This is a genomic window from Pseudomonas uvaldensis (assembly GCF_021271205.1).
In the GTDB taxonomy this organism is placed as follows: Bacteria; Pseudomonadota; Gammaproteobacteria; order Pseudomonadales; family Pseudomonadaceae; genus Aquipseudomonas; species Aquipseudomonas uvaldensis.
In genome coordinates, this window is the sequence record NZ_JAIWKS010000007.1 from 1 (window position 1) to 115,343 (window position 115,343).

The window sequence follows — 115,343 nt, forward strand, 5'->3', positions numbered from 1 at the left end:
GCTCGCCGCGGCGCAAGGCCACGACACTCAACGCACAGGCTCCCAGAACAGCCACGGCAAACCAGGCGAGGTGTTTAACCAGACGGGTTGTCATTGCGTGTCTCCTGCCGAGGTCCAGTGGACTGCGGCGATTGTTTTTATAGTGTGCCCCGGCTATTCGGAGCCGGCCCAATATCCCTGCAAGCGGTCAATAAATAAATCCGTAGTACTACGTAGATACGCCTTCGCCCTGTGGGAGCGGGCTTGCTCGCGAAAGTGGAATATCACTGACATTTTCTTTAGCTGACACACCGCTTTCGCGAGCAAGCCCGCTCCCACAACGTTCCTGGACGCCTACAGAATCGGTGTTCGCCACCCACAGTGTTATCTCTCCTATCCGGCAGGACATTTGGCATATGATGCGAGCCATCCCCCGTCAGGCCCGGACAGGAATACCCATGCTGCTCAAACACAAAATCGTCGCCCTCGGGATCCTGCCGCTGGTCCTGGCGATCGCGGTGATCTGCGGGCTGGTGGTTTCCCTCAATCGCCAGTTGGGTGATCAACAGGCGCAACTGATCGAAGACAGTATCCTGGCGAGCAAGCGCGCCGAGTTGAAGAACTATGTGGAGATGGCGCAGAGCCTGATCGCACCGCTGTACAACGACGGCAAGGGTGACGAACGCGCACAGCAACAGGTACTTGAAGAACTGCGCAAACTCAGTTTCGGCATCAACGGCTATTTCTTCGTCTACGACCGTCAGGGCCGCAGCCTGATGCACGCCCGCCAGTCGGAACTGGTGGGGCAATACCTCTGGGACATGAAGGATCCCCATGGCCTGCCGGTCATCCAGGCGCTGATCAGAAGTGCCGAGTCCGGCGAGGGCTTCCAGCGCTATGCCTGGAACAAGCCCTCCTCCGGCCAGGTGACCGAAAAACTGGCCTATGTGGTGATGCTGGACCGTTGGGGCTGGATGCTCGGCACCGGGATCTACCTGGAAGACGTCGAGCGCGCCACCCAGCAGGCGCGCGACGAAGTGGCCCAGGGTATCCACTCCACCATGCTCGCCATTGCCGCCGTCGCCCTGGTGGCGGTGCTGCTGGTGTTCGCCGGTGGCATGACGCTCAACGTGAGCGAACATCGCTTGGCCGACAAAAAGCTGCAACGACTGAACCAACGCATAGTCAGCCTGCAGGAGGAAGAACGCTCGCGGGTGTCTCGCGAGCTTCACGACGGGATCAGCCAGTTGCTGGTGTCGATCAAATTCCAGTTCGAACTCGCCAGCCATGTGCTCGAAAATGGCCAGGACAACGGCTTGGGTATCCTGAAAAACGCCACGGATCGGCTGGGCGAAGCGATCGGCGAGATCCGCAGTATCTCCCATGATCTGCGCTCCTCCCTGCTCGACACCCTGGGCCTGCCCGCCGCCATCGGCCAGCTCGCGGCTGAATTCGAACAGCGCAGCGGGCTCGAGGTGTCCTACCGAAGCAACGAATTCGATTGTCGACTGGAGAATGGCGCTCCCGTTTCGCTGTTCCGCATCGCCCAGGAAGCCTTGACCAATATCGAACGTCACGCCGGGGCCAAGCGGGTCGCGATCACCCTGTTCGGTTCGAGCCAGTCCTTGCGCCTGACGGTGGTTGACGACGGCATGGGGTTCAACGTGCCGCAGGTCGAACGTGGCCATGCCGGCATCGGTCTGCGTAATATCCGCGAACGGGTCGAGCATTTCGGCGGACGGTTGGAACTGACGTCGACACCGGGCAGGAGCGAACTGGACGTCCTGCTGCCCATGAACCTGTCGGCCACGCAAAGCTGATGCAGCGCCACTACAACAAGAGCACCTGCCAATGAACCTGCCCTCCGTGATCCGCGTCGCGCTGGTCGATGACCACTCTCTGGTCCGCGATGGCATCAGGGCCTTGCTGTCCGTCATGCCGCACCTGGAGGTCGTCGGCGAAGCGGAGAATGGCGAGCAAGCGCTGGAGATGGTCGGCCGCTGCCAGCCGGATCTGCTGCTGATGGACATCGGTCTCAAGGACATGAACGGACTCGAACTGACCCGGTTGCTGGGCAAGCAGTACCCGAGCCTCAAGATCCTGATCCTCAGCATGTACGACAATTACGAATACGTGAGCGAGTCCGTACGGTCCGGCGCCAGCGGCTATGTCATCAAGAACGCTCCATCGCGGGAAATCATCGCCGCCATCGAAGCGATCATCGGCGGCGGCACCTTCTACAGCGCCGAAATTGCCCAACGGCTCGCCACTGACCCGAACGCCGATAAAGAACTGACACCCCGCGAGAGCGAAGTCCTGCGCAAGATGGTCCAGGGGTTGAACAACAAGGAAATGGCCCGCGAACTGGACATCAGCGTGCGCACCGTCGAGACCCATCGCCTGAGCATCCGCCGCAAGCTCAACATCGACAAACCGGCGGCGCTGGTGAAATACGCCATCGATCACGGGATCATTTAGCGCTGACGAAACCTGCCACAGCGAGACATCACAGGAAGACAGCCCGCAAACACTTTTACTACACTGCGCTGCTTATCCCCTTCCCTCGCGAGCCGTCCAATACAATGAAAAAAACAACAAGCACCCTGACGATCCTCGGCCTGCTGGCACTGAGCGGCAGCGCTTTGGCGCAGACTGCCCCTTCCCATCTGGACGAGGTCCTGCAACGCGGTGAACTGAAGGTCTGTACCACCGGCGACTACAAGCCCTATACCTACAAAGCCGAAAACGGTGAATACGAAGGGATCGACATCGACATGGCCCGCTCGCTGGCTACCAGCCTGGGCGTCAAGGTGCAATGGGTCCAGACCACCTGGAAAACCCTGATGCCGGACATGGTTGCCGGCAAATGCGACATCGGCATGGGCGGGATCTCGGTCACCTTGGAACGCCAGAAGAAGGCGTACTTCAGCGACACCCTGGATGTGGACGGCAAGATCCCGCTGGTGCGTTGCGAAGACCAGTCGCGCTACCAGACCATCGAGCAGATCAACCAGCCTTCGGTGCGTCTGGTGGAGCCGGCCGGCGGCACCAACGAAGCGTTCGTACGGGCGTTCCTGCCCAAGGGTCAGCTCGCCTTTCACGACAACGTGACGATCTTCCAGGAGCTGCTGGACAAGCGGGCCGACGTGATGATCACCGATGCCTCGGAAGCCCTCTACCAGCAGAAACTCAAACCCGGCCTGTGCGCCGTCAACCCGACCCGCTACCTGCAATATGGCGAGAAGGCCTACCTGCTGCCGCGGGACGACACCACCTGGAAAATGTATGTCGACCAGTGGTTGCACCTGAGCAAGGCCAACGGCAGCTACCAGAAAGTCATCGGCCAATGGCTGGCGGTGCCAGGGGCTCAATAACGGTTTGATGAGGGTGCAAAACCCTGTGGGAGCACGGCTTGCCCGCGATGCAGGCACCTCGGTTTATCTGGATACCGAGGCGATGCCATCGCGGGCAAGCCTTGCTCCCACAGAGCCTTACTCCCACAGGTTGAATTGTCCCTGATGTCGGGCCAAGCTCACTGAGCTGTCCGCACCTTGGCAATTTCGTCGTACATCATCTTCACCAGGTTGCCATCCAGCGACTTGGCGAACTTGTCGATCACCGGCTGCACCCGTTCGCGAAAGCGATCTTTCTCGGCTGGGGTGATTTCGTTGACGGTCATCGCGCCGGCCAGCGTCGCCTTTGCCTTGTCCATGCTCGCAGCGGTGACCTCCCGCTGGAACGTCTGCGCCTCGGCGGCGGCCTCGCGAATCATGGTTTTTTCGCTGTCGTTGAGGCGACTCCAGGTTTTCTGGCTGATGATCAGCGATTGCGGATTGAAGATATGGCCCGTCACCGACAGGTACTTCTGCACCTCGTAAAACTTGTTGCCTTCGATCACGGTGAACGGGTTTTCCTGGCCGTCGATGGTGTGTTGTTCCAGGCCGGTGTAGACCTCGGGAAACGCCATCGGCACAGGGTTGGCCCCCAGCGCGGAGAAGGTTTCCAGGTAGATCGGCGACTGGATGACACGAATCTTCAGGCCCTGCATGTCCTCCAGACGGGTCACCGGGTGTTTGCTGTTGGTCAGGTTACGAAACCCCAGGTCCCAATAGCCCAGGCCTACCAACCCTTTGTTGTCCAGTTGCGCCGCGAGTTTCTGGCCGACCGGACCATCGATGACCGCATGGGCCTCTTCGGCGTTGTTGAACAGGAATGGAAAATCGAGCATGGCGAAATCCGGTGCCTGGGCCGCCAGGATGCCGGAGTTGAGCACCGTGATGTCCAGCGTGCCGCCCTGCAAGGCTGACACCGTCTGCACATCACCGCCCAGGGTACCGCCGGGGAACAGGCGGACCTTGATCTTGCCGCCGCTCTTTTCGCTGAGCAAATCGGCGAATTTCTGCGCGCCCTGGCCCTGCGGATGCTCCTTGACGTTCTGGAACGCGAATCGCAAGGTACGCTCGCGTATCTCGTCCGCCTGGCCGGCTACGCTGCCCAGTAACAGGCCCGTTGCGCACGCCCCGGCCAACAGGGTCTTCATCAGTTTTCGCATGTCATTCTCCGATCGTTATTGTTTTCAGGACGAGCTACTTCCACCGGCTACCCTCATCCGGTGAAGAATTTCAACGGCCCCATGACCAGTTGCGGGAACAGCACCAACAGGAACAGCACCAAAAGTTGCGCGAGCATGAACGGCCAGACCCCACGGACGATTTCCTCGAAATCCAGCTTCGACACGCCGCATACCACATTGAGCACCGTGCCCACGGGCGGCGTAATCAAGCCGATGGCGGTGTTGATCAGGAACAGCACACCGAAATACACCGGGTCGATCCCCGCCTGGATGACCGCTGGCATCAGCACCGGCGTGAGGATGAGGATCGTCGGCGTCATGTCCATGACCGTGCCCACCAGGATGATCAATACCATCATCACCAGCAGCAGGAGGGTCTGGTTGTCCATGAAAGGCGCCAGCAGGTCCGCCAACTGGCCCGGCAGATCGGCAATGGTCACCAGCCAGGACGAAACCATGGCTGCCGCCACCAGCAGCATCACCACCGAAGTGGTCCTGGCCGAGGACAGGATGACCTCGTACAGCTGGCTGACTTTCATTTCCCGGTAGATCACCAGGGACACGAACAGCGAATAGACCGCCGCGACTACAGCGGCCTCGGTGGGGGTGAAAATGCCGAACTTGAGGCCCAGGATGATGATCAGGGGCAGGCCCATCGCCCAACTGCCATCGAGCAAGGCGCGCAAGACCTCGGCGAAGGAACGCTTGGGCGGCGTTTCGACGTTCTCGCTGCGCGAGATGTACCACCAGGCCACCGCCAGCGAAGCGCCCAGCAGTAACCCCGGCACGATACCGGCAAGAAACAGCTTGGAGATCGAAACACCGGACGCCACGCCGAACACAATGAACCCGATGCTCGGCGGAATGACCGGGGCAATGATGCTGCCGGCCGCAATCAGACCGGCCGAGCGCCCCCGGTCATGCCCGGCCTGCACCATCATCGGCACCAGCAACGCCGCCAATGCCGCGGCATCGGCCACGGCGGAGCCGGAAAGCGACGCCAACAGGCAGGACGCGATGATCGCCACATAACCCAGGCCACCGCGCTTGTGTCCGACCAGCGCCATGGCGATGTTGACGATACGTTTGGACAAGCCGCCGGCATTCATCACCTCGCCGGCCAGCATGAAGAACGGCACCGCCATCAGTGGGAAACTGTCCGCACCGTTTAGCAAGTTCTGGGCAATGATCTGGGCGTCGAACAGGTCCAGGTAAACCATCAACGCCACGCTGACCACCAGCAAGGCAAACGCAATGGGCATGCCCAGCGCCATGCTGCCCATCAGGGACCCGAGAAAAATCGCCAGGGTCATGGGCGGTCCCCCTTGAGGGGACGATGCGCCAGCGCATCAGCGGCGTCGTTTTCCTTGACCATCACCAGCTCGTCGTCGCCGAGCTTGCCGAACAGGGCCAGGTAGAGCTCATGGAGCAGGATCGGCGCTGCGCTGATGCCGAACACCAGGCCCGCGGCATAAAACAGCGCCATCGACAGACCGGACGCCGGTGCGGCCACCTCCAGGTTGATCACCGCCTGCTGCCAACTGCCCTGCAAAATCAACCAGCAGATGTACAGCATCAACAAGTGTCCGATGACCAGGCAGGCGCGCCTGCCCGCCGCTGGCAGTCGCCTGACCAGACTGTCCATGCCCAGATGCGCCCTATCCTTGAGGGCCACCAGGGCGCCGAGAAAAATCATCCAGACGAAGAACCAGCGTGACAGCTCCTCGGAAACGCTGATGCCGGAGTTGAAGGCATAGCGCAACACCACGTTGCCGAACACCAGTGCGATCATCGCGACCATACACAGCACAATCAGCAGCTTGAGCAACTTGAAATACAGATCGACGACTTTGGCCATCTTCAAAACCTCTCGGGTGTGTCGAGCGCCGGCATAGCGACGCAACAGGACCGCGGCTACGTGAACCGCTACAGCATCGACCCGGAGAGGGAAAGGGGTTCAGGGCTGAAACGAAGGGGCGGAGGGAGGGCATCGAGTGCCCGCAGAAAGCTGCGCATAAGGAGGTCCTCTATTTTTATTATGGGTCTTGGCCGAGTCGAGCAAGACGACTTGCAGCTAAAATGTACCAACCAGTTAGTTCGGTCAATAACCCAGGCAAGTGCCTCGCATAAAACGTGCGATTATCGGTTAATGAAGTCTCTTGAAAGGCTAGGCTTTCTGTCCGGGTTTCAGATGGATTTGTATCGTTCTGTATAAGAACCCTCGGTTGATACGAAACCGAGGGTTTCGCCCTCTCCTGTCACACAGCACCGATACATCCGGGCGTTTAACTGTGATCACCGGGCAGCAACACACGCTTCGCTGCCACGGCCTCACTCATTAAGCGCAAGGAGAATCACCATGTTCAGTTTTTCGAAGATGTCGTCCCTGGCAATTGCCCTGACCCTGGTTGGCGGAGTCAGCCTGGCGAACGCCGCCTCGGCCCCGGCAGCAAGCACACCGGCCCACGGTCAGGCCGCGCAACAATTGGCTGAAGGCGGCTCCGATCATTTGCTGGAACGGCGTGTGGCCGAAGGCGGTTCCGACCGGCTGCAGCAGAACCGTGTCGCGGAAGGTGGCGCTGACCGCTTGAATGAGCTGCGCGAACGCAGCGCTGCGACCGTCGCCTGATAGGCCATTGAATGCACTCCGGAAGTTGCGTGGCGAGGCGGTCAGCGTCGCCACGCAAGCATCGAGACCGCTGGCGAAGCGACAGCGGACTCAGCTGAGCACCACGACCCCACCCGGTAATTCGATGCATTTGGCCCCGTAGGCATCGCGGATCAACAGCGCCACGCCGGCCAGTTGATCGAGACGGAAGCGAGCCTGGACCTTGCGTCTGCCCAATTGGGGATTGAGCAAAAGCAACATGCCGGGCCGGTAGCGGTTGATCTCATCGATAACGCTCGACAGCGTGGCATCGTTGAACACCAACACTTGCTCGCGCCAGGCAATGGCAGCCGACACGTCGGCATTCTGCGGACTGCCCGCGCGGACATTGTCGTAAGTCATTTGCATCCCCGGCTCCAGCCGGAAGCTGCGACCTTGCACCCGCACCTGAACGACACCCTCCAGGCAGGTGGCGCAGACGTTCTGGTCAACGTAGCGGATGTTGAACCGTGCCCGGGCGGCGCTGATCCAGCCGGTACCGGCCTGGATGCTGATCGTCGAGGCGCTGCGGCCCGATACCTCGATCTCCCCACCCAGCAACTCCAGTGCCTGTCCGCCCTCGGTCAATGGGCGACGGCTGAGGCGGGTCTGGGTGTTGAGCTCCAGACTGATGCCCTCGCCCAGCTCCACCCGACGCTGTTCGCCAACCTCGGTGATGTAATCGGCCCCCAGTCCGGAAACCCCACCGGGCACTGTCGCCCGGATCAACAGGAAAGCGGCCGATGCCGCCATCGCCCCGCCCAGAAACGCCCGGCGACCCAAACGACGCGGGACCTGTAATGCCTGGGCAGCCGGTTGCAACCCGTGCCAAAGTGCCTTGGCCTGTTCAAAAGCCCGGGCATGCTCGGCGCTCTGCCCGCACCATTGGCGCAAGGCCCGGGCATCGGCCACGGTGGCGTGTCCCGAGGTCAGCAGGATCAGCCAGTCGCGTGCCTCGCTGGCCAGTCGGGCCTCTGGCGTGGCGTCAGGGGAAGCGATACTGAAGATGTTCAAGCGCACACATACTCACGAATTGATCCGGTCTCTACTTTCAAGACGGTTTTCCCGCCCCGGGACCGAACCGCTGAATGACTTTTCTTTCCAGGCGTTGGGCGCAATGCCCCAGGGCGGCCTTGATCTCTTTCTCCACCATCCGGGTGGAAATGCCGAAGCGCTGGGAAATCTCCAGGTGCGGCGCTTCCTCCAGACGCGCCGCGATGAAAATCCTGCGGCGGCGCGCCGGCAACTCGTACAGAGCCTTGAGCAGGATCTGCAACTCCCTCTGGCCTCCCACCACCCGGGCTGGGTCCAGCGCCTCGTCCGAGACTTGCAACAGCTCCTCGATCTCGTCACCGGTCAGCAGGCGCGCATCGGATTGCCGACGGTCGGCGGCAATGTTCAGGGCCATGCGGTAAAGATAGGCGTTGGGCTGGGCGATGTCCGGCGCCTCGGCCATGCGATCTACCCGCAGGTAGGTCTCGTGCAACACATCGTTGGCCAGCTCTTCGGAGCCCAGGCGTCGGCGCAGGCGAACCTTGAAATCCTCATAGGAGGAAAGGAACAACCTGACCATCGGGCTGCGGCCGCTGTCTTTCATTGCCCGAACACCCCTTCCCCTGCTGTGCATTCCATGCGTTTTCCTGATGAATCGGGTAACAAGAGCAGGGTCACCGGCTGGCGCAACGACGTTGGCGCCGGACGATCGATCCTGAGATTCTGCATACTGTTGACCAAGGCCTTGTCGCGCATCGGATCCCCGGTGGAACTCACCAGCCGACTGTGTTGAATCACCCCGTCACGGCCGATCCACACCTGCAATAGCGCCCGAAAGCTGCCCGGGCGCGTCAGCGGTGACGCACACAGATTGCGCTGGATGGCCGTCTGGATGGCCGCCGCATAATTACCGTCACTCAACCCCGGCACAGCACCGCGGGGCACCGGCACTTCGCGAACCCGCACCGGTTGTAGCGTGAAGGCATCCTCCCGGGCGTAATGCGCCGCGAGCCCGGTACCACGCAGCAGCACATTCAACCCTTCGGAAGGGGTAAACCGCCCCTGGACACCCAGCGTCTGGCGTCGGTTCGATAACGCATGATCCACCAGCACCGCCATGCCGGTCGCCCGACTGAATCGCTCCAGCGCCGTGGTCAGTTCCTGGGGTGCGATGTCCAGGTCCACCAGGCCAACCGCCTGGAGCGGCGTGGACAGCAGACACAGCAACACCACCAGCCAACCCAAGGAGGGCCTGGTCAATCCACGCCTGTGTCTCCCCCTGACGCTGCCTTGCTGCACGACTGACGTATCCGTTGAAAAACGTCATCCTGAGGGGAGTTTATGAATGTCGTATGACAACCGATACAAATCCTGCGGAGCGCACTAGACTGTTGCCAGACGACGCACCGTCCCCTGTGACGGGCCAGGAGGCCAGTGATGAATCGGTGGATGAAAATGACGGTTGGGCCGGGACTGTTCATGGCCTTGACCATGACCCTGCCGTGGGCCCACGGCGAAGAGCCCCCCGCCTGTATCGAGGTCACCGTCGGCGGCTACAAAACCCCGGATTACAATTGCCTGAGCCGGCAGATGGGCAACGATCCGCATGCCGCCGAAGCCGCGCAACAGACGCGGGATGCGTTGAACGTGCCCGTCGATAAACGTGCGCCGAACAGCATCGGCCTGGCGACTCCGGCAGCCACCGGGGTGCGCATGGGCAATACCTTCGGCACATCAGTCAAGCCGCAGAGGCCGCCGAGCGGTCAATGACATTGCGTTATCGTTCATCGCGGGCAAGCCTTGCTCCCACAGCAGTCCACACTGTAGGAGCAAAGCTTGCTCGCGATACAGGCACCACTGCCAGTCATTCAAGCCCTGCTCCCACAAGCGCTACAAGCTAGCAACTTCAGGTACTGGGGCTCTGGCGAAAGCTCACCGCCAGGCGGTTCCAGCTGTTGATGGTGCTGATTGCGAGCGTCAGATCCACCAGTTCTTCTTCGCTGAACAGGGCTCGGGCCAAGGCATAGAGGTCGTCCGGAACCTGGCTTTCGGCCAACAACGTCACCGCTTCGGTCCAGGCCAATGCAGCCCGTTCACGGGGAGTGAAGAATCCGCTGTCACGCCAGACCGCCACGGCGAACAGACGCCGTTCAGTCTCTCCCTGGCGTCGGGCATCCACTGAGTGCATGTCGGTGCAAAAGGCGCAGCCATTGAGCTGCGAGGCACGGATCTTGATCAAGTGCAGCAGTGACGGTTCGATACTCAGGCGACTGGTCAATGCCTCCAGGCCGATCATGGCTTTCATGGCGTTTGGGGAAGCAGTGTAGTAATCCAGACGCTGGCTCATGACGGACTCCGGGGCGGGTGACGGATCCAAAGTAAAACCTGGACGCCGCCAGCGACAGATCCAATTCGCGGAAATTTTTACGCGCAACTTCAATGCCGTCGCGCAATACGGTTAATCTTGCGCCTTTGACGCTTGCCGCCAGGCATTTGCCCAGGAGCCCACGGGTATGGAACTTCACGTCGTCATCAACGGCCGCAAGGACCTGGCAGGCCAGTTATACCAGCAATTGCGCAGCGCCATTGAAAGCGGCCGCCTGGCGGCTGGCGCGCAATTGCCACCCAGTCGCCTGCTTGCCGAGCAACTGGGCATTTCCCGCAAGACCGTCTCCGACACCTATGCCCAGTTGACCTACGAGAACTTCCTCACCGGCATCATCGGCAAGGGCACCTACGTCAATGCACGGCCAGCCAGAATCGTGCGCAAACAAAGCCACCGCGAGCTGGCCGGAGCCGAGGTCGTCGAGGCCTGGCGCAGCATGCCGGACTTGCTGCGTCACCCGACCGTCGAAAGCGCGTTGCGTTACGATTTCATCGGCGGCGCCATCGGCAAGGGCCAATTCCCACTGGACGACTGGCGTCGCTGCACTGCTCATGCCTTGCGCCAGATCGCCAATGCCAAGGGTTTCTATAGCCAGCCCGAAGGCCTGCCGGCACTGCGCAACGCCGTTGCCCGACACATCGCGTTTTCCCGTGGGGTGAATTGCCAGGACGATGACGTGGTGGTGTGCAACGGCGCGCAACAAGCCCTGGATCTGATCTCACGGGTGCTGACCCGTCCCGGTAGCCTGGTGGCGATGGAGGATCCGGGCTATCCGCCGGCGCGCCTGCTGTTCGGCTCCCATGGCGCCACGGTGGCAGGCGTGCCGGTGGATGACCAAGGCATGCGCGTGGACCTGATTCCCGATGGTACACGGCTGATCTACGTGACCCCGTCCCACCAGTTTCCCTTGGGCATGCCCATGAGCCAGGCCCGGCGCGAGGCCCTGCTGGCCCGGGCCTATGAGCTGGGCGCGATCATCATCGAGGATGACTACGACAGTGAGTTCCGCTACGAAGGCCGGCCCGCCGATTCCTTGCAAAGCATGGACGAACGCGGGATCGTGGCGTATGTCGGCACCTTCTCCAAGACCCTCTTACCCGAATTGCGGCTCGGCTACGCCATCTTGCCTCCGGCGATTCTCGAAGCGGTGATCCTGGCCAAGCGCCTCACCGATCAGCACACCTCCACCCTGCCCCAATGGGCGCTGGCCAAGTTCATCGCCGAAGGCTGCCTACTCAAGCATATCCGGCGCTGTCACACCCTGTATGCCGGTCGGCGAGAGCGAATCCTGGCACGCATGGCCGGGGATCTGTCGCCCTGGTTCGAGGCCGTGCCCACCACTGCGGGTTTTCACCTGGCGGTGCTGTGCAAGGTGCCCATCGACCTGGCACTGGTGATCGAACTGGCGAAAAAAGCCGAGATCGGGCTCTACAGCATCGCGGGGTTCTTCCACGAAGCCCCTGTGCGACCCGGCCTGTTCTTTGGCTTTGGCGCAATCGAAACCCTCGACATCGACATCGCACTGGACCGTCTGCGAGACATCCTGCAGCAGGTAGCCTGAAGATTGGACTGGGCATTTATCCGCCCATTGGCTGTTTGAGCCACGCCCATGCGGGCCTATCCTGCTGCGGTGTCGTTGATCGTTCCACGATCCCCGTTCGACTTGATTCAGGAGCCAGAGCCATGTCCCGTCAAGTGATCAATACCGTGCAGGTGCAGGCTGCCCCCGGCCGCTCGGAGGAGCTGGGCCGGCAGTTGCAGCAGATCGTCGAAACCCTGCGGGCCCAACCGGGCTGCGATGCCTACATGGTCGACCGCTGCCCGGTCGACGGCGACCGCTGGACCGTCAGCGCCCGCTGGCAATCGGAAGCGGCCATGCAAGCCCACTTCAACTGCCCCGAAGTGCAAGGCTTTATCGGCTTGATCGACAACCGCCTGGCCCGCAGCGTGGACTTCAACAGCTTCCCCATCGTGTGAATGCCATTCCCTGCCCACAGAGTCACGGCAACGGCGTATTGGTCTACCGACCTTCCGAAAAATTGGACGTTTGTTTGATGGGGTATGGGGCTTAGGGTGGATTCATTCGAATTCACCCTAAACCATGAAGGACACACCACCATGAAAACACTCTGCCTGATCGCCGCCCTCGGCCTGTTCCCCCTCGCCCAGGTCCACGCCCACGAAGCCGCACCCGAGAACGTCAAGGTGCTCCAGGAAAAGATGCTGAAGAACGTGCCGGGCAAGAAAACCATGATGCTGACCGTCGACTATGCCCCGGGCCAGTCGTCCATCGCTCACAGACACGAAGGCACCGCCATGGCCTACGTGCTTGAGGGGGCTATCACCTCCCAGGTCAAAGGCGAACCGGCGATGACCTACAAAGCAGGCGAGTTCTGGTATGAAGCGGCAGGTTCCGAACACCTCGTCTCGAAGAACGCCAGCACGACCGAGCCGGCGAAACTGTTGGTGTTCATGGTAATGGGCGAAAAAGAGGCGGTGTTGATCCCGCTGAAAAACTGACAGGTACAACAGCAAGCCCGCTCCCACAAGGGACCTGTTTGCATTTGAACCTGCGCCGGATTCAACAAAAAAAGCCCCGCATTTCTCAATGCGGGGCTTTTCATTCAACGCCGGATCAGTTAGCCGTCACGACCGCCTGACCTGCCAACGCCAGGTCCAGCAATTCGCGGTTGGCGACTGCGTACATGGCGTAGTCGGTGCCGCTGGCGGCACGGATGTCCACCAGCATTGCGCGCCAGCGTTCGACCATGCCGTGATGCTGCTCCAGCCACAGTGCCAGGCGGGTTTCCACGTCCTGGGAACCGTCGCCTTCTTGCAGGACCGAGATGGTGATCGCCCGCTGCTGCCAGTCGACGTCATCGCGGAATGCTTCACGGGCCAGGGCCTGCCAGTTGTTTTCCACCGGCAGAGCGCTGATCTGTTGCAAGTACCAGGTGATGTCCAGGGCACTGCCCACCGCGAAGTACGCCTTGGCCACGTCGGCGGCGTTCTGGCCGGTGACGTCGGACGCCTCGATGATCGGCAGCAAGGTGTACAGGTGCGTAGTGCCTGCCACCATGCGGGCCAACAGCTCCGGCACGCCGGCGGCCACGTAGGCCTGATAGCGGGTCTGCCAGCCTTCGCGGGTCGGGCCTTCCAGCAGTTCGTCGAGCTTGAGGCCCAGCGCCGCCAGGTGCGGACCGAAGTGGGCAACGTCGCGAGCAGCGTTCTGCTCGTTGCGACGGCTGCGCAGGAACCAGCGCGTTGCACGACGCCCCAGGCGCATCAGCTCGTCCATCAGCTCCAGTTGCACGTCGGCCGAAACCTGGTGGTCCAGGGCTTCTATCTGACGGAACCAGTGCGGGAGGTGGAAGATGTCCCGAACGATCACATAGGCACCCGCCACGTTCGCCGGGCTCATGCCCGTAGACTCCTTGAGCCTTTGAACGAAAGTAATGCCCATGTGGTTGACCAGGTCGTTGGCGATCTGCGTGCTGACGATCTCGCGCTTCAGGCGGTGGCGACGCATGGCCTCGGAGAACTTGCTCACCAGGGTCGGTGGGAAAGCCGTCTCCATGTCACGGGTCAGGTAATCGTCGTCCGGCACCAGGGAGTTGAGCAGCGCCTCCTTGAGGTCGATCTTGCTGTAAGAGATCAGCACCGACAGCTCGGCACGGGTCAGGCCGTGGCCCGCCGCGACACGCTCGGCCAGTTGTTCTTCGGTCGGCAGGAACTCGATGGCACGGTCCAGCTTACCCCGGGCTTCCAGGTCGTTCATCAGACGCTTGTACTCAGCGATCCGCACGAACGCGCGACGGGCCGCCAGGGACAGGGCCTGGGTCTGCTTGTAGTTGTTGCCCAACACCAGGCCACCGACTTCGTCGGTCATGCTCGCCAGCAACTGGTTGCGTTGCTTGTCGGTCATGTCGCCAGCCTGCACCACTTCGTTGAGCAGGATCTTGATATTCACTTCGTGGTCGGAGCAGTCCACGCCACCGGCGTTGTCGATGAAGTCGGTGTTGGTGGCGCCGCCATGCAGGCCGAACTCGACGCGACCCAGCTGGGTCATGCCCAGGTTACCGCCCTCGCCCACGACTTTGCAGCGCAGCTCGTTGCCATTGACGCGCAGTGCATCGTTGGCCTTGTCGCCCACATCGGCGTGGCTTTCGCTGCTGGCCTTGACGTAAGTGCCGATACCGCCATTCCACAACAGGTCCACCGGCGCCTTGAGCAAGGCGTTCAGCAGTTCGGTCGGGGTCAGCTTGTCGGCCTTGATGTCGAAACGTTCCTGCATCTGCGGCGTGATGGTGATGCTCTTCGCGCTGCGCGAGAAGATACCGCCGCCTTCGGACATGATGCTGGTGTCGTAGTCGGTCCAGGCCGAACGCGGCAGGTCGAACAGGCGCTTGCGCTCGGCGAAGCTGCTGGCCGGATCCGGATTCGGGTCCACGAAGATGTGCAGGTGGTTGAACGCCGCGACCAGTTGCAGCTTGTCGGACATCAACAAGCCGTTACCGAATACGTCACCGGCCATGTCGCCGATGCCCACCACGGTGATGCTGTCTTCCTGGACATTGATGCCACGCTCGCGGAAGTGGCGTTGCACGCCTACCCACGCGCCCTTGGCGGTAATGCCCATCTTCTTGTGGTCGTAGCCGGCCGAGCCGCCGGAAGCGAACGCATCGCCCAGCCAGAAACCGTACTCGATGGCGATACTGTTGGCGATGTCGGAGAAGGTCGCGGTGCCTTTGTCCGCCGCCACCACCAGGTACGGGTCATCGTTGTCATGCCGCACGACGTTGGCCGGCGGTACCAGGGCGCCATCCTTCAGGTTGTCGGTGATGTCCAACAGACCCGAGATGAAGATGCGGTAGCAGGCAACGCCCTCGGCCGCGATCTCGTCCCGGCTGCCGCCCAGCGGCAAGCGACGTGGCAGGAAACCACCCTTGGCACCCACCGGCACGATCACCGAGTTCTTCACCTGCTGGGCTTTTACCAGGCCCAGCACTTCGGTGCGGTAATCCTCTTCACGGTCGGACCAGCGCAGGCCGCCGCGAGCAACGTTGCCGAAGCGCAGGTGCACGCCCTCGACCCGTGGCGAGTACACGAAAATTTCGAACTTGGGCACCGGTTTCGGCAGTTCCGGAATCAGGTGCGGGTTGAACTTGAAGCTGAAGTAGGACTTGTTCTGGCCGTGGGCGTCGGTCTGGTAGAAGTTGGTCCGCAGGGTGGCCTTGATCAGGTCCAGGTAGCGACGCAGGATGCGGTCCTCGTTGAGCACCTGGACGTCGTCCAGCGCCGTGAGGATCGCCTGTTCCAGGCGCAGTTGCTTGTCTTCCAGGTCATCGCTGCTGAGTTTGCGCGCCAGGTAGAAGCGGGTCTTGAACAGCCGGGTCAGCTCACGGGCAATGTCGGTATGGTTGTTCAAAGTGCTGGCGATGTAACCCAGGTCGAAGCCCAGGCGGATCTGCTTGAGGTAGCGTGCGTAGGCACGCAGCAGCGCCACGTCGCGCCATGGCAGGCCGGCGGTCAGCACCAGGCGGTTGAACGCATCGTTCTCGGCATCGCCGCGCACGATGTGGACAAAGGCATCCTGCAGGGTGTCGTTGAGCTGCTGGATGTCCAGGTCCAGGCCTTCGGCGGCGGTGAAGGCGAAGTCATGGATCCAGAACTCGCGGCCATTGGTGTGGCGCAGGCGGTACGGGAACTCACCCAGCACGCGCAGGCCGAGGTTTTCCAGGATCGGCAAGACGTCGGACAGCGCCAGCGGCGCGTCGGCGTGGTACAGCTTGCAATGCAGTTCACGCTGGCCGGACACCTGGCCAAGTGGCTGATAGAAGCTCATTACCAATGGATTGGATTCGCTCAGGCTCAGCAGGTGTTGCATGTCCACCACCGCCGAATGCGCGGCAAAGCGCTCGCGGTAACCGGCCGGGAAGCCTTTCGGGAAGTCCGCCAGCACGTTGGTGCCCTGGGCTTCGCCGAAGCTCTCGATGACCAGGCTGGCGTAGTCGTCCTTCCAGCTGCGGCAGGCTTGCACCACTTCCTTTTCCAGCAGCAGCGGGTCGATGTCGATACGGTTTTTCGGGTCCACCCGCAGGATCAACTGCACGCGGGCCAGTACGGACTCGGAGAAGAAGGTCCAGAATTCGCAGTCCGTGGCCTTGAGGCGATCCATCAGTACCTGCTGGATCTTCTGGCGAACTTCGGTGGAATAGATGTCACGCGGCACATAGGCCAGGCAGTAGCAGAAACGGCCATACGGGTCTTTGCGCAGGAACACGCGGATCTTGTTGCGTTCCTGGATCTGCACGATCGACATCACGGTGCTGAACAGCTCGTCCACCGGCGTCTGGAACAGGTCGTCGCGAGGCAGAACCTCGAGTACCTGGGCCAGTTCCTTGCCCAGGTGCGCCTTGGCCTGGAAACCCGAACGACGTTCGATTTCCTCGACCTTGCGACGGATATACGGGATGACCCGCACGCTTTCGCCATACACCGAAGAGGTGTACAGGCCCATGAAGCGGCATTCCTTGATGACCTTGCCGTCAGCGTCGATTTCACGGATCGACACGTAGTCCGGGTAGGCCGGACGGTGCACGCGGCTCGGGTGCGCGGCCTTGGCGAACGACAGCGGCGTCGGTTCGCGCAGGTAGTTGACGGCGTAGTCCTCGATGCGCAGGTCGTCGGCGGTCAGGCCGGCGCGCAGCAGTTTGGTCAGGCCAAGGAACGAATCGGGGTTGTACTCGATGTGACCGCCTTCGGCATCATCGCGGACCACGAACTCTTCATAGCCCAGGAAGGTGAAGTGGTTGCCCACCAGCCATTCCAGGAACGTCTTGATTTCGCTCTTTTCATCGGCATCGATGGCGTAGGCGCTGTTGTCCAGGCCGACGAGAATATCCTGGACCTTGGCTTTCATCGGTTCGAAGTCGGCCACGGCCACCCGTACTTCGCCCAGCACTTGCTCAAGTTCCTTGCTCAGGACATTGAGTTCGGCGGCGTTGGCGCAGCGGTCGATTTCCAGATACATCAGCGACTCTTGCAGAATTCCCTCGCCCTGGGTGCCCTTGGGCAGGATTTCCAGCAACTCGCCCTTGGCGCCACGGCGCACGCTCAGCACAGTGGTTTGCAGGGTATGGATGCTGTAGCCACGACGGTTCAGCTCGGTACGCACCGAATCCACCAGGAACGGCAGGTCGTGATGCAGCACCTCCACGGCGGTGTGGGTCGATTGCCAGCCATGGCGTTCGTAATCGGGGTTGTACACACGCACCTGCGGTTGCGCGTGATCGAAGCGCTCAAGCAGGCGCCAGGCAGACAGGGTGCAGCCAGCGAGGTCGGACAACCGGCGCTGGGTGAGTTCATCGAGGGAAATGATGCCGAAGAATTGTTCAGCGAACAGCGCCACTTGTGGCAGTGCCTGTTCACTGATGTGCTGCGCCAGTACCGCTTGCAGTTGATGCTGGAAGTCGGCTTTGCTGGCTGCGGTGAAGAACGCCATCTGTGGTACTCCGCTTGGGCTTGTTATTGATGAAAGCGTCGTGCAACCCCTTTCGGGCTGCCGGCCATCCTGTTCCTGGTTCTCGGGCAGAGGAAACAGGACGACAGGTGGGTGAAGCTGGACAAGACCCGCAGGTCACATTCCTTTTCCATCTAAATTCCATGTAATGAACACCTGCAAAAAACACCGGGGGGTGGCCTTTGCACGTGCACATCCGTTGCGCAGCTTAACGAGTGCGACAATGGGCATGCTTGCAGCGCTGCGACATATTCGGTCATCGGCTAGCTAAACAGCCGGTACGCACCGGATAACCCTAGCAGGCTGGGAACCAAACAGCCCCCCTAAGCGGTAAACCAGCAGAAAATCCTTGGCGCTGGCAAAATCCACTTTTCGCACCCCGCAGGTGCACTCGATCCTGGAGCCATCACCATGCAAATGACCACCGCCCTTCTGATCGCCAACCCGTGTGATGAAGAAGAAGACAACATGGCCATGCTCTGCTGCCACAGCGCCCAGGGCGAAATGTTCCTGATGACCCGCTATCCCGACGAGGACGAGCTGGAGATTGCGCTTGATGGCGAGCCTTCGACCCTGGACGGGGTCAAGGTCACCCTGTCACCGACCTTGCTGAAGATCGAGGTCGCCGCAGCGGACGCAGATGCCCTCGACGGCGACGATGTGCTGGAGATCAGCCACGACACCGATGCCGCGGACCTGGCCGAGGTGGAATTGACCTTGCAGAATATTCTCCGGGGGACCGGGACTTATATCAGCGAGCTTTGATCCCAATGGGAGCCAAGTACTCGCGCTAACCGACAGTTGGCGCTGCCGCCAAACCGCGTCGCCTATATCGCGAGCAATCTCTGCTTCCACAGCTCCAGCGAACGCTCGCAAATCCAGGCCTTCCACAGACCCTGTGGGAGCGAGCCTGCTCGCGATGGCGGTGGTTCAGACTCCATCCATGTCGAATGTACCGCCGTCTTCGCGAGCAAGCCCTCTCCCACAGGTTTTGCGATCTCCAGAACACTCCTGTGTCCGGATAAACATCCCTTTATGTGAGAGCTTCCCACTCAAACGAGAGCAAGATCCCTTCCCTGTGCTTCCAAACCGATCACAAATCCACACGGCCACTCAAAATCCCGTTAGTCGCCGCCCCCCGCCATGCATTAAAGTAACGCCCCCAGCCCCGGCATTATCCGAATGCCCCGGGCCTCCCTTTCCAGGAACAGTCATCGATGGAACATCGTGAAGCGCTGCTGGCGCTGCGAACCTTTCTTTCAACGCAGATCCTCGGCCAGGAAAAACTCATCGAGCGCCTGCTCATCGCCCTGCTTGCCGACGGCCACATGCTGGTGGAAGGCGCGCCGGGGCTGGCCAAGACCAAGGCCATCAAGGAGTTGGCCGAAGGCATCGAGGCGCAGTTCCATCGCATCCAGTTCACCCCCGATCTGCTGCCCGCCGACATCACCGGTACGGAGATCTATCGTCCGGAAACCGGTAGCTTCGTGTTCCAGCAGGGGCCGATCTTCCATAACCTGGTGCTGGCGGACGAAATCAACCGTGCCCCGGCCAAGGTCCAGTCTGCGCTGCTCGAAGCGATGGCCGAGCGGCAGGTCAGCGTCGGGCGCAGCACCTATGAGCTGTCGCCGCTGTTCCTGGTAATGGCTACGCAAAACCCGATCGAGCAGGAAGGCACCTACCCGCTGCCCGAAGCCCAGCTCGACCGGTTCCTGATGCACGTCAAGATCGGTTTCCCGGACGCTGCCGTGGAACGCCGTATTCTCCAGCAGGCCCGGGGCGAAGCGCTGCACGGCGAAGCCACGCCCGAGCGCCGTGTGAGCCAGCAAGCAATATTCGTCGCCCGCAAGGAGATCCTCGGGTTGTACATGGCCGACGCCGTGGAGGAATATCTGGTGCAACTGGTCATGGCCACCCGCAACCCGGCCAAGTTCGACCCGGAAATGGCCGAGTGGATCGCCTACGGCGCCAGCCCGCGGGGCTCCATCGCCCTGGACCGCTGCGCCCGAGCCCACGCCTGGCTGGCCGGACGCGATTTCGTCAGCCCCGAGGACATCCAGGCAGTGTTGTTCGACGTGCTGCGCCACCGCATCATCCTCTCGTTCGAAGCCGAAGCCGCGGGCATCGATCAGGATCGGGTCGTTCAGCGGATTCTCGACGTCGTCGCTGTCGCTTGAGCATGACTCATGAATAACCCACTGGCGCCCGCACCGGGCATCCGCGTCAGCCTGTCGGAGCTGATCGAGATGCGTCATCGCGTGCGCGAAGTGCAGTTGTTCTCCACGCCCGGCCAGCGCAGCCCGCTGATCGGCCTGCACCACTCCAAGCTGCGTGGGCGCGGTGTGGACTTCGACCAGGTGCGGGTCTATCAGGCCGGCGATGACGTGCGCACCATCGACTGGCGCGTGACCGCTCGCACCCAGGAACCCCACACCAAGCTGTTCCACGAAGAACGGGAACGGCCGATCTTCATCATGATCGAGCAAAGCCATCGACTGTTCTTCGGCTCGGGGCTGACCTTCAAGTCCGTACTCGCCGCCCAGGCCGCCAGTCTGTTCGGCTGGGCCGCGCTGGGGCACAACGACCGGGTCGGCGGCCTGGTGTTCGGCAACAATACCCATTACGAGGTCAAGCCCCGACGCAGCAAGCAGAGCCTGCTGCAACTGCTCAACCGCTTGGTGCGGGTCAATCAGTCACTGCATACCGAAGGCGAGCCTGATCGCGATTCGTTCGGCATTGCCTTGCGTCGGGCCCGGGAAGTGCTGCGACCCGGCAGCCTGGTGATCGTGATCTGCGATGAGCGTGCGCTGTCCGACAGTGCCGAGCAACAACTGAGCCTGCTGTCGCGACACTGCGACCTGTTGCTGCTGCCGCTGTCGGATCCACTGGATCACGCCTTGCCCGCGGCTGGTCTGCTGCGTTTTGCCCAGCGCGGCGCGCAGTTGGAGCTCGATACGCTGAATGTCGAACTGCGCCAGGCCTATCGCGCCCAGGCCGAAGCACGGTTGGGTCGCTGGGAAATGCTCGCGCAGAAACTGCGGATCCTGCTGATGCCACTGAGTACTCAGGGTGACATGGTCGAACAATTGCGCGAATACTTGAATCCCGGACGACCGGGGAAAAGCCGATGAGCAGTCTCGATCAATTACAGCCGCTGATGGCGCCGCCCCCTATCGGCTTCTGGCCTCCCGCGCCGGGCTGGTGGCTGCTGTTGGTGCTGTTGCCGCTCCTGGGCCTGGGCCTGTGGCAATTACGCCGGTTCATCCCGGCAAAGCGCACCACCGCCAGCGCCGAGCAACCCTTGGACCCAGTGCGCCTGGCCGCCCTGGCCGAACTCGCCCAACTGTCCAAGCCCTACGACGGCGCGCCGGCCGGCGCCTGGCTACAACAGCTCAACGCACTGCTCAAGCGCGTGTGCCGCAACCACTACCCCTACAGCCAGAGCCACACTCTCAACGGGCGAAAATGGCTGGCCTTCCTGGATAACCGCTGCCCGGCGGCCGGCCTGACTCGCTGGATGGTGCTGGTCGAAGGTGCTTACAAACCGGAGTGCAAGCTGGACGACAAAGCCATCGCCGGCCTGACCCAGGCCATCGAAATCTGGATTCGCAAGCATGTTTGAGTTCGCCTGGCCGTGGATCTTCGCCCTGCTGCCGCTGCCCTGGCTGATGCGCCTGGTGCTGCCTCCGGCCGACAGCGGCGAATCGGTGCTCAAGGTCAGTTTCCTGGAAGACCTCGAAGGCCTCGTCGGCCGTCGCGCCCGGTCCAGCCTGCCGAGCTGGCGCCAGCAGGCACCTTTCATCCTGCTCTGGCTGCTTCTGCTGATCGCCGCCGCCCGCCCCCAATGGCTGGGCGAGCCGTTGCCGATTGCTGCCAGCGGCCGTGACCTGCTGGTGGCGGTGGATGTTTCCGGGTCCATGGACTTTCCTGACATGCGCTGGCAGGACGAAGAGGTCAGTCGCCTGACGCTGGTCCAACAGATGCTGGGGGACTTTCTCGAAAACCGCGAAGGCGACCGGGTCGGCCTGATCCTGTTCGGCAGCCAGGCTTATCTGCAAGCACCGTTGACCTTCGATCGCCGTACCGTGCGACGCTGGCTCGACGAGGCGCGCATCGGCATCGCCGGCAAAAATACCGCCATTGGCGACGCCATTGGCCTGGCGCTCAAGCGCCTGCGCCAGCGCCCGGCCAACAGCCGTGTGCTGATCCTGGTCACTGACGGCGCCAATAACGGTGGCGAAATCGATCCGTTGACCGCCGCCCGGCTGGCTGCCGACGAGGGCGTGAAAATCTACCCGATCGGCATTGGCGCCGATCCGGAGCAAAGCGGCACGGCGGGTTTCCTCGGCGTCAATCCGAGCCTGGACTTGGATGAACCCACACTCAGGGAAATCGCACAGGTTACAGGCGGTCGATATTTCCGGGCCCAGGACGGCGGACAGCTGCTTGAGATCAAGGGCACGCTCGACCAACTCGAACCGGTGGTCCAGCAACCGACCCAGGCACGTCCCAGCCGGGCGCTGTATCAATGGCCACTGAGTGCCGCCCTGCTGCTGAGCGTATTGCTCGCGGCCCGCGAACGCTGGCCGGACAACCCCTTGCAGCGCCTGTTCAGCCAGTCGCTGTTCCAACCTGCCCAATCCGTCGAATGGCGCCAACGGCTCAAGCGCCTACGTTTGCGGAGGCGGCGATGATCGGTCTGTGGCCGCACTGGTTGCGCCCCGCTTTCTTGTTGGTGCTGCCCTTGCTGGGATGGCTGCTCTGGCAACTGTGGCATCGGCAGAAACGGGTCGGTCGCTGGCAGATGATCCTGCCGCCGGCGTTCCATGCCGTACTGCTCAGTGGCGGCAGCGGCCGGGAAAGCCGCTTGCCCTGGATTGCCCTCGGCCTGGGCTGGCTGTTGATGGTGCTGGCGTTGCTCGGGCCCAGCTGGGCACGGGTCGAACAGGCCAGCCAGAAGCCCGCCGACCCACTGGTGGTGGTTTTCGAACTGACCCCGGAAATGCTCGCCACCGACGTACCGCCCACTCGTTTGGAACAGGCGCGGCGCAAGCTGCTGGACCTGCTGCATAACCGCAGCGATGCCCAGACCGCAATCGTCGTCTACGCTGGCAGTGCTCATACGCTGGTGCCGCTGTCCGACGACCTGTCCACCAGCGCCAACCTGCTCGAAGCCCTGACCCCTTCGATCATGCCTCAAGCGGGGCATCGCGCCGACCTGGCAATCAACAAGGCCATGGCCCTGCTGGACCAGGGCGGACTGGGTCATGGCCGGATCCTGCTGATCGGCTCGTCCTTGAACGAGCAGGAACGCCAGGGCATCCGCCAGGTGCTGGACGGCTCGGCCACCCGTTTGCTGATGCTGGGCATCGGTACGCGAGAGGGCGCGCCGGTGGCTCAAAGCGATGGCAGTTACCTCAAGGATGCGCAAGGCGCGATTCTGATACCGCGCCTGGACAACCCCAGCCTCAAATCCTTCATCAACGAACTGGACGGCCGTTACCGCCCCGCACGTCTGGACGACAGCGACCTGCGAGGCCTCGGTCTGCTGGATGGCCCTCGCCATCTGCGCCACGACGGCCAGACGCTGCGCCTGGACACCTGGGCCGACCAGGGGTACTGGTTGCTCCTGCCACTGTTGCTGCTGGCGGCCTGTGCCGGGCGCCGGGGCTGGCTGTTCTGCCTGCCGCTGCTGTTCGTGCTGCCACAGACCGGGCACGCCTTCGAATTCGAAGACTTGTGGTTGCGCCCCGACCAACAAGGCCAGCATTTGCTCAAGCAAAAACGTCCGGCCGAGGCCGCCGCCCATTTCCAGGACAGCCAATGGCAAGGCGTTGCCCTCTACGAAGCCGGAGAGTACAGCGAAGCCGCCCGACGCTTTGCCGAGGGCTCCGACGCCCGCGCCCATTACAATCGCGGCAACGCACTGGCCAGGAGCGGCGAGCTGGAAGCCGCGCTGGATGCTTATGAACAAGCCTTGGAGCTGCAACCGGACCTGCGCCCCGCCCAGACCAATAAAGCCCTGGTGCAGAGCCTGTTGAAAGAACAGGCCTCCCCGGACGAGCCCAAGCCTGCCGATAACGAATCGCCGGACTCCGCGGTACAATCGCCGAGCGCCGAAACGCCGTCCCAGTCCTCGCAGGCCCAATCGCCATCCGACGAGGCAACGGCCCCGCCGGATGAAGCCCAGGCATCGCACACGACACCCGACAGCGCCCAGGAGGTACCGGGCAGCGAATTGCCCGATGAACAGACCACCACTCCGCCGCTGCGCCCCGCCGCCGGCCAACGCAACGAAGAAGAACAACGCCAGGCCCTGGAACAATGGTTGCGCCAGATTCCGGACAATCCGGGCGAACTGCTCCGGCGTAAATTCTGGTATGAACAACAAAGCCACCAGGTCCAGGGAAAAACCCAATGATCCGCGTCACCGTCCAGTTCCTTGTCTTGCTGCTCTGGATCTGCGCAGCCCAGGCCGCGCAGTTGACCGCCAGTGTCGATCGCAGCCGCCTGAACTCCGGGGAAACGGTGGAGCTGACCCTGGAATCCAACGACGCCACGCTGTTCGGCAAGCCTGACCTGGGGCCGCTCCAGGCGCTGTTCGATGTGCGTGGCACCCGCCAGGTCAACCAACTGACGACCCTGGACGGCGAAAACCGCGCAACCACTCGCTGGATCGTGACCCTGCTGCCACGCCAGAGCGGCACCGTGATCATCCCTTCCCTGCAACTGGGGGAAGTGAGCAGCCAACCGATCACCCTGCAAGTGATCGAAAGCGAAACCCGCAACGCCTCAGGCACTCTGGCACCGGTGTTCATCGAAGCCAGCCTCGACCAGAACCGCGTGTACGTGCAGGCCCAGGCGATCCTGACCTTGCGTATCTACCATTCGGTGTCGCTGTACGACGACAGCAGCCTGACGCCGCTGCACATCCCCGATGCCCGCACCGAGCAGCTAGGCGAATCGCGCACCTATGAAAAAGTCATCAATGACGTACGTCATGGCGTGATCGAGCTGCGCTATGGCATCTACCCCCAGCGCAGCGGCGAACTGACGATACCGGCCCAGACGTTCAGCGCGACCCTGGTCGAGCCGGTGGCCCAGGGCGCCGCGCCATCGGGACCCAAGCCCGGCCAGCTGATGCGCGTCAGTTCCGAACACCTGCGACTGACCGTCGACCCCAAGCCGGCCAGCTATCCGCCCGATGTGCCGTGGCTGCCGGCCCGCAGCCTTTCCCTGAGCGAAAGCTGGAGCCCCGAACCGACCCACAGCCAGGTGGGCGATTCCCTGACCCGCAGCCTGACCCTTGAAGCCGAAGGCCTGGCCAGCTCCCAGTTACCCCCCCTGCCCGCCACGGAGATCAATGGCTTGCGTCGTTATCCCGACCAACCGGTTCTCAGCAGCCGCAGCAGTGAACGCGGGCTGGTGGGCAGTCGCGAGGACCGCGAGGCGCTGGTGCCCAACCGCAGCGGGACCATCGAACTGCCACCGGTGGAAGTGATCTGGTGGAACACCCTGGAGAATCACCTGGACCGAACCAGCCTCCCGGCGCGGACCCTGCAGGTGGCGAACAATCCAAGCCTGATGGTGGACACACCGGCGGGTGCGCCCCAGGTCGTGACGACGGTCGACAGCGACGCGCTGTGGTATTGGCAACTGACTTCGTTGCTGCTGGCCTGTACCACATTACTGGGCTTCGGTCTGTGGTGGCGGGCCCGCTCGCAACCGGCGGTCCTGCGTGCGGCCCAGGCCGGACCGAGCCCGCGCACCCTGTTGGACGACCTCAAGCGGACCTGCCTGGCCAACGACCCTCACGCCACCCGCCAGGCACTGGATGCCTGGGCCCGACAGCAACCGGAAACACTGGCCGACATGGCGGCGCGCTTCGTGCCGCTGTCCGACGCCCTCGATGGCCTCAATGGTGCCCTCTACAGCGAAACCGGCCAGCACTGGCAAGGTGAAGACCTGTGGCGGGCGATTCGTGCCATTCCGCCCACCGAGGGCACGCCGAACTCGGCCGGCGACTCGGGCTTGCCACCGCTGTACCCCAAGTAGTCAGGGGAAGCGAACCCCTGGGGACCTGTGGGAGCAAGGCTTGCCCGCGATGAGGCCATCCCTTTCAACCTCACTGCAACCTGACCCACCGCTATCGCGAGCAAGCTTTACTCCCACAGCAATTGTTCCCACAGCAAATGCTCCCAAAGTAAGAAGTTGAACACGTCCTCTCGCCTGTTTCCCAGTAAACTCTGTTTCTTTTAGCCGCCTCTCCCTTCCTGCGGCCATTATCTGTTTTATGGAGTTCACCTTGCGTCTGTTCCACACCTCCGACTGGCACCTGGGGCAAAACCTGCACGGCCAGGAGCGCGATTTCGAGCACGCGTGTTTCCTCCAGTGGCTGCTGCGCCAGTTGGCCAGTGAAAAACCCGACGTACTGCTGATCGCCGGGGATATCTTCGACACCGTGAACCCACCGGTCAAAGCCCAGGAGCGGCTGTACGACTTCATCGTCAGCGCCCATGAACAAACCCCCAACCTGACCATCGTGATGATTGCCGGTAACCATGACTCCGGCTCACGGATCGAACTGCCCGCCCCCCTGATGCGGCGGTTGCGTACCCATGCCCTGGGCCGGGTGTTGTGGCTGGACGACGGACAACTGGACGTCGAGCGCCTGTTGCTGCCGCTGCCCGACGCCAAGGGCAAGGTCAAGGCGTGGTGCCTGGCCCTGCCGTTCCTGCGTCCCGCCGAAGTGACCGGCGCGCAACTGGGGGATGATTACCTGCGAGGCATCGGTCAGGTCCACGAGTGGCTGATCGCCGCTGCCAACGCCAAGCGCAAGAAAGGCCAGGCACTCATTGCCGTCAGTCACGCCCACATGGCCGGCGGTTCCGTGTCCGAAGACTCGGAGCGCAGCCTGATCATCGGCAACGCCGAGGCCCTGCCCGCCAGCCTGTTCGGCACGAGCATCAGCTACGTTGCCCTCGGTCATTTGCACAAGCCACAGAAGGTCAACGGCGAGGAACGCATCCGCTACAGCGGCTCGCCAATTCCTCTGTCGTTCTCCGAGATCGGCTATCAACATCAGATCCTGGACATCACCCTGGACGGCGAAACCCTGGCGAAGGTCGAGCCACGGTTGATTCCCCGTGCCGTCAATCTGCAACGCCTGGGCCCGGCGCCCCTCGCCGAGATCCTGGTGCAACTCAAGGAATTGCCCGACGTCGACCTGCTGGCCGATGTCCAACGCCAACCCTGGCTGGAAGTGCGGGTACGCCTCGACGAACCGCAACCAGACCTGCGCCACCAGGTGGAAAGTGCACTGCAAGGCAAAGCCGTGCGCCTGGTGCGGATCGCCGCCGAGTACGCCGGCACCGGCGATGCCGGGCGCGCCGATGACGACGCGGCGCTGATCGAGCTGGATCAACTGAGCCCGCACGAGCTGTTCAGCCGCGCCTGGCAGGACACCTATGGCAACGAAGTGGACGAACAGACCCTCCAGGATTTTGCCGCGCTGTTGCAGGACGTGCAGATGGAGGACGAGCAGCCATGAAGATCCTTGCGATCCGCCTCAAGAACCTCGCCTCCCTGGCTGGCCCGTTCGACATCGATTTCACCGCCGAACCCCTCGCCAGCGCCGGCCTGTTCGCCATCACCGGCCCGACGGGCGCCGGCAAGAGCACGTTGCTCGACGCACTGTGCCTGGCGTTGTTCGGGGCCGTACCGCGCCTCAACAACACCGGGCGCGACGCCAAGGTCCCGGATGCCGACGGCGAGATCGCCACGGGCGACCCACGCACGCTGTTGCGCCGCGGCACCGGCGAGGGCTACGCCGAAGTGGATTTCCGGGGCATCGACGGGCGCCGCTATCGCGCCCGCTGGGAGGCCAATCGCGCCCGGGAAAAGGCTGGCGGCAAACTGCAAGCCAGCCGCCAGAGCCTGCGGGACCTGGACAACGATCAATTGCTGGCAAGCCAGAAAAGTGAATACAAGACTCAGCTCGAAGCGGTCCTGGGCCTGAACTTCGAGCAGTTCACCCGCGCCGTGCTGTTGGCGCAGAGTGAGTTCAGCGCCTTTCTCAAGGCCGATGACAACGAACGCAGCGAGCTGCTGGAAAAGCTCACCGACACCGCCCTGTACACCCGGCTCGGCCGGCGGGCCTTCGACAAGGCCAAGCACGCCAAGGAAAACCACCGGCAATTGCAGGAGCAGGCTACTGGCGTCACGCCATTGGCACCTGAAGCACGTGCGGAGCTGGACCAGCGTTTCAACGAAGCCCAGCAACGGCTCAAGACCCAGCAGGCACAACTCAAGCAACTGGAGCAGCAGCACACCTGGCTCAAGGACCTGCACCAGCTGCAGGACGAACACGCCAGCGCCACCGAGCAACTGCAACAGGCCCAGGCCGAATGGAACGCCCTGGCGGACGACCGCCTGAAACTGACTCGCCTGGAGCAACTGGCGCCCCAGCGGCATCAGTTCATCCGCCAGACGGAACTGACCCGGCAACTGGCGCCCCTGGCGGCACAGATCCAGCAGCTCAGCCAGCAACAGATCGACCTGACCGAACGACAGACGCAACTGGAAAAGGCCCTGGGTGCAGCGCAACTGGCGTTGGTTGCGGCCCGCCAGCAAAGCACCGACAGCGCGCCGTTGCTGCGCCAGGCTTTCGAAGAGCAGAGCACCCTCGCCCGCCTGTCCAGTGACGCCGACCAGGGCGCCGAGCGCCAACAGCAGGCCCAACAAGCCTGCACCGAGGGCCAGCACACCCTTGAAACCTTGCAGGAACAGCAACGGCAGGTGGCCGGGCGCTTACAGCGCATCGCCGATGAGCTGGAGCAGAGCCTGCACCTCGCCCCGTTGAGTGACGCCTGGAATGCCTATCGCGATCGCCTCCAGCAACTGATGCTGATCGGCAACCGCCTGAACAAGGGCCAGACCGAACTCGCCGCCCTGGAGCAAAGCGCCGCCAGCGCCAGCGAGGAGTTGACGGCCCGCCGGCAAGAACTGGAAGTGCTCTACAAGGAAGCCGGCGCCGAGCCCGAAGCAGTGGCCGAACAGATCCAGTTGCTTGGCAACCTGCTACAGGACAACCGCAAACAACAGCGTGCGTTCGAGGAGCTGACGCGGCTGTGGGCCCAACAGCAAGAGCTGGACAAGCGCAATGCCGAACTGGAACAACGCCAGCAACAGGCGTTGCAGGAGCGCGACCGGCTGGTGCGCGAGGGCAGTGAAGCCAAGGCCGAACTGGCGCTTGCCGAACAGACCCTGACGGTCACCCGTGAACTGTTGGAGCGCCAACGCCTGGCCCGTAGCGAAAGCGTTGAGCAACTGCGGGCCCAACTCCAGGACGACCAGCCCTGCCCGGTGTGCGGCAGCGTCGAGCATCCTTACCATCAACCCGAGGCCCTGCTGCAAAGCCTCGGCCGTCATGATGAGCATGAAGAGGCCAACGCCCGCAAAGCCGTCGACCTGCTCAATGAAAAGGTCATCGACCTGCGCGCCCGATACAGCGGCGTCATCGCCCAGCTCAAAGAGCTGCGCCAGCAACAGGAACAGCTCGCCAGCCAGCAGCAAGGCCTGGCGCCCAGCCTTGAAGCCCATCCGCTGTCCGCGCCACTGCTGGCGCAGGACGGGATCCGACGCGAGGCCTGGCTGACCCAGCAGAACAACCAGCTCCACCAACGCATCACCCAGGATGAACAACGACAAGCCGCCCTCCTGACCCTGCAACAGGACGCTTCGCGCCTGACTCAACGCCTGCGCAGCGCTGAAACGGCGAGCCAGCAGGCAACCCAACACCTGGATAAGCAGCGACAGGAACTGGCCCACGACCGTCAGCGCCTGGACGAGGAGCTGAGCCATTTCAGCACCTTGCTGCCCGCCGACACCCTGCAAGCCCTGCGCACCGAACCCGCCGCCACCTTCCTGCAGCTGGACCGGCAGATCGCCCAGCGTCTGGAGCAGCAGGAACAGCAGCGCGAGGAACTCAGCGAACAGCTCCAGCGCCAGCAAACCCTGGAGAAAGAACAGGACCGCCAGCAGACCCGGACCCAGCAACTGGAGTCGGCGCGCCAGCAACTCCAGGCCTTGACCGAGCAACGGCAGGCTTGCCAACAAAGACTCACACAATTGCTGGGCGATCACGCCAGCGCCGAACAGTGGCAGCAGCAGCTCGACCAGGCCCTGGAGCAGGCACGCGCCGCCGAGACGACGGCCAACCAGCAACTGCACGAGCTGCGCAACAGCCTCGTGCAACTGGCTACCGAACTCAAGGCCCGCCAGGAACAGGCGCTGGCGCTGGAGACGGAATGTCAGGCGCTGGCCGCCGGCATTGCCCAATGGCGCACTTCCCATCCGGAGTTGGACGACGCCGCCCTTGAAGCGCTGCTCGGCCTGGACGAGCAACACGTCGGGCAATTGCGCCAGCGACTGCTCAACACCGAGAAAGCCATCGAACAGGCCCGTGTGCTGCTGACCGAACGTGAGCAGCGTTTGCAGAACCATCAGGCCCAGCACAACGGCCATCTGTCGCCGGAACAATTGGTCGATGCCCTCAACGAACTGCAGACGCAATGTGACGCCAGCGAACAGCAGTGCGCCGAACTACGCGCCCAGCAAGCCGAAGATCAACGCCGGCAGAACGCCAACCAGGCCCTGGCCTTGCAAATCGAACAGGCTTACGCCGAATACCAGCGCTGGGCGCGACTGGATGCACTGATCGGCTCGGCCACCGGCGATCGCTTCCGCAAACTGGCCCAGGCCTACAACCTCGACTTACTGGTGCACCACGCCAATGCCCAACTGCGACAACTGGTGCGACGCTACCGGCTCAAGCGCGGCGGCAGCATGCTCGGTCTGTTGGTGCTGGACACGGAAATGGGTGATGAGCTGCGCTCGGTGCATTCATTGTCCGGCGGCGAAACCTTCCTGGTATCCCTCGCCCTGGCCCTGGGCCTGGCCTCGATGGCGTCCAGTACGCTGAGAATCGAATCGCTGTTCATCGATGAAGGCTTCGGCAGCCTCGATCCTGAGTCCCTGCAATTGGCAATGGATGCCCTCGACGGCTTACAGGCCCAGGGACGCAAGGTCGCGGTCATTTCCCATGTGCAGGAGATGCATGAGCGGATCCCGGTGCAGATTCGGGTGCATCGTCAAGGGAATGGGCTGAGTACGGTGGAAGTCAAGTAAGACGGCTGAATACCTGTGGACCTTGTGGGAGCGAGCAGGCTCGCTCCCACAAGGACTGCGGCTTGACTGATTCACCCGATCACTCTTGCAGCAAGCTGAGTAATCGCTCACGCGCCGCTTCCGGCTCGCCGGGAACCGGCTGGGCGGCAGAAACAATCGGGGTGGAATAGAGGAACAGCAGCATCATTGCCAGACGCATCGCCATGGTGTTGATCCTTGTGAGGAGGAGTCAATTTTTCAGCGTCAAATTTAAACACATGGCCATGTGATATTACAGCGGGATTTTCAGAACACCCTGAAGCGCCTTATGAAAACGACGAAGCCTGCGATCTTTTCTCTTCTTGAAAGATGAAAAGATCGCAGGTTTCAGAGGTCGCACGTCGCTCAGTGTTGGGACTTGTGATCCAGGGCGGCGTAGAAGTTGGCGCTTTGTTGCAGGTATTTCTCGGTGTAGGTCTGGGTGCGATTTTTCTTGTCGCTGATCTCGATGCTGGCACTGGCTGGCAATGCCACGGTGGCGGAGATAGCGGAAGCGGCGATCACGGAAAAAAGGTTAAGGTTCATGGCGGTATCCTCGGATTCAGTTGGCTGTCTTGCCCGGTTGGGCCGTGAAGCAAACTTACGCGCCGAGGCGTCTCGTCTTGAAATGCTTTGCACTGCTAGCGAATATCAGCCTCATTGATACAACGGCGCAGGCCCCGAAAAACGGGGCCTGCGGTCTATTGACGCAGTATGAATTTCAGATCGCTCGGTGCATCCATCGCCAACTTCTGCACGGTTTTACCCAGCAGACCGGTCTTGAGATCGCGCTCCACCACCACGATCTGATTGCTCTTCTGGTTGCCGATCAGCATGAATTTTTCACTCGGATCCAGACTGAACTCTCGCGGATGGTCCCCTTCCACGGAGCGGCGCTGAAGTTCTTTGAGCGTACCGGCGGCCGGGTCGATGGCGAACACCAGCACTTCGTTGCTGGTCCCCCGATTGCTCACGTACAGGAACTTGCCGTCCTTCGAGGCGTGCAGCGCAGCCGCCGCCCTGCCCGCCTGCGGCTTACCCGGCGCCAGGTCGACCAATTGGCGCTGGGTCAGTTGGCCCTCGCGGTAATCGAACACCGCGACCTGTGCGCTCATCTCCAGCGTCAGCCAGGCGTGCTTGCCATCGGCGCTGAACAACAGATGGCGCGGCCCGCTGCCGGGTGGCAATTGGACGAAGGCCGGGTCGGCGGCGGTCAGCGGCAGTTCGGGGTTGGCCTTGGGGTCGTAGCGGTAGACGAACACCTTGTCCGCCCCCAGGTCGTTGGCGAATACATAGTGGCCATCGGGAGAGGACACCGCCGAGTGAACATGGGCCGACCTCTGCCGCTCGGGATTGACCCGGCTCGGCTGATGGCTGCTCAACTGCACCGGGGGCGCAAGCTTGCCGTCGGCGCCCACCGGCAACACCGCCAGGGTGCCGCCCGGGTCTTCCATCACCGAATAGTTGCTCACCAGCAAATGCCGGCGGTCGCCGCTGAGGCTGGAATGGGTCGGCTCGTTGCCCAGAGACTGCACCTGGTTGATCAGGCTCAGTTCATGGGTCTTGGGATCGATGGCATAGCTGCTGACCTTGCCCACCGGATCCTTCTGACCCGGCCCGTTTTCGTTGACCACGAACAGGCGGCTCATGTCCGGCGAAAGGGTCAACCACGACGGATTGTCAGTCTTGATCACCTGCAACGGCTTGGCATCGAGTTGGCCGGTGCGGCTGTCGAACTGAAGGCGATAGAGACCCTGGCTCTGGCCGGCGGTGTAGGAACCCACCAACAGTTGATGGCGCTCTTCGGTGTCCGCCTGAACGCCCATGGCGCCCACACTGCCGGCCATCAACAGCGGCCAGAGACTACGCATCTTCATGTTCGTCATCCTCATCATTGTGGCCGCTGGTCGCTTCTACGCACTCCAATTGGTGGTCGCCCGAATCGCTGGAGATGATCCAGTGATTCGCAGCCTTGTCGAACGTCGCGGCCTGCATTTGCGCCGGGGTGAAACGCCAACGTTCCAGGGTACGACCGTTCATGCACTCGACGTGCAATTGGTCCTGTTCATCGAAGGAAAAATCGAAAGCGTGCAGCCCGTCGATGATCAGCATGTCGCAGGATTCGAGGGCTTGCAGCAAGGTGTCGGTCTGGGCAGTCATGGCGATCAGTCGTTCTTGGGGGAAAGCCGGCATGATAACCCAATGTGGAGGTGGGTCCGGGGTCAGGCTCCGGATAGGCTGATGCCAGGGCCATCGCCTTCGCGAGCAAGCCCGCTCCCACAAGGATTTGTTGTGGTATGTGGCCCCGCTGATCCCTGTGGGAGCGGGCTTGCTCGCGAAGAGACCGGCACATCCAACCACAACGTGCCGGCCACCCCAAGGCTCAGAGCCCTTCGCGCCCCATCACCCCATCCACCAACCGCAGGATCCCCAACGGGTTGGCATTCTTCAGCGGTTCCGGCAGCAGGCTGTCGGGGTAGTTCTGGAAGCACACAGGCCGCAGGAAGCGGTCGATCGCCAACGTACCCACCGACGTGCCACGGGCATCGGACGTGGCCGGGTACGGCCCGCCATGGACCATCGAGTCACACACTTCGACACCGGTCGGATAACCGTTGAGCAGGATGCGACCGACTTTCTGCTCCAGCAACGGCGTCAACTCGCCGAACTGTTCGAAATCCGCCGGTTCGCCAATGATCGTCGCGGTCAACTGGCCGTGCAGACCATTGAGCGCAGCAGTGAGTTGGGCCTGATCGGCCACTTCGACGAATACCGTGGTCGGACCAAACACTTCTTCCTGCAGTGCCTCGTCACCGTTGATCAGCAGGCTGGCGTCAGCCTTGAACAACTGCGGCTGGGCCTGGTTGCCCTGCTGCTCGCGCCCGGCCAGATGCTCGATGCCGGGGTGAGCCAGCAGTTTTTGCAGGCCTTTGCCATAGCTTTGCAGCGTACCGGCATTAAGCATGGTCTGCGGCGCCTGGTCGCCGATCAGCGCGGCCACTTGTTGGGTGAACGCGGTGAACTGCGGCGAGCGGATACCGATCACCAGGCCGGGGTTGGTGCAGAACTGGCCGCACCCCTGCACCACCGAAGCGGTCAGGTCGCGGGCGACGGTTTCGGCGCGGGTGTCCAAGGCCTTGGGCAGCACGATCACCGGGTTGATGCTCGACATCTCGGCAAACACCGGGATCGGCTGTGGGCGTGCCGCCGCCATGTCGCACAGAGCACGACCACCGCGCAGGGAACCGGTGAAGCCCACGGCCTGGATCGCCGGATGCTTGACCAGCCACTCGCCGACGCCACCGCCATAGATCATGTTGAACACACCGGCTGGCATCGAGGTTTTCTCGGCGGCGCGGATGATCGCGTCCGCCACCCATTCGGCCGTCGCCATGTGGCCGCTGTGGGCCTTGAACACCACCGGGCAACCGGCGGCCAGGGCCGACGCGGTATCGCCACCGGCGGTGGAGAACGCCAACGGAAAGTTACTCGCACCGAACACCGCCACCGGGCCCAGGCCGATGCGGTACTGGCGCAGATCGGGGCGTGGCAGTGGTGTACGCTCAGGCAACGCTCGGTCGATGCGTGCGCCATAAAAATCACCCCGGCGCAGGACTTTGGCGAACAGGCGCATCTGGCCGCTGGTACGACCGCGCTCGCCCTGGATACGCGCCGCCGGCAAGGCGGTTTCACGGCACACCACGGCGACGAACTCATCACCCAAGGCGTCCAGCTCATCGGCAATGGCGTCGAGGAACTCGGCCCGACGCACCGCGCTCAAGCTGCGATAAGTCGGATAAGCGGCAGCGGCGGCCTTGGCGGCGGCGTCGACTTCTTCTGCCGTGGCCTGGATGAATTCGCCGGGCAAGGCTTCGCCGGTGCTCGCATCGACGCTCTGCAGACGGGTCTGACCGGCCGCGCTTCGCGCCCCACCGATGTAGTTGTGGCCAAGGATCTGGTTCATCGCAAGTCTCCTCTTAAAGTGTGCCGATAGTACCCGGGTTGAACACTGCGTCCACCGGGGCAATGCCATTGACCAACGGTGCGCCGAACTCGGCCTGGCTGATCTCGAACACATCCCCCGGCTGGGTGCGGATGCCGTCGGCGAACGACAGGGTCGCGGTGCCGAAGAAGTGAACGTGGACGTCCCCTGGGCGCAGGAACTGACTGTACTTGAAATGGTGGAACTCCAGGTTTTCGAGGCTGTGGCACATGTTCGCCTCGCCGCTGAGGAATTCGTTCTGCCACAGCACTTCGCCGTTGCGCAGGATTCGACTGGTCCCGGACAGATGTTGAGGCAGTTCACCCACGCGAAGTTCCGGGCCGAAACTGCAACTGCGCAATTTCGAATGGGCCAGGTACAGGTAATTCTTGCGTTCCATCACGTGATCGGAGAATTCGTTGCCCACCGCAAAGCCCAGCCGATAGGGTTTGCCGTCGAAGCCGATGACATACAATCCGCTGATTTCCGGCTCTTCCCCGGCATCTTCGGCAAAGGGCGGCAGTGGAAACGGATGCCCCGGACGGACCACGATGCTGCCGTCACCCTTGTAGAACCATTCCGGTTGCACGCCGGCCTGCCCCGCCGCGGGTTTACCGCCCTCTACGCCCCATTTGAAGATGCGCATGGTGTCGGTCATGGCACTTTCGTCGCCGGCCTGCTGGTGCATCTTGTCCCGCGCCGAGGCGCTGCCCAGGTGGGTCAGGCCGGTGCCGCTGACCAGCAAGTGCGCCGGGTCCGGATGATCCAGCGGCGGCAGGATGCGCAGCTCGGCAAGCAGCTTTGTGTAGTCATGGCTAGCGCCCAGGCCCAAGCCATTGACCTGCTGCTCAAGCTTCACACCCGCCTCGATAGCGGCCAGCGCCAGCTCCCGCACCGTTTGCGCGCCCAGCACTTCGCGCACTTGATCGCCCTCGACCACACCGACGCGGCGCTCGCCGCCGGGCAATTCGAATTGAACTAAACGCATGGATCTCTCCTTGTAAACAAACCTTGAACACACCGCCAATCCACTGTGGGAGCGGGCTTGCCCGCGAAGACGGTGGCACAGTCAATATTTATGCAAGCTGACCCACCGCTTTCGCGAGCAAGCCCGCTCCCACACTGATCGTCTCAGCCTTCGAGTCTCAAGTACGCGTCGCCCCCCGGGCGCTGGCCGCGAATTGATCCGCCGGCAGCACGTGCCTGCGCTCCAGCAGTCGATAAACCACACCGGTCAACACCAGCCCAAACACCATCACGCACGACAGGAAATACAACCCGGACGCCAGACTACCGGTGTACTCCTTCAGCGCACCGATCACGAACGGCCCGATGTAACCGCCCAGGTTGCCCACCGAGTTGATCAGAGCAATCCCGGCCGCCGCACTGGCACCGGCGAAGAAACGCCCCGGCAGGGTCCAGAACACTGCCGTGCAGGAAAACAGCGCAAACGCCACCAGGCACAACGCTGCCAGTTGCAACACCGGCACCGACAGCCAGGCGCTGAGGAACAGACCAATGGCGCCCAGCACGTAGAGCACCGCCAGATGACCATAGCGGTCGTTCAAGCGGTCTGAACTGCGGGGAATAATCAGCAAGCCGACGATGCCGAAGATATACGGCACCGATGACACGAAACCGGTCACCAGGTCACTGCCGCCGAATTGCTTGATCAACGTCGGCAACCACAGGCCCAAGCCATAAATGCTCAACGTCACCGGCAGGTAGAACAGCGCCAGGAGCAGGACACGCTTGTCCTTCAACGCATGCAACGGATTACCGTGGCGGGTCTGGCCGTATGCCTGGAGGTCTTTTTCCAGCTCACCGGTCAGCCAATCCTTCTCGGACTGATCCATCCATTTCACCTGCTGCGGACCGTCGGGCAGGTAGCGCAGCACCGGCCAGGTCAACAGCACCGCTGGTAGACCGATAACGATGAACAGCCATTGCCAGCCGTGCAGGCCCAGGATGCCGTCCATGCCCAGCAAGCCACCGGACACCGGGCCGGTGATCATCATCGCGATCGGCTGGGACAAAATGAACAAACCCAGGATCTTGCCGCGATGGCGCACCGGGAACCATTGGGTGATGTAGTACAGCACGCCCGGGAAGAAGCCGGCTTCGGCGGCACCCAGCAAGAAGCGCATCACATAGAAGCTGTAGGGGCCCTGGATGAACGCCATGCCGATAGTGATTGCGCCCCAGGTGACCATGATCCGGGCGAACCAGCGCCGGGCACCGAAGCGTTCGAGCATCAGGTTGCTGGGGATCTCAAGCAGGAAATAGCCAATGAAAAACAGCCCTGCCCCCAAGCCATAGGCCGCGTCGCCAATGCCGACGTCGGCACCCATGTGCAACTTGGCGAAGCCCACCGCAGAGCGATCCACGTAGGCAATCAGGTACAGCAGGATCAGGAAGGGAATCAGTTTCAGCGTAATGCGACGGATAAGCCGCAATTCCTGGCTCATGGGTCCGGTCTCCAATTGTTGTTGTTATAGAACCGGGGGATTTCTCTCGCGAACGCACGCCAGGACAACCCCTCCGTTGAATCGACTATATAGTAATACTATTTAACCAACAACACTTCCAAACCGTGCAAATTGCGCTTATGTTACGCTCATGCTGGAACAATATAGTCATACAATAAGAGAATCGATCATGTCTGATAAGAAACCCTCCCTGCGCTCGGCCCAATGGTTTGGCACCGCCGACAAGAACGGCTTCATGTACCGCAGCTGGATGAAAAATCAGGGCATCGCCGACCATCAGTTCCATGGCAAGCCGATCATCGGCATCTGCAATACCTGGTCGGAGCTGACGCCGTGCAACGCGCATTTCAGGCAGATCGCCGACCACGTCAAGCGCGGCGTGATCGAGGCCGGAGGCTTTCCGGTGGAATTTCCGGTGTTCTCCAATGGCGAGTCGAACCTGCGCCCCACCGCCATGCTGACTCGCAACCTGGCAAGCATGGACGTGGAAGAGGCGATTCGCGGCAACCCGATTGACGGCGTGGTGTTGCTCACCGGTTGCGACAAGACCACCCCCGCGCTGCTGATGGGCGCCGCCAGTTGCGACGTACCGGCCATCGTCGTCACCGGCGGGCCGATGCTCAACGGCAAGCACAAGGGCCAGGACATCGGCTCGGGCACGGTGGTCTGGCAACTGAGCGAACAGGTCAAGGCCGGCACCATCACTATCGACGATTTCCTCGCGGCCGAGGGCGGCATGTCCCGCTCGGCCGGCACCTGCAATACCATGGGCACCGCCTCGACCATGGCCTGCATGGCCGAGGCCCTCGGCACCTCCCTGCCCCACAACGCCGCGATTCCGGCCGTGGATGCACGGCGCTATGTGCTGGCCCATATGTCCGGCATGCGCGCCGTGGAAATGGTCCGCGAAGACCTCAGACTCTCGAAGATCCTGACCAAGGAGGCGTTCGAGAACGCCATCCGGGTCAACGCCGCCATCGGCGGTTCCACCAACGCGGTGATCCACCTCAAGGCCATCGCCGGGCGCATCGGCGTGCAACTGGACCTGGACGACTGGACCCGCATCGGTCGCGGCATGCCCACCATTGTCGACCTGCAACCCTCCGGACGCTTCCTGATGGAAGAGTTCTACTACGCCGGCGGCCTGCCGGCGGTGCTGCGCCGTCTCGGCGAGGCCAACCTGATTCCCAACCCGGACGCCCTGACAGTCAATGGCAAGAGCATCGGCGAGAACACCAAGGACGCGCCGATCTACGGCCAGGACGAAGTCATCCGCACCCTGGACAACCCGATCCGCGCCGACGGCGGCATCTGCGTGCTGCGCGGCAACCTGGCGCCGCTGGGTGCTGTGCTCAAGCCATCCGCCGCCACCCCCGAACTGATGCAGCATCGCGGCCGCGCGGTGGTGTTCGAGAACTTCGATGAATACAAGGCTCGGATCAATGACCCGGAGCTGGACGTGGATGCCAACTCAATCCTGGTGATGAAGAACTGCGGACCCAAGGGTTATCCGGGCATGGCCGAGGTGGGCAACATGGGCTTGCCGGCCAAGCTGCTGGCCCAGGGTGTGACCGACATGGTGCGCATTTCCGACGCACGCATGAGCGGCACGGCCTACGGCACCGTGGTGCTGCACGTGGCGCCGGAAGCGGCAGCCGGCGGCCCTCTGGCGGCGGTGAAGGAAGGTGACTGGATCGAACTGGACTGTGCCAACGGGCGTCTGCACCTGGACATTTCCGACGCCGAACTCGCCGCCCGCCTGGCCGACCTGGCACCACCGCAGCAACTGCTCGTCGGCGGCTATCGCCAGCTGTACATCGACCATGTGCTGCAAGCGGACCAGGGTTGCGACTTCGACTTCCTGGTGGGTTGCCGCGGCGCTGAAGTACCGCGTCACTCCCACTGACACTATCCATCCCCGATGGGGCACAGATCCTCCGTGGGAGCAAGGCTTGCCCGCGATGGCGGTGAATCAGTCGCCATCGCTATCGCGGGCAAGCCTTGCTCCCACAGGGTTAACCCTCACAGGGGGTGGCTCTGGCAATGTGAGCCGTGTCGACATCAAAATCGCACTAGCGACCCGCCCTCGCCGCGCCTGCTATCATGCGCAGCAACTCCTCGCACAGGAACGCGACGCGTCCCATGGACTACCGTAAACCTTCCGACCGTAAAAGCATGCACGCCCGCATCGTCCAGGAACTGGGCATGCAGATCGTCTCGGGGCGCTTCAAGCCCGACGACAAACTGCCCGCCGAAGCCCTGCTTTGCGAAGAATATGCCGTCAGCCGCCCAGTCTTGCGCGAGGCCACTCGGGTGCTGGTCGCCAAGGGCCTGGTGTACTCGCGGCCGCGGGTCGGCACGGTGGTCAAGCCGCGCCGGGAATGGCACATGCTTGACCCCGACGTGCTGCACTGGCTGATGAAAAGCAGTCCGCAAAACGAATTCTTCAATCTACTGACCAGCGTGCGCAGCATCATCGAGCCAGCCGCCGCCGCCCTCGCCGCGCAGTTTGCCACCGAGACCGACATCGCCGCCATCCGTGAAGCGTACCAACGCATGGAAGCGGCACCGACGCCGGAAGCCATGCTGCAACCGGACCTGGACTTTCACAGCCTCATCGCCGATGCCACCCACAACGATCTGCTCGCCAACCTTTGCAACATGTTGTCGGTAGCCATCGCCGAAGCGCTCAAACACTCCAACCAGCGCCCCAACCTGCATGAACTGGCGATGCCACGGCACAAGGCAATCCTTACCGCCATCGAGAACCGCGACGCCCTCGGCGCCCGCCATGCCACGCTGGTGCAACTGGACGATGCCCGCAGCGCACTGAACGTGGTGCTGGGTACCGATCCGGCCTGATATCTCCCGCCAGGCCCATCAGGGCCTGACATAAACGTCATCCTTACCGGTGGTATCTATATACCGCCCGCACGGGTCCCAGAGGTCGATACTTTTCCAGGCGTCATTCCAACGCCCCTATGAAAAGGACTTCCCATGACCCTGCCCCCACCGGCCACCACCCCTTTTGCGCTTGCGCAAAGCGTCAGCCTGCAATTTTCCAGTCGCCCCACCTTCGAGCAGTACGCCACACGCATGCTCGAGCAGGCCATCAAGGAAAAATACCCCACGCTGGCCTTCGACCTCTCCAGGACCCGCCTGGCGACGCCCGATACGGATTCTCGCGGCTATCTGCTCGAACCCTTCATGGCCCGCGTCCTGGACTACCTGGCGCAGGGTACCCCCGTGCAATTCAAGGATCGCAACGGGCGGCGCAGTTTCCTGTCCGACGCACCACCGCGGCTCCTTGCGCCAGACGATGGCAAGCTGGACATGAACGTCATCGAAAAGCTGCTGCTCGAACTGCCCTGGCGTGTGCCGATCGGGCTGGAGGATGCGTTGACGCGTTACTGGAACGCCAACATCGACAGCAGCCCGCAGAGGGACAGGCAGGACGGCACCAGCCATTGGCAGTGGCTCAGCGATGTACTCAGGAACCTGCTGCACATCCGTAGCCTGCAGCAGCAAGACCTTGGCGGCCAAGCTCGGCAAGCCCTCGACCAGATTGTCCGATGGCCGGACCGTGAACAACGCCTGCGGTACCATGCAAAAGCCGCCGTCCATGCCTACAGCCTGGAGACCCGGCTCACTCGGGACGGCTCCCACAGCGTATTGACTGGCAGCGAGGTCCTGCTGATCCACTGCGTGAAGAACGCGACGGTCTTGCTGCTTTGCAGTGCTGGAGGCGCTATCCAGGCCTTCGACTCCCTGGAGGCTTTTACGCGTCATTGGGGCACCGTGATTGCCAGCCGTTACGTCGTGGACACCGTGACCTGCCAGCGCAACGAGATCGGTGGCAACGTTTTCGAAACCCAGTCGGCCATGATCCTGGAACAACAGCTGGCCGACCTGGACGCCGTGCAACTGCCCTCACGCATTGGCCTGCCAGATCTGGTGGCACTCTATGCCGAGCTGAGCGACCCCGCTCGCTACCTGCTCGGCGCCCCGCGCCCGATGCCCGAAACATCGGCACGGATCGCCCCCCTGATTCCGGACTGGCTGAAACAGGCGTCCGTCATCGACAGGACGAAAATCCAGCAATACAGCCTGGCATTGGCCAGTGCCAAGAAACGCAACCAGGGGCGCACCTTTCTCAGCGACATCCAGGACATCAAGGCCTTCGCCGCCGATGCCCTGCTCGGTGTCTTGCAAAAGGCCAACGACCGCAGCCCGGCCAAGGCCCAGGCCAGCCAATACCAACCCGACGATGTGCGACTGACTTTCAGCGCAGCGGCGGGTTATCCGGGAACCATCGGCATCGTCGAAAAACGAACCATCAGCCTGACCGAACTGGCGATTGCCAATCTCGTCGCCCGGCCCGGCGTGGACCCGGTGCTCAGCCATCGTAAGGGGCTGGCATTGCCGGTATGGCTGACGGCGGATTTCATCACCCGCAAGGGCGGGCTGATCGAACAGGTGGACATCGGCACGACCTACCCGCGTTACCTGCAGCAAAAGCTGCTGGACGATGTGCCACAAGCTCACGAGCGCCAGCGGATATTCGCCGAGCAGATCCCCGCCCAACTGCCCCTGGATGCCCTCAAGCAGATCCTCAACCACGAAAACGGCATGACTCGCCAAGGCCTGGCCCTGATCGAAGCCCTGCTCAACCCCGAGGCCGATGAGCAACGAGTCATGGGCGCTCCCGTGGTCATCCGCCACCTGGCCTTCCTGCGCAAGCCTGAAGCGCATCCCGATACCGTGGCGAACATGTTCATCATCGAACCGGAGGACATCGCTACTGGCCCGCATGTGCTGTATCGCCCGCTCTATACGCCGTCGCTGCAGCAATACCCGACGCGCCAAGCCTTGCTGCAAGCCATCGTCGCCCCCGGAGACCTGCAGCAGAGTGTCCTGGCCTGGATGTCCGACGCCGCCCGCCCGATCTATGCCAATGGCGGCTTCCAGGAGCCCCACATCGTGCGCTTCTACCAAGGCGATGAGTTCAGCCTGCCCGAGAAACCCGCCCCGGCAACCCTGGCGATCGACAGCGTCAACGACGAGCTGCGGCAGTTCCTGCGCAACGGCGAGCTGATGCAGTATCTTTACGGCAGCAACGCGCGAGCCCTGGTCATCCAGGCCGACCGGGATTCGGTTTCCAACAGCGAAAGCCGTTGGGCCGTTTTGCTGCATGGCGGCAGCCTGCTGTTCAACACGCTGCTCTTGCCCCTGCTGCGTGGCCCGGTCCTGGCCACCGCCTGGCTGTGGAACCTGATGGCCAACGCCAGTCAGGACATTCCGGCGCTGAGCAGCGAAGACGCGGTGACGCGAGAACTCGCCGCCGTCGATCTGCTGCTCAACCTCGGCATGCTGCTGCTTCAATTCCCCTCCCTCAGTGCGCCACCTCATGCCCCCTTGCCCGAAACGCTCAAGGAACAGGCGATGCGCCCTCCCGCGCCGCGCATCATCCCCGAGCAGTGGCCCGCGCCCGCGCCACCGAGCATTCATGAAGGGCGCGTGGCCTTGCCAGGCGCACGTTTGGAGAACACCAGCAGGAACCTGGACCTCAGCTTCGCCAGCGCCCACCGTCGGTTGACAGCGGAGCAACTCGCCCGCCTGCAACGTTTTCAGGTAAGCCGCCCGGCGTCCATGCCCGAACCAACAAAATATGGCCCCTACACAGGCCTGTACGTCATCCGGAACATCTGGCACGCCCTAGTGGATGGAAAAATGTATCAGGTGACCCCGGAATCAGACGGCAGCGTGGTCATCGTCAACCCCCTCGCCCCGCGGGATCCGGCCCAGAACGGTCCCGTGTTGCAACCGGATGCCCAAGGCAACTGGTCCATCGACCTGCGTCTGCGCCTGCGTGGGGGCATGCCTCCCAAGCGCCTGGCCGAGATGCGTCGTCTCAAGACCCAGCGAGCCGCCGAACTGAGCAAACAACTGATGGATCACTACAACCAGGAAGCCGATCGGCAACGAGCCTTGGACATCGCCCAGGAAGTCATGACCAAAGTCCAGGAAGGCAACTTCACCGAGGCGCAACGGGTGGAAAAGCGGACGCGGTTTTACAAACTGCTTGAGGAGCAGACCGACGGCTATTTGAAATTGCTGGACAACATAAACGAATATGCCAGCCTCGATATGCAGCTGCCCCCCGACATCATTCGCGCGCTGATGGAGAATGTGATCAACAATGCCCGCAAGGCTTTCCTGATCACCGAGTTCGACATGACCGCCCTCGAGGCCGCCTATAGCCGATTCACACGAGATTATTCGACCCTCCAAGCGACTGTGCCCGGCAACCTGCCCGACTATTTCAATTACCTCGACGCGTTGAGTGACATCAACGATCGCTCGATCCACTGGCTTGAACTCAGGGATCGTTACCTGGAAGCGCTGTTGAACCTGGACGCCGCCGGCGCGCAAGCCTTCGAGCGGTTGACTCGGGACCGCCCATTGGGGGAGCGAACGGCACTGGCCACCAAGGCCTTGCAATTGCCGACACTGGCGGCGCTAATCTTCAAGGACCCCGAATCCGACCTCCCCGAAAGCCTGCACAACATCACCCAACTGCTGATGGAGCAGGCACGCTCCCAGTCCGACCTGAGCACCTACGAGCTGACGTCAGCGGAACAGATGCAGGTGCTGGAAAGCCTGATCGAACACTACGGCGCCGCGCTTGATGCCATGCAAGGCATGAAAGCCCTCAATGCCGAAGAAATGGACAACTCCTATTTCGGCAGGCTGTTCAGGCTGGTGGAAGGCCTCTACCAAGACGCGTCCGCGAAATTGGCCGCCGAGATCAAACCCGAACCGCAATCGCGCAAGCGCCCACCCAAGCGCAGCAGAACGCCTGCCGGGCGCCCGCAGAAAAAGGTCATCAGGACACGCAAGAGCGGCGTATTGATCGGCGACCTGAAGCCAGCCGGCACAACCCTGCCGATCGAGGTCGTCGAGCTGCGCTCCGAAGTCGACGACAAATTGCTTGCCACCTATTCACAGCACGACGATGTCTGGGACCTGGTGGAAGTCCAACGTCCGGCACCACAGCCCCGGACCCGCTCGCTCAAGGCGATCAAGGGCGATGCGCGCAAGTTGCTCGGACAATTGGAGAACAGCCTGCTCAGCGCCGAGGGCTACAAGACCCGGTGTCGCTTTCCCCAGGAAATCGAGGAAATCCTGAACAACGAGGCGAACCGCTTTCGTCGACTCGACGAAGAACTCGGCAGGGCGTTTCGTGCCTCGCAGAAGCCGGCCACGCCAGCCGAACAGACCTTGATGACTCAGCTGTCGGACGCTATCACCCGCTTGACCACCCAAGGCAGTGCCCTGCGCACCGAACTGAGTTTCAAATTGCCGCCCACCGACAGCAACCTGCGTTATCTGTTCGACAAAGGCCTGATACAGGTCGCCCGGCTCGGCGAGCGCAAGGCCTTGAAAGGCGAGCGCAAGGATTTTCTCCAGGAATACGCCGTCAATGACCGCGACGGCTGGCCGATCTGGTATGCGCATTTTCACTACGAAACGGCCGACACACCGAAAGCCGATTTCAGCGTTGCGCACCTCAAGACCAAGGAACAACGCCGGGAGCACTACTACTCCCTGCTGGCCAAGGCCAAGAGTCCCTACGCGGTCGTGGATGTGTATCGCGGGCAGATCGGCAGGCCCCTGGCACTGAGCAAGTTCCTGCCGTTGGCGCCCTGAAGGCTGCCCCCAAGCCTATGTGGGAGCAGACGTGCTCGCGAAAGCGTTGGGCAGTTGGCGAAGATGTCGCTGACAGTCCGCCATCGCGAGCAAGCCCGCTCCCACAAGTCTTCCTCTGTACAGACTTTTCCTGTTGCCTCAATCAATGAGCAAACAACGAATTGCCCTTCTGCCCCGCCAGTTTTTCCGGCTTGATCAGGAACCGTGCCAGCGCCGGCAGCAGCCACAGTGCACCGAACATGTTCCACAACAGCATGAACGTCAGCATCAGCCCCATGTCCGCCTGGAACTTGATGGCCGAGAAAATCCAGGTGCAGACGCCAATCGCCAGGCACAGGCCGGTGAACAGCACGGCTTTGCCGGTGGATTTCAGCGTCTGGTAGTACGCCTCCTGCAGGGGCAATCCAGCCCGCAGGAAACTCTCCAGGCGGCTGTAGATGTAGATGCCGTAGTCCACGCCAATCCCCACACCCAGCGCTACCACCGGCAGGGTCGCGACTTTCACGCCGATGCCCATGAACGCCATCAGGGCGTTGCCCAGCACCGACGTCAGCACCAGCGGCAGCACGATGCACAGCGTTGCCGCCCAGGATCGGAAGGTGATCATGCACATGGTCGCCACGCAGATGTACACCAGGATCAGGATGGTCAGTTCCGATTCCTTGATCACTTCGTTGGTGGCCGCCTCGATGCCGGCGTTACCGGCGGCCAGGATGAATTCCAGGCCATCGCGGTTGTTTTCCTGGGCGAACGCCTGCACGGCCTTCACCGCACGGTCCAGGGTCTCGGCCTTGTGGTCGTTGAGGAAGATCAGCACCGGCGCCAGGGAGCAGCTGTTGTTGTACAGACCGTCAGCCCGCGCGATGGAGTTGTTGAGCACGTCAGGGTTGCGCGACAGGGTTTCCCATTTCAGGTTGCCCTCGTTCATGCCCTTGATCATTTGCTTGGACACGGTCACCAGGGAAATCGCCGACTGCACGCCCTCGGTGTTCTGCATTTTCCACATCAATTCATCGATGGGCGCCATGGCTTCGTAGCGCGAGCAGCCTTCGGCCTTGGTCTTGACCATCACCACCAGTACATCGGAGCTGGTGGAATAGTTGCTGATGATGAAGTTGTTGTCCTGGTTGTACCGCGAATCCGGGCGCAATTCCGGCGCGCCCTGGTCCAGGTCGCCGATCTTCAGGTTCTGGCTGTACCAGAGGCCGCCGCCAAAGGCCAGCACCGCCAAGGCAATGGAAACCGGCGCAACCCTGGCGCTGGCGAAATTGGACAGCGCACGCCAGAACGGATGCTCGCGGTTCGCGTCTTTCTTGCTGCGCTCGATGGCGCGCTTGCTGATACCCACGTAGGAGATCGCCACCGGCAGCAGGATCAGGTTGGTGAACACGATCACCGCCACGCCGATGGAGGCACCGATAGCCAGTTCGCGGATCACGCCGATGTCGATGATCAGCAAGGTAATGAAGCCGACGGCGTCCGCCAGGATCGCGATCATGCCCGGCAGGAACAGTTGCCGGAACGTCCGCCGCGCTGCCGTCAGGGCGTTGTCCGCCTCGCTGGACTGCAAGGCGATGCCGTTGATTTTCTGTACGCCATGGGAAATGCCGATGGCGAAGATCAGGAACGGCACCAGCATCGAATACGGATCCAGGCCGAAGCCCGCCGCATGCATCAGCCCCAGTTGCCACACCACCGCCACCAGGGTGGTACTCAGCACCGCGATGGTGCTGCGCATGCAGTTGGTGAACCAGTACAGCAGGATCAGCGTAATGACGAAGGCCACGCCGAAGAACATCACCACCATGATCAGGCCATCGATCAGGTCCCCGACCTTCTTGGCGAAGCCGACGATGTGGATCTGCACGTTGGGGTTCTGGGCTTCGAACTTGTTGCGGATCTTGTCTTCAAGTTCGTGGGAGAACTTCTGGTAGTCCAGCGCCAGCAGCTTGCCCTGATCCTGCGGGTCCGGATAGGACTCCAGCAACGGGATGTCGATGATGCTCGACTTGAAATCGTTCGCCACCAGGCGTCCGACCTGGCCGGACTTGAGCACGTTGTTGCGCAGCAGGTCCAGACTGTCGGCCGAGCCGTTGTAGCTCTGGGGGATCACCTCGCCACCGGCGAAACCCTCCTCCGTCACCTCGGTCCAACGCACGCTCGGGCTCCACAGCGACTTGAGGCCGGAACGGTCGACACCGGAGATGTAGAAGACTTCGTCGTGGATTTGACGCAAAGTCTCCATGTAGTCCTTGGAGAAAATGTCGCCATTGGTGGCTTCCACGGAGATCCGCACCGTGTTGCCCAGGTTCGCCAGGTCATTGCGATGCTCGAGCATCTTCTCGATGAAGGGATGCTCCAGGGGGATCATTTTTTCGAAGCTGGTGGACGGCCGGATCAGCGTGGCCTGCCAGAACAGGAAAAGGCTGACCAGCAGGCAAATGACGATCACTGCCGGGCGGTTGTTGAAAATCAGGCGCTCGAGGAATGTCGCCTTGTCTTGGTGATGACTGCTCATGGGGTCCGCCTTGTTGTTATTGTGCCCGACTCATATGCGCGGCTCATTTGCTCAGTTCGGCGCCGGTAGAGGTGGTGGTGCGCACGCCCCCTTGTCCTGCCAGGATCAGGTTGCCGTTGCCTGCCGCCGTGACGGCCGCCACGGAAATACGGTCCGGACGGTTGAACACGCTGAAGCTTTCTCCATCGTCGGTGCTGCGCGCCACGCTGCCGCCGTTGCCGACGATCACGATGGAACCGTCCGGCAGCAGCGTCGCGCCTGACAGACCGAACTCCAGCGTACCCCGTGCGGCCTTGAGTTCGACCTGCTCCCAGGTGCCGCCGAAATCGGTGGAGCGAAAGAGATTGCCGCGCAGGCCATAGGCCAACAATGTCGAAGGCTGGGCGGTACCGATGACGCCGAACAACGAACCTTCATACGGGCCTTCGACCTTTTCCCAGGTCTGGCCCCAGTCGGCGGAGCGGAACATGCTGCCGGCCTCGCCGACGATGAACAGGCCGGCGTCTTTCACGGCGGCGATGGCATTGAGGTGGAACTGATCCTCGTTCTCCAGGCGATCACTGGCGTCTTCCCAGTGCTTGCCGCCATCGGTGGTTTCCAACAACGCGCCGTAGGCACCCACTGCGAAACCGTTGTCGGGGTCCTTGAACCAGACATCCAGCAGCGGCGCCTCACGGGTAAGGTCTTCGTATTGCTTGGTCCAGGTACTGCCGCCGTCTTCGCTGGCGAGGATCTGTGCGTCATGGCCGACGGCCCATCCGCGCTTGTCGTCGACAAAGAACACAGCGGTGAGCAATTGGCGGGTCGGCACCTTGGCCTGGGTCCACGAGGTGCCCTGGTCGTCCGAATAGACAATGTGCCCACGGTCACCGACCGCCACCAGGCGTTGGCCGGCATGTACCACATCCAGCATCAGGGTCTTGCTGGCCCTGGCCGATTCGACGGAATAGATGACATCGGTTGTCGACGCCGCAACGGCCAGCGCCGGCGCGGACAACAGCGCAGAGCCCAGCAGCGAGAGCGCCGAGGCCAGCAACGCGACGCGGCGCAGTACCGGCGGGCGGCGGCAGCCCACAGCCATGACAGGCTCACTCATAGACCTTTCCCCATTATTATTGTTAGCGGGCCCTTCTCTTCGCCGATCGCCGGGCATAGCCCTGAAACCTGCAATCTAGAGCCCCTTCGGAAGCTGACCTATCCTATCGGGCTTTCGGAAGACCTGACAATCGACGGCACGTTATCTTTTGTTAACCGCAAGGGTTGGCGCAGGGGGTGAATGGCGGGGTATTCGGTGGGGTGATGGCTGGATGTATTTCGGGGATATCGGTGGTGCGCCCTTCGCGAGCAAGCCCGCTCCCACAAGGGATTGGCGTCGGACACAAGACTCATGCCCAACAAAAATCCCCTGTGGGAGCGGGCTTGCTCGCGAAGAAAGCACTGCGGTCTCGAAGGTAGACCGCAGCACTCACATCACGCCAGGCTCTTGCTCACCACCTCGAACACATCGCTGGACAGCCCGCCGGAGGCCAGGATGCGCTCCAGCTCGGCCTTCATCAGGGCCTGGCGGACGCTGTCGTATTTACGCCAGCGGGTCAAAGGCGCCAGTTGCCGCGAGGCGATCTGCGGGTTGAAGCCGTTGAGCTGGATCACCAGGTCCGCCAGGAAGCGGTAGCCCGAGCCGTCGGCGGCATGGAAGTTGATCAGGTTCTGCCCGGCGAATGCACCGATCAGCGCCCTCACCTTGTTCGGGTTCTTGATGTTGAACGCCGGGTGTTCCATCAACGCCTTGACCCGCTCCAGCCCACCGGGCAGCGGGCTGCCGGCCTGGACGCTGAACCACTGGTCCATGACCAGCGGGTTGCCCTTGAAGTTTTCCGCGAACACTTCCAGTGCCCTGGCCTTCTCGGTTTCGAAGGGCGAGTTGACCAACACCGCCAGCGCCGTGAGGCGTTCGGTCATGTTGTCGGCGGTGTCGAACTGCTCCAGGGTCGCACTCAGCACTTCAGGCTTGCCGGTCAGCATCAGGTACGACAGCGCGATGTTCTGCAAGGCACGACGGGCGAAATGCTCGGCCTCGGCCACATACGGCGTACGTTTCGACAGATCGCGGTTGGCCTCGTAGCGCAGCCACAGGGCTTCGAACAGGTTGTCGGCCAGTTGCTGGCGTGCGAATTCACGAGCGGCGTGGATCGCTTCCACGTCGGCCACTTCGCTGATTTCCGTCAGATAGGCTTCGCTTGGCAGCGAGAGCATTTCCGCAACCATGGCTTGATCCAGGGTGTCGTCCGACAGCACGGTGCGCAACGCAGTGACCAGGCGTGGATCCAGCACCAGGCTTTCGCCCTTCTGATGCTGGGCGATCAGCTCCTGCAACACCTGCACCGACAACTGCTGGCCGGCATCCCAGCGGTTGAAACCATCGCTGTCATGCTGCATCAGGAACATCAACTGGTCACGGTCGTACGGGAAGCTCAGCTTCACCGGTGCCGAGAAGCCGCGCAGCAACGAAGGCAGCGGTTTTTCGGCAATGTCGACAAAGGTGAAGGTCTGCTCGGCTTCGGTCACCGAGATCACCCGGGACGTGCCGTTCGCAGCGGCTTCCCCGCTCAGGCGCAGTGGCATTTCAGCTCCCTTGCCGTCCAGCAGCCCCAATTCCACCGGAATCACGAACGGCAGTTTTTCCGCCTTGTCCGGCGTCGGCGGGCAGCTCTGGCGGAAGGTCAGGCTGTAGGTCTTCGCCGCGGCATCGTAGGATTCGCTTACCGCCAGCCGTGGTGTGCCGGCCTGGCTGTACCAGCGCTTGAACTGGCTCAGGTCGACGCCGTTGGCGTCTTCCATGGCTTTGACGAAATCGTCGCAAGTCACGGCCTGGCCGTCGTGGCGCTGGAAGTACAGGTCGCTGCCCTTGCGGAAACCTTCCGGCCCCAACAGGGTGTGGATCATGCCGACCACTTCCGAGCCCTTTTCGTACACGGTCAGGGTGTAGAAGTTGGAAATCTCGATGAAACTGTCCGGACGCACCGGGTGGGCCATGGGGCCGGCGTCTTCGGCAAACTGGTGAGTACGCAGGTAAGCCACGTCCTGGATGCGCTTGACGGTGGCGGAGTTCATGTCGGCGGAGAACCCGGCATCGCGGAACACCGTGAAACCTTCCTTGAGGGACAGCTGGAACCAGTCGCGGCAGGTCACGCGGTTACCCGACCAGTTATGGAAATACTCGTGGGCGACGATGGCCTCGACCCGCTGGTGCGCGGCGTCGGTGGCGGTCTCGGCGCGGGCCAGCACGGCACTGGAGTTGAAGATGTTGAGGCCCTTGTTCTCCATGGCGCCCATGTTGAAATCGTTGACCGCGACGATCATGAAGATGTCCAGGTCGTACTCGCGCCCGTAGACCTCTTCGTCCCAGCGCATGGACTTCTTCAGGCTGGTCATGGCGTGCTGGCATTTATCGATGTTTTCCGGCTCGACGTAGATGCGCAGCGCCACCGTGCGTTCGGTCATGGTGGTGAAGGTGTCTTCGACGCACCACAGGTCACCGGCCACCAGAGCGAACAGGTAGGCAGGCTTCTTGAATGGATCTTCCCAGGTCGCCCAGTGCCGGCCGTCTTCGCCCGGGCCGCTGGCAATCGGGTTGCCGTTGGACAGCAGCACCGGATAGCTATGCTGCTCGGCCACCACGGTGGTGGTGAATTTGCTCATCACATCCGGGCGGTCGAGGTAATAGGTGATCTTGCGGAAACCCTCGGCCTCGCACTGGGTGCAGAACATGCTGCCGGATTTGTACAGGCCTTCCAGGGCAGTGTTGGTTTCCGGGTGGATCCGCACGCTGGTGTCGACCGTGAACGCCTGCGTCTTTGGATGCAGGGTCAGGTGGTTGTCGTCCAATTGGTAATCACTTGGGCTCAGATCGGCATCGTCCAGCTTGACCGACAGCAGTTCCAAATGCTGGCCATCCAGCACCAGCGGCGGCAGTCCGGCACCGCGCTCGGGGTTGCGGCGCATCACCAGTTGCGCATGGACCAGGCTGTGGTCCTCGAACAACTCAAAGGTCAGGTGCGTCTCATCGATCAGGTACTCGGGCGCCTGATAATCCTTCAGGTAAATCATCTTCGGTTGTTCGGTGCGCATGGGTCGAATCCTTCTACTGATGCACGGCGAGCTGATAGGCCGTGTACTTACGAATGTTGATCACGCCGGTGTCGAAAATCAGGTACTGGCCCTTGATCCCCAGCAGCGTGCCTTCGGCAATCGGGTCCTTGTCCAGGTTGAAACTGACGATCTTGGCCGGGTACTGCTCCACCGGATAACGGATCTCGATCGGTTCGACGTCCGCTATGGTCTGGATCGCCTGCAGGCCGAATCGTTCCTGCAAGCCCTGCAATCCCTCGGCACAGCTTTCGAACAGCGAATCACGGATCTTCGGCAGGTCCACCGCCACCGCGTCGCCCTTGAGCAAGGCGCGCCAATTGGTCTTGTCCGCCACCTGGCTGCGGAACAGGTCTTCGACGAACCCCGACTGCTGGCGCGTGGCGACCCTCAGGATCGGCAGCGCCTGGCTGGCGCCCTGGTCGAGCCAGCGGGTCGGCAGTTGCGTGGCGCGGGTGATGCCGACCTTCACGCCTGACGAGTTCGCCAGGTAGACCACATGAGCGGTCATGCAGAATTGCTCGCCCCAGGCCGGTTCGCGGCAGGTGCCAGCCTCGAAATGGCAGCGCTCGGGGCTCATGATGCACACGTCGCATTGCGCCAGCTTGGTCATGCACGGGTAGCAATAACCCTGGCTGAAGCTGGTCTTGGTCCTGCGCCCGCAGTGGGTGCAATGGATCGCACCGAGAAACTCCAGGCGCACCGTGCTGCCGATCAGCGGGTTGACCGGCACCTCGACATCACCCAGGCGAAAGGCATATTGCACGGTCGGCCCGTCAAGGCGCGCCGACATCTTGCTGATTGCACCGCGGCCAATCTCGATCAATGGATGGCATCCGACTTGAACAGGATGTTCGGCACTTCGTGCGCCTTCGACTGGCACTCCTGCGGGCCCATGTAGCCGGTGCGCTCTTCCTCGGGCAGGTTCTGGATTTCCCAGGCGATCATCGCCTGCAACGACAGCTCGCGCTGCTCGGCGGTGAGCTTGTTGCCGTCGGCCCATTTACCGATCTCCACCGCCAGTTTCAGGCTGCGGTAGATGTCGGGGGTGATGTTTTTGATCATTTCGTTGAACGAAGACATAGGTTCTCCGCGCTATCGCGCATATTCAAGAGGCACAGGCGCCGGTCAGAGGGCCATTTTACGGCGAGCGAACAGCCCACCCAACAGCCCTGTGAAGCAACCGACGAGCAGCCCGCCGACGTGGGCCGCGTTGGCGATGTCGCCGAAGCCGATCAGCGAAACCAGCCCGGACAGGCACAGCAGCAGCCACACCAGCATCATCACCAGCACCCCACGGGGCAAGTGATAGGCGGGGTTTGGCGCCAGCAGTTGATAGATCCAGCAATGCCCCAGCAAGCCGTACAGCACCCCGGACAACCCACCGAACAGGGTCGGCCCGCTGAAGAAATACTGGGCAAAATTGGATACGAGACTGAACAGCAGCGTCAGCCCCAGCAGGTTGATGCCGCCCTGGCGCGCTTCGATCCGGCGGCCCAGTTCCCAGTACCACATGCCATTCATGGCAATGTGCAGGAAACCGAAGTGGATCAGCATCGGCGTCACCAGGCGCCACCACTGCCCCGCCGCCAGGCTGTCTGCCAGGGGGGTGAAATGGATGTAGTCGCCGACGACGCGAAATTCCAGGAAGGTCAGCCAGCGCAAGGTTCCAAGATTGTCGCCCAGCAAGGTGACCGCGCCAACGATCAGGCTCAGCAGCAACACCAGGGCGGTGATCGGACTGCGGGTCAATTGCTCGACGAAACCCGGTCGCCGTGGGGTGGTACTGCTGACAGGCAGCTCCAGCTGTTGCTCGGGATCACCCGCCGGAAAGCGTTCGTACAGGGAGCGCACGTCCTCGCTGATGTCGTCCGGCACCCACAGCACCTGTTCGCCCGCCTCTTCGCTGACGCGGTGAGGCACCTGCATGCGTTGCAGCAACTTGACGAAACCGCTCAGGTCTTGGGCCAGGGGTAAACGCAACACAGCGACAGCGGTCACTTTACCACCTCCGGTCGTTCCACATCGACCCAGACGAACTTGTTCGGATCCAGGTGGGTTTCCTGGTCCAGGCGATAGGCCGCCAGTTTGCCGTAGAGCACGGCGCTGTAATCCAGGCACGCCAGGTTCGGACGAATCGGCGCGGGTTTGCCGCTACGCCAGTAGTGACCGACGAACAGCAGCGGTTCATCGATGCCGTAACGCAGCAGGTTGTTCTTTTCATCGGGAGACAGAAGCCTGCGCGCCACCGGTTCGGGCAAGGCGTCGGGCTGGAAGACAATATCGCCGTAGGTCTGCGGGTCGTCCTCCCAGAACTTGGTGCGGAAGAACGAACGGGTCAGGCCATCGCCGCCGGTCAGGGTCATGCCATGGGGCAGGCGCATGTCGGTGCCCCGCAGCAGGCGGTCGAACACCGTGCAGGCAAAGCTGCCCGATTGCGCCGAAGCCTGGAGAAAATGCTCGTCGACGCAGCCATCCGGGAACAGGCCCCGCAGCGGCTCGATCAGCCCCCCGTCCCAACAGGCATGCACCACTCGGAACCGACCGGCGTCGACGAACAGTGGCAGTTCGTAGAACCAGGCGAGGAAATCGTGCCAGTCGCCGGGGTGGTGTTCGAACTGAGTCAGGGTTTCGTTGAGCAGTCGGGCATGGCGCGGCGTGTGCTCGCGCACATAGCGTTGGCCACTGCCGGGCAACGCCGGGGTGCTCCAGCCCAGGGCGTTGAACTCATGGTTGCCCATGATGCACAGCGCCTGGCCGGCCACCACCATGTCGTGGACGATGTGCAGCGCCTCGCGGATACGCGGGCCCCGGTCGATGATATCGCCCAGGAACACGGCCATGCGCGACCGATGCCGCCAGACCCCGCCCTGCTTCTGGTAACCGAGACGGTCCAGCAGGTGTTCCAGGGTCAGGGCGCATCCGTGCACGTCACCGATCAGGTCGTAACTTCGCGCAGGATCGAGCATCAGTCGCCCCTTCCTCCCAACCGACTGCCCCAGCCGAGCTTGGTCCGGCAGACTTCGTAGTAATTGTGGTCAAGCGGATGAATCAGGCGCAGCTTCTGCGCCTTTTTGCTGACGGTGATGGTGTCACCCGGCGCGCAGGTGAAATGGTTCTGGCCGTCACAGGACACTTGCGGGTAGATCTGCATATCCTTGGACACGACGATTTTCAGCTCACTGTTGCCATCGACCACGATGGGTCGCCCAGACAAGGTATGGGGATACATGGGCACAATCACAATAGCGTCGAGCTTGGGATGCATGATCGGTCCACCCGCCGACAGCGCATAGGCCGTGGAGCCGGTAGGCGTGGCGACGATCAGGCCGTCGGCCTTCTGGCTGCAGACGAACTGGCCGTCGATGTACAGCTCGAACTCGATCATGCGCGTGGATTTGCCGGGGTGCAGCACCACGTCGTTGAGGGCATCGCCCTGGCCGATGGCCTCGGCGTGACGGCGCACCTCGGCCTGCAGCAGGAAGCGGTTTTCCACCAGGTAGTGGCCGTCCAGCACTTCGGCGACCTTGGTTTCCAGCTCGTCCGGGCGGATATCGGTCAGGAACCCCAGGCTGCCCCGGTTGATCCCCAGCACCGGAATGTTGTGCCGCGCCAGGGCCCGCGCGGCGCCCAACAGGCTGCCGTCACCGCCGACCACGATCACCATGTCGCAGACTTCGCCCAGCATCTTGCGCGACGACGTCTGCAAGCCGTGGCCCGGCAGCACTTCGGCGATGGTGTCTTCGAGGATCACATGCAGGTGCCGCTCCAGGAGGAAACGTTTGAGGCGGCGAACGGTGTCCAACACCTGTGAACTGCCCAGGCGACCGATGATGCCGATATTGCGAAATTGCTCCATGGGGCTCCTGCGAGGGTCTGCGACGGGCGAAAAACCCGATTATGGGCGAAAGCGGCCCATAGACAAAATGCTTTAAGCCTTCGCGGCAGGCTATGCTCGCAAAATGATCCTCTTTCCCGAACTGCTGGACCTGCCCCGCCGCTTGCGCCACCCCGAGGTGCGCGATCTGGCGTGGGTGATCCTCGCCCCGCCGATGCTCATCGACGCGCCCTGGCCCCAACGCCATCCGCTGACCGGCAGTGACTGGGTGCGCGAACCTGATCGCCTGGCGCATTGGCTGCGGCAACTGGACCGCGACAGCTATCCCCTGCTGCACTGCCTGTCCCAGGCCCGGACCCGGCGCCTGGGCCTGTATTACGAAAGGTTGTGGCAGTTCGCCGTGCAGCATGCACCGGGCATCGAACTGATCGCCGCGAACCTGCCGATCCGCCATCAAGGCCAGACCTTGGGCGAGCTGGACCTGCTGCTGCGCGACGGCGATGGCGTCCATCATCTGGAACTGGCGATCAAGTTGTACTTGGGCCCTCAGGACGGCAACGGGCAGGACAGCGCGCAATGGCTCGGCCCGGGCTGTCACGACCGGCTCGACCGCAAACTGACTCATCTGCGTGAACACCAGTTGCCGATATCGGCGCGCCCGGAAAGCCGCGACGCCCTGTCGGCGCTGGGCATCGAGCCTTCCGGCATCGAGTCGTTCCGCTCCGAACTCTGGCTGGGGGGCTACCTGCTTTACCCCTGGCCCGGCCACGCCGAACCGCCAGCCGGAGCGCATCCCAGGCACTTACGGGGTAGCTGGCTGCACCAGCGCGACTGGCCGGCCTTCATCGCCCAACGCCCACCGGGCCGCTGGCAACCCCTGCCCCGCGCCGCCTGGCTGGCGCCGGCGCATTATCCGGCGGACCAGACCTGGAACGCCGGACAATTGCGGACGTGGCTTGGGGCCCTTGACCCTATGGCCCCGGCCCAGTTGATGGTACGCCTGACCGAAAACGCCGACGGCGAGTGGGAAGAAGCCGAGCGGGTGTTCCTGGTGGCGGATCTTTGGCCGGATGTGCCGGGTAATACCTGAGTGTCTGCTGTGCCTGGACCGGCCTGCTCGCGATGAAGCCAACGCGGTCTAGAACGACAACCGCAAGGCCAGCGCCGCCAACGTCACCAGCAATACCGGCACCGTCAACACAACCCCGACCTTGAAGTAATACCCCCAGCCGATCCGGATGTCCTTGCGCGCCAGCACATGCAGCCAGAGCAAAGTGGCCAGGCTGCCAATGGGGGTGATTTTCGGCCCCAGGTCGCTGCCGATCACATTGGCATAGACCATTGCCTCCTTCACCACCCCAGTGGCCTGACTGGCGTCGATGGACAAAGCGCCGACCAGCACCGTCGGCAGGTTGTTCATCACCGACGAAAGCAGCGCCGTCAGCAACCCGGTCCCCATGGCCGCGCCCCACACCCCATAGCCGGCGAAAACATCGAGCCACCGGGACAGGTAATCGGTCAGGCCGGCATTGCGCAGCCCGTAGACCACCAAATACATGCCCAGGGAAAAAATCACGATCTGCCAGGGCGCCTCTTTCATGGCCTTGCGGGTGGAGATCTTGTGGCCGCGAGCGGCGACCGCCAGCAGCAACGCGGCGCAGACAGCCGAAATCGCGCTGATGGGAATGCCCAGCGGCTCCAGGGCGAAACAGCCCAGCAACAGGATCGCCAACACCACCCAGCCGGCGTAGAACGTGGCCGTGTCGTGGATCGCACTCGCCGGGTCGTCCAGTTGATCCGGATCGTAATCACGGGGGATATCGCGCCGGAAGAACCACAGCAGAATCCCCAGGCTCGCCGCCACCGCCACCAGGTTCACCGGCACCATCACCGAGGCGTAGCGGTTGAAGCCGATGCCGAAGAAATCCGCCGACACGATGTTGACCAGGTTCGACACCACCAGCGGCAGGCTCGCCGTGTCGGCAATGAAGCCGGCGCCCATCACGAAGGCCAGGGTCGCCGCCGGGGAAAAGCGCAGGGCCAGCAGCATGGAGATCACGATGGGCGTGAGGATCAGCGCCGCGCCGTCATTGGCAAACAGCGCCGACACCAACGCACCGAGCAACACCATGAAGGCAAACAGTTTGCGTCCGTTGCCCCGCCCCCAGCGAGCCACGTGCAGCGCCGCCCAGGCGAAGAAACCCGCTTCGTCCAGCAACAGACTGATAATGATCAGCGCGACGAACGTGCCGGTGGCATTCCAGATGATCTGCCACACCAGGGCAATGTCACCGACCGACACCACCCCGCTCAACAAGGCCAGCAACGCGCCGAACGTCGCGCTCCACCCGACGCCCAGCCCCTTGGGCTGCCAGATCACGAGGGTAATGGTCAGCAGGAAAATCAACGACGCAATGAGCATGCACAACAGCCTTGAGGAAAATGTAGAAAAGATCAGCAGCAACGCACTGGACGGTCGGCCATCGCGGTCAAACGCCGGGCATCTTCCGCCAGCCACTCTGTGCTCGCCGCCAGCGCCTGCTCCAGCAGGGTGCCGACCCAGGCTGGCAATTGCGGGTGCAAACGGTAATAAACCCACTGCCCTTGCCGCCGGTCGCTGAGCAGGCCCGCATGACGCAACTGCGCCAGATGCCGGGAGATCTTCGGCTGGCTCAGGTCCAGGGCGGCGGTGAGTTCACAGACACACAACTCCCCTTCCCGAGCCACCAACAGCGCGATGCGGGTACGGGTGTCGTCGGCCAGGGCCTTGAAGATGTCGACGGGTGTGGGGGGATTGGGCATGGTGGGAGACTTCTGGATGAGCGAAGGGTGAATATATGGAAATCCAAATATTCGGTAAAGCGGGGATCAATGCACCGATGCTGTTCACTCACAAGAACAGATAAATCAGGCAAGGCTTTTCTAGTAATCACAGTACACCTGCATTGCATTCAGGGCCGTATCGTCACCATTGCCCTGATCAGGTTCCACTTTGGTCCGGAACCCTTTTATCTTTTTAACGCCCTCATCAAGGCAGCTATAGAATCGGGTCCAATCCCCCCACGCAGCGGGCGGATCACCCACTAGAGTTTCCGACCCGCAAGTCATTTTGATATTGCCGGCAGCCGTATCATCCTTGGAGCCTTTTTCCTTATCCCTGCCCTGGAACCGCTCTACTTGAATGGCAAAGCCGATAGCGGGGGTCTCCTGGCAGAGGTGATCCTTGCCCCAGGTTCCCCACCTCCCTTCGAGACTGCGAATGTACGTTTTCGCCCCGGTATTGGTGTCCTTACAGATGAGCTGGATTGCATTCAATGCCGAATCATCGCCACTGCCTTGATAGGGTTCACCCTTGACCCGGAAGCCCCAGACATATTGATTCGCAGGGCAGTAAGCAGGCGCGCCCCAATCTCCCCATGGACCTTGTTCTGAAGTGTCCGAAGGCACGGCCGCTTCGGCAGTTCCTAAGGTCAACAGAAAGAATGCGAGGACCAGCATTTGGGACAGATTCAGCACCGTTTGATCGGGAACTGTTAATGAATCGGTCATGGTCGGATTCCCTTTGTCGTGAAGCATTCAGACGATGGGGTTATCAGACCGCTGCCGGACCGGGACGGCTACTGTCAGAACTCACAGGTGGAAGCAGGTTTAAGACGAATGGCGAACTGGCACAAAACCTGTGGGAGCATAGCTTGCTCGCGATAGCGGCGGACCAGCTTGCATCCCTATTGAATGTACCGCCGTCATCGCGGGCAAGCCTTGCTCCCACAGGTTTATAGGCTGTATCGACTAGCGTGCGTCGACCTTATCCAGCGCCCGGTTCGCCAGCAATCCACCCAGCTCGATCAACTGCTGGATACCCAACGCCACATGCCGGCGCGAGCCTTCCAGCTCGAACGCCAGATTACTGATCATGGCGTCGGCCGAGGCCAGGGTTTCGCTGAGGTTGGCGAGCAGGCATTCGGTGTCGATGCCGCTCACCACGGTGAAGAGTTGGCCTGGGGGTGGGTCGGTTTCGGGGTCGGGCTTGAGGTAGAAATCGAGGGCGCGTTTGGCGGCTTTGTCGAAGGCGGTTGGGGTTGGGTCGGTGTCTGGTGGGTTGGGGGTTACTTTGAACATAGTGAAGCTCCGATGCATTTGAAAAGGAGCCATCACCCTCTCGCTACCAAACGAATTGGGGCGGTGGCCATACGAAGGTTGGTAGACCGGGCATCGGAGCCGGCGCCTCCGAAAAGGCCCTGCGCATGGCCACCATAAAGCGAAGCACATGATTGCGCTTGCAAGATGACGCTATGCACCGAAAGCCCGGGCTACCAAACCCGATCACTGATCAATCAGCGACCCGGCAACGATAGAACCCGCCTCTCAGGCGCACAAGCCGGCGGATTCTGGCGCAGTTGTAGGCAATGGCGCAAGGCGGTGTAGCCGGAGGATGAAGGATAAAGAGAACAGCCGCTTCGGTAAGCTTGGGCCTGTGAAAGCGAGCTATTTCGCCTTGATGCCAAAACCATCCGCCCGATCCTTACCCAGCACGTATTCAAGCGCTTTTTCCGCGCCTGTCTCGGTCTGGATACCATACATATAGGCAATGCCCCACGTAGTCGAGGACCATGTCCAATTGGGACCGACTCCGGGGAAACCGTTGTAGTCAAGCCTCATTCTGTGCCATTCATCGCGTGTTGGAATCCGTCCGCCTCGAGCGGCCGCCTCATCGCTGCACTGCTTATATGTGCCATTAATTCCCGTTCCGAAGGCCACGAACACATTGGATACCGCAACCGAATAAGATGCCTGCGCACCGTTCTCATCCACGGCATAGATGGTGGCTGCCCCGTTGCCAAAGGAAGTGACCTTCCCGGTATTCAAATCAACATGGGCAATTTCAGGAGCGCTTGAGTAGTATTTATAAGGAGGCGCTCCGCCGGTGGGCTGGCGATAGCCATACGCGCCCTCGTAAGGATTGGGCGGCACGGCCCCCGTGCTGCTCAAGAATATCCAGGTGGAAAGTTCCATCTGTGTCGGGTCTATCGTTAATGGCTCCACTACGGTGAAGCTTTTTACTGCCGATTCCAGTCCAATGCCGTATAGGGCCCTGGCTTTAAGGCTGTAGGTCCTGGCGGTCAGCCCTGCAAGCGTGGTGTCCCAAGTTGTAGTATTGGCGGGGATATCAACCGCATTGCCAATAGCGCTATCCCCATCCATCAGTTGAATCTGCTGGCCGCTGTTGCCAGTGCCGGTGACTACGACGCTGGTTTCGACCGTGGTCCCATCGACAACCGAACCTTGACTGTCAGAGATATCGGTAAGAGTAGGAGCAATCAGTGCAACCGCTCTGACAATGTAAGTCCGTAGCGGAAAGGTAACGGCATCGCTCTGGTTACTGGTTCGATTGAACGTCACCAGCAGCACAACTTTTAGCTCAGAACCATCACGCAGTTTCTCCAACTCGCTTCGTAACAACGGCGTAGAAAGCCCAGCAGTCACTTGGCTTGAGCTGACTTCTGAGCCGGCATACAACGGAATCGTGTAATTCGAACCATCACTGGCAATCCCCTCGCAACTCAGCCAAACCCGCTGACCGACCGCAATCAACGGCCACGGCGCGACAGTGACACGCGCATCTCCGGTAAATGTACCCAGATCCAACTCCGTACCAAGTCCTCCCTGCGCCGCCTGCGGAATCAACGGCATCGGCAGGCTCGCCACAGGCATCGCCTGCACATTCAGCACAAACGGATCCGACGGCGGCGACTCCACGCCGTTCTGGATCACCGTGTAGGTCACCGTCACCGCCTTGCCCAGGTTGAACGCCACCACGCTGTTGGTAATCGGAACGTCCCAGCCATCCCTGACCGGCCATTCCCCCGAGGTGTACGACCCCCCGGCCGGCGTGCCCGGTGCGCCGGTCCAGGTGACTTTGAGTTTGTCCTCGGGCAGCAGCGCGGCGTTGGCCGGCACAACGATGTGGAGCGAGTCCTTGGCTTGGACCGGGTTCAGGATGGCGCCGTTGGCCTCCTTGACCGAAGGGGCCCTGAGCTCCAGGGCCGACCCCACCGTCAGGTGCCGGACAATGGAGTTGCCCACCAAGGTCGTGCCACGGGTGACGGCGTAGCTGACATCCACGGTGCCATTGAGGTTCTCGGTCACGTACCTGAACGGCACGGTAAACGGCACCACTTTGCCCGCGGTGTTCGCGGTCAGGGTTCTTGTCTGATCCGGGGCATTGCTCGACGAACCGCGCCAACGCAGCACGACCTTGTCCTCCGGCAGGGTTGCGGTGTAGGTCGCGATCACGTTAGCGCCGATGGCGGGATTAACGTCGTCCGGGTTCAGTACGTCGTCGGGTGCTTCCACTACCGTCGGGATAGGCAATGACGGCGCGGCAACTCCCACGCTCAAAGCCAAATGCTCCGACTCGGGCTGGCCGTTCACGCTGTAGTACACCGTGAGCGAGCCGCCATCGAGCCGCTTGACCTGCTCTTTCGCCAGGTTCGCCAGCACCGGCGCGCCGACCGCCTCCCCGCTGACGATGGCGGTCACTTCATGGTAGGTCGGCAGCGTGGTGGAAGTGCGCCCGTCGCACACGATGATGATCTCGTCGCCGTCGGTTCGCCCTGGGTAGTACGGAATGGACAGGGTGTAGAAATTCAGGTCCGGATCCAGCGTGCCGCCCACGGCTTCCACAATGTCGGGGGCCAGGTATTGGCGGGTGTCGCCGATCACCGTCACGGAGGTGGTTTTCGAGGGAAGATCCTTCTCGCCACTGCGGATCCGCACGTAACCCACCGTGGCTCGCCCTTTGGCGATGGCCGCAACATCGGCATTGGGAATGGTGAAGTCATAGAAATAGGGAATGGTTTGAACCGTTTCCTCCAGCGGGCCGACGATCACCGGCGTACTGTCGGCGGCCGTGCCGCGCCAAGTCATGCGCAGCACATCACCTATGACGTGCTCGTAGCGGTTGGCGGTGACTCGGACGGTGACCGGGTTCCCGGCCAGTTCGGCAAGGTCGATTTCCTCGACGGGGAAGCCATTGACCAGCACCAGCGGCGGGTCGAGCCGGTTGTTGTTCACATCTACCAGAAGATAGGTGACCGCCGACCAGCGCCAGTAACCGCCCGGATAGTTGCCGCACTCGTCCACCACCTGATAGGCCACGGCAAGGGCATCGCTGTCGTCGGCTCGCTCGATGACCTCCGGGGGAATGGTGATGATGATCTCCTGCCCCACCTCGCCATCGGCCACCGTACGATAGACGTTCTCGTTGCCCCAGGCCACATTGATCCGGTCATTACGGCGCATGAACTTGTATGGCTTGATGGTGATCTGCACACCCGCCGCGGCCTCGATGGGACCGACGCCGTTATCGATAATGTCCTGGGGAATCGAATATTCCAGACCCGAGTGACCCGGGGTGCCCTGGTCCTCATCGAAACCGCCGGGTGGGTCGAGTTTGACAAACAGCTTCCACTGCGGCTGAGACTCTATGGGCAGCGTGGCGCCTACCCGCAGCACGCTGTAGAACACTGGAAAAGCGTCGCCTCTGACGATATGCCCCTCATCGATCCGAAAAGTCAGTCGCTCGTTCTTCTGGTTCAGATCGATGGTGGTGCTCCAGACCGGCGTTGTGCTGTCGCTCCAGTAGAGGCTGAAGGCGTCGCCGATCTCCATGTCGGTCCAGGGATCGACAACGCAGAGCAGCCCACCTTCCACCAGCCTGGCCGGAATGCCGGCATCAAAGTCCTCGACGGACAGTGTCCAGCCCGGAAACCAAGGCGGATCAAGGCCTGCCAATGATTGGCTGTTTGGCGAATAACGCGGGGGAAATCGCTTTTCCATGGAGAACACCTCGATGCTTGAGGGGTTGCCAATAAAGCAATAGAGGCGACGTGACCGAGGAATTATTAAGACGCGTCGAGATGGGAGTGTCTACTGTCAGGAATGACAGGTTGAAGCAGGTTTAAGACGAGAGGTCGGCTGACGCGAAACCTGTGGGAGCATAGCTTGCTCGCGATTGGGGTGAATCAGTCGACAACTGCTGTGGCTGGTCCGCCGCTATCGCGAGCAAGCTTTGCTCCTACAGATTCAGGGCCTATCGACTAGCGCTTTTTATGCTGTTCGACCCACTTGCCGTAAGCATCGATGAATTTCTGCAAAATCGGCCTCAGCGACTCGGACAGATTTCCCGCCTCGTCGAACGCGGCCCCGGCGCCCCCCAGATAGGCTTCCGGCTGTTGCATGCAAGGCACGTCGAGAAACACCAGGGATTGACGCAAATGATGGTTGGCACCGAAACCACCGATGGCCCCCGGCGATGCGCTGATCACCGCGCCAGGCTTGCCGCTCAGGCAACTCTGGCCGTACGGACGGGAGCCGACGTCGATGGCGTTCTTCAACGGGGCCGGCACCGAGCGGTTGTATTCAGGCGTGACGAACAGCAGGGCATCGGCGGCGCCGACCTTCTGACGAAAGGTCTGATAGGCCGCTGGCGGCGTGACATCGAGGTCTTCGTTATAGAGCGCCAGCTCGCCGATCTCGACGATTTCCAGCTTCAGGTTGGCCGGCGCGAGATCCGCCAGGGCCAGCGCCACTTTGCGATTGATCGACGCCTTGCGCAGGCTACCCACTAAAACAGCCACTGTGTAGACATTACTCATTGGTGTTCTCGACTCGGGATTAGGGAGCCCTATTTATAGATGATCGGGCGGACTATTGGACCAGCGGAAAACCGAAAACCTGCCGTCTGGACTATTTTTTTCTTGTAGGAAAACTTACCGCGAGTGAGCAAGGTCTACAGAACCGCAAATCGAGTGATCTATTTCCAGAGGTTCTAAGCAATGGCAGCAGTACAAGTCGGACAGTTTCATGCGCGAGACGCCGAAGGTCGCGTCTATTCGGTGTATGAATTCCAGGAGTCGACCCCGTCGCCGGACGGTAATGGCAAGGAGCCTGTCACTACTTACAAGTTGGCCATCGGGGACCGAGTCAACAAGGTGGACAACGACCGGTTTGTACTGGTGCAGTCAGGGATCGAACTGACACGCGAACCTGAAACCTCCATAGCGTTATAAGTTAAGCAGAAGTCGTACCTGGACTTGGGTTAGGATTCAGCCACTCAACGGCCTACCCGCCCAACATGGACTTCCTGCATGCGTTTACGCCACATCGAAGTGATCCAGGCGCTGTTGCAGACCGGCCACCTCGGCACGGCGGCCGAATGGCTGCAACTGCCGACGGCTGAGGTCGAGGCGATCCTGCGCGACGCCGAGGCCCAGTTGGGCTTCATGCTGTTCGCCAGTGTACGCGGGCGACTGCAAGCCACTCGGGAAGCACTTGATTTGCGCGAAGGCATCACGGGCGTGTATGACGCCCTCGAACCGGTACAACGGTTGGCCGCCAGCCTGAAGCACTATCAAGCGCCTCCGCTGCGGATCATCTGCACCCCGCCGCTGGCCCAGCAATTGTTGCCCCGCAGCATGGCCGCCCTGCGTCGTCGTTATCCGGATGCCCCCTGCACGCTGCTCAGCCAGCCGACCCGCGACATTGTCCGTAGCCTGCTGTTGCGCGACAGCGACCTGGGCCTGAGCCTGCACGATCCCGAACACCCGGACATTCATTGCCAGGTGATCGCCCAGGGCAAACTGCAATTGCTGGCGCCCCACGGCTGGTTACAACCGCGACAAAAGTACATCTCCCTACAGGATCTGGCGGGTCAGTCGCTGGTGGGGCTGGAAGGTCACGATCCGTTGAGCCCCGCATTCGACAACAAGCTGGGGGCGTTGCGCCCGGCGCCGCTGGTCCAGATTCGCGTACAAACCCATCAGATGATGCGCGCCATGGTCGAGGCCGGCGAAGGGCTGGCCATCGTCGACCCCTTCACGGCCTCGGGCGCCAAGGAGGGTGGGCTGGATGTGTGCCCGGTGTCGCCCGCCGTTCCCATCAGCCTCTATGCCCTGCATCTGAACGACACGGCGCCCTCGCCCACCCTCCAGTCGCTGCTGGAACTGATCAAGGAACAAGCCGAGGCGTTGCTGAGCCACTGACCGACATGCCCAGCGGGTCATCGAACAGCCGGTACCAGAACAACGCCACCTCGGCGGTATGCCGGTCGATGCCGCGATAACGCAGGTGATCGATGCCGCCCAGCACGTAACCACAACGTTCATAGAGCCGGCAGGCCCCCAAGTTGTTGTTCTGGGTTTCGAGCATGATTCCCGGCAGTTTTTTCTTGCGGCTCCAGAACTGGGCGACGTCGAGCAACGCCCTGGCCACGCCATGGCGACGGGCCGGGGCATGCACCGCCAGTTCGTCGATGTGAGCGAAACCGTTCCAGTTGGTGCTGATCACTAAATGGCCCACCGGCTGGTCGTCCAGGTACGCCATGAAGATTTCGCTGTCCGGAACACCGTGGAAGCCGCTGAACTCTTCAGGATCGATGCCATAACACTTGCTGTAAGGAACGATAGGAGTGATCGGCCACTGGCTCACCGGACGACCGATCTGTGCCGTGCCGTAGGCGTTGACTTCGAAACTGAAATCGCTGCCCCAGATATAGGCAGCGAAGCCGTCATCGACGACCCGCACCGACAGGCCAGGATGTTTGGGATTCACGACCGGTTGCATGCTGGGAAAGCTCCTCATTCCATGAGGCAATCAACGGCACGGCGCCATCTATTGCTCTTGCCTATCGAAACGTCGTACATCAAGCGGGATCCATAGCCTGTCCGTGCCCTCAGGGTAGAAGGTATGGGCGATTGTGGCGAGAAATGAATACAAACAACGCCCGTTGTGGGAGCGGGCTTGCTCGCGAAAGCGGTGGCTCAGCAACCATCTTTATGACACACCGCCTTGGCGAGCAAGCCTGCCCCCAACGGGCATCCGATCGTCAATCCCTCACTGGCCAGCCTCAGCCAACTGCGTCCACAGTGCCGGAGCGCCGGCCGACTTGGCGATGGCTTCCAGACGCGCGGCATGTTCGGCGAGGTCGCTTTCACTGGCGCGGATGATCCGGGCAGGCCGGCGATCAGCAGGCAAACGGCGGATTTCCGAAGCCTTGTTGCCCGAGCCTTCTCCGGTGCCATTGCCATCCGAGGCGTTGCCTGCCAGGGACAGGCTGGTCTGACCACCGGTCATGGTCAGGTAGACGTCGGCCAGAATCTCGGAGTCGAGCAAGGCGCCGTGCAGTTCACGACCGGAGTTGTCGACGCCATAGCGCTTGCACAACGCATCGAGGCTGTTGCGCTGCCCCGGATGCCGTTCGCGGGCCATGACCAGGGTGTCGAGAATGGTGCAATGCTGGCTGATATCGGCCCGGTCGTGCTGGCCCATCAACGCGAATTCGTTGTTGATGAAGCCCACGTCGAACGCCGCGTTATGGATGATCAGCTGAGCGCCCTGGATGAACTCGAAGAACTCGTCGGCCACTTCGGCGAAACGCGGCTTGCCCACCAGGAATTCATTGGTGATGCCGTGAACGCCGATGGCGCCCTCGTCACTTTCGCGGTCCGGTTGCAGGTACACGTGGAAATGGCGACCGGTCAGGCGCCGGCCGATCAACTCGACACAACCGATTTCGATAATCCGGTGACCATCGGTCACCGGCATGCCGGTGGTTTCGGTATCCAGTACTACAGATCTGTTGGCCATCAGTGTTCAGTTCTCAGCGGGCAGGCTTGCAAAAGCACGGATCTTAACACGCTGCGGGGAATGACTGACCGCAGCTTTTGCTGGCTGTAACTTTTGTGGACAGGGTTGAATCAGGCCTGTTTGTAACCACGCACCTCATCCACCCCGCGATTGGCCAACTGGTCGGCCCGTTCGTTACCGGGGTGGCCGATGTGGCCACGCACCCATTTCCAGGTGACCTTGTGGCGGTTGACCTGCTCATCCAGCAGCATCCACAGGTCGGCGTTCTTGACCGGCTCCTTCGCAGCCGTCTTCCAGCCGCGCTTTTTCCAGTTCGCCATCCACTCATTGATGCCTTTCATCACGTACTGCGAATCGGTCACCAGCAACACGTCACAGGGCCGCTTGAGTTCTTCGAGGCCACGAATGGCACCCATTAGCTCCATGCGATTGTTGGTGGTATTGGCTTCGCCGCCCCAGAGTTCCTTTTCAACACCCTTGTAAATCAACAGCGCCCCCCAGCCACCCGGGCCGGGATTGCCCTTGCAGGCGCCGTCAGTGAAAAGTTCTACGCTATCGCTCATGCGGTCTGTCCAGAAAAAACACAGGCCCGCCGGCGATGATACCGGTCAGGCCATGGAAAAAAGGTTATGGCTCGATATGGCGACGATTGACCTTGGCCATCGGCAAGGGAATCAGCTTGCCCATCGGCTCGCGCCGCACCTGGCGCACCGGGCGCAGCCCGACGGCGATCTTGCGCGCCACCAGAAGATAGAAGCCGCCGCCGGACAGTTGCCAGCCGCCGGCCCGGCGTTCCCAGCCAGCCAGACGAGCCTGCCACTTGGGCGACGCGAGCGGCGGACGATAGCACCCGAAGCGGCGTTTCTCCAGCGCGAAGCCCAGCAGGTTGAGCCAGTCGCCCACCCTCGACGCCGAGATGCAACGGGCCTGGCGCAAGCCGTCGTGGGCGAATACATGGCGCAGGCCCCAACTGCTCCAGGGATTGATGCCAATGATCACCAGGTGCCCGCCGGGACGCACGCTGCTGGCGGCCTCACGCAACAAGCCGTGGGGCGACAGGCAAAAATCCAGGCCATGCTGCATCACCACCACGTCGGCGGCGTGCTCGCTCAAGGGCCACGCCTGTTCTTCACAGACGATCTCGACCCCTGGCAGCGGCGCCCCCAGGCGAACATTGCGCTGGACCTGCGGCGCAGCCGGTGGCGTCTGTGCCGACGGTCCGTAATGCACCAGGTAACCGCCAAAGAAACGGCCCAGCTCGTCCTCGAGCATGCGCCGCTCCTCTTCCAGCAGCAATTGCCCGACGGGGCCGGATAGCCATTCACGGGCCGCGCTGATCAGCGCCAGCCACTCGGGATCGGCCTGAGCGAACGCTTCATCGGTCATTTACATTCTCCAACGCGCCAGGAAGTTCTAAGATGCGCCTTTGTTTTCCGCTTGGCGAATTCCGCGATGATACAGATCAGTGCACTGCCCGCGTTCACCGATAACTACATCTGGTTGTTACAGGATCACGCCACCCTGCGCTGCGCCGTGGTCGACCCGGGTGACGCCGCGCCGGTGCAAGCCTGGCTCGAAGCCCATCCAGGCTGGGCCCTGAGCGACATATTGGTCACCCATCACCACCATGACCATGTCGGCGGAGTCGAGGCGTTGAAAAAAGCCACCGGTGCTACGGTCTATGGCCCGGCCAGCGAGAACATCCCGGCGCGGGATGTGGCGCTCGGGGACGACGACCGGATCAACGTGCTCGGGCTGGACTTCGACGTCTTCGCCGTGCCCGGCCATACACTGGGCCATATCGCTTATTACCATCATGGCCTGCTGTTCTGCGGCGACACCCTGTTCGCCGCCGGCTGCGGGCGCCTCTTCGAGGGTACGCCCGACCAGATGCATCGCTCGCTCGGCCGGCTCGCCGCCCTGCCCGAGGATACGCTGGTGTACTGCACCCATGAATATACGTTGAGCAACTTGAAGTTCGCCGCCGCGGTGGAACCCGACAATCCTGACATTGCCGCCCGTCTGGAAAAAGTCGCCCGCCAGCGCAGCGACGGTGTCATGACCCTGCCCTCGACCCTGGCCCTGGAAAAACGCACCAACCCCTTCCTGCGAACCGCTGAAACATTAGTTAAACAAAAAGCAGACGAACGGAACGGCCAGCGAAACGGGACGCCGAGTGAGGTTTTTGCGGCCTTGAGGGCTTGGAAAGATAAGTTCTAAGCCCGTCGTCCGGCGATACAAAAATTCTGAATGGTTGACCTGTTGGGGTGCGCTTTCTAGAATCGGCCGACATTTTTGCCCGGAACTTACTTCCAGCCAATGTCGTCATCCATACGTAGGTCCGTTCAGTCAGACACATTGACCCGCTTGGCTCAAGCCATTGCGGTGGCCGTGTCCGCCACCCTGGCGGGCTGCCAGAGCACGGGCCAGGTGCCGCAGACCGACGCGGCCACGCCGAAGAACATGGCTGCCCGCGCCAAGCAGAAGCCTGTATGGCTCAGCGAGAAGCCCAGCCCCCAAGTGCCCCAGGATATCTGGGAGCGCATGCGCCAGGGTTTCCAGCTGCAGGAAACCGCCGGCGTGAACCCGCGTATCGAGCAGCAACGCCTGTGGTTCGCCAGCAACCCGTCCTTTCTCGAAGGCGCCGGCGAACGCGGCAGCCTGTACATGCACTACATCGTCGAGCGCCTCGAAGAGCGCAACATGCCGCTGGAACTGGCGCTGCTGCCGGTCATCGAAAGCGCCTACAACCCCATGGCCTATTCCCGGGCCAATGCCGTCGGATTGTGGCAGTTCATCCCGTCCACCGGGCGCTACTTCAACCTGCGCCAGACCCGTTTTTACGACGGGCGACGTGATATCACGGCGTCCACCACGGCCGCCATGGATTACCTGACGCGCCTGCACGACATGTTCAACGGCGACTGGCTGCTGGCACTGGCCGCATACAACGCCGGTGAAGGCACCGTCAGCCGCGCCATCGAGCGTAACGAAAAACTGGGCCTGCCCACCGACTACTGGAACCTGCCGCTACCGGCCGAAACCCAGGCCTATGTGCCCAAGTTGCTGGCGCTGTCCCAGGTGGTGCTGTCTCCCGATGCCTATGGCGTGAACCTCAACCCGATCGCCAACGAGCCCTATTTCCAGGTCGTCGAGATCAACCAGCGCATGGACCTGTCCAAGGTCGCGGCAGTGGCGAACATCGACGAAGACGAGCTGTTCCAGCTCAACCCCGCCTTCAAGCAACGCACCACCATCGACGGCCCGCAACACCTGCTGGTACCCACCTCCAAGGCCCAGTTGCTGACGGCCAGCCTGTCGACCATGCGCCCCGAAGAGCTGATCAGCCAACGCTCGCTCAAACCGGTCTTTGAAACCGCCGGTGACGGCGAGGAAGTCGCAGGCGCCCGGCGCACCTACCGGGTCAAGCGCGGTGACAACCTGGCGCAGATCGCCAAGGCCAACAACGTCCAGACCAAGGACCTGCAGCGCTGGAACAAACTCAGTGGCAACAGGCTCAAGGTCGGCCAGACCCTGGTGATGCAGGACGTCAAGGCCACCAAGGCAACCAAGAACACTGGCAAGCGAATCAACACCGTGGTCGCGGCCAACAGCAAGAACCAGAAGAAGCAGACCCAGTACAAAGTCCAGCAAGGGGACTCGCTGTACGTGGTGGCCAAGCGCTTCAACGTCGAAATGCAACACCTCAAGCGCTGGAATCCGCGCATGGGCAAGGCCCTCAAGCCCGGGCAAATGCTGACGGTCTACTCTCCACATTGACACCGGACTCCTGTGGCGAGGGGATAAATCCCCTCGCCACAGCCCCCCGCCTTTTTCCTGCCGATACAAGCTGTTACTGTACGGGCCATAAAAGCCCAAGCCGCCTGGATCGGATTTCAGACTTGATACATCCCCTCCTCCTGCTCCTGATCAGCCTGGCCTTGAGCTCTTCCGCCAGCGCAGCCATCAGCGAAAGCCATGGCTATGCGCAGTTCGGCACGCTCAAGTACCCGGCCAGATTTACCCATTTCGACTGGGTCAACCCGCAAGCGCCCAAGGGCGGTACCTTGCGGGTCATGGCATTTGGCACCTTCGATACGCTCAATCCCTACACATTCAAGGGCAGCAGCCCGGTTTCCACGGCGAATTTCCTGCAATACGGCATCAACGAGCTGAACGAACCGCTGATGGTCGGCACTGGCCAGTACGCGCCGTCCGGTGATGAACCGACCTCCAGCTACGGCCTGATCGCCCAGTCGGTGGAGTACAGCGAGGATCGCAGCTGGGTGGTGTTCAACCTGCGACCCGAAGCACGGTTCCACGATGGCGTACCGATCACTGCCTATGACGTAGCGTTTTCCTACCGGACGTTGCTCAAGGACGGCCACCCGCAATACCGCACCAACCTTCAGGAAGTGCTGCGGGTCGACATCCTCAATCCACTGAAAATCCGCTTTGTGTTCAAGCGGGCGGGCAATCCGTTGTTCATCCTGCGCCTGGGCGAATTGCCGGTGCTGCCCCAGCATTACTGGAAAGACCGCGACTTCAAGGCCACCAACTTCGAACCGCCCCTGGGCAGCGGTCCCTATCGCATCACAAAGGTGCAGCCTGGACGCCAGCTGGTGTTCGAAAGGGTCAAGGATTACTGGGGCAAAGATCTGCCGGTCAACCGGGGCAAATATAATGTCGACCGAATGGAGGTTGAGTTCTATCGCGACAGCGACGTCGCGTTCGAAGCCTTCAAAGCCGGTGAGTTCGATATCTATATCGAGCACCAGGCCAAGAACTGGGCCAATGGCTATGACTTCCCGGCCGTCGACCGCGGCGAGGTGATCAAGGCGCAGATTCCCCACCAGATCCCGACCCAGACCCAGGGCCTGTTCATGAACACCCGGCGAAGCATCTTCGCCGAGGTCAAAGTACGTGAAGCGCTGGGGCTGATGTTCGATTTCGAGTGGACCAACCGCACGCTGTTCAGCAGCGCCTACAAGCGCACCCTGAGTTACTACCCCAACAGCGAGTTCTCTGCCAGCGGCCTGCCGGTGGGCCACGAATGGCTGCTGCTCAAACCCTACCGCGAGCAATTGCCGGCGCGGTTGTTCAGCGAACCCTTCAGCCTGCCCCAGACCGACGGCCGTGGCATCCCGCGGGAAACCCTGCGCAAAGCCCTGGCACTTCTGAAGGAAGCCGGATGGACGCTCAACGGCCAGCGCCTGGTGAATGCCGACAGCCAACCCCTGCGCTTCGAGATCCTGTTGGTGAACCCGAACCTGGAACGCATCCTCCAACCTTATGTCGAGAACCTCGCCAGCATCGGCATCCAGGCCCGGTTGCGCACGGTAGATCGTGCCCAATACAAGCAGCGCCTGGACCAGTTCGATTTCGACATGATCCTGCTGACCCTTAGCCAGACCCTCAGCCCGGGTCTTGAACAATGGCAGTACTTCCACTCCAGCCAGGTCGGGGTCAAGGGCAGCAAGAACTACGCCGGGATCGCCAATCCCGTGGTCGATCATCTACTGGAAAAGCTCCTGGCCGCCCAGACCCGCGACGAACAGGTGGCCGCCGGCAAGGCCCTGGACCGCGTGCTGTTGTGGCAGCACTACTGCATTCCCAACTGGTACCTCAATTATCATCGCCTGGCGTACCGCAACCGGTTCGCCTTCGTCACCACGCCGCCCTATACCCTGGGCCTGAGCGCGTGGTGGTTGAAATCTTCGGAGAAAGATCAATGAAGCCTTTTCGTGCCCTGCTCATGCAGGCCGGTGGCCTGCTGTTCGCCGGGCTGGCCTGCGCCGCCCCGCAGCACGCCGTGACCTTGTACAACGAGCCGCCAAAGTATCCGGCCAATTTCAAGCATTTCGACTACGTGAACCCCGATGCGCCCAAGGGCGGTATCTTTCGCCAGGGCGGGTTTGGCGGTTTCGACAGCCTCAATCCATTCATCAGCAAGGGCGTGCCGGCCGATGACATCAGCCTGATCTACGACACCCTGGCCAAGCAGGGCCTGGACGAACCCATTACCGAATACGGCCTGATCGCCGAGAAAATCGAGAAAGCCCCGGACAACGCCTGGGTGCGCTTCTACCTGCGCCCCGAAGCGCGTTTCAACGACGGCCATCCGGTGCGCGCCGAAGACGTGGTCTTCAGCTTCCAGACCCTGACCAGGGACGGCGCGCCGTTGTACCGGGGCTATTACAACGACGTTGCCGAAGTCATCGCCGAAGACCCGCTCAAGGTGCTGTTCAAGTTCAAGCACACGAATAACCGGGAATTACCGCTGATCCTCGGCCAATTGCCGGTACTGCCCAAGCATTGGTGGGCCAACCGCGATTTCAACAAGGGCAACCTGGAAATCCCGCTGGGCAGCGGCCCCTACCGTGTCACCGAGGTGAAGGCCGGGCGTTCGATCCGCTATGAGCGGGTGAAGGACTACTGGGGCAAGGACCTGCCGGTCAACCGTGGCTTCTACAACTTCGACGTGCTGACCACCGACTACTACCGCGACAACACCGTCGCGGTCGAAGCGCTGAAAGCCGGGCAGTTCGATTTCTGGCTGGAAATGAGCGCCAAGAACTGGGCCAGCGCCTACAACATCCCCGCCGTGACCGAAGGGCGGCTGATCAAGGAACAGATCCCCAATGGCAACCCCACCGGCATGCAGGGCTTTGTCTTCAACCTGCGCCGCCCGGTGTTCCAGGACGTGCGAGTACGCAAAGCCCTGAGCCTGCTGCTGGACTTCGAGTGGACCAACAAGCAATTGTTCAGCGGCGCCTATACCCGCACACGCAGCTATTTCGAGAATTCGGAGATGGCCGCCACCGGCCTGCCCGGCGAAGACGAACTGAAGATCCTCGAGCCCCTTCGCGGCAAGATTCCCGAGCAAGTCTTTACCGAAGCCTTCCAGCCATCGATATGCGATGGCAGCGGCATGATCCGCGACCAGCAGCGCAAGGCGTACCAACTGCTGCAGGAAGCCGGCTGGCGCATCGTCGACGACAAGATGGTCGATGCCCAGGGCAAACCGGTGGTGCTTGAATTCCTGCTGGCCCAGACCGAATTCGAGCGGGTGCTGTTGCCGTTCAAGCGCAACCTCAGCGACCTGGGTATCGAACTGGTGATCCGCCGGGTGGACGTGTCCCAGTACATCAACCGCGTGCGCTCGCGGGATTTCGATCTGGTGGTGGGCAGCTTCCCGCAGTCCAGCTCGCCGGGTAACGAACAGCGCGAGTTCTGGATGTCGGCGGCCGCCGACAGGCCCGGCAGCCGCAACACCATGGGCCTGAAGGATCCTGCCGTGGACCAGTTGGTGGAGCAACTGATCAACGCCGACTCTCGCAAGAGCCTGGTGGCCCATGCCCGTGCGCTGGACCGCGTGCTGCAATGGGGCTACTACGTGATCCCCAACTGGCACATCAAGACCTGGCGCGTGGCCTACTGGAACCATATCGGCCACCCCAACGTCACGCCGACCTATGACATCGGCACCACCACCTGGTGGGTCAAGCCGGACACCAAGCCTGCCGAAGAAGTGGAACAGGTCATCGAAAAACAGAACAACGCTGCCCCGGCGAGCGTGGAGTAACCCGATGCTGGCTTATATCTTGAGGCGGCTGCTACTGATTGTCCCGACGCTGTTCGGCATCCTGCTGATCAACTTCGTCATCATCCAGGCCGCGCCCGGCGGGCCGGTGGAACAGATGATCGCCAAGCTCGAAGGATTCGAAGGCGCCACCAGCCGCATCGCCGGCGGCGGCGCGGAAGTGTCGGTGGCCGGTTCCGCCTATCGCGGCGCCCAGGGCCTGGACCCGGCACTGGTCAAGGAAATCGAGCGCATGTACGGCTTCGACAAGTCGGCGCCGGAACGCCTGTGGATCATGATCAAGAACTACGCCCACCTGGATTTCGGTGACAGCTTCTTCCGCGACGCCAAGGTCATTGACCTGATCAAGGAGAAGATGCCGGTGTCCATTTCCCTCGGGCTATGGAGCACACTGATCATGTACCTGGTGTCTATTCCCCTGGGGATCGCCAAGGCCACGCGCCACGGCAGTCACTTCGACGTATGGACCAGTTCGGCGATCATCATCGGTTATGCAATCCCCTCGTTTCTGTTTGCCATCCTGCTGATCGTGGTGTTCGCCGGCGGCAGTTATTTCGACTGGTTCCCGTTGCGGGGGCTGACTTCCAACAACTTCGACGAACTGACCCTGGGCGGCAAGATCCTCGACTATTTCTGGCATCTGGCGTTACCGGTGACGGCGCTGGTGATCGGTAACTTCGCCACCATGACCCTGCTGACCAAAAACAGCTTTCTTGACGAAATCAACAAACAATACGTCGTCACTGCTAAAGCCAAGGGCCTGACCCGCAATCGCGTGCTTTACGGCCACGTATTCCGTAACGCGATGCTGTTGGTGATTGCCGGCTTCCCTTCGGCGTTCATCGGCATTTTCTTCACCGGCTCCTTGCTGGTGGAAGTGATCTTTTCCCTCGATGGCCTTGGACTGATGAGCTTCGAGGCGGCCATCAATCGCGATTACCCGGTGGTGTTCGGCACCTTGTTCATCTTCACCCTGCTGGGTTTGGTGGTGAAACTGATCGGTGACCTGACCTACACCTTCGTCGATCCGCGCATCGACTTCGAAAGCCGGGAGCATTGAGATGAACCTGTCCCCCCTCAATCGCCGTCGCTTCGAGTTGTTCAAGGCCAACAAGCGCGGCTGGTGGTCGCTGTGGCTGTTCCTGATCCTGTTCGTACTGAGCCTGGGCGCCGAATTGATCGCCAATGACAAGCCGCTGGTGGTGCATTACGACGGCGGCTGGTATTTCCCGGCCCTCAAGCGCTACCCGGAAACTACTTTCGGCGGCGAGTTCCCGCTGGAAGCCAACTACAAGAGCCCGTACATCCGTGAACTGCTGGCGACCAAGAATGCCTGGGTGGTATGGGCGCCGATTCCTTTCAGCTATCAGAGCATCAACTACGACTTGAAGGTGCCGGCTCCTGCGCCGCCCTCCTCGGTAAACTGGCTGGGCACCGACGACCAGGGCCGCGATGTCTTGGCGCGGGTCATCTATGGGTTCCGCATCTCGGTGCTGTTCGCCCTGACCCTGACCCTGCTCAGTTCCATCGTCGGCGTGATCGCCGGGGCCCTGCAAGGGTTCTACGGTGGTTGGGTCGACCTGGCGGGCCAGCGGTTCCTGGAGATCTGGTCGGGGCTGCCGGTGCTTTATCTGCTGATCATCCTGGCCAGCTTTGTCCAGCCCAATTTCTGGTGGTTGCTGGGGATCATGCTGCTGTTTTCCTGGATGAGCCTGGTGGACGTGGTGCGCGCCGAGTTCCTGCGTGGGCGCAACCTGGAATACGTGCGCGCCGCCCGAGCCTTGGGCATGCAGAACGGCGCGATTATGTTCCGCCACATCCTGCCCAACGCCATGGTCTCGACCATGACCTTCATGCCGTTCATTCTCACGGGCGCCATCGGCACCCTCACCGCCCTGGATTTCCTCGGCTTCGGCCTGCCGGCCGGCGCACCGTCCCTGGGCGAACTGGTGGCCCAGGGCAAATCCAACCTCCAGGCGCCCTGGCTGGGCATCAGCGCGTTCGCCGTGCTGGCGATCATGCTGAGCCTGCTGGTGTTCATCGGCGAGTCCGCTCGCGATGCCTTCGATCCGAGGAAGTGACATGAACCAGGACAATCTGATCGAAGTACGCGACCTGTCGGTGGAGTTCATCGCGGGTCAACGCAACCAGCGGGTGGTCGAGGGCGTCAGTTTCGACATCAAGCGTGGCGAGACCCTGGCCCTGGTGGGCGAAAGCGGCTCGGGCAAGTCGGTGACCGCCCACTCGATTCTGCGGCTGCTGCCCTACCCGCTGGCTCACCATCCCACCGGTGTCATCCAATATGCCGGCCAGGACCTGCTGAGCCTGAAGGAAAAGACCATCCGCCACATCCGCGGGAACCGGATCGCGATGATTTTCCAGGAGCCGATGACATCCCTCAATCCGCTGCACTCCATCGGCAAGCAGATCAACGAAGTGCTTGGCATCCACAAGGGCCTGGTCGGCAAGGTCGCGACCCGCCGGACCCTGGAGTTGCTGGAGCTGGTGGGCATCCCCGAGCCCCACAAGCGTCTCAAGGCCCTGCCCCATGAACTGTCCGGCGGCCAGCGCCAACGTGTGATGATCGCCATGGCCCTGGCCAACGAGCCGGAACTGTTGATCGCCGACGAACCGACCACCGCCCTGGACGTCACTGTCCAGCTGAAAATTCTCGATCTGCTCAAGCAATTGCAGGCCCGATTGGGCATGTCGCTGCTGCTCATCAGCCACGATTTGAACCTGGTGCGAAGAATTGCGCATCGTGTATGTGTCATGCAGCGCGGTTGCATCGTCGAACAGGCATCGTGCGAGCAATTGTTCCGCGCGCCACAGCACCCGTACACCCGGGAACTGTTGGCCGCCGAGCCCAGCGGCAGCCCGGCAGCCAACGTTGTCGGCCCGCCGCTGCTGGAGGTCGAGGACCTGAAAGTCTGGTTCCCGGTCAAGAAAGGCCTGTTCAAGCGCACCGTGGATTACATCAAGGCAGTGGACGGGATCCGCTTCAGCCTGCCCCAGGGCCAGACCCTGGGCATCGTGGGCGAAAGCGGTTCCGGCAAATCTACCCTGGGGCTGGCGATTCTGCGGTTGATCGGCAGCCAGGGCGGGATCCGGTTCGAAGGCAAGCAGCTCGACAGCTTGTCCCAGCAACAGGTCCGGCCACTGCGACGGGAGATGCAGGTGGTGTTCCAGGACCCGTTCGGCAGCCTGAGCCCCCGGATGTGTGTGGGCCAGATCGTCGGCGAAGGCCTGCGGATCCACAAGATGGGTACCGAAGCGGAACAGGAACAGGCGATAATCGCGGCACTGAAGGAGGTAGGCCTGGACCCGGAAACCCGGAACCGCTACCCCCATGAATTTTCCGGAGGGCAACGGCAGCGTATCGCCATTGCCCGGGCCCTGGTGCTCAAGCCGGCGTTGATTCTGCTGGACGAACCGACGTCGGCCCTGGACCGTACCGTGCAACGCCAGGTGGTGGAGCTGTTGCGGTCGCTGCAAAGCAAGTACAACCTGACGTATCTGTTTATCAGCCATGACCTGGCTGTCGTCAAAGCGCTGAGCCACCAATTGATGGTGGTCAAGCATGGCCAAGTGGTCGAACAAGGTGATGCCCGCAGCATATTCGCCGCGCCGCAACACCCCTATACACAGCAGTTGCTGGAGGCCGCCTTCCTGGCCCCAACAGCTGCCGAATAACCTGAAAGAGGAGCAACACATGGGTTTTCTCGCCGGTAAGCGCGTACTGATCGTCGGTGTCGCCAGCAAGCTGTCCATCGCATCCGGCATCGCTGCCGCCATGCATCGCGAGGGCGCTGAGCTTGCCTTCACTTATCAGAACGACAAACTCAAAGGTCGTGTCGAAGAGTTCGCGCAAGGCTGGGGTTCGAGCCCTGAACTGTGCTTCCCCTGCGACGTGGCCAGCGATGAAGAAATCGCCAAGGTCTTCGAAGAACTGAGCAAAAAGTGGGACGGCCTGGACTGCATCGTGCACTCCGTGGGCTTCGCCCCGGGCGACCAACTGGACGGCGACTTCACCGAAGCCACCACCCGCGAAGGTTTCCGCATCGCCCACGACATCAGCGCCTACAGCTTCGTGGCCCTCGCCAAGGCCGGCCGCGAAATGATGAAGGGCCGCAACGGCAGCCTGCTGACCCTGTCGTACCTGGGTGCCGAGCGCACCATGCCGAACTACAACGTCATGGGCATGGCCAAGGCTTCCCTGGAAGCCGGCGTACGTTACCTCGCCGGCTCCCTGGGCCCGGAAGGCACCCGCGTCAACGCCGTATCGGCTGGTCCGATCCGCACCCTCGCCGCCTCCGGCATCAAGAACTTCCGCAAGATGCTGGCCGCCAACGAAGCGCAGACCCCACTGCGTCGCAACGTCACCATCGAAGAAGTCGGCAATGCCGGCGCCTTCCTCTGCTCGGACCTGGCGTCGGGCATCAGCGGCGAAATCATGTACGTGGACGGCGGCTTCAACACCACCGCCATGGGCAACATCGAAGAGTAATCTTCGGCGGGCACGAAAAAACGCCGCTCGTCCTGCAAAAGGCGAGCGGCTTTTTTCATTCCGATTTCCGTGGCACACCGATCAGTATCAGAACGACAGACAGCGCAAATAACAATCCCCCCAATACACCCGCGATGCTGTAGTACGTATAGATGGCGGCGACGAAGGTACCCAGGAGCGACGTCAGGAAAAGCAAAGCATTGGTAAGCACATACACGCCAATGCGCCATTGAAAGGGCCGGCTGCTTAGAAGCTTTTGAAACAGACTACCCAGCCCCGTCAGAACCACCGAAGCGGCAGTCATGATTATCAGAATGACGGTGTACATCGTTGCTGCAGGAATACCCTGAGTATCACTTAAATTCTTGGGATTTTCCGTGACACCATCCAGCGCAAAAAAAACCATCAGCGCACACGCTCCCAACACCGAAGCAACAGCCAGACATATTTTTTTCCCTCGTCCTACCATTGCTGTTCACCTAGAGAAATTGATGGGCAATTCGCCAGTTATTCGAATTTCATAGTCTCGAGCGTTGGCCACTCTCCCCACTTCACGAAGCGCGCTGGTGGCATGCTCATCAAATGCAGCTCGATGACTGCTGGCATTGGCATCATAACGATCCGAGAACGCTTTAACCTTGCCGGCGAACTTGAGAGTACCCGATGTATATCGTGTAACGGCTCCGGTAATTTGAAGCGTAATGTTTCCAAGATAAATCCGTGCGACATTTGAGTCCTGAGCCGTGGAATAGGGAACTTTGAGATTGACTGTAGTGACCCCAACCCCTGCGGTATTTATAATCGCCATCAAATCTGGAATTTTGTTTGGAGCAGGGGTAATACCGATTCTTTCCAGTCGAACACTGACAGGTTTCCCTTTCCCTAATAACCAGTGACCAAACGCTTTGAAGGGCGTGAAGATCCCACCGGAGAATTCCTGCTCGATGGCCAACTGCTCGGTGTTCTGGATCTTTGCCCCTTCCTTGATCCCGAGTTTCCACGCATCTGCGGTGCTAAGTTTTGAATTCCTCAACATTAGCAAATCGGCTCCGTGAACGACTTTCAGCTCACCAAGAATGATGCCGTCCAACCCATAGCGAACAGGCCTGTTGTTGCGCATGGCCTTGAGATGACGTTGCACCATCTGCGGCCAATGCCCTCTTTCATACGCCATGTTACGCTGTTGAATCATTGTTCCAATCATCGCCATGGGTGCAGGGTTTGGGAGGCCTCTACCACTTCCACGTGAAGTGCCGAAATTATCGGGATAAACAAATGTCGGAGGCAGTTCGATGTTCATACGAGTACCCATCAAGTCAAATTAGAGATAAAGCTGCGGTTATGAGCCGGCATCACACGATGCGAAGACTCATTCTCCGTATCTCCTAATCCCTTGGTGCGGTATATAGTTATAGGGTTACACCGATACCAACATCGCTGCTTACTGCGGCTGTCTCCGTACCTCGCCCCCTTCGCAATACCCAACGTCACCCTCGAAGAAGTCGGCAACGCCGGCGCCTTCCTCTGCTCCGACCTGGCGAGCGGCGTTTTCGTTCTGGCCCCGCTGCGAGAGCGAGCCCGGTTGACGATGGCCATCATCCTTCCATTGAAAAATCACATTGCCATCAAATGGCCTTGCAAAACGACAATGGCCGACTAGATTCAGAATTGTCTTCCCAAGCGCAACCCGCCGCAGCGGGTCCCACCGAAAACGAGACCGCCTATCGACCCGAAAACCAGCCGACATAGCTTTTGAAAAGTTGACACGGAATCAGTCAAAGACAACAAGAGGGATGCTTGATGAAGCACAGCCGGTGGTATCGTGCGCTCTCGAAAAAAGGACCAGCCAAGCCCTTCTGGCTGTCATTGCTCTGCTTCTGTGGCCTGGTGATCACCAGCTTCCTGTTGTTCGAGCAACAGATCCAGGCATTCCTGACCCATCTCCACCTGTACCTGCCCTCGACTGCCTCGCAAAAACTCAACCTGGCCCTGTTGCTGATCGCCCTGCTGGCCCTGGACGTGGTGCTGCCGGTGCCTTCAAGCCTGGTGGCGCTGCTGGCGGTGGCGACCCTGGGAAGCGTCGGCGGGTACCTGGTGATTTTCGTCGGCTTGTGCCTGGGGGCCGGCTTGGGATATGCCCTGGGAGCCGGCTACTTCCAGCTGCTATCCGGGCGACTGGGCCTGCACCAGCGTCAGCCGGGACAGCTGGGGTACCGGTTGGGCACGCTATCGTTGGTCTGCCTGCGGGGGGTGCCAGTGCTGGCGGAAACCTCGGTGGTGGCAGCGGGCATGCAGCGCTATCCGCTGCGAGCCTTCGTACCGGTGATCGTGCTGGCCAACGCCGGCCTGGCCCTGGCCTACGCCGCCATCGGTACTTTACTCGTCGAACAGAATGTCCTGCTGGTGACGATCCTGGCCAGCATGGTCCTGCCCGGCTTGTTCATCGCCGGCTACAGTCTGCTCAAGGCTTTTCGCAAGCGCGACGCACAGCACCCCCTGCACGGGCGTTTCGAGGTCAGCTACGACTACCCGGTGGTTTTCACCGATCACGTGTTCGATCCTTCCAATCCCTGCCTGCATCGCCAGCTCACCGCCCATCAAAACAAGCCGGTGACGGTGCTGGTGTTCGCCGATGAACAGTTGCTGCGCAGCAATCCCCCACTGCTGGAACAGATCGGTGCCTACTTCGCAAGCCATCCAGCGGATTTGCGCCTGCGGGCTGCGCCCATTGCGGTTCCAGCCGGTGAGTCGAGCAAGGATGCACACGTCTTGCAGCGGCTCTACGCCGACATGCTGCACCACGGGCTGGATCGGCATTGCCATGTGCTGGCACTGGGAGGCGGGGCGGTACTGGATGCGGTAGGTTACGCCTGCGCAACCTTCCACCGGGGCATTCGCCTGATCCGCCTCCCGAGCACCGTGCTCGCCCAGAACGACGCCGGCATCGGCGTGAAAAACGGCATCAATGCCTTCGGCCAGAAGAACCTGCTGGGGGCGTTCTATCCCGCCACCGCCGTCATCAACGATTTTCAGTTGCTGACCAGCCTGGGCCGGCGCGACCAGATCGCCGGGTTGGCTGAGGCGGTCAAGGTGGCGCTGATCAAGGACGCGGCGTTTTTTCAATGGATGGAGCAACAGGCCGACGCCCTGGCCCGCTTCGATCACCAGGCCAGCCGTCATGCCATCCGCCGCTGTGCCGAGCTGCACCTGGCCCACATCACCGGTGCCGGCGATCCCTTCGAACGCGGTAACGGCCGCCCCTTGGACTATGGGCACTGGGCCGCCCACAAGCTGGAAAATCTCAGCCAGCACCGGTTGCGCCATGGCGAAGCGGTGGCGGTGGGCATCGCCCTTGATGGTCTCTACGCGAATATTCTGGGCCTGCTGAGCGATGCCGACGCCGAGCGTATCGTGGGCCTGCTACTCAGGCTCGGCTTCAGCCTGAACCCACCGGAACTGAGCCTGAAGGATCCACAAGGCCGCTCGCTGCTGTTGCTGGGCCTGGAAGAGTTCCGTCAGCACCTGGGCGGCGAGCTGTCCATTCCCATGCTCAGCCGGATCGGCGAATCGCTGGATGTGCATGAGATCGACGCCACGCGGATGGAGCAGGCGCTACGGCGGCTGTCCGGTCTCGCCGATCCGGCCCCTGCGTTGAGCGAGGGTTGCGTGCAATGAGCCAGGCATTGCCGGACCTGAAAACCTGGATGACCCTGGGCCGGGTTTCCAATCTGCCCACGGTATGGACCAACACCCTCGCCGCCGCCCTGCTGGCGAGCAGTGCCGGGGCTCTGGCGCCACCGTCTTCGGCCGTGTGGATCCTGCTGCTGGGAGCCTTGTCGATGCTGTACCTGGCCGGCATGTTGTTGAATGACTTGCTGGACGCCGACTGGGACCAGCGACACAACAACCCGCGCCCCATCACCCTCGGCCTGGCCAGCCGACAGCAGGTCGGGCTCGCCTGCGCCCTCTTGCTGGGGCTGGCCGCCATTGCCGTGCTGGGCCTGAGCCGGCTGATCGATCAGCCATACTGGCTGCTGGGCAGCGCCCTCCTGCTACTGGCCTGCATCCTGGGCTACAACCTGCTGCACAAGAAGTACGCCCACAGCGTCTGGCTGATGGGGGCCTGTCGCTCGGCCCTCTACCTCGTGGCAGCCACCAGCCTGGCGGTTCCACCGGCGCCGATCTGGCTCTGCGCCATGCTGCTGGGGGTCTACATCAGCGGCCTGACTTACCTGGCTCGCCAGGAACACCGCAACCAACTGCTCAACCGCCTGCCGTTGGTCCTGATGCTGAGCCCGATAGTCCTGGCAATTCATAACGATAACCCCTGGTTCTGGCCAGTGCTGCTGCTCTGGCTTGGCTGGCTGGGCTGGCACTACTGGCGTCATCTGGCCAACCCCCGACAACGGCAGGTCCGTGCGTTTATCGGCGCTGGCCTGGCGGCCCTGCCGCTGTTCGATGCCCTGGTGCTGGCGGTAGCCGACCAGCCATTGGGCAGCCTGTCATGTGTCCTGGTGTTTTTCCTGCTTCCCCACTTCCAACGCTGGATCAAACCGACATGAACAAGGACGTTGCCGGGTCGTCATCGACGGCTCTTGAAATGCGCCGGGACTGCCTGGAGCAACAGCGCCAGGCCTTCCTCCAGCACCTCGACGAGGCCGGCTTGCGGTGGTGGCGCCAGGCACTGGAACAGCTTACCCAACGCCCGGATGCCACGAGCGCGGCGCTGTTGAGCAGCCAGTGCAAGCGAGGCCTCAAGCAAGACAGGTGGACCCACGGGACGGGCTGGAGCCATGTGCAGCTGGCGCGGGCGCTGTTGCTGGCCGAGGTGCTGGAACGGCAACCCGCCACCGGCCAGCTGCCCTTGCTGCGCCAGTTGTTCCTGTGGGGCGACGATCAGGAAAAGATCGCCCTGCTCAAAGCCCTCGATTGGCTCGACAGCCAGGGGCTGTGCGTGGAGCTTGCGCTGCAAGCCGGGCGTACCAGCAACAGCCAGGTGTTCGCCGCCCTTTCCCTGGACACCCTCTATCCGTCGCGCCATTACGACGACCGGGCCTTTTATCAACTGGTGCTCAAGGCACTGGGCATGGGGCTCGATATACGCCGTCTGCTCGGCCTGGAGCAGCGCCAGAGCGTCGCCCTCAACCAACTGGCCCTCGACCTGCTGGCCGAACAGCTCGCGGCCGGGCGTACGGTATCGGCCGGGCTGCCCCTGGCGATTGCCTTCGACTTGCTCAGCCCGGCGCAGCGCCAGCGCCTGGAAGGCCTGGCCCGACAGCAACGCTTGCCGCCGCAATGGCGTGAGCACTTGACCGCCTCCTAGCCGTCCGACGATCCCCTGCTCTATTGATGAGGATGCATCATGCCTAAATATTTCGACCCGCATATCCATATGGTCAGCCGCACCACGGACGACTACCAGAACATGGCGGCCGCCGGCATAACCGGCGTCATAGAGCCAGCGTTCTGGCAAGGCCAGGCCAGGACCAGCGTCGGCAGCTTCATCGACTATTTCGACATGCTGTTGGGTTGGGAACGCTTTCGCGCCAGCATGTTCGGCATCCACCATTTCTGCACCATCGGCCTGAATCCCAAGGAGGCCAACGACCTCTCGGTGGCCAATGAGGTGCTGGAGATCCTGCCGCGCTACCTCGTGAAGGACGGCGTGGTGGCGGTGGGCGAGATCGGTTATGACGACATTACCCCGGAAGAAGACCGTTTCCTGGCCGCCCAGTTGGAACTGGCCAAGCAGTTCAGCCTGCCGGTACTGGTCCATACGCCGCACCGGGACAAAATCGGCGGCACCAAGCGCACCCTGGCGGTGATTCGCGAGGTCGGCATCGCCGAACACTTGGTGATCATCGACCACCTCAACGAGCTGACGTTGCCCCTGGTGCTGGACACGGACTGTTGGCGCGGCCACTCCATCTACCCAAACACCAAGATGTCGGAGCAGCGCATGGTTGCGTTGCTCCAGCAGTACGGCACGGAAAAGATGGTGGTCAACAGCGCCGCCGACTGGGGCATCAGCGACCCGCTCAAGGTGCCCAAGACCGGCGAAGCCATGCGCGCGGCCGGCTTCAGCGAGGCCCAGGTGGAACAGGTGCTGTTCCATAACCCGGTGGATTTCTTTGCTCAGAGCGGCCAACTGGACAAGGCCCTGGTCGGTAAACCGCTGCCCATCGATCAGCGCAAACAGTGGCAAGACAACTCAGCCCTGCGAGGCCAGGAACCGGTGATCAAATGACGGTCGCGACCGGTTGGCATGCCGCACAGCTCGGTTATTGCAGCAACGTGCACCCGACACCGGACCTGGCCACGCTACGCGCGTCCATCGCCGAGCATTTCCAGGCCGTTCGCAGACTGCGCGGGCTCGACGAACAGGACAGCGGCCTATGGATCAGCGCCCTCGCGGCGCGGGAACTGCAACAGGCGTCGGCGCGCACGGACTTTCTCCACCTGCTGCGATGCAACGGGTTGCGCCTGACATCCCTTAATGGTTTTCCCTACGGCCAGTTTCATCAGGGCGCGGTGAAAGCCGGGGTCTATTTGCCCCACTGGGCCGATCCGCGACGGCTGGAGTACAGCTTGAATCTGGCGCGGATCCTCACCCAGGCGTTGCCATCGGATTGTGCCCAAGGTGTGATTTCCACCGTGCCCCTGGGCTATGCCGCCCACTGGAACGGGAACTTGCAGCAGCGGGCCGAGCATCAGCTACGCCAGCTCACAGCCTCCCTCGCCCGGCTCCACCTGGAGACGGGCAAGAAAATCGTGTTCTGCCTGGAGATGGAACCAGACTGTGTGCTGGAAAACACCGAACAGGCCATCGCCTTCTTCCATCGCCTGCAGGCCAGGGACCCGCACTGCAGCCATCTGGCGCTGTGTTTCGACGTCTGCCACCAGGCCGTGGTCTTCGAGGATTGCTATCAGTCATTGGACCGGCTGCGTCAGGCCGGGGTGCCCGTTGGCAAGATCCAGCTGTCCAACGCCCTGATCTGCCGCCTGCCCCAGGCCCCCGATCGGCGCGAACAGGTGCTCGACACCCTGGCGGACTTCGCTGAAACCACCTATCTGCACCAAGTGAAAGCCCAGGATGAGCAGGCGCATTTACAAGCCTGGGCCGACCTGCCCATCGCCCTCGGCGATTACGCAGACCATCCGCAGCAACACGCCGAATTGAGAATCCATTTCCACATTCCGCTGTTCAGCGAGCATTTGCTGTTGCCCGAGCTCAGCGGCAGCCAGGACGCCCTGTCACGAACCTTCGACTTTATTGCCGACCATGGGGATTTTCGCCCGGTCCTTGAGGTGGAGACTTACAGTTGGGGCGTGCTGCCTGCCCCATTGCGCCCTGCCACCGCCCAGGCCCAGCTCCAGGGCATCGCCAGGGAACTGCACTGGGTCGAAGAGCAATTGCGCCACCGGCAACTGCTGCATTCCCAGTCATGGGAGGTGTACGCCAATGCACGCTGAGCACCCTCGTCAACCGCTGCTGCTGATCAATGTGGTAGGGCTGACGCCGGCGCTGCTCGGTGCGGCGACGCCGCATATCAATGCCCTGTTGCAGACGGCCAGGATGACCTACCTGCAACCGGTATTCCCGGCCGTCACGTCCACGGTACAAGCCTCGATCCTGACTGGGCAGGCACCGTCGGCGCACGGCATCGTCGGTAATGGCTGGTATTTTCGCGACCAGGCGGAAGTGCGGTTCTGGCTGCAACCCAACGCTCTGGTCCAGGGTGAAAAGATCTGGCATACGCTGCAGCGCCGACTGCCCGGGTTTCGCTGCAGCCAGTTGTTCTGGTGGTACAACATGTACGCCGAGGTGGACGCCGCCATCACCCCCCGTCCGCACTACCCCGCCGATGGCCGTAAGCTGTTCGGCCTGTATTCCTCGCCAGCCAGCCTGCATGAGCGGATCGAACAGCAGATCGGCCAGTTTCCGTTTCCCAGTTTCTGGGGGCCGGCGGCCGGCATCGCCTCGAGCCGCTGGATCGTCGATTGCGCCATCGCCGAATTCGGAATCAACCGGCCCGACCTGCAATTGATCTACTTGCCTCATCTGGACTACAGCCTGCAACGCCTCGGCCCCGACGATCCGTCCATCGACGATGAAGTCCGGGCCATCGACAGCGAAGTGGGTCGCCTGCTGGACTTTGCCCAGGCACAAGGCGCGGCGGTGATGCTGCTCTCTGAATACGGCATCGAAGCCGTCCACCAGTCGGTGTCCATCAACCGCCTGTTGCGTTCGGAAGGCCTGTTGCAGGTGCGCCAGTCCCTGAGCTGGGAACTGCTCGACCCAGGCGCCAGCGCGGCCTTTGCCGTGGCCGATCACCAGATTGCCCACGTCTACGTGCGGCAGGCGCGGGACATTGCGCAGGTCAAGGCACTGTTACAGCGACAACCCGGCGTCGAGCAAGTGCTCGATAAAACCGAGCAACGCGCCTGGCAACTGGATCACCCGCGCAGCGGTGAACTGGTGGCTGTCGCGGCGCCGGGCTACTGGTTCGATTACTACTATTGGCTCGACGACCGCAAGGCGCCGGATTTCGCCCGCACCGTGGACATCCATCGCAAGCCTGGCTACGACCCGCTGGAGCTGTTCATCGACCCCGCCATTCGTTTCCCCACGTTGAAAGTGGCGCGCCGCCTGTTGCAGAAAAAACTCGGCTTTCGCTACTACATGGACCTGATTCCGCTGGACACCGGATTGATCCGCGGCAGTCATGGCCGCCTGCCAACCAGCGCGCAAACCGGCCCGCTGCTCATTACCAATTGTGATCTGCCGTTGCCCCAGCAACTTGCGGCCACGGCGGTGAAGCAACTGCTCCTGGAACACTTCCTGGGGCGCTCTCCTACCGACACGGCCAATGCCAAGGAGCTTCCATGCGGCGAGCCATTTCCATAACCGTTCTCAGTGCCCTGGCCGGTTTGGCTCAGGCACAGGACACCAATAGCTTTGATTGCAGCAACTTCCTCACCTTCGGGCCAGACGCTGACGCGACGCGTAAAGCGTTCAACCAAAGCCCCGAGACCATGGCCTGGAACTGGTTCGTCTGCCTGAACCAGGCCGGCACCAGGGGCTACAACCGCCAGTGGGAGTTATTCAAGCCTTCCGACCAGGTCTATCTGGCCAACGGCGTCAACCCCGGTACGTATGACAGCCGCATGAGCCCACCGGGCGAGGTGCTCAGGCAAGCCAAAGCCCTGGGACTGGACCCGAACCGTCTGCTGCACAACCTCAATGCCACCCAGCAAGTCGACGGCCAGAGCCTGGAAATGGGAGGCAAAGCCGTACCTGAGGCACAAAAAGGTCTCGTCGTGCGCTTTCAACTGCTGATGGGCCAGGACACCTACGACTACATCGTCAAGAACAATGTCTACAACATGAATGGCCAGGACGCCCTGTCGAGCAACCTGAACTTTCCGGCCACGGCCTGGGAGTTGAAAGCCGCCTGGCTGTGGATCGGCGCGGACGCGAACTACAAGACGCAGCTGGAAAACGATGGCTACTACGTGGCCCAGGCCTACTACGCCGTGGGCAATAGCTACCAGGTCGGTTATGCGGCGTTGAGTGGTTTGCATGTCGTCAACAAGCTGGACGCCAACTGGGTCTGGACCACCTTCGAAAACATCAATAACCACAAGTACACCGTGACCAAGGGCTATCCACCCAAGCCGATGAAAAATCTCACCGGGCCGACACCGGATGCCATACCGGTCAATAACCAGTTCCAGGCCAATAACCCGGCGCTGTCGAAGTACGAGCTGATCGGCGTGGAGTTCAAACCCATTACCCAGGTCCTGGCGAACTCGCAGTTGGAATCGGCATTCCAGGACACGTCGTCCTGCCTGGCCTGCCACAGCACCGCCGCTTATTCGCAGAACGACGGTTACTTCAATTTCGCCATCCCGACCCAAGGCGGTCTCACCTACCCCACCAAGCCGCTGCCGGACAAGGACTTCACCGGTTACAACAAACTGGATTTCGTCTGGTCGCTGAAACGCGCCCAGTGGCAACGCTAAGGAGAGCACGACATGAGCGTATTGAATTTTCCCCGCATCTACCTCAACGGCGAAATGTTCTGGAACCCGCCGACGGCCAATAACAACGACATGTTCCCGCTGTATGACGCGGTAGCGATGGACATCAACTGGCCGTTCGTGAAGCACTTCGGCATCGACCGCCAAAATGCCCCCGACACACTGATGCCATGGACCCTCTCCACCCAGTACATGGCCAACATGCCGACCTACGTACAGCAGGTGCCGGGCAATATCAATCCAAAGCATGACCCGTACATGCCCGCCGAATGGGATCTGTTCGGCGACAACGGTTGCGGGCTGGTGAACTACGGGAAAACCAAGTCGACCGTCATCGGCGGCGAGCTGAAGGCCAATACCTACATCAACCAGGATCCGCTGGTGGGCACGCCCTACCAGTTGCTCGGCAGCCCCCTGGGCAGCGCAGCCCAGACCCCTGCGCGCTTCGTGGATATCAGCCCATGGCAAAACACGTTCACCGCATTGTATTTCGACAAACTGGTGCTGGGGGGGACGTCCTGCGGCCTGACCCTCAACCGCAAGTACCGGATGATGGACCGTTTCCTGAACTTCAGTTGGGGGGCTCTGGGTGGCCTGGTAAACGTCAGCACCACCTGGCAGACCTGCTTCCCCAAGGAGAACCTGGAATGGGTGATCGGCAAATCGTCCCTGCTGGCCAACCTCCAGCAACAGATGGAGCAGCAAGGGGCGCAGGGCCTGATGTTCCGCTTTTGCGTCTACCTGACCTGCTACGACAAGAACGGCATATTCAATGATTACCCGCAGAGCGTGAACACCCGCTCCAACGACCCGAACGTCATGGCGAAAGTGCGTGATCTGTACAACAAAGGCTTGAAAAACGTCAACGAGATTTTCTTCAACCCTGCCTACAGCTGCACCTCGGCGGTCCTGGGCCTGTGGTTCGCCAATGAATACCCCACCGCTCCTGGCGGGCTGCGCCTGGTGCCCGATCAGGCGGTGTCGATGAGCAAAGCACATTCCCAGAAGACAGAAAAAGTCCAGTTGGGGGTGATCTCAGCACAGATTAACGACTACACCCTGTCACTTGACCTGGGCAATACCTTTCCGAGCTATCCAGTGGATGACACGGCTGATATCCCCGTTCCGGAAAAATACAATGCCGGCACCTACCACCTGGGCGCCGAAAAGGATGGAAAATTCAAGCCGGCGGTCATCTTGAGCTTCGCGGAATACCGGCAGGCTGCCTTCAACCAGCGCTCGGGTATCCTCGATATCTCCCTCGATGACTATACCAAGGGTATATTGGAATCCGGTCCCCTGATTCTACGTCAATTGGGCCTGTACGGCGCTCCCCAGACCGTCGCCGCCACCCAGCAGACATGGACCGCCGAGGTGATCGAGAGCGGCAGCTTCATCGACGTCGGTGAGCGCAAGACGTTCAATATCATGGTGCAGAACAATGGTCAGCCGGCCGCCGACACCACGCTGTATGTGGCGGAGTACGGCAATCCCTACATGGTGACCACCAGCGACTATTACCTGGCGTTCAGTAACGCAGCCGACTTCACGCTGTTCTACGACAACCCGCCGGACCGTACCAAGAACACGGCCTGGCTGCCGCAGTTCACCGACGCGTCAACGGTCGTGCCCTATCGCAGCACTGGCAGCGGTCGCCGGCTGACCGACCTGGAGGACGTGCCCAAACCCGTGGGCAACCCAGTCGCTTATCAGGACTTTCTCAAGGTTTCCGGTACACCGGTCGCCGTCAACCTGCGCCCTTGCCTGGTCTTCGAAAACCCTCACATCGGCATCGGAACACTGCAGGACAATCAAGCCAGCATCCATTACTCCTATGCCGTCATCACCACCAATGCCCAAGGTATCGCCCAGATCACCTGCCGGGCCGTGGCGCCGGGTTTCCCTACCTTGCGCTTCTTCGTGCAGGAGAATGACAAAAAACCGGTCATTCCCTTCAGCTTTCCGCTCACCCAGGCCTTCGTCGACTTCCTCGCGCCCATCCGGGTCCTGCCCCTGGACATGCCGTTGCAACAGGAATTCGTCGACACCTGGAATGGCATGTGCACGTCCACGGACGCTCCGGAGCAGATATGGAACACCTTCATCTTTCCGAAAGTCCTGCAGACCTTCTATTACCTCTACCCCATCATGAACAAATACATGCCGCTCGATTCCCGCACGCGCGTGGAGGGCGCCGTCGATCAGTTGATCATCTTGATCAGCAAGCCGAACCAGGAAGAAAGCACCCTCGCAATGCCCATCACCCGTGACCTGTCGCAAAGCCGCCGCGCCATACTGGAGCTGTGGGCCAAGCGTCTGGTGAAGCTCAACTTTCCGCCCAAGAAGCTCTCGATGAGCGACTACAACAACCTTTGACGTTTCACGCGGGATGACCGGGTGGCGCGTCCGCCACCCGGCACTTCACAGGAGGTGTCCTATGAAAACCATCTTGAATCGACTGTTGCTGTCGATCTTGCTGCTGAGCCCCCCACTGTTCGCCCAACAGGACAGCGGCGCCGTGTACTTCACCATGGGGGTACATAACACCGAGGGCTGTAACGAACAGAACGGCAACTGCATCGCCAAGCGCGCACCGGGTGACCCTTCCGATCCATTCTTCCCCGCGTTCTGGATCAGTGACTGGACCATGTACCGGGTGATGCACAACTACGAGAAGAACCCGCCGCCCTACAGCAATCCGCCCAGCACCCTCGTCCCGGCGGACTACACCGTGTCGCGCGGCACCAGCTACTACGACACAACTTACATCCCGGCCGATGGCGACGGCTTCGGCGCGATGATGGAACACTACGAGAAATACTGCCTGCCGATCTTCCCGATCAAGAACAACAACTACACCTGTTCGTTCGTGTCGTTGGGCAACAAGGCGTACTTCCTGACCTACCCGCAGGACCGCCCCAAGGACATGCCGGCCTGCTGCATGTTTTCGCCGATGAATCACCCGCCCCGGCAAGACTTCGTCCAGCACCTGCCCTACAGCGCCGAGCGCAGCAAGCATCTTGATGGCAGCGTGCAGGCCTACGCCCTGGACGTTGACTCCCCTCAAGGCCCCATCCTGTTCGGCTACGCCTTCTACAAGAAAATGACGGGGCAACCGCCTTACCGGCAGCCGCAATCGTTCTATTTCTCCGGCGACGCCAGCGTCGCCAATGCGCCCATCGTCAGCCAGAACTACACCAACTTCCGCATCGCCAGACCGGACCCGGCCCAGACCTGGGCCCAGGTGGCCGCCATGTGCCCGGCAAACCCGCCGCCCTGCCAGTTGTTCGAGCCACCGGCGTCCCAGAGCAACGGCCAGAAAGCCCAATGGAACAAGCTCATGCAGCGCAAACCCTGATCAAGGATGAAGCCTCATCATGAACACTTCTCTTGGTTTCACCGCGATGCTACTCGGTGTCGTCAGCCTGCCCGCGCTCGCCCTGGCACCGTCTCAGCAGGCCATGCCGAAGACAACCACAACCCTCGATTGCCAGCCCCCCACCACGGCGCCTGCCGCCAATGCCAGCCAGGACTTGTTCGATCAATACAGCTGGCAGATGTTCATCGCCTTGAACTGGCCGGCCCAGGACGGCCAGCGTGGCGACCCCGATTGCAACAAGCAACCCGGGGACCCCGGTTACACGGTCTGGCAGACTTACAAGACCGTGGAAGAAATCTTTCTGCCCCAGGGCGCCAATCCGGGCCCCTGGAATAGCCCGCAAAAAGCCAAGCGTCTGGGCATCATCAACATCGCCGCCCTGAAGAACAGCACCCAGGTGAACGCCGTCGACCAGGCCGTCGGCGGTTGGCTGATCGACCAGGCCGGCAACCCGACCTACTACGATATCTCGGCCAACGAGACCTCCTATGACTACATCGTCGACAACCAGTACTACAACGCCGATGTGGTCTCCAAGGCGCACAACATCGACTTTCCCAACGGGGTCATCGAGGTCAAGTCGAGCTGGCGCATCCTCACCCCCAACGACAACGCCAGCCACTACCTGACCCAGATCGCCCAAGTGGCAACATTCGATGACCAGGGCAAGCGCAACGGTGTCACCGAGGCGTACCTGGGCCTGGTGGGGCTGCACATCATCACCAAGGTCAACGGGTATCCGCAGTGGATCTGGTCGACCTTCGAGCAGGTCGACAACGTGCCGCCCAAGGCGCTGTCGGGCGGTAAGTGGGTCGATCAGCCAGCCTCGGGCACGGCCTATTCCTACTTCAATGCCGCCGCACCCGCCGCCAGCCTCAACCAGTCCCCCTGCGACTGGCAGACCCAGGGTGCGCATCTGGTCTGCGTGCCCAAGGCCGGCACCACGTTCCAGACTCCGAACCCGTTGAACCGGGTCACCCCGATTGCCGACGTGACCAACGGCGTCAATGCCAACTACCAGTCCGATCCTGGCCTGCAAAAAAGCGTGCTCAAGTATTACCAGCTCATCACCACCCAGCGCCCGCTGATACCCGACAACCCCAGCAACCCGTTGGGCCAGCCGACACCGGCGCTCTCGGCCAACGTGACCATGGAAAGCTATATCCAGCCCAACAGCAGCTGCATGAATTGCCATTCCATGGCGACACCGGTCAAGAGCCCGTACAAGTCCGACTTTTCCTATCTGTTCAAATTCGCCAATTCGCCTGTCGTCAACGCCATCAAGGACGAGGAATAGATCATGAGCATCCTGAACGGACCCCGACTGAATTTCTGGGGCGGTATCCGCACGGACGTCAGCCTGCCGAACAACTCCCCCACCATTCCTTACGACGGCAACGACGAGTGGCTGCTGTTCGACCTGACCACCTCGACCCTGGCACCGGGTGCCCAGTCCTACACCGACGACCAGTTGAACGACATGATCAACGCCCCCAACGGTGACTACTACACTGCCGGCGGCTGGAATCACTATGGGCAGCACGTCGTCGACATGCAAAACGCCCTGATCAGCTCCCAGGGCATACCGGGGGGCATCAGCACCACCGGCGACCTGGTGGGCCAGCCAGTGTACCTGCTCGGCTCGGTGGACCCGGTCACCGGCCAGGCACCGGTGTCCGGCCCGATGATGGTAGACCTGGACCCCACCGGCACGACGACCACGCAGATCTTCGTTGGCGGCCTGCAGATCGGCGGCAACAGCGATATCCAATTGCTGATCCACGGCAATACCGTGTGCAGCAGTTTCGACGTGGCGGGACGTGTGCTGCTGCCCAAGACAATGGATGCGCCGGGCTCCTTCCATGCCAGCGGCACCTTCCAACTGACCTTTCCCCTGAGCAGCATCGTCAGTTGGAACCAGAACAGCGCGGGCCTGCGCGCACTCATCCAGGCACCGGGGGCGACGGGCATCGTCCTGCGTTTCGTCATGTTCGAGATGTGCCCGACGATGACCACCGAACAACTGGACGCCGACTATGCCGCCGGCAGGTACACGCCCAACCCGAGCATCGGCCGGGTGATCGGTACGCTGGCCCCGGCCTTCGCCGACGAACCATTGAACTGCCAACCCGGCCGGCAACTGGTCAACCAAGGCACGGGGGGTGCCGGCTATGCCGAACTGGGCAGCAGCAACGGCTACCTGAGCATCGACATGGTGAACGTCATTCCCAAGGAAACGTTCAGAGCGGTACGGGACGACATCACCAGCCCCATCGGGCCCAATGCGAACTATGGCGCGGTCACCATCAGCGCCGGCACCACCACCCTGGCGACCCTGCCGCCGACCAGCCAGTGGTTATCGGACTACTACCTGTACGGGGGCATCGTCGACATCCCCACGACCTTCGACCAGCAGCAGGCCTTGCGCAACAGCGCCCTGGCGATCACCGCACCTGGCACCGTTGCCGGCACTACGCTGCAAGCCATCGAATCCACGTACCGGGTCTATGCCAACCAACGCAACGTCTATCTGGACGACTACCCCGACGGCCTGTCGATCACCCTGCAGGTCCGCTACCTGGGCGGCCCCGTGACCAGTCCCACCGAAATCGCTCTGCAAGCGGCCCCCCCTGCGGTGTATACGGATCGGCAATATTGGGACTTCCTTGACTTCCCCGACTCGCTCACCGTCGACAGCGGCCAGCTATCGGTCAGCTTCCCCGTCACCCTCAAACCGGGCAGCGCCGCCCAGGCGGGTTTTGTCGCCCTGACCTGCACGGCCAACGGCATTGCGAGCAGTGCCTGCTTCACCAACTTTCGCAAGTACGCCCAGACCGATTTCGGCATCCCCAAGGGCACCACCATCACCTGGCCGCTGATGTACCCCAACGTCCTGCGCTTTCACTACCTGGCCTTCCCCGCCATGTCGCGCTATATCCCGCTGAACCAGCCCGACGCAATCATGGGCGCGAAGAACGCCATTCTCGCCCGGACCTCGGACGCCTACAAAGGCACCACCCTGTTCATGCCCGTGGTGCGCTCGATGTCACCCTGCCAGCGGGCGCTGCTCAGGGCCTATCTCACCGGTGAACCGTGGCAACCGCCGCAGTAATCACGCCCCTTTCACGACGGAGAGAAGTCCCATGCTTATCCAGATCCCCGCGCAGCCCAGCGAAAACCTGCGCCCGAGCACGATCATCGCCGAAGGCTTGTTGAACCCTCGCGGTGTCTGCGTACAGGCCGATGGCAGCCTGCTGCTGGCGGAAGCCGGTTCCGGCCTGCCGGAACAGGCCTTCAGCGGCCGCATCAGTCGACTGCGCCCAGCCCCCCACCGGCCCGGCACCTACCTGCCCCGCGAAACCCTGGCGGACGGTTTTCGCGCCATGAACATGCAGGTTCGCATGCTGCGCGATGAAATCATGGGACTGTCGGACATCGCCTGCGGTGACGGACGTTGCCTCGCCAGCCTGACCGACTACGTCGAGGGATCGAAATTGCTGGATCTGCAATACACACCGCCCGAGCCGGTATTTCGCAGCCGGGGCAATCTGAACGCGCTGTGTTATCACCCCTCTCGCCGCAGTTGGCTGGCCGTCAAACCCGATACCAACCAGTTGGTGGAGTTCACCGTCGGACAGGACGAACGCGTGTTGGTCCAGTTGCCTGAACTGGCTCAGGGTCAGGAAGCCGTCCCCGTGACCCTAGTGTACGAACCGGCGACAGACGCGGTGCTGATCAGCCTGTTCTCCGGCGAACTGCACGGCGACCCGAGCCGCAAGGGCATCGACTTTGCCGACCGGGCCGGCCAGGTCATTCGGGTCCACCCCGACAATGGGCAGATCGAGCGGCTGATCAGCGGCTTGCAACTGCCCACGGGCGTGGCGCTCTGCCCGACAGGAAACGTGCTGGTGCTGGAACTCTGCGACCAACTGCAACAACCCCTGCTGCCCGACTGGAACGGCGAGGTCCGGCATGGCGGCTTCACCCGGTTCTCGGGCCGGTTGCTGAGCTGCAATCTGCAGACAGCCCAGGTCAATGTGCTCGCACGGAACCTCGATACCCCGTCCAACCTGTGTGTAGTGCCGGACGCCGTGCTGGTGAGCGAAGGCATGGGCCTGACCGGAAGGCCGTTGCCCACGCCAGACAATCGAATCGTCCCATTGAGCGGCAGGCTTCGCCGGGTATCGCTCTGATCGACATGCGATCGAGTCATGGCGCCCACCGCGTGAAGACATAATCATGGTTCTGCACGCGCGCCTGGTGGCAGGCGAAGCAGGTCTGGTGCTGGGCCTCGTCGGCGGGTTTGCCGTCGATGAAGCGACCGAAGCCCCAGCCGCCGGTCGATGCGTATTTGCTCGAGTCCTTGACCATCACCTGGACGGTGGTGGCCGCGCCGGGAATGGAGGCCGGCTCGAATTCCGGCGACTGGACATGTTTCCAGGCCAGCTTCACCAGCACCGTACCATCCGGGAACGGCTGCGTAGACGCCTGATAAGCTTTGACCGCCCGATCATTGCCCACCACGGCCCGGAGCTCGTTCAGGGGCGCCGCTTCCTGCGCCGGTGCGATCAACGCCCACTGGCGATAGCCCTCGGGCAGCTTCACGCCATAGATGGGTGAGGCATTGCCGTCACCCGAGTCGCCCAGGGCGACTCCGGCAAAGGTCGCCAGGGCGGCGGCCAGCAAGGTCAGGTATCGGTGTTTCATCGCTGCTCTCCCTTCAAGGACGCTCACAGGTGATCGGCGTCGATCACCGCCTGGGCGAAAGCCTGCGGGGCTTCCTGCGGCAGGTTGTGGCCGATGCCTCCGCTGATCAGGCGATACTCATATTTGCCGGTAAAGCGCTTGGCATAAGCCTCGGCAGGCGGATGCGGCGCCCCGTTGGCATCGCCTTCAAGGGTGATGGTCGGCACGCCGATGGACGGGAATGTCGCCAGTTTTTTCTCCAGGGCCTCGTAACGGGCTTCCCCCTTGACCAGGCCCAGACGCCAGCGATAGTTGAAAATGGTGATGGCGGCATGATCGGGGTTCTGCAAAGCGGCAGCGCTTCGGTCGTAGGTGGCGTCATCGAAGTTCCACTTGGGCGAAGCCAGTTTCCAGATCAACTTGGCGAAGTCATGGGTGTTTTTCTCATAGCCCAGACGGCCACGCTCTGTCGCGAAGTAGAACTGATACCACCACTGCAGCTCAGCGGCCGGTGGCAAAGGCGCCTTGCCCGCATCCTGACTGCCGATCAGATAACCACTGACGGCAACCAGCGCCTTCACACGCTCGGGCCACAACGCGGCGACTATGTCGGCCGTGCGCGCCCCCCAGTCATAACCGCCCAGCACGGCCTGTTTGATGTTCAGCGCGTCCATGAAGTCGATCAGATCCTTGGCGAGCGCGGCGGGCTGGCCGTTGCGAACGGTCTTGGCCGACAGAAAGCGCGTATCGCCATAACCGCGGGCATACGGAATCAGCACCCGGTAGCCTTTTTCCGCCAGTGCCGGCGCCACGTCGGTGTAACTGTGAATGTCGTAGGGCCAACCGTGCAGCAGGATCACCACCGGCCCGTCGACGGGACCGACCTCGGCATAGGAAACCTCCAGTAGCCCCGCCTTTACATGCTTCAGCGATCCGAACGAAGTGTGACTGCCCGGCGTAATGGCGCCGACGGTGCTTGCCGGTACTTCAGCGGCGTTCGCTTGCGACGAGGCAGCCCCCAGGGCGCCCAGTTGCAACAAGGCAATCGCCAGGACAGAGGGCGCGAGCAGCCGCCGAAGGCGCGGTGAGGAGGTTGGGTTCAACAGAGTCGTGGCCATGGTGAATCTCCCTTGGGGACGGCAGGTAGCGGTTCGAAATGTGAGAGCGGTTGGAAGCGGTTTGCCAACGGATTTGCCCGAGGCAAGACGGCCCTGCGCTGTCTCGATGGGGTCATTTAATGCCGGGGAGGTATCGCGGATGTGTCACGGCGGCCTGTTTTGGAAACAGTCCGTATCGACGTGGGGTTCTGATACACAGAGATACAAAGCGATCGAGGGGTTTCCCGGGGCCATTGCAGCCCCGGGAGATCGGATGCCTGTCAGGTGAGGTCCGACAGCGCCTTCACACGTGCCAACACGACCTGCAGGGGGTGCAGCACCGTTGTGCCCTCCTGGCGCTTGACCTGGCTACGGCAGGAATACCCATCGGCAACGACTCGCCCCGTCCGGTTGAGCCGCTGGATGAGCGGTTTCCAGGACTGTCCGTAGATCGTGTCCGATGTCGTGGCATTGCGTGCTTCGTGACCGTAGGTCCCCGACATGCCGCAGCAGCCACTGGCCGGGACCTGAAGAACCAGTCCCATGCGCTCGAATATCTTCTGCCACAACGCGACACTGCCTGGCTCGTTGGTCTTTTCCGTGCAATGGGGAAGGAACTGATAAGGCTCATCCGACTGCGCGACCTGCGTGTGCGGCATTGCGCTGGCCAGCCACTCTTGCGCGAGCAGCACCCGAGGCGTCACGTCGCCCGCGGCCTTGGTGTATTCCTGTCGATAGACCAGGGTCATCGCCGGATCGAGTCCCACCAATGGGATCCGGTAGTGCTGCAGGCTCGACAACGTCTGCCCGTTGAAGTTGGCGGCCTTTTCGAACGCCTTGAGGAAACCCTGGACCTGGAGCGGCTTGCCATTGGGCGCGTACGGGGCCAGGTAGACCTTGTAGCCAAGCCGAGCAATCAATTCCAGCCAGTCAACCAGCAACGGGGTTTCAAAGAAGCGCGTGAAGGCGTCCTGGACGAGGATGACGCTTTTCTCTCGCTGCTCGTCTGACAGCGCGGCCAGACGTTCAGGCGTTGCGGCCTCCACGCCCCATGTCCGACAAGCGGCCGTGAAGTCCACCAGACTGAGTAGCGGACTGTCGACCATCCCGGCCGCCCGTTCGAGTAACCAGCGAACCGGCCGCGCGCTCATGACGAAATTGTAGAGGCGCGGCGTCCTGGCGAGGTAGGGAACCGTATATTCCAGGGAGCCGATCAGGTAGTCCTTCAAGGGACGTAGGTACCGGCTGTGGTACAACTCCAGGAAACGCGAACGAAACTCCGGCACGTTCACCTTGACCGGGCATTGGCCCGCGCAGGATTTACAGGCCAGGCACCCCGCCATCGCCTCATAGACTTCGTGGGAAAAATCCTGCTGGCCCAACTTATGCGACAGGCTGTTGATCGCGCGGCGGGCAATGTTCCAAGGCGCGGCGGACCGCAACCGATCGCTTGCAGCGAGGACATCGACGCCCTCAAGCCCCTGCCGCCTCAGCCACTCACGTATCAACGACGCCCGGCCTTTCGGCGAGTGGACCCGGTTGCGCGTGGCCTTCCATGACGGGCACATGGCGTCATCGGGATCGAAGTTGTAGCAGGCGCCGTTGCCGTTGCAATGCACCGCCGCGTCATAGCTTTTCCAGACGCGCTCGTCGATCGTACGATCCAGATCGCCGCGCAACTGCACTTCATCGACCCGTGTCAGTCGAGCATCGGGGACCGTTGCGGGCGTGGCGATCTTGCCCGGGTTCAGTTGATTGCCGGGATCGAACGCCGCCTTCAACGCTTGCAAGGACGGATACAGGTCGCCGAAATAATCCGGCACATACTGCGACCGCAAGCCCTTGCCATGTTCCCCCCACAACAGCCCACCGTATTTTTGAGTCAGGGCCGCGACCGCATCGGAAACAGGTTGAATCAGGGCCGCCTGGGCAGGATCCTTCATGTCCAGGATCGGGCGCACGTGCAAGACACCGGCGTCGACGTGGCCGAACATGCCGTATTGCAAGCCATGGCTGTCCAGGAGTGCTCGAAACTCGAGGATGAAATCCGCCAGGTTTTCGGGAGGCACAGCGGTGTCTTCGACGAACGGCTGTGGCCTGGCCTCTCCCTTGACGTTGCCCAACAAGCCCACTGCGCGCTTGCGCATCGCATAGACGCGCTTCAGCGCATCGGCACCGATGGCCAGCGTGTGGCCCAGGCGCACAACGGAGGTATCGCGCTGCAAATGCTGCACGAACTCATGGACACGCTGCTGGAGAACCTCTTCATCGTCGGCGCTGAATTCAATGAGGTTGATTCCCAGCGTCGGCCTGGCGGGGTCTTCAGGGAAATACTCCGCGACACCGTGCCAGACGATATCGTTCATCGCCAACATCAGGACCTTGGAGTCCACGGTCTCGATCGACAGCGGCTTCATCCCCATCAGCGCCTTCGCGTCTCGCAAGGCATCCATGAATCCCGCGTAGCGTACGTTCACCAGGATGGAATATTTGGGGATGGGCAGGACGTTCAGTTTTGCCTCGACGATAAAGCCGAGTGACCCTTCGGAACCGCAGAGCACGCTATTGAGATTGAAGCGCCCGTCCGGTTCACGCAGGTGCGCCAGGTCATAGCCCGTCAGGCAACGATTGAGTTTCGGGAAGGTGGTCTCGATCAGCTCAGCCTGGGTGTCGGCGATGTCCAAGGCGCATTGGTAGACTTGCGCCACCCGATCACCGCGACTGGCCAGTTCGGACAATTGCTGCGCATCGACAGGCGAGCTGGTGAAACAGGCGCCGCCCAGCAGCACGGTCGACAACTCTAGGACGTGATCGCGCGTCTTGCCGTAGGTACAGCTCCCCTGGCCACTGGCATCGGTATTGATCATCCCGCCGATGGTCGCGCGATTCGACGTCGACAGTTCAGGTGCGAAGAACAGCCCATGGGGTTTGAGCGCCGCGTTCAATTGGTCCTTGACCACGCCACTCTGCACCCTGACCCAGCCCTCTTCGATGTTGATGTCCAGAATGTTGTTCAGATGGCGAGAGAGGTCGACCACCACACCATCGGTGAGGGACTGCCCGTTAGTGCCCGTTCCGCCACCTCGAGGCGTGAGCACCACCTGACGGTGCTCGGGCTGGTCAGCCAGGCGCGACAGGCACTGCACGTCTTCTACATCGAGCGGAAACACCGCCGCCTGGGGCAGGCGCTGGTAGATGGAGTTGTCGGTTGCCAATACCGTCCGGTCGCCAAGGTGGCGGGCAATCTCGCCGCGGAACCCCGCCCTTTCGAGGGCGTTTAAAAAAGCGTCATAGGTCGCTTCCTGGGGGGAAGAAGGCGCTAACCGGGCAATCATGATGGGATTCCTGCAGGCTAAAAGCTAATCTATGCATTCTCGTTACGCATGCTCGGGACACGGTACGCTTAACGGACGCATTTGGTTTTGCTGATTCTTGCGTCTATACGTCCTTGGAACAAACGTAATTCCTGCCGTTTTTGCATGAGCTTTATGAATGAATCCAAGAAGATTGACGCCTTCGATGTCTCTGTTGGTTGCCTTTGAGGCCGCCGCTCGCCATGGCAGTTTCACCAAGGCCGCCGAAGAACTGGCATTGACCCAGAGCGCCGTCAGCCGCCAGGTTCAAACCCTGGAGGCACAACTCGACATCGAACTCTTCAGACGTGAAGGCCGCAGAATCGAACTGACGCCGGTCGGGGCACTCTATCAGCACGAATTGACAGCAGCGCTGGGGCGCATTCGCAGCGCAACGTTGCAAGCCATTTCGTACCGGAACGACGGGGGCCCCTTGAACCTGGCAGTGCTGCCAACACTGGGTTCGAAATGGCTGCTGCCCCGGATGCATGAGTTCTACGCCAGGCATCCCGGCATACTGGTTCATATCCATTCCAGAATTATCCGCGAAGACGTCCAGGCGTCCACCCAGGACATGAACGCGATCATCTGCGCAGGCTCCGGCGAGTGGCCCGGCTATATCTCGCACAAGCTGCTCACAGAAAAACTGGTGGTTATTGCCAGCCCCTCGGCGCTGCCCGGATACCGCACTTTGTCACCCGAGGATATTGCCGGGCAGGTGCTGCTCAACGTGGTTTCAAGGCCCAGCGTCTGGTCGGACTGGTTCGACGCCCATGGCCTCGACCATCGGCAAATGAGATCCGGTCCCGGCTTCGAGCTTACGGCTCACTTGATCCAGGCAGTGTCCGCGGGCATCGGCATCGGACTGATCCCGCACATTCTGGTGCAGGACGAATTGAAAAGTGGCGAGCTGGTCACGGTATCCGAACCGATGGAAAGTGGACGCAGCTACTTCCTCGCCTACCCGACCCGCTACCAGCACCTGCCTTCACTGAAAGCCTTCAGCCAATGGTTGCTGTCGCTGCCGTTTCCGGATCAATGACCCCTGCGGTCACGCAAAAAAAATGGACCTCTTTTCAGAGGTCCATTTTTTCACGGCCAGGAACGAGAAACGAGATTCGCCTGATCAGGCAATCTCAAGCACCTCAGTTCCAGGGACGGTCTCCGTGCTCATCCTTGATGCGGGTCGGCAGACCCATTACATCCAGTGCCTTGAGGAAAGCCTCGGCGGGCAGTTCCTCGACGTTGACCATGCGTTGCACGTCCCACTCGCCACGGGCAACCAGCAAGGCGGCGGCCACCGGCGGTACGCCTGCGGTATAGGAAATGCCCTGGCTGTCGGTTTCCGCGTACGCTTCTTCGTGGTCAGCCACGTTGTAGATGAACACTTCGCGCGGCTTACCGTCCTTGGTGCCCTTGACCAGATCACCGATGCAGGTCTTGCCGGTATAGCCGGGTGCGAGGGAGCTAGGGTCAGGCAGCACGGCCTTGACCACTTTCAGCGGCACGACTTCCAGCCCTTCGGCTGTCTTGACCGGCTGCTCGGAAAGCAGGCCCAGGTTCTTGAGCACGGTGAAGACATTGATGTAGTGCTCGCCGAAGCTCATCCAGAAACGCACATTGGGCACGCCGAGGTTCTTCGACAGCGAGTGCACTTCATCGTGGCCGGTCAGGTAGAGATTCTGCGATCCCACGACCGGCAGGTCATCGGTACGCTTGACCTCGAACATCGTATTGCTGGTCCATTGGCTGTTCTGCCAGCTCCATACTTGTCCGGTGAACTCACGGAAATTGATTTCCGGGTCGAAATTGGTGGCGAAATACTTGCCATGGGAACCGGCGTTGACGTCCAGGATGTCGATCGAATCGATCTGGTCGAAATACTGTTGTTGTGCCAGCGCCGCGTAGGCGTTGACCACACCCGGATCGAAACCCGCGCCGAGAATGGCCGTGATGTTCTTCTGTTGGCATTCTTCGAGGTGCTTCCACTCGTAATTGCCATACCAGGGCGGGGTCTCGCAGATCTTGCCCGGTTCTTCGTGAATGGCGGTGTCCAGGTAGGCCGCGCCGGTATCGATGCAGGCACGCAGCACCGACATGTTGAGAAAAGCGGAGCCGACGTTGATGACGATCTGCGATTCGGTCTCGCGGATCAGCGCCTTGGTCGCCTCGATGTCCAGGGCGTTCAGTGCGAAAGCCTTGATTTCAGCGGGTTGTTTGAGGCTACCCTTGGCCTTGACGCTGTCGATGATGGCCTGGCATTTGGAGATGTTGCGCGACGCGATAGCAATACGACCGAGTTCGTCGTTGTGCTGCGCGCACTTGTGGGCCACCACCTTGGCGACACCTCCTGCACCAATGATAAGGACGTTCTTCTTCAATTTTTTCAATTCTCCTTTCCGCCAGTTACGAGAGGCTGGACAGATAATCTTCGAACCCAAATTCACGAACCACTTCGACGGTACCGTCGAGTTGTTTCACTACGATGGATGGCATTTTCAAACCGTTGAACCAGTTTTTCTTGACCATGGTGTAACCCGCCGCATCAATGAACGACAGTCGATCGCCGATGGCCAGCGGACGATCGAATTGGTATTCGCCGAAAATGTCTCCGGCCAGGCACGACTTGCCGCAAACCATGTACGTATGCTCGCCTTCGCTGGGCGCCAGCTTGGCGTTCAGGCGGTAGATCAGCAAATCGAGCATGTGCGCCTCGATGGAGCTGTCCACGACGGCCAGATGCTTGCCGTTGTAAAGGGTATCGAGCACGGTGACTTCCAGCGAAGCGCTCTGGGTGATCGCCGCCTCGCCCGGTTCCAGGTAGACCTGTACGCCATACTTTTCGGAGAACGCCTTGAGGCGTGCGCAGAAAGCATCCAGGGCATAGCCCTCACCGGTGAAATGGATACCGCCGCCCAGGCTGACCCACTCGACCTTATGCAACAGATGACCGAAGCGTTCCTCGATAGTGCCCAGCATCTGATCGAACAGGCCGAAATCGCCGTTCTCGCAGTTGTTGTGGAACATGAAGCCGGAGATCTGCTCGATCACCGCCTCGACCTTGACCGGGTCCCACTCGCCCAGGCGACTGAAAGGACGTGCCGGGTCGGCCAACAGGTAATCGGAGCTGCTCACTTGCGGGTTGACCCGCAGACCGCGCACTTTGTCTGCGCAAGCCTCCGCGTGACGCTGCAGCTGGCTGATGGAGTTGAAAATGATCTTGTCGCAGTTTTCGATCATTTCCTCGATTTCATCGTCGGCCCAGGCCACGCTGTAGGCATGGGTCTCGCCAACGAATTTCTGGCGACCGAGTTTGAGCTCGTACAGCGACGAGGACGTGGTGCCGTCCATGTACTGCTGCATCAGGTCGAACACCGACCAGGTGGCGAAACACTTGAGCGCCAGCAGGGCCTTGGCCCCGGACTGCTCGCGCACGTAGGCGATCTTCTGCATGTTCGCCAGCAGTTTTTGCTTGTCGATGAGGTAGTACGGTGTCTTGATCATTTCGAGGCCCCCGGCAAGGCCAGCCAAAAAAGGATGCGCATTGTGCCTTCACTGGCCACAGATCGAAAGTGCAGCTTGCCGGATCGATACGAAACACCCGCCAGGCGCCCCTGGCAACAGCGTTCGCCAAAGCGCTGTCCAGCTGCCCTCCAGGCGGTTTCGGCGAAAAAAAATGCCACTCATCGAGTGGCATTTCTGTTATTTGGGTCGGAAGCAGGATTCATCCAGCGATCAATCGTCTAGACCGGCCTCGCGGTTTCGGTTCGAACGGTCGCAGCAGGACGGATCTTGAACCAGATGGAATACATCGCCGGCAGGAACACCAACGTCATGATGGTGCCAACGAACGTGCCGCCGATCAGCGTGTAGGCCAGCGTTCCCCAGAAGACCGAGTGGGTCAGCGGGATGAACGCCAGGATGGCCGCCAGTGCCGTCAACAGCACCGGCCGGGCCCGCTGCACCGTGGCCTCGATCACCGCGTGGAACGGATCCAGACCTTCCCGGGCGTTCTGGTGGATCTGCCCGATCAGAATCAACGTATTGCGCATCAGGATCCCCGACAGTGCGATCAGGCCGACCAGGGCGTTGATGCCAAACGGCTGGTTGAAGATCAGCAGCGTCGGCACCACGCCGATCAGCCCCAGCGGCGCGGTGAAGAACACCATTATCATGGCCGAGATCGAACGCACCTGCACGATGATGATCAGCAACGTCAGCGCCACCATGATCGGCATCAGCGGCAGGATCGCCTTGCCGGCCTTGCCGGACTCTTCGATCGCCCCGGCCTGCTCGATACGGTAGCCGTCCGGGAGCGTGTCGATGATCGGCTGCAGCTGCTTGATAACGGCGGTCGAGACATCCGGCGGTTGCAGGCCTTCGGCAATGTCGCCGCGCACGGTGATGGTCGGGGTACGGTCGCGACGGCGAAGGATCGGGTCCTCCATCCGTACATCCACCTCGCCCACCTGGGACAGCGGAATCCGTTGGCCCGCCGCGCCCACCAGCGTGAAGCCTTCGATCCGGGCGGGATCGAGGCGGATATCGCCCGCGGCGCGCCCCATCACCTGCACCGAACGGATGTCTTCGCGAACCGCCGTGATCGGTACGCCAGCCAGCAGGAATTGCAATTGCTCGGCCACGGCGCTGGACGTCAGTCCTACCGCCTGCAAGCGATCCTGATCCAGGTTGAAATGCAGCGTCGGCGTCAGCGGGCCCCAATCGGTGTTGACGGTCCTCATCATCGGGCTGGCTTGCATGACATCCTGCACACGCGCGGCAATCTCGCGCAGCTTCGCCGTGTCAGGCCCCATGACCCGGTATGCCACAGGGAATGGCGAATACGGTCCGAACACGATCTGGGTCGCCCGCAGACGGGCCTCCGGCGCGAGCCCTTCGGCCACTGCTTCACGAAAACGGAACTTGAGGATTTCCCGCGATTCCTGGCTGTCCGTCAGCACCACGACCTTGGCGAACGATGGATCCGGCAGCTCCGGCGCCATCGCCAGGAAGAAACGCGGCGCACCCTGCCCGACATAGGCCGTGACGATCTTGGCCTCTTCCTGTTTTTGCAGCCAGGCCTCGACCTTGGCGGTCGTGGCGCTGGTCTGCTCGATGGAGGTCCCATAGGGCATCTGCACCTCGATCAACACCTCGGGCCGGTCAGAGGTTGGGAAGAACTGTTTCTTGACCAGCCCCATGCCCAGGATGGCGATGGCAAACAGCGTGACAACCGCGCCGGCCACCAGCCATTTGCGCGCAATGACCCGCGTCAGGATCCGACGGAAGCGGTTGTAGCGCGGGGTGTCGTAGATGGCGGCATGGCCGCCCTCGACCTTCTTGATGTCAGGCAACATCTTCACCCCCAGGTAAGGGGTAAAGGCCACTGCAACCACCCAGGAGGCGATCAGTGCAATGCCCACAATCCAGAACATGTTGCTGGTGTATTCGCCAGCGGTGGACTGCGCAAAACCGTTGGGCATGAAACCGATCGCCGTCACCAGCGTACCGGACAGCATCGGCGCGGCCGTGTGGCTCCAGGCATAGGCAGAGGCTTTTATCCGGTCGTAGCCCTCCTCCATCTTCACGACCATCATCTCGATGGCAATGATCGCGTCGTCCACCAACAACCCGAGCGCCAGGATCAGCGAGCCCAGGGTGATCCGGTCGAAGTTCTTGCCGGTGGCCGCCATCACCACGAACACCACCGCCAGGGTCAACGGTACAGCAGCCGCGACCACGATACCGACGTGCCAACCCATGCTGATGAAGCAGACGACCATCACCACCAGCAAGGCGACGAAGAACTTGACCATGAACTCGTCGACCGCCGAGCTGATGTTCACCGCCTGGTCGGTCACCTTGGTCAGGGTCATGCCCAGCGGCATGGCCTCATTGATCCTGGTTGTCTCGGCGTCCAGGGCCTTGCCCAGATCGAGGCCGTTCCAGCCCTCGCGCATGATGACACCCAACAACAAGGCTTCTTCACCGTTGTTGCGCACCAGGAACGTGGCCGGGTCTTCGTAGCCCCGCTCCACCGTCGCCACATCCGAAAGCTTCAAAGTGCGCCCCTGGATCGCCAGGGGCGTATCACGGATTTTCTCCAGTTTGTCGAAGGCGCCGTCCACCCGCAGGAAAACCTGCGGCCCATTGGTTTCGATGGAACCGGCGGGTGTGAGCACGTTCTGGCTGTTGAGCGCGGCGAAGATGTCCTGGGGCGAAACGCCCAGGGTGGCCAGGCGATCATGGGAGAACGAGACAAAGATGCGCTCGGCCTGCTCGCCGATGATATTGACCTTCTTCACGCCTGGCACGTGCAACAGGCGTTGGCGCAAGGCCTCGGCATCGCGCACCAGCAAGCGCTGCGGCTCACCCTTGGCCTTGAGGGCGAACAGCGCAAAGGTCACGTCCGAGTATTCGTCGTTGACCAACGGCCCGATGACACCCGCCGGAAGCCTGGTGGCTTCGTCGTCGAGTTTCTTGCGCGCCTGGTAGAACTCTTCCTGCACCTCTGACGGTGGCGTGCGGTCGAGCAGCGATACCATGGTGAACGCGAGGCCCGGCCGGGTGTAGGTTTCGGTTCGGTCATACCATTTCAATTCTTGCAGGCGTTTTTCCAGCGGCTCGGCCACCTGGTCCTGCATCTCCTGCGCCGTCGCGCCCGGCCAGGCCGTGATGACGGTCAACTGCTTGACCGTGAAAGGCGGATCCTCCGCACGCCCGAGCTTGAAAAAGGCCAGGGTTCCCGCGACAGCAATCAGGAAGATCAGGAAAATCGTGATCGAGCGCTCGCGAACGGCGATGGCCGATAAATTGAGGCTCATTGGCGGTTCTCCACGACCTTCATGTCAGCTTGTTGGGTCAGTCGCACGGACTCGCCTTCATGCAACAGATGTGCACCCAGCCCGACGATACGTTCGCCCACGTTGAGCTGGCCGGTGACGCGTGCGGCGTCGTCGCTCAAGCTCAATACCTGGACGGGTCGCCAGCTGACTTTTGCCGGCTCGCCGTCAATGACCCACACGCCAGTGCCATTGCCGGGGTCGTACAAGGCCGCAATCGGTACTTGCAGCACCCGCCCCTGGGCGGCGGCTTCGGCGATGCGCAGGGTGACGGTCGAGCCCAGTGGAGCATTGGCCAGCGCACCTTCCAGCACATAGCGCGCTTCGAAGGTACGCGTCACACGGTCGGCCGAATCCGAAAGGAGTCTGAGTTTTGCCGTGACGGCCCCGGCCGTACTGCCATACAGCGTCGCCTGCGCGCTGGCGCCCGGCGCTGGGCGCAGGGTCTCGGGCAGTTGCACAACGGCTTCGCGCTGACCGGCCCGAGCTAGTCGGACCACGGGTTGCCCTGGGCTGACTACTTGCCCCGGCTCGGCGAGGGTTTCCATCACCACGCCATCGGCATCCGCGACCAACACGGCATAGCCGGACGCATTGCGGGCCACATCGGCCTGGGCCTCGGCAGCGCTGAGCTGCGCCTTTGCGGTATCGGCGGCGGCCTTGATCTGGTCGTAGCCCGACGCGGAAATCGCCCCGGCGGCAACCAACTCGCGGTAGCGCGCCTCGTCATCGGCCGTCTGCTTGGCCCGAGCCTTGGCGGCCGTCACCGCCTCCTGTTGCGCTCGCGCCTGCAAGCCCAGGTCGACCGGGTCCAGGCGCATGAGGGGCTGCCCTTTCTTGACGCTCTGGCCGGCATCGACCAGACGCTCCAGCACCTTGCCCGACACGCGAAAACCCAGATCGCTCTGGACGCGCGCGGCCACGACACCGGTGAACGAGCGTGAGCTATCGGACGAACCCCGAACGTCAGCGACCCTGACCAGAGGGGCCAGCGTGCGCGGATCCTTGGCGGTGGATGAATCGCCACACGCCGTCAGGACGAGAGGCAACAAGCAAACGGCGAGGATGGCAGGACGAGGCCGGAGCATAGGTTCCCTTTATTGAGCAGAGGAAGATGCGACATTCTTATGCTTGTGACCAATACTGTCAATGGTCACAGTCTGTCAATCTTAGCCCTGCGTAAGCGAACCGCCGCCATTTCTGGTTATAACCTGCACACTACAGAATACTCGTTCCTGAAGAGTCAATTGACAGGCAGTGACCATAATATAATATGGTCACAAAACATGCTTCCCCCCGAGGAATCCTGATGCTCCCTCTTCGCCCCCTTGCTCTTCTGGTGAGCGCCAGCCTGATGGCTGGTTGCGCAGTCGGCCCCGACTACCACCGCCCGGACGCCGCGCTGTCGGATCGGTTCATCGGCCAGTCTGCCGTCGAACAACGATCCGCCGCGTCACGCGCCAGCCTGGTCACTTGGTGGGAGGGCTTTGGCGATCCTGTGCTGAGCGACTTCATTGCCAAGGCCCTTGAGCAGAATCTGGACCTGGCGCAGGCGTCGGCACGGGTCGCACAGGCTCGGGCCGGCCTGGGAGCGGCCAATGCAGCGCTGTTACCGTCGGGGAACATCAGTGGCCAGGCCGCCCGCACCTACCAATCGGTCGAAACCCCAATCGGCCAAGTGCTCAATTCAACCCCAGGTTTTGATCGTTATGGAAATGCCTACGAGCTCAACCTGGGCGCCAGCTGGGAGATGGACATCTTTGGCGGTCTGCGACGCGGACGCGAAGCCGCCCTGGCCGAGTACCAGGCGTCCGAGGCCGGTGCGGCAGCCACCCGTTTGGCCGTCGCCGCGCAAACCGCCGACATCTACATCACCCTGCGCGGCCTGCAGGCCCGGCTGGATATCGCCAACCACCAGGTCAAAACCCAGCAGGACCTGCTGGAAAAAGTCCGGTTGCTCTACAGCAAAGGCCTCGCCGCCAGCTACCAGGTCCATCAGACCGAGGGCGAACTCGCCCAAGTGCAGGCGACCGTACCGGTCCTGCAGACGGGTCTGGATGCCGCCATGAATGCGCTGGACGTCATGCTTGGCACTCCGCCAGGCACCCACCGCCCACAACTGACCCCTACCGGCAGTATCCCTTTGGCACCCCAAATCAGTGCGATGGGAACGCCCGCCGATCTGCTGCGTCGCCGGCCAGACCTGATCGTGGCCGAGCGTCGCCTGGCGGCCTCGAATGCGCGCATCGGTGAGGCCGTCGCCGAGTACTATCCGAAATTTTCCCTCAGCGCGTTGCTGGGCAGCGCTACGACCGTTTCCGCCGGGCATCTGTTTTCCGGCGGCGCCAGCCAGGCGTCCGGCGCGCTGGGATTGCGCTGGAGATTGTTCGACTTCGGCCGCATCAATGCCCAGATCGATCAGGCCAAGGGACAAGAAGCCGAAGCCCTGGCCGCTTATCGCCAGTCCGTGCTGCGGGCCACTGAAGACGTCGAGAACGCTTTCTCTGCCCTGGTGAATCGAGAAGCCCAGGCCACCACGCTCACCGCCGGCGAAACATCCCTGACCCAGGCTCGCCAATCGTCCTTTATCGCTTACCAGAAAGGGACGGCCAGCCTGATCGATGTGCTCAACGCCGACGAGACGCTGCTGCAGGCTTCCGACGCCCGGGCCCAGGCCCGAACGGAATCGGCACGGGCCGCCGTCGCCGCATTCCGGGCCCTCGGCGGCGGCTGGCAGCCTGACGAGCCTGAGCCTGAGCCTGAGCCTGTAGCCACTCGATGACCTGACAAACGCCCTTCTCTTTTTCTTTGCGGTTAAAACCACCGGAGCACAGCAACATGCAAGCCAACGGCAATTCCTGGGTACTCATCACGGGCGCCTCGAGCGGATTTGGCGAAGAGTTCGCCCGACAATATGCCGAACAGGGGAAATCGCTGATCCTGGTCGCCCGCCGGCTGGATAAGCTGGAAGCACTGTCGGCGCAACTGCGCGAGCAGTTCAGCATTGAGGTGATCGTCGAGCAGGTCGATTTATCCTCGATCCCGGCGGCCATCGAACTGCACGAGCGATTGACTCGGCGCGGCATCACCATTGACGTGCTCATCAATAACGCCGGCCATGGCTTGCAAGGCCCTTTCGTGGAACACACCCTGGACCAATCCCTGGCGATGATCGATCTGGACATCGCCAGCCTGACGGCCATGACGCGACTCTTCGCGGCCGACATGCGGGCCCGGCGACGCGGGCACATTCTGATGGTCGCCAGCCTGCTGGCCTATCAGGGTGTGAAGCACTTTTCGGTGTACTGCGCGGCGAAGGCCTATGTGCTTCGCTTCAGCGAAGCGCTGCACCAGGAACTCAAGCGCGACGGCGTCGTTGTGACGGCCTTGTGCCCGGGCATGTCGGACACCGGGTTCGCGCAAAGCGCCAGCCAGAAGCTCACGCCGGCCCTGAAAATGGTCATGATGCAACCCGAGCCGGTGGTACGCGCCGGAATCCGCGCGCTGCAAGCCGGCCGCATGAGCGTCGTACCGGGCTTCGGCAACAAGGCGATCACCGTGTTGACCTGGGCCACGCCACGACGGTTTCACCAGCGTTTGATGACACAGGTGATGGGCACCTGAGTCGACGACCAGGCGGGGCATGTTCGAGAGGGTGAAAAGAAGCCGGGAGCCCGCATGGGTTCCCGGCTCAGTGGTTTCAGAAACGATAGCTGACGGAAGCGCCGAAGCCGTTCGCACTGTTCCGGTATTTGGAACTGTACGCGCCACGGCTGGCGGAGGCATCGTTGACCCGCACGCTCTCTTCCCACAGGTACGAATAAGCCACGTCGATCGTGACATCGTCCACCGGAGTCCAACCGGCACCGAGGCTGATCACGCTGCGGTCCCCGGTCGGGATCCGAGGCCCACGATCGGTGTTGTTGGCCGGTGACTGGTCGACCGAGAAGCCGGCGCGAAGAACCCACTGATTGTTCAGCCTGTAGGCCGCGCCAATCGCATGGGCCCAGGTGTCATGCCAGTTCTGCTCTTCGCTGATGGTACCCAGCGCCCCGCTCAGCAACGGAGGCAGACCCGAGTTCTCGATGGTCAGTTCCTTGAAACGACTCCAGCGCGTCCAGGTGCTGCCCAGATACAGGGTCCAGTCATCGTTGAGCTGGTGAGTGACCGAGAAGTCCACCGATTCCGGGGTATCGACGTCCAACGATGCGTCATAGCTTGTACCGCTGACCCCCAGCAGGCTGAAGATCCCATCGGTGAGCTTGGACTTGGCATCCAGGTGATAGCTGACCTTGGAATGGTAGGTCAGCCCCAGACGAGTCCGGTCCGTGGCCTGCACCAGGATGCCGGCGTTGAAACCGAGCGCCGTGTCGTCACCGGTGCTTTTCAGCTTCCCGTCGTTGCTGCCGGGAGTGAGCGGGTTTGGCACCATCCCTGATATCTCGCCGCTGATGCGATTGATCGTAGGACCGATACCGATCGACACCTTGTCGTTGAAGGCGTAGCTGATGGTCGGCTGGAAGGTCAGCGTCTTGACCTCGCTCTTGTTGGCGTAATAACGCCCGGCAAAGTCGCTGCCGTAATCGGTAATCAGACCGAACGGTACATAGAAGCCAACGCCAACGGCCCAGTGCTCATCCACAGGCTTGACGTAATACCCCATCGGTATTGTGGTCGTCGGCACCATGTCGCCGTCCTCCTGGCCGCCGAAGGTACTGCGGGTCTGGCTGATGTCACTCTTGGCAAACAATGTGGCCGCCCCGAGGCTGACCTGCTCCTTCTTCAAGCGAGACATGCCCGCCGGGTTTCCGAAGACGGTACTGGCATCTTCAGCGGAGGAAGAGCGCCCGGCAAACCCCACCCCCATCCCACTGATGCTTTGCTCGTTAAGCGCGAAACCGCTGGCAAGCACCTGGGAAGTGGACAGCATTACAGCGAGACCCACCGGGGCCTTGAGCATTATTTTTTTCATTATCGGACTCTGGAAACAATTGCTGAGGTATGGAGCAGTTGATGTGTTACTAGGTAAAAATCGCCACGGTCTGGCGCGCCCAAAGCACTCGCCGACCGCTTTCGTCCCAGACCTCCATGTCCTGCAACGAATAACCTTCCTGGGCTTGCTGACTGAAGGAGCTGACCAGAAACCATTCGCCAGCCGCCGCCGGCTGTGGCAGGTCAATCGTCCAAGAGGCAGAGCTGATGGCGGCAGGTTCGGTAAAGCAGGTCATGGCCGCCGGTGGCAAGCTGTCTGCCAGCGCGATCAACGCCACCGCCGGGTCCACGCCTTGCGCATCCAAATGACGTACCCACATCAGCAGCTCCGGATTGTCGGCGCCGGACACTGGCAGCGAACCGCCCGCCGGGCGCATCTCGAAGTTGCAGGCACAGGCCGGCGCAATCCGCTTATCCAGCTCCAGGGTGGCGTATCGAGACGGCCCTTCCACCATTGGACATCCCCAGGAGTCGTGGACGATCCGGCTGGGCCGCGGCTGGGCGAACAGGAATGTCGTGCGCAGCGCCAGCTCATCGCCGGACAGGCAATCCACCGATACCGAAGTAACGGATCGCCCCTGGCGCAACACGCTGACATCGAAAGTCTGGGGCTGGGTCACTGGCCCTATGAATGACACCTGCGCGGACTTGAAGGGAGGAAAGCCCTGGGGACGCTCGCGCAAGACCGCTTCCAGCGACAGCGCCGCCGACAGCCCGCCGAAAATGGTCCGGCCCTGCCGCCATTCAGGCGGGCAGACGAAAGGCACACTTGGATCGAATTGCGCCACCACCTGGGCGAAGCTGGTCATAGCAGACCCTCGAAAAGCAGATGCGCCATGATTATTCATGTGACCATTTGTGTCAACAGTCACAAAAAAGACAACGCAATCCTCATCGCATCGGCCGTGACCGGCTCAGGGCATGAGGCTGCGCAGGACCAGATTGCAGATAAGCGTGGGGGCTTCTTCCACGTAATCGAGGTTGTGTTGCAACAGCAGCGGGTTGACGAAGGGCCGCAGCGCGAGGTGTATCGCCTCCACAGTCTCATCCAGCGGCGTCTTGCGTTCGAACTCACCGCTCTCGCGCCCTTCCCGCACCACGTCCAGTACGAAGCGTTTGATCCGTTCGTTGTAGACTTGCGAGCTGGGCCAACGCTCCGAGGCCGAGTAGGCGGCAATGTCATACAGCTTGCGGTCGTTGAAGAA

The 115,343-nt window shown here is 61.7% G+C and carries 91 protein-coding genes and 1 pseudogene (1 of these 92 running past the window's edge); 47 read left to right on the plus strand and 45 right to left on the minus strand.

Annotated features, from left to right (window positions below):
- Positions 1-437: 437 nt before the first annotated feature.
- From LCU97_RS17240 to LCU97_RS17250, 3 genes are all read left to right on the plus strand, one after another.
- Positions 438-1,799 carry a cache domain-containing protein gene (locus tag LCU97_RS17240; protein ID WP_053153687.1) on the plus strand — a complete coding sequence of 454 codons (1,362 nt, stop codon included), beginning with the start codon at positions 438-440 and terminating at the stop codon, positions 1,797-1,799.
- Between the two features lie 31 nt (positions 1,800-1,830).
- Positions 1,831-2,457: a response regulator gene (locus LCU97_RS17245; protein ID WP_053153690.1), complete on the plus strand. Its 627-nt coding sequence runs from the start codon at positions 1,831-1,833 to the stop codon at positions 2,455-2,457.
- A 104-nt stretch (positions 2,458-2,561) separates the two neighbouring features.
- Positions 2,562-3,353 (plus strand): transporter substrate-binding domain-containing protein, encoded by a 792-nt coding sequence (locus LCU97_RS17250; RefSeq protein WP_053153693.1) that lies wholly within the window; start codon positions 2,562-2,564, stop codon positions 3,351-3,353.
- 158 nt (positions 3,354-3,511) lie between these two features.
- Here LCU97_RS17250 and LCU97_RS17255 read toward each other — a convergent pair whose 3' ends face one another.
- The 3 genes from LCU97_RS17255 to LCU97_RS17265 are packed head-to-tail and all read right to left on the minus strand — an operon-like array spanning position 3,512 to position 6,410.
- Positions 3,512-4,531 (minus strand): TRAP transporter substrate-binding protein, encoded by a 1,020-nt coding sequence (locus LCU97_RS17255; protein ID WP_232777285.1) that lies wholly within the window; start codon positions 4,529-4,531, stop codon positions 3,512-3,514.
- A gap of 53 nt (positions 4,532-4,584) precedes the next feature.
- Positions 4,585-5,865: a TRAP transporter large permease subunit gene (locus LCU97_RS17260; protein ID WP_053153700.1), complete on the minus strand. Its 1,281-nt coding sequence runs from the start codon at positions 5,863-5,865 to the stop codon at positions 4,585-4,587.
- Positions 5,862-6,410, minus strand: coding sequence for a TRAP transporter small permease (locus LCU97_RS17265; RefSeq protein WP_232777286.1), 549 nt, complete (start codon positions 6,408-6,410; stop codon positions 5,862-5,864). Before LCU97_RS17265 ends, LCU97_RS17260 begins: the two co-directional genes overlap by 4 nt.
- Positions 6,411-6,911: 501 nt before the next feature.
- Between LCU97_RS17265 and LCU97_RS17270 the strand changes: the two genes are divergently transcribed.
- Positions 6,912-7,181: a phage infection protein gene (locus tag LCU97_RS17270; RefSeq protein WP_232777287.1), complete on the plus strand. Its 270-nt coding sequence runs from the start codon at positions 6,912-6,914 to the stop codon at positions 7,179-7,181.
- 90 nt (positions 7,182-7,271) lie between these two features.
- On the opposite strand, the gene LCU97_RS17275 is transcribed toward LCU97_RS17270, so the two are convergent.
- From LCU97_RS17275 to LCU97_RS17285, 3 genes are read right to left on the minus strand one after another with little or no spacing between them, the layout of a single operon-like run.
- Positions 7,272-8,213: a FecR family protein gene (locus LCU97_RS17275; RefSeq protein ID WP_053155334.1), complete on the minus strand. Its 942-nt coding sequence runs from the start codon at positions 8,211-8,213 to the stop codon at positions 7,272-7,274.
- A gap of 37 nt (positions 8,214-8,250) precedes the next feature.
- Entirely contained in the window at positions 8,251-8,796 is a 546-nt protein-coding gene (locus tag LCU97_RS17280; protein WP_232777288.1) for a sigma-70 family RNA polymerase sigma factor, read from the minus strand.
- Positions 8,793-9,425 (minus strand): secretin and TonB N-terminal domain-containing protein, encoded by a 633-nt coding sequence (locus LCU97_RS17285; protein ID WP_232777425.1) that lies wholly within the window; start codon positions 9,423-9,425, stop codon positions 8,793-8,795. The genes LCU97_RS17280 and LCU97_RS17285 overlap by 4 nt, the downstream gene beginning before the upstream one ends.
- A 204-nt stretch (positions 9,426-9,629) precedes the next feature.
- Here LCU97_RS17285 and LCU97_RS17290 point away from each other — a divergent pair, with 204 nt between their 5' ends.
- Positions 9,630-9,962, plus strand: coding sequence for a hypothetical protein (locus LCU97_RS17290; RefSeq protein WP_232777289.1), 333 nt, complete (start codon positions 9,630-9,632; stop codon positions 9,960-9,962).
- 136 nt (positions 9,963-10,098) lie between these two features.
- Here LCU97_RS17290 and LCU97_RS17295 read toward each other — a convergent pair whose 3' ends face one another.
- Complete coding sequence (locus LCU97_RS17295) at positions 10,099-10,539, minus strand: carboxymuconolactone decarboxylase family protein (protein WP_232777290.1); 441 nt, start codon at positions 10,537-10,539, stop codon at positions 10,099-10,101.
- A 166-nt stretch (positions 10,540-10,705) separates the two neighbouring features.
- On the opposite strand from LCU97_RS17295, the gene pdxR reads away from it, so the two are divergent.
- From pdxR to LCU97_RS17310, 3 genes are all read left to right on the plus strand, one after another.
- Positions 10,706-12,139 (plus strand): MocR-like pyridoxine biosynthesis transcription factor PdxR, encoded by a 1,434-nt coding sequence (gene pdxR, locus LCU97_RS17300; RefSeq protein ID WP_053153722.1) that lies wholly within the window; start codon positions 10,706-10,708, stop codon positions 12,137-12,139.
- A 122-nt stretch (positions 12,140-12,261) separates the two neighbouring features.
- Positions 12,262-12,555, plus strand: coding sequence for a putative quinol monooxygenase (locus LCU97_RS17305; protein ID WP_053153725.1), 294 nt, complete (start codon positions 12,262-12,264; stop codon positions 12,553-12,555).
- Between the two features lie 141 nt (positions 12,556-12,696).
- A complete protein-coding gene (locus tag LCU97_RS17310) occupies positions 12,697-13,098 on the plus strand; it encodes a cupin domain-containing protein (RefSeq protein WP_053153727.1) in 402 nt (133 codons plus the stop codon).
- A 115-nt stretch (positions 13,099-13,213) separates the two neighbouring features.
- On the opposite strand, the gene LCU97_RS17315 is transcribed toward LCU97_RS17310, so the two are convergent.
- The gene (locus LCU97_RS17315) at positions 13,214-18,082 is read right to left on the minus strand and encodes an NAD-glutamate dehydrogenase (RefSeq protein WP_232777291.1); all 4,869 of its coding nucleotides are present in this window, start codon (positions 18,080-18,082) and stop codon (positions 13,214-13,216) included.
- 429 nt (positions 18,083-18,511) lie between these two features.
- Between LCU97_RS17315 and LCU97_RS17320 the strand changes: the two genes are divergently transcribed.
- The 9 genes from LCU97_RS17320 to LCU97_RS17360 all read left to right on the plus strand — a co-directional run bounded on the left by LCU97_RS17320 (position 18,512) and on the right by LCU97_RS17360 (position 31,288).
- A complete protein-coding gene (locus tag LCU97_RS17320; protein ID WP_232777292.1) occupies positions 18,512-18,865 on the plus strand; it encodes a hypothetical protein in 354 nt (117 codons plus the stop codon).
- A 452-nt stretch (positions 18,866-19,317) separates the two neighbouring features.
- On the plus strand, positions 19,318-20,277 hold the full coding sequence (locus LCU97_RS17325; protein ID WP_053153736.1) for an AAA family ATPase: 960 nt from the start codon (positions 19,318-19,320) through the stop codon (positions 20,275-20,277).
- A gap of 9 nt (positions 20,278-20,286) precedes the next feature.
- Positions 20,287-21,231 (plus strand): DUF58 domain-containing protein, encoded by a 945-nt coding sequence (locus LCU97_RS17330; RefSeq protein WP_053153740.1) that lies wholly within the window; start codon positions 20,287-20,289, stop codon positions 21,229-21,231.
- On the plus strand, positions 21,228-21,722 hold the full coding sequence (locus LCU97_RS17335; RefSeq protein ID WP_232777293.1) for a DUF4381 domain-containing protein: 495 nt from the start codon (positions 21,228-21,230) through the stop codon (positions 21,720-21,722). Before LCU97_RS17330 ends, LCU97_RS17335 begins: the two co-directional genes overlap by 4 nt.
- Complete coding sequence (locus tag LCU97_RS17340; RefSeq protein ID WP_232777294.1) at positions 21,715-22,794, plus strand: vWA domain-containing protein; 1,080 nt, start codon at positions 21,715-21,717, stop codon at positions 22,792-22,794. Before LCU97_RS17335 ends, LCU97_RS17340 begins: the two co-directional genes overlap by 8 nt.
- The gene (locus LCU97_RS17345) at positions 22,791-24,521 is read left to right on the plus strand and encodes a tetratricopeptide repeat protein (protein WP_232777295.1); all 1,731 of its coding nucleotides are present in this window, start codon (positions 22,791-22,793) and stop codon (positions 24,519-24,521) included. Before LCU97_RS17340 ends, LCU97_RS17345 begins: the two co-directional genes overlap by 4 nt.
- On the plus strand, positions 24,518-26,155 hold the full coding sequence (locus tag LCU97_RS17350) for a BatD family protein (RefSeq protein ID WP_053153753.1): 1,638 nt from the start codon (positions 24,518-24,520) through the stop codon (positions 26,153-26,155). The genes LCU97_RS17345 and LCU97_RS17350 overlap by 4 nt, the downstream gene beginning before the upstream one ends.
- 250 nt (positions 26,156-26,405) lie before the next feature.
- Positions 26,406-27,650, plus strand: a complete 1,245-nt coding sequence (locus LCU97_RS17355; RefSeq protein ID WP_232777296.1) for an exonuclease SbcCD subunit D C-terminal domain-containing protein — start codon at positions 26,406-26,408, stop codon at positions 27,648-27,650.
- Positions 27,647-31,288 carry an AAA family ATPase gene (locus tag LCU97_RS17360; RefSeq protein ID WP_232777297.1) on the plus strand — a complete coding sequence of 1,214 codons (3,642 nt, stop codon included), beginning with the start codon at positions 27,647-27,649 and terminating at the stop codon, positions 31,286-31,288. The genes LCU97_RS17355 and LCU97_RS17360 overlap by 4 nt, the downstream gene beginning before the upstream one ends.
- A 79-nt stretch (positions 31,289-31,367) precedes the next feature.
- On the opposite strand, the gene LCU97_RS26645 is transcribed toward LCU97_RS17360, so the two are convergent.
- From LCU97_RS26645 to LCU97_RS17390, 7 genes are all read right to left on the minus strand, one after another.
- Complete coding sequence (locus LCU97_RS26645; RefSeq protein WP_256222672.1) at positions 31,368-31,493, minus strand: hypothetical protein; 126 nt, start codon at positions 31,491-31,493, stop codon at positions 31,368-31,370.
- A gap of 179 nt (positions 31,494-31,672) precedes the next feature.
- Positions 31,673-31,852, minus strand: a complete 180-nt coding sequence (locus tag LCU97_RS17365) for a hypothetical protein (protein WP_053153761.1) — start codon at positions 31,850-31,852, stop codon at positions 31,673-31,675.
- A 155-nt stretch (positions 31,853-32,007) separates the two neighbouring features.
- Positions 32,008-33,183 carry a lactonase family protein gene (locus LCU97_RS17370; protein WP_269802971.1) on the minus strand — a complete coding sequence of 392 codons (1,176 nt, stop codon included), beginning with the start codon at positions 33,181-33,183 and terminating at the stop codon, positions 32,008-32,010.
- Positions 33,170-33,466 (minus strand): DUF5629 family protein, encoded by a 297-nt coding sequence (locus LCU97_RS17375; RefSeq protein ID WP_053155336.1) that lies wholly within the window; start codon positions 33,464-33,466, stop codon positions 33,170-33,172. The genes LCU97_RS17370 and LCU97_RS17375 overlap by 14 nt, the downstream gene beginning before the upstream one ends.
- 223 nt (positions 33,467-33,689) lie before the next feature.
- On the minus strand, positions 33,690-35,270 hold the full coding sequence (locus tag LCU97_RS17380) for an aldehyde dehydrogenase (NADP(+)) (RefSeq protein ID WP_232777299.1): 1,581 nt from the start codon (positions 35,268-35,270) through the stop codon (positions 33,690-33,692).
- 13 nt (positions 35,271-35,283) lie between these two features.
- Positions 35,284-36,276: an AraD1 family protein gene (araD1, locus tag LCU97_RS17385; RefSeq protein WP_232777300.1), complete on the minus strand. Its 993-nt coding sequence runs from the start codon at positions 36,274-36,276 to the stop codon at positions 35,284-35,286.
- A gap of 157 nt (positions 36,277-36,433) precedes the next feature.
- Positions 36,434-37,756, minus strand: coding sequence for an MFS transporter (locus LCU97_RS17390; protein WP_053153772.1), 1,323 nt, complete (start codon positions 37,754-37,756; stop codon positions 36,434-36,436).
- A gap of 190 nt (positions 37,757-37,946) precedes the next feature.
- On the opposite strand from LCU97_RS17390, the gene LCU97_RS17395 reads away from it, so the two are divergent.
- The 3 genes from LCU97_RS17395 to LCU97_RS17405 all read left to right on the plus strand — a co-directional run bounded on the left by LCU97_RS17395 (position 37,947) and on the right by LCU97_RS17405 (position 45,487).
- The gene (locus tag LCU97_RS17395; protein WP_053153775.1) at positions 37,947-39,683 is read left to right on the plus strand and encodes an IlvD/Edd family dehydratase; all 1,737 of its coding nucleotides are present in this window, start codon (positions 37,947-37,949) and stop codon (positions 39,681-39,683) included.
- 236 nt (positions 39,684-39,919) lie between these two features.
- On the plus strand, positions 39,920-40,639 hold the full coding sequence (locus LCU97_RS17400; protein ID WP_053153778.1) for a FadR/GntR family transcriptional regulator: 720 nt from the start codon (positions 39,920-39,922) through the stop codon (positions 40,637-40,639).
- Between the two features lie 135 nt (positions 40,640-40,774).
- The gene (locus tag LCU97_RS17405) at positions 40,775-45,487 is read left to right on the plus strand and encodes a dermonecrotic toxin domain-containing protein (protein ID WP_232777301.1); all 4,713 of its coding nucleotides are present in this window, start codon (positions 40,775-40,777) and stop codon (positions 45,485-45,487) included.
- A gap of 142 nt (positions 45,488-45,629) precedes the next feature.
- On the opposite strand, the gene LCU97_RS17410 is transcribed toward LCU97_RS17405, so the two are convergent.
- From LCU97_RS17410 to LCU97_RS17445, 8 genes are all read right to left on the minus strand, one after another.
- Positions 45,630-48,005, minus strand: coding sequence for an efflux RND transporter permease subunit (locus LCU97_RS17410; protein WP_232777302.1), 2,376 nt, complete (start codon positions 48,003-48,005; stop codon positions 45,630-45,632).
- 43 nt (positions 48,006-48,048) lie between these two features.
- Positions 48,049-49,101: a WD40/YVTN/BNR-like repeat-containing protein gene (locus LCU97_RS17415; RefSeq protein ID WP_053153787.1), complete on the minus strand. Its 1,053-nt coding sequence runs from the start codon at positions 49,099-49,101 to the stop codon at positions 48,049-48,051.
- 374 nt (positions 49,102-49,475) lie between these two features.
- Positions 49,476-52,133, minus strand: a complete 2,658-nt coding sequence (gene pepN, locus LCU97_RS17420; RefSeq protein WP_053153788.1) for an aminopeptidase N — start codon at positions 52,131-52,133, stop codon at positions 49,476-49,478.
- Positions 52,134-52,146: 13 nt separating this feature from the next.
- Positions 52,147-52,977, minus strand: a complete 831-nt coding sequence (locus LCU97_RS17425; protein ID WP_053153791.1) for a DUF2797 domain-containing protein — start codon at positions 52,975-52,977, stop codon at positions 52,147-52,149.
- Positions 52,974-53,234, minus strand: a complete 261-nt coding sequence (locus tag LCU97_RS17430; protein WP_053153794.1) for a YeaC family protein — start codon at positions 53,232-53,234, stop codon at positions 52,974-52,976. Before LCU97_RS17430 ends, LCU97_RS17425 begins: the two co-directional genes overlap by 4 nt.
- A gap of 45 nt (positions 53,235-53,279) precedes the next feature.
- Positions 53,280-54,152 (minus strand): rhomboid family intramembrane serine protease, encoded by an 873-nt coding sequence (locus LCU97_RS17435; RefSeq protein ID WP_232777303.1) that lies wholly within the window; start codon positions 54,150-54,152, stop codon positions 53,280-53,282.
- On the minus strand, positions 54,149-55,123 hold the full coding sequence (locus tag LCU97_RS17440; RefSeq protein WP_408636413.1) for a metallophosphoesterase: 975 nt from the start codon (positions 55,121-55,123) through the stop codon (positions 54,149-54,151). The genes LCU97_RS17435 and LCU97_RS17440 overlap by 4 nt, the downstream gene beginning before the upstream one ends.
- Entirely contained in the window at positions 55,120-56,010 is an 891-nt protein-coding gene (locus LCU97_RS17445) for an NAD(+) kinase (protein ID WP_024776985.1), read from the minus strand. The genes LCU97_RS17440 and LCU97_RS17445 overlap by 4 nt, the downstream gene beginning before the upstream one ends.
- Positions 56,011-56,113: 103 nt before the next feature.
- Between LCU97_RS17445 and LCU97_RS17450 the strand changes: the two genes are divergently transcribed.
- Positions 56,114-57,079: a DUF1853 family protein gene (locus LCU97_RS17450; RefSeq protein ID WP_232777305.1), complete on the plus strand. Its 966-nt coding sequence runs from the start codon at positions 56,114-56,116 to the stop codon at positions 57,077-57,079.
- A gap of 48 nt (positions 57,080-57,127) precedes the next feature.
- Here the strand turns inward: LCU97_RS17450 and LCU97_RS17455 are convergent, their stop codons facing one another.
- From LCU97_RS17455 to LCU97_RS17480, 6 genes are all read right to left on the minus strand, one after another.
- Complete coding sequence (locus LCU97_RS17455; protein ID WP_232777306.1) at positions 57,128-58,411, minus strand: arsenic transporter; 1,284 nt, start codon at positions 58,409-58,411, stop codon at positions 57,128-57,130.
- A gap of 32 nt (positions 58,412-58,443) precedes the next feature.
- Positions 58,444-58,791, minus strand: a complete 348-nt coding sequence (locus LCU97_RS17460; protein WP_053153808.1) for a metalloregulator ArsR/SmtB family transcription factor — start codon at positions 58,789-58,791, stop codon at positions 58,444-58,446.
- A gap of 120 nt (positions 58,792-58,911) precedes the next feature.
- A complete protein-coding gene (locus LCU97_RS17465) occupies positions 58,912-59,538 on the minus strand; it encodes a hypothetical protein (RefSeq protein ID WP_232777307.1) in 627 nt (208 codons plus the stop codon).
- A gap of 240 nt (positions 59,539-59,778) precedes the next feature.
- Positions 59,779-60,108, minus strand: a complete 330-nt coding sequence (locus LCU97_RS17470) for a DUF6124 family protein (RefSeq protein ID WP_232777308.1) — start codon at positions 60,106-60,108, stop codon at positions 59,779-59,781.
- A gap of 366 nt (positions 60,109-60,474) precedes the next feature.
- Positions 60,475-63,828: a hypothetical protein gene (locus LCU97_RS17475; RefSeq protein ID WP_232777309.1), complete on the minus strand. Its 3,354-nt coding sequence runs from the start codon at positions 63,826-63,828 to the stop codon at positions 60,475-60,477.
- Between the two features lie 260 nt (positions 63,829-64,088).
- A complete protein-coding gene (locus LCU97_RS17480) occupies positions 64,089-64,646 on the minus strand; it encodes an NADPH-dependent FMN reductase (RefSeq protein ID WP_053153820.1) in 558 nt (185 codons plus the stop codon).
- Positions 64,647-64,826: 180 nt separating this feature from the next.
- Here LCU97_RS17480 and LCU97_RS17485 point away from each other — a divergent pair, with 180 nt between their 5' ends.
- Both LCU97_RS17485 and LCU97_RS17490 read left to right on the plus strand, forming a co-directional pair.
- A complete protein-coding gene (locus LCU97_RS17485) occupies positions 64,827-65,060 on the plus strand; it encodes a hypothetical protein (protein ID WP_053153823.1) in 234 nt (77 codons plus the stop codon).
- A gap of 78 nt (positions 65,061-65,138) precedes the next feature.
- A complete protein-coding gene (locus tag LCU97_RS17490; protein ID WP_232777310.1) occupies positions 65,139-66,032 on the plus strand; it encodes a LysR family transcriptional regulator in 894 nt (297 codons plus the stop codon).
- On the opposite strand, the gene LCU97_RS17495 is transcribed toward LCU97_RS17490, so the two are convergent.
- The 4 genes from LCU97_RS17495 to LCU97_RS17510 all read right to left on the minus strand — a co-directional run bounded on the left by LCU97_RS17495 (position 65,998) and on the right by LCU97_RS17510 (position 69,021).
- Positions 65,998-66,612, minus strand: coding sequence for a GNAT family N-acetyltransferase (locus LCU97_RS17495; protein ID WP_053153829.1), 615 nt, complete (start codon positions 66,610-66,612; stop codon positions 65,998-66,000). The genes LCU97_RS17490 and LCU97_RS17495 overlap by 35 nt on opposite strands.
- 270 nt (positions 66,613-66,882) lie before the next feature.
- Positions 66,883-67,635: a DNA polymerase III subunit epsilon gene (gene dnaQ, locus LCU97_RS17500; RefSeq protein ID WP_053153832.1), complete on the minus strand. Its 753-nt coding sequence runs from the start codon at positions 67,633-67,635 to the stop codon at positions 66,883-66,885.
- Positions 67,636-67,745: 110 nt separating this feature from the next.
- Positions 67,746-68,198, minus strand: coding sequence for a ribonuclease HI (gene rnhA / locus LCU97_RS17505; RefSeq protein ID WP_053153835.1), 453 nt, complete (start codon positions 68,196-68,198; stop codon positions 67,746-67,748).
- Between the two features lie 64 nt (positions 68,199-68,262).
- The gene (locus tag LCU97_RS17510; protein WP_053153838.1) at positions 68,263-69,021 is read right to left on the minus strand and encodes a class I SAM-dependent methyltransferase; all 759 of its coding nucleotides are present in this window, start codon (positions 69,019-69,021) and stop codon (positions 68,263-68,265) included.
- A gap of 66 nt (positions 69,022-69,087) precedes the next feature.
- Here LCU97_RS17510 and gloB point away from each other — a divergent pair, with 66 nt between their 5' ends.
- The 8 genes from gloB to fabI all read left to right on the plus strand — a co-directional run bounded on the left by gloB (position 69,088) and on the right by fabI (position 79,745).
- Complete coding sequence (gene gloB, locus LCU97_RS17515; RefSeq protein WP_053153841.1) at positions 69,088-69,855, plus strand: hydroxyacylglutathione hydrolase; 768 nt, start codon at positions 69,088-69,090, stop codon at positions 69,853-69,855.
- Positions 69,856-69,954: 99 nt separating this feature from the next.
- The gene (locus tag LCU97_RS17520) at positions 69,955-71,415 is read left to right on the plus strand and encodes a transglycosylase SLT domain-containing protein (RefSeq protein ID WP_053153846.1); all 1,461 of its coding nucleotides are present in this window, start codon (positions 69,955-69,957) and stop codon (positions 71,413-71,415) included.
- Between the two features lie 122 nt (positions 71,416-71,537).
- Entirely contained in the window at positions 71,538-73,370 is a 1,833-nt protein-coding gene (locus tag LCU97_RS17525; protein ID WP_232777311.1) for an extracellular solute-binding protein, read from the plus strand.
- Positions 73,367-75,220 carry an extracellular solute-binding protein gene (locus LCU97_RS17530; protein WP_232777312.1) on the plus strand — a complete coding sequence of 618 codons (1,854 nt, stop codon included), beginning with the start codon at positions 73,367-73,369 and terminating at the stop codon, positions 75,218-75,220. Before LCU97_RS17525 ends, LCU97_RS17530 begins: the two co-directional genes overlap by 4 nt.
- A gap of 4 nt (positions 75,221-75,224) precedes the next feature.
- Positions 75,225-76,298 (plus strand): microcin C ABC transporter permease YejB, encoded by a 1,074-nt coding sequence (locus tag LCU97_RS17535; RefSeq protein ID WP_053153855.1) that lies wholly within the window; start codon positions 75,225-75,227, stop codon positions 76,296-76,298.
- A gap of 1 nt (position 76,299) precedes the next feature.
- Positions 76,300-77,319 (plus strand): ABC transporter permease, encoded by a 1,020-nt coding sequence (locus LCU97_RS17540; protein WP_053153858.1) that lies wholly within the window; start codon positions 76,300-76,302, stop codon positions 77,317-77,319.
- Between the two features lies 1 nt (position 77,320).
- Positions 77,321-78,931, plus strand: a complete 1,611-nt coding sequence (locus tag LCU97_RS17545) for an ABC transporter ATP-binding protein (protein ID WP_232777313.1) — start codon at positions 77,321-77,323, stop codon at positions 78,929-78,931.
- Between the two features lie 19 nt (positions 78,932-78,950).
- Positions 78,951-79,745 carry an enoyl-ACP reductase FabI gene (gene fabI / locus LCU97_RS17550; protein ID WP_053153864.1) on the plus strand — a complete coding sequence of 265 codons (795 nt, stop codon included), beginning with the start codon at positions 78,951-78,953 and terminating at the stop codon, positions 79,743-79,745.
- A 55-nt stretch (positions 79,746-79,800) separates the two neighbouring features.
- On the opposite strand, the gene LCU97_RS17555 is transcribed toward fabI, so the two are convergent.
- Entirely contained in the window at positions 79,801-80,214 is a 414-nt protein-coding gene (locus LCU97_RS17555) for a hypothetical protein (protein ID WP_232777314.1), read from the minus strand.
- Positions 80,215-80,220: 6 nt separating this feature from the next.
- The gene (locus tag LCU97_RS17560) at positions 80,221-81,045 is read right to left on the minus strand and encodes a lipid II-degrading bacteriocin (protein WP_053153870.1); all 825 of its coding nucleotides are present in this window, start codon (positions 81,043-81,045) and stop codon (positions 80,221-80,223) included.
- A gap of 183 nt (positions 81,046-81,228) precedes the next feature.
- Here LCU97_RS17560 and LCU97_RS17565 point away from each other — a divergent pair.
- From LCU97_RS17565 to LCU97_RS17625, 13 genes and pseudogenes are all read left to right on the plus strand, one after another.
- Positions 81,229-81,294 (plus strand): annotated as a pseudogene (locus LCU97_RS17565) (hypothetical protein); the annotation flags it as partial.
- A 251-nt stretch (positions 81,295-81,545) separates the two neighbouring features.
- On the plus strand, positions 81,546-83,420 hold the full coding sequence (locus tag LCU97_RS17570) for a 3-dehydroquinate synthase (protein ID WP_232777315.1): 1,875 nt from the start codon (positions 81,546-81,548) through the stop codon (positions 83,418-83,420).
- Positions 83,417-84,307, plus strand: coding sequence for a UbiA family prenyltransferase (locus LCU97_RS17575; protein ID WP_232777316.1), 891 nt, complete (start codon positions 83,417-83,419; stop codon positions 84,305-84,307). The genes LCU97_RS17570 and LCU97_RS17575 overlap by 4 nt, the downstream gene beginning before the upstream one ends.
- Positions 84,304-85,068, plus strand: a complete 765-nt coding sequence (locus LCU97_RS17580) for an EboA domain-containing protein (RefSeq protein ID WP_232777317.1) — start codon at positions 84,304-84,306, stop codon at positions 85,066-85,068. Before LCU97_RS17575 ends, LCU97_RS17580 begins: the two co-directional genes overlap by 4 nt.
- Before the next feature lie 39 nt (positions 85,069-85,107).
- Positions 85,108-85,992: a TatD family hydrolase gene (locus tag LCU97_RS17585; protein ID WP_053153882.1), complete on the plus strand. Its 885-nt coding sequence runs from the start codon at positions 85,108-85,110 to the stop codon at positions 85,990-85,992.
- Positions 85,989-87,218 (plus strand): metabolite traffic protein EboE, encoded by a 1,230-nt coding sequence (eboE, locus tag LCU97_RS17590; RefSeq protein ID WP_232777318.1) that lies wholly within the window; start codon positions 85,989-85,991, stop codon positions 87,216-87,218. Before LCU97_RS17585 ends, eboE begins: the two co-directional genes overlap by 4 nt.
- On the plus strand, positions 87,208-88,653 hold the full coding sequence (locus LCU97_RS17595) for an alkaline phosphatase family protein (protein WP_232777319.1): 1,446 nt from the start codon (positions 87,208-87,210) through the stop codon (positions 88,651-88,653). Before eboE ends, LCU97_RS17595 begins: the two co-directional genes overlap by 11 nt.
- Positions 88,632-89,771 (plus strand): hypothetical protein, encoded by a 1,140-nt coding sequence (locus LCU97_RS17600; protein WP_232777320.1) that lies wholly within the window; start codon positions 88,632-88,634, stop codon positions 89,769-89,771. The genes LCU97_RS17595 and LCU97_RS17600 overlap by 22 nt, the downstream gene beginning before the upstream one ends.
- 12 nt (positions 89,772-89,783) lie before the next feature.
- Positions 89,784-92,165, plus strand: a complete 2,382-nt coding sequence (locus LCU97_RS17605; RefSeq protein ID WP_232777321.1) for a hypothetical protein — start codon at positions 89,784-89,786, stop codon at positions 92,163-92,165.
- A 61-nt stretch (positions 92,166-92,226) separates the two neighbouring features.
- Positions 92,227-93,147: a hypothetical protein gene (locus LCU97_RS17610; RefSeq protein WP_053153896.1), complete on the plus strand. Its 921-nt coding sequence runs from the start codon at positions 92,227-92,229 to the stop codon at positions 93,145-93,147.
- Between the two features lie 19 nt (positions 93,148-93,166).
- Positions 93,167-94,465: a hypothetical protein gene (locus tag LCU97_RS17615; RefSeq protein ID WP_232777322.1), complete on the plus strand. Its 1,299-nt coding sequence runs from the start codon at positions 93,167-93,169 to the stop codon at positions 94,463-94,465.
- A gap of 3 nt (positions 94,466-94,468) precedes the next feature.
- Positions 94,469-96,280 carry a hypothetical protein gene (locus LCU97_RS17620; RefSeq protein WP_232777323.1) on the plus strand — a complete coding sequence of 604 codons (1,812 nt, stop codon included), beginning with the start codon at positions 94,469-94,471 and terminating at the stop codon, positions 96,278-96,280.
- A 31-nt stretch (positions 96,281-96,311) separates the two neighbouring features.
- Positions 96,312-97,361, plus strand: a complete 1,050-nt coding sequence (locus LCU97_RS17625; RefSeq protein WP_232777324.1) for a hypothetical protein — start codon at positions 96,312-96,314, stop codon at positions 97,359-97,361.
- Between the two features lie 16 nt (positions 97,362-97,377).
- Here LCU97_RS17625 and LCU97_RS17630 read toward each other — a convergent pair whose 3' ends face one another.
- The 3 genes from LCU97_RS17630 to ydiJ all read right to left on the minus strand — a co-directional run bounded on the left by LCU97_RS17630 (position 97,378) and on the right by ydiJ (position 102,286).
- A complete protein-coding gene (locus tag LCU97_RS17630) occupies positions 97,378-97,875 on the minus strand; it encodes a cytochrome P460 family protein (protein ID WP_053153908.1) in 498 nt (165 codons plus the stop codon).
- Between the two features lie 23 nt (positions 97,876-97,898).
- Complete coding sequence (locus LCU97_RS17635) at positions 97,899-98,972, minus strand: alpha/beta fold hydrolase (RefSeq protein WP_053153911.1); 1,074 nt, start codon at positions 98,970-98,972, stop codon at positions 97,899-97,901.
- A 260-nt stretch (positions 98,973-99,232) separates the two neighbouring features.
- A complete protein-coding gene (gene ydiJ / locus LCU97_RS17640; RefSeq protein WP_232777325.1) occupies positions 99,233-102,286 on the minus strand; it encodes a D-2-hydroxyglutarate dehydrogenase YdiJ in 3,054 nt (1,017 codons plus the stop codon).
- Between the two features lie 157 nt (positions 102,287-102,443).
- Here ydiJ and LCU97_RS17645 point away from each other — a divergent pair, with 157 nt between their 5' ends.
- Positions 102,444-103,346 carry a LysR substrate-binding domain-containing protein gene (locus LCU97_RS17645; protein ID WP_232777326.1) on the plus strand — a complete coding sequence of 301 codons (903 nt, stop codon included), beginning with the start codon at positions 102,444-102,446 and terminating at the stop codon, positions 103,344-103,346.
- 103 nt (positions 103,347-103,449) lie between these two features.
- On the opposite strand, the gene LCU97_RS17650 is transcribed toward LCU97_RS17645, so the two are convergent.
- The 4 genes from LCU97_RS17650 to LCU97_RS17665 all read right to left on the minus strand — a co-directional run bounded on the left by LCU97_RS17650 (position 103,450) and on the right by LCU97_RS17665 (position 110,234).
- The gene (locus LCU97_RS17650) at positions 103,450-104,685 is read right to left on the minus strand and encodes a saccharopine dehydrogenase family protein (RefSeq protein WP_053153919.1); all 1,236 of its coding nucleotides are present in this window, start codon (positions 104,683-104,685) and stop codon (positions 103,450-103,452) included.
- Positions 104,686-104,710: 25 nt separating this feature from the next.
- A complete protein-coding gene (locus tag LCU97_RS17655; protein WP_232777327.1) occupies positions 104,711-105,808 on the minus strand; it encodes a carboxynorspermidine decarboxylase in 1,098 nt (365 codons plus the stop codon).
- A gap of 239 nt (positions 105,809-106,047) precedes the next feature.
- Positions 106,048-109,128: an efflux RND transporter permease subunit gene (locus LCU97_RS17660; protein ID WP_232777328.1), complete on the minus strand. Its 3,081-nt coding sequence runs from the start codon at positions 109,126-109,128 to the stop codon at positions 106,048-106,050.
- Entirely contained in the window at positions 109,125-110,234 is a 1,110-nt protein-coding gene (locus LCU97_RS17665; protein ID WP_053153925.1) for an efflux RND transporter periplasmic adaptor subunit, read from the minus strand. Before LCU97_RS17665 ends, LCU97_RS17660 begins: the two co-directional genes overlap by 4 nt.
- Positions 110,235-110,455: 221 nt before the next feature.
- On the opposite strand from LCU97_RS17665, the gene LCU97_RS17670 reads away from it, so the two are divergent.
- Positions 110,456-111,928 (plus strand): efflux transporter outer membrane subunit, encoded by a 1,473-nt coding sequence (locus LCU97_RS17670; protein ID WP_232777329.1) that lies wholly within the window; start codon positions 110,456-110,458, stop codon positions 111,926-111,928.
- Between the two features lie 56 nt (positions 111,929-111,984).
- On the plus strand, positions 111,985-112,770 hold the full coding sequence (locus LCU97_RS17675; protein WP_232777330.1) for an SDR family NAD(P)-dependent oxidoreductase: 786 nt from the start codon (positions 111,985-111,987) through the stop codon (positions 112,768-112,770).
- Positions 112,771-112,846: 76 nt separating this feature from the next.
- Here the strand turns inward: LCU97_RS17675 and LCU97_RS17680 are convergent, their stop codons facing one another.
- The 3 genes from LCU97_RS17680 to LCU97_RS17690 form a co-directional block, all read right to left on the minus strand.
- Entirely contained in the window at positions 112,847-114,118 is a 1,272-nt protein-coding gene (locus LCU97_RS17680) for an OmpP1/FadL family transporter (RefSeq protein ID WP_232777331.1), read from the minus strand.
- Between the two features lie 49 nt (positions 114,119-114,167).
- Positions 114,168-114,947, minus strand: a complete 780-nt coding sequence (locus LCU97_RS17685; protein ID WP_232777332.1) for a thioesterase family protein — start codon at positions 114,945-114,947, stop codon at positions 114,168-114,170.
- A 105-nt stretch (positions 114,948-115,052) separates the two neighbouring features.
- On the minus strand, positions 115,053-115,343 hold the end of the coding sequence (locus LCU97_RS17690) for a TetR/AcrR family transcriptional regulator (RefSeq protein WP_232777333.1). Its footprint extends 330 nt past the window's final position; the window shows 291 of its 621 coding nt (coding positions 331-621); the start codon falls outside the window, past its right edge; its stop codon occupies positions 115,053-115,055.

Excerpts from the sequence above, each read along its gene's own strand:
- LCU97_RS17240 (WP_053153687.1), top strand. The coding sequence starts at position 438 with ATGCTGCTCAAACACAAAATCGTCGCCCTCGGGATCCTGCCGCTGGTC.
- LCU97_RS17245 (WP_053153690.1), top strand. The coding sequence starts at position 1,831 with ATGAACCTGCCCTCCGTGATCCGCGTCGCGCTGGTCGATGACCACTCT.
- LCU97_RS17250 (WP_053153693.1), top strand. The coding sequence starts at position 2,562 with ATGAAAAAAACAACAAGCACCCTGACGATCCTCGGCCTGCTGGCACTG.
- LCU97_RS17255 (WP_232777285.1), bottom strand. The coding sequence starts at position 4,531 with ATGCGAAAACTGATGAAGACCCTGTTGGCCGGGGCGTGCGCAACGGGC.
- LCU97_RS17260 (WP_053153700.1), bottom strand. The coding sequence starts at position 5,865 with ATGACCCTGGCGATTTTTCTCGGGTCCCTGATGGGCAGCATGGCGCTG.
- LCU97_RS17265 (WP_232777286.1), bottom strand. The coding sequence starts at position 6,410 with ATGGCCAAAGTCGTCGATCTGTATTTCAAGTTGCTCAAGCTGCTGATT.
- LCU97_RS17270 (WP_232777287.1), top strand. The coding sequence starts at position 6,912 with ATGTTCAGTTTTTCGAAGATGTCGTCCCTGGCAATTGCCCTGACCCTG.
- LCU97_RS17280 (WP_232777288.1), bottom strand. The coding sequence starts at position 8,796 with ATGAAAGACAGCGGCCGCAGCCCGATGGTCAGGTTGTTCCTTTCCTCC.
- LCU97_RS17290 (WP_232777289.1), top strand. The coding sequence starts at position 9,630 with ATGAATCGGTGGATGAAAATGACGGTTGGGCCGGGACTGTTCATGGCC.
- LCU97_RS17295 (WP_232777290.1), bottom strand. The coding sequence starts at position 10,539 with ATGAGCCAGCGTCTGGATTACTACACTGCTTCCCCAAACGCCATGAAA.
- pdxR (WP_053153722.1), top strand. The coding sequence starts at position 10,706 with ATGGAACTTCACGTCGTCATCAACGGCCGCAAGGACCTGGCAGGCCAG.
- LCU97_RS17305 (WP_053153725.1), top strand. The coding sequence starts at position 12,262 with ATGTCCCGTCAAGTGATCAATACCGTGCAGGTGCAGGCTGCCCCCGGC.
- LCU97_RS17310 (WP_053153727.1), top strand. The coding sequence starts at position 12,697 with ATGAAAACACTCTGCCTGATCGCCGCCCTCGGCCTGTTCCCCCTCGCC.
- LCU97_RS17315 (WP_232777291.1), bottom strand. The coding sequence starts at position 18,082 with ATGGCGTTCTTCACCGCAGCCAGCAAAGCCGACTTCCAGCATCAACTG.
- LCU97_RS17320 (WP_232777292.1), top strand. The coding sequence starts at position 18,512 with ATGCAAATGACCACCGCCCTTCTGATCGCCAACCCGTGTGATGAAGAA.
- LCU97_RS17325 (WP_053153736.1), top strand. The coding sequence starts at position 19,318 with ATGGAACATCGTGAAGCGCTGCTGGCGCTGCGAACCTTTCTTTCAACG.
- LCU97_RS17330 (WP_053153740.1), top strand. The coding sequence starts at position 20,287 with ATGAATAACCCACTGGCGCCCGCACCGGGCATCCGCGTCAGCCTGTCG.
- LCU97_RS17335 (WP_232777293.1), top strand. The coding sequence starts at position 21,228 with ATGAGCAGTCTCGATCAATTACAGCCGCTGATGGCGCCGCCCCCTATC.
- LCU97_RS17340 (WP_232777294.1), top strand. The coding sequence starts at position 21,715 with ATGTTTGAGTTCGCCTGGCCGTGGATCTTCGCCCTGCTGCCGCTGCCC.
- LCU97_RS17345 (WP_232777295.1), top strand. The coding sequence starts at position 22,791 with ATGATCGGTCTGTGGCCGCACTGGTTGCGCCCCGCTTTCTTGTTGGTG.
- LCU97_RS17350 (WP_053153753.1), top strand. The coding sequence starts at position 24,518 with ATGATCCGCGTCACCGTCCAGTTCCTTGTCTTGCTGCTCTGGATCTGC.
- LCU97_RS17360 (WP_232777297.1), top strand. The coding sequence starts at position 27,647 with ATGAAGATCCTTGCGATCCGCCTCAAGAACCTCGCCTCCCTGGCTGGC.
- LCU97_RS26645 (WP_256222672.1), bottom strand. The coding sequence starts at position 31,493 with ATGGCGATGCGTCTGGCAATGATGCTGCTGTTCCTCTATTCCACCCCG.
- LCU97_RS17365 (WP_053153761.1), bottom strand. The coding sequence starts at position 31,852 with ATGAACCTTAACCTTTTTTCCGTGATCGCCGCTTCCGCTATCTCCGCC.
- LCU97_RS17370 (WP_269802971.1), bottom strand. The coding sequence starts at position 33,183 with ATGAAGATGCGTAGTCTCTGGCCGCTGTTGATGGCCGGCAGTGTGGGC.
- LCU97_RS17375 (WP_053155336.1), bottom strand. The coding sequence starts at position 33,466 with ATGACTGCCCAGACCGACACCTTGCTGCAAGCCCTCGAATCCTGCGAC.
- LCU97_RS17380 (WP_232777299.1), bottom strand. The coding sequence starts at position 35,270 with ATGAACCAGATCCTTGGCCACAACTACATCGGTGGGGCGCGAAGCGCG.
- araD1 (WP_232777300.1), bottom strand. The coding sequence starts at position 36,276 with ATGCGTTTAGTTCAATTCGAATTGCCCGGCGGCGAGCGCCGCGTCGGT.
- LCU97_RS17390 (WP_053153772.1), bottom strand. The coding sequence starts at position 37,756 with ATGAGCCAGGAATTGCGGCTTATCCGTCGCATTACGCTGAAACTGATT.
- LCU97_RS17395 (WP_053153775.1), top strand. The coding sequence starts at position 37,947 with ATGTCTGATAAGAAACCCTCCCTGCGCTCGGCCCAATGGTTTGGCACC.
- LCU97_RS17400 (WP_053153778.1), top strand. The coding sequence starts at position 39,920 with ATGGACTACCGTAAACCTTCCGACCGTAAAAGCATGCACGCCCGCATC.
- LCU97_RS17405 (WP_232777301.1), top strand. The coding sequence starts at position 40,775 with ATGACCCTGCCCCCACCGGCCACCACCCCTTTTGCGCTTGCGCAAAGC.
- LCU97_RS17410 (WP_232777302.1), bottom strand. The coding sequence starts at position 48,005 with ATGAGCAGTCATCACCAAGACAAGGCGACATTCCTCGAGCGCCTGATT.
- LCU97_RS17415 (WP_053153787.1), bottom strand. The coding sequence starts at position 49,101 with ATGAGTGAGCCTGTCATGGCTGTGGGCTGCCGCCGCCCGCCGGTACTG.
- pepN (WP_053153788.1), bottom strand. The coding sequence starts at position 52,133 with ATGCGCACCGAACAACCGAAGATGATTTACCTGAAGGATTATCAGGCG.
- LCU97_RS17430 (WP_053153794.1), bottom strand. The coding sequence starts at position 53,234 with ATGTCTTCGTTCAACGAAATGATCAAAAACATCACCCCCGACATCTAC.
- LCU97_RS17445 (WP_024776985.1), bottom strand. The coding sequence starts at position 56,010 with ATGGAGCAATTTCGCAATATCGGCATCATCGGTCGCCTGGGCAGTTCA.
- LCU97_RS17450 (WP_232777305.1), top strand. The coding sequence starts at position 56,114 with ATGATCCTCTTTCCCGAACTGCTGGACCTGCCCCGCCGCTTGCGCCAC.
- LCU97_RS17455 (WP_232777306.1), bottom strand. The coding sequence starts at position 58,411 with ATGCTCATTGCGTCGTTGATTTTCCTGCTGACCATTACCCTCGTGATC.
- LCU97_RS17460 (WP_053153808.1), bottom strand. The coding sequence starts at position 58,791 with ATGCCCAATCCCCCCACACCCGTCGACATCTTCAAGGCCCTGGCCGAC.
- LCU97_RS17465 (WP_232777307.1), bottom strand. The coding sequence starts at position 59,538 with ATGACCGATTCATTAACAGTTCCCGATCAAACGGTGCTGAATCTGTCC.
- LCU97_RS17470 (WP_232777308.1), bottom strand. The coding sequence starts at position 60,108 with ATGTTCAAAGTAACCCCCAACCCACCAGACACCGACCCAACCCCAACC.
- LCU97_RS17475 (WP_232777309.1), bottom strand. The coding sequence starts at position 63,828 with ATGGAAAAGCGATTTCCCCCGCGTTATTCGCCAAACAGCCAATCATTG.
- LCU97_RS17480 (WP_053153820.1), bottom strand. The coding sequence starts at position 64,646 with ATGAGTAATGTCTACACAGTGGCTGTTTTAGTGGGTAGCCTGCGCAAG.
- LCU97_RS17485 (WP_053153823.1), top strand. The coding sequence starts at position 64,827 with ATGGCAGCAGTACAAGTCGGACAGTTTCATGCGCGAGACGCCGAAGGT.
- LCU97_RS17490 (WP_232777310.1), top strand. The coding sequence starts at position 65,139 with ATGCGTTTACGCCACATCGAAGTGATCCAGGCGCTGTTGCAGACCGGC.
- LCU97_RS17495 (WP_053153829.1), bottom strand. The coding sequence starts at position 66,612 with ATGCAACCGGTCGTGAATCCCAAACATCCTGGCCTGTCGGTGCGGGTC.
- dnaQ (WP_053153832.1), bottom strand. The coding sequence starts at position 67,635 with ATGGCCAACAGATCTGTAGTACTGGATACCGAAACCACCGGCATGCCG.
- rnhA (WP_053153835.1), bottom strand. The coding sequence starts at position 68,198 with ATGAGCGATAGCGTAGAACTTTTCACTGACGGCGCCTGCAAGGGCAAT.
- LCU97_RS17510 (WP_053153838.1), bottom strand. The coding sequence starts at position 69,021 with ATGACCGATGAAGCGTTCGCTCAGGCCGATCCCGAGTGGCTGGCGCTG.
- gloB (WP_053153841.1), top strand. The coding sequence starts at position 69,088 with ATGATACAGATCAGTGCACTGCCCGCGTTCACCGATAACTACATCTGG.
- LCU97_RS17520 (WP_053153846.1), top strand. The coding sequence starts at position 69,955 with ATGTCGTCATCCATACGTAGGTCCGTTCAGTCAGACACATTGACCCGC.
- LCU97_RS17530 (WP_232777312.1), top strand. The coding sequence starts at position 73,367 with ATGAAGCCTTTTCGTGCCCTGCTCATGCAGGCCGGTGGCCTGCTGTTC.
- LCU97_RS17535 (WP_053153855.1), top strand. The coding sequence starts at position 75,225 with ATGCTGGCTTATATCTTGAGGCGGCTGCTACTGATTGTCCCGACGCTG.
- LCU97_RS17540 (WP_053153858.1), top strand. The coding sequence starts at position 76,300 with ATGAACCTGTCCCCCCTCAATCGCCGTCGCTTCGAGTTGTTCAAGGCC.
- LCU97_RS17545 (WP_232777313.1), top strand. The coding sequence starts at position 77,321 with ATGAACCAGGACAATCTGATCGAAGTACGCGACCTGTCGGTGGAGTTC.
- fabI (WP_053153864.1), top strand. The coding sequence starts at position 78,951 with ATGGGTTTTCTCGCCGGTAAGCGCGTACTGATCGTCGGTGTCGCCAGC.
- LCU97_RS17555 (WP_232777314.1), bottom strand. The coding sequence starts at position 80,214 with ATGGTAGGACGAGGGAAAAAAATATGTCTGGCTGTTGCTTCGGTGTTG.
- LCU97_RS17560 (WP_053153870.1), bottom strand. The coding sequence starts at position 81,045 with ATGAACATCGAACTGCCTCCGACATTTGTTTATCCCGATAATTTCGGC.
- LCU97_RS17570 (WP_232777315.1), top strand. The coding sequence starts at position 81,546 with ATGAAGCACAGCCGGTGGTATCGTGCGCTCTCGAAAAAAGGACCAGCC.
- LCU97_RS17575 (WP_232777316.1), top strand. The coding sequence starts at position 83,417 with ATGAGCCAGGCATTGCCGGACCTGAAAACCTGGATGACCCTGGGCCGG.
- LCU97_RS17580 (WP_232777317.1), top strand. The coding sequence starts at position 84,304 with ATGAACAAGGACGTTGCCGGGTCGTCATCGACGGCTCTTGAAATGCGC.
- LCU97_RS17585 (WP_053153882.1), top strand. The coding sequence starts at position 85,108 with ATGCCTAAATATTTCGACCCGCATATCCATATGGTCAGCCGCACCACG.
- eboE (WP_232777318.1), top strand. The coding sequence starts at position 85,989 with ATGACGGTCGCGACCGGTTGGCATGCCGCACAGCTCGGTTATTGCAGC.
- LCU97_RS17595 (WP_232777319.1), top strand. The coding sequence starts at position 87,208 with ATGCACGCTGAGCACCCTCGTCAACCGCTGCTGCTGATCAATGTGGTA.
- LCU97_RS17600 (WP_232777320.1), top strand. The coding sequence starts at position 88,632 with ATGCGGCGAGCCATTTCCATAACCGTTCTCAGTGCCCTGGCCGGTTTG.
- LCU97_RS17605 (WP_232777321.1), top strand. The coding sequence starts at position 89,784 with ATGAGCGTATTGAATTTTCCCCGCATCTACCTCAACGGCGAAATGTTC.
- LCU97_RS17610 (WP_053153896.1), top strand. The coding sequence starts at position 92,227 with ATGAAAACCATCTTGAATCGACTGTTGCTGTCGATCTTGCTGCTGAGC.
- LCU97_RS17615 (WP_232777322.1), top strand. The coding sequence starts at position 93,167 with ATGAACACTTCTCTTGGTTTCACCGCGATGCTACTCGGTGTCGTCAGC.
- LCU97_RS17620 (WP_232777323.1), top strand. The coding sequence starts at position 94,469 with ATGAGCATCCTGAACGGACCCCGACTGAATTTCTGGGGCGGTATCCGC.
- LCU97_RS17625 (WP_232777324.1), top strand. The coding sequence starts at position 96,312 with ATGCTTATCCAGATCCCCGCGCAGCCCAGCGAAAACCTGCGCCCGAGC.
- LCU97_RS17630 (WP_053153908.1), bottom strand. The coding sequence starts at position 97,875 with ATGAAACACCGATACCTGACCTTGCTGGCCGCCGCCCTGGCGACCTTT.
- LCU97_RS17635 (WP_053153911.1), bottom strand. The coding sequence starts at position 98,972 with ATGGCCACGACTCTGTTGAACCCAACCTCCTCACCGCGCCTTCGGCGG.
- ydiJ (WP_232777325.1), bottom strand. The coding sequence starts at position 102,286 with ATGATTGCCCGGTTAGCGCCTTCTTCCCCCCAGGAAGCGACCTATGAC.
- LCU97_RS17645 (WP_232777326.1), top strand. The coding sequence starts at position 102,444 with ATGAATCCAAGAAGATTGACGCCTTCGATGTCTCTGTTGGTTGCCTTT.
- LCU97_RS17655 (WP_232777327.1), bottom strand. The coding sequence starts at position 105,808 with ATGATCAAGACACCGTACTACCTCATCGACAAGCAAAAACTGCTGGCG.
- LCU97_RS17660 (WP_232777328.1), bottom strand. The coding sequence starts at position 109,128 with ATGAGCCTCAATTTATCGGCCATCGCCGTTCGCGAGCGCTCGATCACG.
- LCU97_RS17665 (WP_053153925.1), bottom strand. The coding sequence starts at position 110,234 with ATGCTCCGGCCTCGTCCTGCCATCCTCGCCGTTTGCTTGTTGCCTCTC.
- LCU97_RS17670 (WP_232777329.1), top strand. The coding sequence starts at position 110,456 with ATGCTCCCTCTTCGCCCCCTTGCTCTTCTGGTGAGCGCCAGCCTGATG.
- LCU97_RS17675 (WP_232777330.1), top strand. The coding sequence starts at position 111,985 with ATGCAAGCCAACGGCAATTCCTGGGTACTCATCACGGGCGCCTCGAGC.
- LCU97_RS17680 (WP_232777331.1), bottom strand. The coding sequence starts at position 114,118 with ATGAAAAAAATAATGCTCAAGGCCCCGGTGGGTCTCGCTGTAATGCTG.
- LCU97_RS17685 (WP_232777332.1), bottom strand. The coding sequence starts at position 114,947 with ATGACCAGCTTCGCCCAGGTGGTGGCGCAATTCGATCCAAGTGTGCCT.